The following is a 113,252-nucleotide window of genomic DNA, read 5'->3' as shown; positions in this document are numbered from 1 at the left end:
AGCCATGATGCTTGATGTCGAGCGTCTCGATGAGACGTGCATAAAAAAACTGGCCAATGAAGAAGTTCTCGCCATCCGCGTCAAAGGCTTCCTGCCCCAGCCGCTGGCGATTCAGATTGGCGACAGGATTCTCGCGCCCGGCTTCGAAGGCTATATCAATGCGCCAAGCATCGGCCGTATCGGCATGGCGTTCTATGAAGCGGAAAATCAGCCTCTGCTGATCGAGGATTATTTCGAACGCGCCACTCGCAACATTGCGGAATTGCGCAATCGCTGCGCGCCCTACTCGTCACCGGTCGACACGCTGCGCTGCATGCTCGATGAATCCTGGCCGGCGGGTGCGCACCTGGAAAACCTTTACGGTCGCAAAATGTACGTCGGGTTGTCTCGCGTAGTGAAGCCTGGTGTGTGCTTCCTGGCGCACCACGACATTTTTGCCAAGGACGCTCCAGACAGTTACCAGGCCAAGAGCCTCGACGCGCAATTCGCCTGCAATGTGTACCTGAACATGCCGTCCGTAGGGGGCGCATTGCAGATGTGGGATCACGACATTTCCCCGGACCAGTTCGATGAGATGCGCGGCGACAGTTACGGCATCGATCCGGCGTTGCTCGGCACGCCCGTCCTGGAAGTCCGTCCCGAGCCGGGGGATTTCATCATGTTCAATTCGCGCTATATGCACGCGGTCACACCGGGTGTGGCAGACCCACGTCTGAGCCTTTCATTTTTTGTCGGCTATCGCGGCAATGCTTCGCCCCTTACGTTCTGGAGTTGAGATGCAATTTACGAATGACCTCGGCGAGTTTCTGGCATTGGCGACCATTCACTTTCTGGCCGTGGTCGCGCCCGGACCGGACTTCGCGGTGACCATCCGCCAAAGCGTGCGGTTCGGTCGAGGGGTGGGAATCTGCACGGCGCTGGGTATCGGTGCGGGCATTTCCGTGCATGTGATTTACACCTTGCTCGGTGTCGGCGCGTTGATGCACACCACGCCCTGGATGCTGACGGTCGCCAAGGTCGTGGGGGGCGCCTACATTCTGTACCTCGGCGTCAGTCTGTTACGCAGTCAGCCGAAATCGTTTCTAGAGGGTGAAAAACACCCTGATGAACCGCTGATCAAGCAAACGCGGTTGAAGGCGTTCACCACCGGCTTTCTGACGAATGCCACCAACCCCAAGGCCACGCTATTTTTCCTAGCCATCTTCACCACGCTCATCAGCGCCACCACGCCGCTCGGCACTCAAGCGCTTTACGGCGTGTGGATGTGTTTCGTCAATGCGCTCTGGTTTGTCATCGTCGCGCTGTTCTTCTCCAGCAGCAGGGTTCGGGTGCTGTTTATGCGGATGGGACACTGGTTTGAACGGACAATGGGGGTCGTTCTGATCCTGTTTGCCGGACGACTGATTCTGTCCTGGTAGTACGCAAATGGCCCGCCGATCTGCAGGGGCGGGCCATTTCTTGTTCAATGACTGACTGCCAGTTTGACCCGACTGCTATGAACAAATCGCCCACCCATCAAAGCCGTTGCCAGCGTCAACGCCGCAATCAACCCTAGCCAGACCCCTTGCGGCCCCCATTCCAGTCCAAACGCAAGCCCGACTCCGAGCGGCACTCCGACGCCCCAATAGCAAAAGACCGCCAGCCACATCGGCACTTTTGTGTCTTGCAGACCACGCAGCGCACCGGCCGACAGCATTTGCAGTCCATCCGGAAACTGTAATGCCGCAGCGTAAACCAGAAGCGTCGAGGCCAGCGCGGTGACCGCGACGTCCGAGCTGTAGAGATTGGCAATCGCTACATTTCCCAGCAGCAAGATCGTCACCGAGACACTTTGCGCTGCCAGGACGATCACACATCCTGCCCAGGCAGCCTGCCGGACACCTCTGAAATCTCCGCGCCCGAGCGCATGCCCTACCCGAACGGTCGTCGCTTCAGCCACCGCGACCGGGACCATGAAACACAACTGAGCCAGGTTGACCGCAATCTGATGCGCCGCAAGAAACGTCGAGCCCAGCCGGCCGATCAGTAATGAGGTGACAATGAACAGACTGCCCTGCATCAAAATGGCAATGCCGATGGGCATACCGCTCTTGAGCAGATCGACGATGCCTTCTCGCCGGGGCGGATCGAAACGGGCGAACAGATTCAGATGCGCCATGCGCGTGCTTCGCCAGAGGTAGAGCGCAAAAAGCGCTGCTTGAAGCCACATCATGATGGCCGAGGCGATGCCCAGGCCTTGCGCGCCCAACTCGGGAAAGCCCCACTTGCCGTTGGTCAGCGCATAACCCAAGGGAGCCAATATCAGCAAGCCGCCAAAACTGAAAATCATGGTCGGACGCATCCAGTGCATGCCTTCGCACAGATAGCGCATGCCAAAAAACAGGGTCAACGCCGGACTGCCCCAGCGCACGGCAAACAGAAACGCCTGGGCCCCGGGAATCATTTCCTCGGCGATTCCGGCGGGTGCGAGTAGCGCAGGTGCAAGACTGAGGAAGCCGAACATGAAAAGGCCCATAAACAAAGCAAGCCACAAGGCCTGGCGAAAAATCGGCGCGATCTCGTCGAGCCGACCTGCACCGTGCAAACGGGCGACCGAAGCAGTAAGGGCAATCAATGTTCCAATCGGCACCAGCATGGGTAGCCATAACAACGCGGTACCCAGAGTCACGGCGGCCAGTGTGTCAGTGCCGTGATTGCCGGCGATCAGGTTATCCACAAAGGCTATCAACCCGGCGCAGACATGACCGACGACCAGAGGCAGCGCCAAAAAAGCAGTCGCCCGAATTTCGGAGAGCGCACCGAGGGGCGGGGATTTATGTGACATGTAGGAGAGATCCTGAGGGTCGAACAAGTGCGGCCACACGGCCAACTCGCTTGTCGTTATCCCAGAATTCTCATGTCGCGGATGTCAGACGGTTCCGGATTTCACTTTTTCGCCGTAGGAAATTTGTAACAGGGCAGAAAGCCAACAAAATGGACAAACAAAAACGCCGCTCAATGAGCGGCGTTTTTGTGAATTTGGAGCGGGAAACGAGACTCGAACTCGCGACCCCGACCTTGGCAAGGTCGTGCTCTACCAACTGAGCTATTCCCGCAAATGGCGTCCCCTAGGGGACTCGAACCCCTGTTACCGCCGTGAAAGGGCGGTGTCCTAGGCCACTAGACGAAGGGGACACGCTAACCGGAACACATGGTGTGTGTTTCGATGCCCAGATCCGCATCCGAAGACGTGGCTCTGGTTTCACTCAGCACTGCCCGAGAGCAATACTGTTTAAAATTGGAGCGGGAAACGAGACTCGAACTCGCGACCCCGACCTTGGCAAGGTCGTGCTCTACCAACTGAGCTATTCCCGCATTGGCGTCCCCTAGGGGACTCGAACCCCTGTTACCGCCGTGAAAGGGCGGTGTCCTAGGCCACTAGACGAAGGGGACACACGTACAACATTCACTTCCTACTGCGTTTCGCTGTGTGCTTTACGCTGTAAGTGGCGCGCATTCTATGGATGGATTGAGGGGTCGTCAACCCCCAGATATAAATTTATTTAAATCAATGACTTCGCCCTGCTTTTGGCGGCCAATCGAGCTTTTCGGCTGCCCGGAGTTCGGCGCCTATATTCTGGCACCCGCCAAGACGTTATAGTCCAGCCATGTCACCAATGATGGCAATGTGTATCTCGCACACATTTACTTATATAAGCCGGTTTGCGGTCGATACAGATATATGGATGTCCGATCCATCCCGTCGAGCGGCCCTATGCGCCCCCAGGCCAAGCCACTACACTCGCACGCGAATTCCATTGCGAACCCCATAAAGAGGTCTTACCGGTGACACCACTCATGATCACCCTGCTAGTCGTAGCCGGGATCGCACTATTGATCGCCATTGGGTACATGAACCATGTGGTGGAAAACAATAAACTGGAAAGAGCCCGCACCAAGGTTGAGCTCAACGACCGCCTGCGCCGCTGCGGCGAAATCACCGAGACTTTTCCTGGCCAGCTGATGACACCGGCCCTCAAGTTGCTGTTGACCCGCCTGGAGCTGAACGTCTGCAAGCGCCTGCTTAACCTGGAAAAATCCAGCGCCAACCTCAGGGTGCGGATTACCGAGCTGGAGACCCTGGTGGGCCAAGGCGAATCGCTCCCGATCAACAACCCGCCAGCACCGATCCAGACCGAAGCCAAAGCCAAGGACGTACGTTTCCTCCTCGAAGCGCTGCATGGTCAGATCACCCGCGCCGCGCAGGACGGCTTCCTGCCGACCACCGAAGCCAAACGCTGGATCCGCGAAGTTCGCCACATTCTGGTCCTGCTGCACATCGAATTCTTCAACAACCTCGGCCAGCAATATCTGCAACAGAACCAGCCAGGCCAGGCCCGACTTGCATTCGAACGCGGCGTGCAATACCTGCGCAAACAACAGGAACCACAGGTCTACGCCGAACAGCTCGAATACCTGGAAAAACTCCTCGTACGCGCCAACGCCCAAGTCATGGACAACATTGCCTCGGTTGAAAGTGAAGCGAACCAGTTGAACGTAGGCCTCAAAGTAGTTGAGGCGGATGCGGACTGGAAGAAGCGAGTGATTTACGACTGATCGGATCAGACAGAAAAAGAGCCACCTGAATAGGTGGTTTTTTTTGCGTTTAGTTTTTCAGCGAATGCATCCGGCAGAGATTGATCGGCCGTCAGGCCGCCATCGCCGCAAGCAGGCTCCTACAAAAGCAGATCGGCGTACACTCACCAAACCACGAGATCGAGCGAAGCGGCCGTTACGCAGCGAGGGAGATGTCTCCCTCGACGACATATCAGAGCCGAAAATGCCCAACCATCCCCTTCAGCTCAGCCCCCAACTGCGCCAGCTCGATACTTGAAGCCGCATTCCCCTGCATCGCCAACGAAGACTGATCCGCACTCGCGCGAATACTGGTGACACTGCGGTTGATCTCCTCAGCCACGGAACTCTGCTGCTCGGCAGCCGCCGCAATCTGCTGGTTCATCTGCTGAATCAACGACACTGCAGCCGCAATGCTGCCCAAGGCGCTCTCGGTCTGCAGCGCATCACTGACCGCCAGCTTCACCAACTCGCCACTGCTCTGAATCTGCTGCACCGACGACTGTGCGGCCGCACGTAAAGCGCTGACCAACCGCTCGATTTCCTCCGTCGATTGCTGGGTGCGCTTGGCCAAGGCCCGCACCTCATCGGCGACCACCGCAAAGCCCCTGCCCTGCTCGCCAGCCCGGGCAGCTTCGATGGCCGCGTTGAGCGCCAACAGGTTGGTCTGCTCGGCCACACTCTTGATCACGCTGAGCACCGTGCCGATATTCTGGATTTCCGCACTCAGACTTTCGATGCTGGAACTGGCCGATGCCGCCGAATCCGCCAGTTGCTCGATCCGCGCCATGCTCTGGCGCACGACCGCCTGACCACCTTCGACCTTGCCATCCGCGGTTTGCGCGGCCTGTGCAGCTTCTTCGGCGTTCCGCGCAACGTCGTGCACGGTGGCGGTCATCTGATTCATCGCCGTCGCCACCTGCTCGGTTTCTTCCTTCTGACTGCTGACCTCAAGATTGGTCTGTTCGGTCACCGCCGACAGCGAATGCGCTGAACTGGCCAACTGCTCGATGCCCGCCTGCAAACCACTGACAATGCTGCTGAGTCCAGCGCCCATCTGCTGCATGGCCTGCATCAACTGGCCGATCTCATCACGACGGGTCACCGCAACCGTCGCACTCAAATCACCCGCGGCGATCTGCTGAGCGACACGAATCACGCTGCGCAGGGGGCCGACGATCAATCGGGTGATCACCCAGGACGCGATCAACCCGACCAACAACGCCAAGGCCGACGAACCGATAATCAGCAACGAATTTTTCTTCAGCTCGGCCTGCATCGACTGATCTTCGGCAACGTAGGCCTGGTCCACCCGCTCCACTACCTGTGCGGCACGCTGATGCAATTGTTCATAAACGGTCTTTTCCTGGGCCAGCAGCCCGGTGTACTCCGCCAGTTTTTCACTGAAACCGCCAATGTGCCCAACGACTTCATTCAGGACCGTCAGGTAGCCCTCATCCTTGACCGTGGTCTTGAGTTGATCGGCCTGAGTCAGCGCCTGATCAGCCTGTTCGATCTTGCCTTGCCCGGCACTGTCGTCGCCCTTGCGGCTCTGGTCCAGGCGCACGCGTGCTTCGTTCATGGCTTGCAGCATCAGCCGCGAAACCTGGCTGACCTGGCTGGCTTGTTCGAGGAACTGGGAACCGTCCTTGCCTTCGGACTCCTTCAGGGTATAAGCGCCATCGTCCGCGAGCCCGGCCTGCAGCACGTCAAGGTTATTGGCCACGCTGGAGACCGACCAACTGGCCATTTCCAACGCCAGGTCCTTGGCCTGGCTCAGCGAGACGAACTCGTCGAAGGCTTTACGGTAAGCCCCCAACGACTGTTCGACGTCGTTCATCACGGACACGTTGGCCGGCGATTGCGCTTTGAGCTGATTTGCCAGGGCGACCAGACCATCGACGCCCTCGTGCAATGCAGTGACGGTTTTCGGGTTGCCGTGCAAGGCGTATTCCTGTTCAAGCAGACGCACCTTGATCAATCCGCTGTTGAGCGACGACATCTGTTTGAGCCCGTCGAACCGATGGCTGATGGTTTGCAGGGACCATACGCCGATGGCTGCCACGAGTGCTGTCAATAACAGTACCAGGACGAACCCGACACCCAGTTTTTTTGCCATACCGAGGTTGGCAAAACGTCCTTGCACGGCCGAAATCATTGCACTTAGTCCCCTGACATAGTCTGTTGACGCAGATTCGCAACGGGCCTGTGTCAGCACAAGTCTCTGGCGTCGGAATAATGGCAAAAAGCTACGCTCGCGTCGTTTTCAGAACGATTGAGGTCGATCCCGGGCGGTGGCTTGAAAAAATGCCCGCGCTCGCGGATCACAGGCACAAGCCACATTGATACGCTGCCAGTTACTCGCATCGCTGACGGGGCTGAATGCCGTCGTGCAGGACAGCAGGACACCGAAGCGTCGTGCCTGTGTCCGCACGTGAGCGTAGTCGGCCTTGGGCGAGCGTGCCCAGATGAACAAACCGCCAGCAGGCTTGCCGAAAACCTCCCATTCGGCGTCTTCCAACACTTGCAGTGCCGCCTCTCGATCGTGCCGCAATCGCTGACGCAGACGCAGCACCGATTTGCGATAAGCACCGCTGGCAAGCAGGCGGGCCAGCACCGCTTCGCAAAACCCTGAAGCGCCCAGACTGCTGATTCTCTTGGCCTCGGCCAGGCGCGCAATAATCTCGGCACCGGCCACGACAAAGCCGACCCGCAGTGAACTGCTGAGGGTTTTAGAAAAGCTGCCAACGTAGATCACGTTGTCATCGGCATCGAGGGCGGCGAGCCGCGCCCCAGGGCCACTGTGCAAATCGGCGTAGACGTCGTCTTCAACCACCAGCACACCATGTTTTTTTGCCAGTTGCAGGACCCGCTGCGCCACTGCCGCCGCCAGGTTGCTGCCCGTCGGGTTGTGATAGAAGCTGTTGATGAAAAATGCCCGGGGCTTCTTTTCAAACAGAGCCTCAAGCACCTCGACGTCAGGCCCGCGCGGCGTGCGTGGCACTTCGAGCATCGAGATACCCTGCAGCCTGAGCAACTCGAACAGCAAGGGATAACCGGGGCTTTCGACCACGACGCAATCACCCGGCCGGAGCAAGGTACGCACGATCAGATCAAGCCCCTGACTCGCCCCGGCTGTCGTCATGATCCGGTTTTCTTCAGTGGCGATATCAAGCAGGCTCAAGCGTTTGTTGATTTGTTGGCGCAGAACAGGCAACCCCAGTGGCGTGCTGTAGTTGAACAGGCCAGCCATGTCGGTGCGGCTGACTTCCCGGATCGCGTAAGACAGATCATCCGTCTCGCGCCAACTTTCCGGAAGCCCGCCCCCCCCCAGCTTCAACGCCCCTGTCGCATTGACGGGCTGCGCATCCTCGCACCAAGGCGAATCCGCTGCGACCCGCGCTGGAGGAGCCACCATGAACCCGGCACCATGACGCGAGGCTAACACCCCTTGCGCTACCAGCCGGTCGCACGCTTCAACGACGCTTGAGTGGCTGAGCAAATTAGTCCGCGCAATTTTCCGCGCAGAAGGCAAACGCGTCCCCGGCACGATGTCGTCCTGACGCAGCCAGCACGCCAGCGCGTCGACGATTTGCTGTACGACCGGCACCAAGGCCTGTCTATCGATTCTCAATTCCATGAGCAAGCAAACTCCTGTTCGTTTGACGGAAGCAGTTAATCACAGGCGCGTGCACCGGGCTGTGCGACAACGCCGTCAAAACTCAAGGTTCTAACCGTTTGAAACACATTGGCAGCCCTTCCACGAAGCAAAAAAAACCCGCGCAATGCGGGTCTTTTCTTAAATTGGCGTGGTTTAAAACGCAGTAACACCGCCATCCACCGCCAGCGAATGACCGGTAGTAAACGCAGCACCGTCGCTGCACAGATACAGCACGGCACTGGCGATTTCCTCGACCTTGCCAATGCGGCCCACCGGGTGCATGGCGTTGGCGAACTCGCCCTTCTTCGGGTCGGCCTCGTAGGCACGACGGAACATGTCGGTGTCGATGACCGCGGGGCACACTGCATTCACGCGGATTTTCTTCTTGGCGTATTCGATTGCTGCCGACTTGGTCAGGCCGATCACCGCGTGTTTCGACGCCGCGTAAATACTCATCTTCGGCGCCGCGCCGAGGCCGGCGACCGATGCGGTGTTGACGATCGCGCCGCCACCTTGGGCCAGCAACAGCGGCAACTGATATTTCATGCACAGCCAGACGCCCTTGACGTTGACGCCCATGATCGCGTCGAACTCGTCGATCGTGCCGTCAGCCAGTTTGCCTTTTTCGATCTCGATGCCGGCGTTGTTGAAGGCGTAGTCGAGACGGCCGTAGGTGTTCACCACTTCGTCCATCAGATTTTTTACATCGCTTTCCAGCGTGACATTGCAGCGCACGAAGGTTGCTTCGCCGCCTACCGTGCGAATCAACGCCACGGTGCCCTCGCCGCCGGCCGTGTCCATGTCGGCCACCACCACTTTCAATCCTTCGGCCGCAAACGCCTGGGCGGTTGCGCGACCGATACCATTGGCGGCGCCCGTTACGACGGCGACCTGGCCGGAAAACGTCATGCTCATTATTGTTGTCCTTGGAGAGAATGGAGAGATGAATGCGGGGGTTCGCGTGCACCCAGTCTAGCCACAGGCATAACCCGCACGGCAGCACTATCAGAAGGCCGGTTAAGCGCCCATCCGTGGCAGTGATAGAACCTACCGTGTAATTATCACTGCACTGGATCAGGCTGCATTCGCCATATCAGCCAGACTTGCGGCATCGACCCTGAAGGTCTATCAACAAGACTTCATTCATCTTGAGTGCCTGTCATGACTTCCCAGACCAATCGCCAGTTCCTGCTCGCCAAACGTCCGGTGGGCGCAGCGACCCGCGAGACTTTCACCTATCAGGAAGTACCGGTCGGCGAACCGGCCAAGGGTCAGATCCTGGTCAAAAACGAATACCTGTCCCTTGACCCGGCCATGCGTGGCTGGATGAACGAGGGCAAGTCCTACATCCCGCCGGTCGGCATCGGCGACGTCATGCGGGCATTGGGTGTAGGCAAAGTTGTCGCGTCGAACAATGAAGGATTTGCGGTCGGGGACTACGTCAATGGTGCCTTGGGCGTGCAGGATTATTTCCTCGGTGAGCCGCGAGGCTTCTACAAGGTCGATCCGAAACTGGCACCGCTGCCGCGTTATCTGTCAGCGCTGGGCATGACAGGGATGACCGCCTACTTCGCCCTGCTTGATGTCGGCGCACCGAAGGAAGGCGACACCGTGGTGCTGTCCGGCGCGGCGGGTGCGGTCGGCAGCATTGCCGGGCAGATTGCCAAGATCAAAGGGTGCCGCGTGATCGGCATCGCGGGCGGTGCGGACAAGTGCAAGTTCCTCATCGACGAATTGGGTTTTGACGGGGCCATCGATTACAAGAGCGAAGACGTCCACGCCGGCCTCAAGCGTGAATGCCCGAAGGGCGTCGACGTGTATTTCGACAACGTCGGCGGCGATATCCTCGACGCGGTGCTGAGCCGTCTGAACCTGAAAGCACGGGTAGTGATTTGCGGCGCCATCAGCCAGTACAACAACAAGGAAGCCGTCAAGGGTCCAGCCAATTATCTGTCGTTGCTGGTGAACCGGGCGCGGATGGAAGGCTTTGTGGTGATGGACTACGCGGCGCAATTTGCCGCTGCCGGGCAGGAAATGGCCGGGTGGATGGCCAAGGGACAGCTAAAGAGCAAGGAAGACATCGTTGATGGATTGGAGACATTCCCGGAGACGCTGATGAAGTTGTTCAGCGGCGAGAATTTCGGGAAGTTGGTGTTGAAGGTTTAACCCGGCCCGGAAATCACCGCAAAACCAATGTGGGAGCGAGCAAGCCCGCTTCCACATTTGATTTTCAGTGTCTGGTTAAGCGATTTCGGCCACGACGGCCGCCAATGCCTGGGCCGGATCTGCCGCCTGGCTGATCGGGCGACCGATGACCAGATAGTCGGAGCCGGCATCCAGCGCCTGACGCGGGGTCAGGATGCGACGCTGATCGTCCTGGGCGCTGCCCGCCGGGCGAATCCCAGGGGTCACCAGTTGCAGCGACGGGTGCGCCGACTTCAAGGCCTGGGCTTCCAGCGCCGAGCACACCAGACCGTCCATCCCGGCTTTTTCCGCCAGTGCCGCCAGGCGCAGCACCTGCTCCTGAGGCTCGATGTCCAGACCGATGCCGGCCAGGTCTTCGCGCTCCATGCTCGTCAACACGGTCACGCCGATCAACAACGGCTTCGGCCCGCTGCGCTGATCGAGCACGTCACGGCAAGCCGCCATCATGCGCAGACCGCCGGAGCAATGCACGTTGACCATCCACACGCCCATCTCTGCCGCGGCTTTTACCGCCATGGCGGTGGTGTTGGGGATGTCGTGAAACTTGAGGTCGAGGAACACTTCGAAACCCTTGTCGCGCAGGGTGCCGACGATTTCCGCCGCGCAGCTGGTGAACAGTTCCTTGCCGACTTTGACCCGGCACAGTGTCGGGTCCAACTGGTCGGCCAGCTTCAATGCGGCGTCACGGGTGGGGAAATCCAGGGCGACGATGATAGGAGTCTGGCAGACGGACATGTGCGGGCTCTCAGGCAGGACGAAATCGGCGCGCATTGTAGCGGAACCAGCGCGGCTGCGGGACCCGATGATCGGTAATTTGTCGTCGGCGCTCAGCCAAGACTAGTCCTTTCGTCCATTGTGTCGAGACCCATACATTCATGACACGCCTGCAACACCCTTCCCCGCTACCCTCGGCAGCCGCAACACGTCCTTACAGCACTTCCCGCCTTCGGGCCGGTCGCCTATGCTGAAGCCACAACCTCGCAGCCTATCTTTGTGGTTGGCAGCCTACCTGGCAGATGAACGCACGCATGCACAGCACCCAAGCACTCTCGAACGATGATCAAAAAGCGCCCGGCGATGACAAGCGCTGGAGCATTCGCGCGCTGATCGTCGACGATGACGTCCCGATCCGCGAACTAATGATCGATTACCTGGCCCGGTTCAACATCCACGCCAGCGGCGTCACCGATGGCGCCGCCATGCGCCAGGCGCTGCAATTGGAGCATTTCGACGTGGTGGTGCTCGACCTGATGCTGCCCGGCGAAGACGGTCTGTCGCTGTGCCGCTGGTTGCGCGCCGAATCGGACATCCCGATCCTGATGCTCACCGCCCGCTGCGAACCTACCGACCGGATCATCGGCCTGGAACTCGGCGCCGACGATTACATGGCCAAGCCCTTCGAGCCGCGGGAGCTCGTTGCGCGGATACAGACCATTCTGCGGCGAGTGCGCGACGACCGCACCGAACAGCGTGCGAATATTCGCTTCGACAATTGGCGTTTGAACAGCGTATTGCGCCAGCTGATTGCGGCAGATGGCCTGGTCGTGCCGTTGTCCAACGCCGAATTCCGTCTGCTCTGGGTGTTTATCGAACGCCCGCGCCGGGTACTCAGCCGCGAACAACTGCTGGACGCTGCGCGCGGTCGCTCGATCGAAGCCTTTGATCGCAGCATCGATTTACTGGTCTCGCGCCTGCGCCAGAAACTCGGCGACGACCCGAAAGCCCCGCAGTTGATCAAGACCGTGCGCGGTGAGGGTTACCTGTTCGATGCCCGAGAAATCGGCTGATGCGTGCGCGCTTCGATACGCTGTTCGGCCGCCTGTTTGGCGTGCTGCTGGTAGCGATTATCCTGGCGCACCTGCTGGCGTTTGCCTGGTTCCATCATTACGGACCGCCACCTCCCCCACCACCACCCGAGTTCTCCGAAGGCTTCGACGAACAAGGCCCGCCGGTAGACCCGCGCTTCGAAAGGCGGCCGCCGCGACCCTGGTTCGGTGGACCGTTGGTGCCGCTGACCTTCCAGCTGATTTCGCTGATCATTGCCGCCTGGTACGGCGCCAAGCTGCTAAGCCGGCCGATCCAGCGACTCAGTGACGCCGCTGAACGCCTGAGCGAGAACCTCGACAGCCCGCCGCTGGATGAATCCGGTCCACGGGAAGCTCGGCAAGCGGCCAACACCTTCAACCTGATGCAAAAACGCATCATCGAACAAATGCAGCAACGTTCGCGGATGCTCGGCGCGGTGTCCCATGACCTGCGCACACCGCTGTCACGGCTCAAGCTGCGGCTGGAACAGATCGACGATCACAAGCTGCAAGGTCAGATGCGCCAGGACCTGGACGACATGATCAGCATGCTCGACGCCACCCTCACCTACTTGCATGAGCAGCGCACCAGCGAGGCGCCGCAATGGATGGACGTGCAGGCGCTGGTCGAGTCGCTGAGTGAAAACGCTCAGGATCAGGGCGCTGATGTCCAGGCCAGCGGCCACTGCGCACCGTTGCAAGTACAGCCGATGGCCCTGCGATCCTGCATCAACAACTTGCTGGATAACGCCCTGCGCTACGCCGGACAGGCGCGAATCGTGCTCGAAGACAATCGCGAACATCTGGTGATCCGGGTGATCGACCACGGGCCAGGGATTGCGGCGGATAAACGTGAAGCCGTGTTTGAACCGTTCTTTCGCCTGGAAGGCTCGCGCAATCGCAACTCCGGTGGTGTGGGGCTTGGCATGACCATTGCCCGGGAAGCGGCCGGACGGCTGGGGGGGCAATTGAGCCTGGAAGAAACGCCCGGTGGTGGTTTGACGGCCGTGATCCATTTGCCCCGAACCTGAACCACGGGATGTATACCGAACGGTACAAACCTCACATACCCACGACAACTGGCTCCCGGAGGCTGGATAAGCCGGTACACACGCCGGTTTTCCATTCCAGGGAGTGAGCCCAATGATCGGTAGCGTCAGCAACTACTCGAGCTATAACAGCACCGCCAGCACCGCCAGCACCAGCACTGCCCGCAGCCAGCAATTCCAGAAAGAACTGCTCGCCAAGCTTGACACCAACAGCGACGGTTCGGTGGATCAGGACGAACTTAAAAGCGCTCTGTCACAGAAGTCCGATGACGGGCTGCTGGTCAGTCTGAGCAAAAATTTTGCCAATCTGGACAGTGACGACAGCGGCAGCCTGAGCAGCGAAGAAATGGCGGCGATGGCACCTCCGCCACCACCGCATGATCAGGCACCAACTACCGAATTGGCCGACTCGCTGATCAGCGCGCTGGACACCGACGGCGACGGGGCCATCAGCAGCGATGAACTGAGTAGCGCGCTGCAGGCCAGCAGCACCTCATCAACCAGCACCGACACCAGTGCCGCGCTGTTCAAGATACTTGACAGCGACAGTTCCACCGATCAGTCCACGGCTTCCGAAGCGTTGAACAAGATGATCGCCAACCTGAGCAAGCAGTATTCGCTCGACAAGGTGGCGACAGTCGGCAAGTACCTGAACGTCACAAGCTGATTTTGTAGGTGCCTGCTTGCTGGCGATGGCGCCAGCAAGCAGGCGCCTACAGGGGTCGGCGCCGGAAATTCAAGGCCGCCGATCTTCCACCCGCGCCTGGCTCTTGCTCCAGTCGGTCAACAGGCTATACGCCACGGCCAGCAGTGTCGGCCCGATAAACAAACCGATGAACCCAAACGCAATCAACCCGCCAAACACCCCCAACAGTACGATCACCAATGGCAGATTCCCGCCGCGACTGATCAAGTAAGGTTTGAGCACGTTGTCGACGCCACTGATGATGAACGTGCCCCAGATCCCGAGGAACACGGCCATGCCGTACTCGCCTTTCCAGGCCAGCCAGGCCGTGGCTGGAATCCACACCAGCGGCGGTCCCATGGGAATCAGGCTGAGCAGGAAGGTGACGATGCCAAGGACCAGCGCCCCGGGCACCCCGGCTATCAGGAACCCGATCAACGCGAGAACGGCCTGGGCGGCCGCCGTCCCGATCACGCCGTTCACCACCCGTTGCACCGTACCCGCTACCAGTTGGATGTAATAACCGGCGCGATCGCCGATCAAGCGCTGCAGCAGGCTGTGGACAAACGCCGCCAGGCGCGGACCGTCCCGGTAGAAAAAGAACACGAACACAATGCTCAGTGTCAGCTCGAGAATGCCGCCGCCAATCTGCGCACTGCGCGCCAGCAACCAGTTACCGACCTGACCCAGATAGGGTTTGATCGCCAGCATCATCGCCGCGCCCTGCTCATCAATGCTGTTCCAGATGCCGACGAGGCGCTCGCCCACCAGCGGAATGCTGCCCAGCCACGTCGGGGCTTCAGGCAGGCCATCCATTTGCACATCCTTGATGAACGCCGTGGCATCGCGCACGTGGTCCGCGAGGTTGAACCCGAGCCACACCAGCGGCACCGCCACCAGCAACATCCATCCCAGCGTCAGTAACGCCGCCGCCAGGGATTCTCGACCGTTAAGCCCGCGTGTCAGCAAACGCATCAGCGGCCAACTGGCAAACGCCAGCACCGCGCCCCAGAACAATGCCGACCAGAACGGCGCCATCACCCAGAAGCTCGCGCCAAACAGCACCAGGAGCAGGATTTGCACCAACAGCCGATCGTTATTGATCATCCGAGTCTCGAAAAAAGTCAGTCCGCAAAAGAGTCGGCGAACGCGATCAGCGCATTCGCCTGATACAGCTTATCGCAACAGTTCGATGTGCAGGCCAGAGCCTTCGACGCTGCTTGTTTCCATGCGCGCCGCTCGCACGCCCTGCGCCACCAAACCCTGGCGCCAGGCTTCGGCATTCGCGCCGGAAACGCTTACCCGCAAGGTCGTGTCGAGGTTCAACCCGCGCGACAGCAAGCGCAGCCATGTGTCGTCGGGCGCATCGGTCAATTTAGGGAAGTCGAGTTCACCGGTGCTTTTCAGCTCTCGCAACAAGGTTGCGGAAGTCGGCAGCAAATCACCCAGCGGCGCGACCGCGTCAAACTGTTCGACGTGCAGATAGGCTTTTCGGTTGCCCCGCGTGATGCTGTAAAGCGCCACCAGGGTGTTGTCCTGCGGAGCCGCCAATCGCAGCAGCAGGTACGCCTGTTGATCGTCGGCGCCATAGAGTTTGGCGTTGCCAAATACCTCATTGGCCCACAGGCTGCTTTCACCACAATCCCGGGCCTGGCACCAGAACAGCAACTGCGCACCCTGCTTCTGCAGCGCTTCGCGAGCGACGGTAAACGCTTCGGTGGAGGCATGCTCCGGTGGCAACTCATACGTCACAGAAGTGGTTTGGCCTCGGGCGCTGACCTGACCGTCGAAGCGCAACTGGCCGCTGATCTTGCGGATGGAGCCCAGCGGATAAATGCGTTCGAGCTCCGCGGCCGGGCGATAGTCGACGATCTGTGCATCGGTGATGCGCGGCACGATCGACAGGTCCTGACTGCCCGGCACGTCGGCGGCGAACGATAGAGGACTGAAACAGCACAGCGTCAGCAGACTGAGTGAACGCATGGTCAGGCTCATCGGATCATCATGGCCTGAACACCCACGATAGAGACCGGGTGGCCATTCGGGGTCGCAGCGGTATAGAGCTCGATCATGGTTGTCTCCCTTTTTCAACCCGCCCAGCCTCGACAGTTGCCCGGCGCAAGTCAAGGAACGGCGAAGAACCGATTGAAACAGTCTGCGACAAGATCGGCACCGGGTTCGTCATTCAGGTGCAAATGATGACCGCCAGGCAGCTGTTCACGGCTAAAGGGTAGACGCTCCAGCAACTCGGGGTGTTTGGCGAGCATGCCATCGGCCGCGACGACCAGTAGCGCGGGGCAACTGACACGCTGGACGAAGGCCATGGCCTGTTCGGTTGTAAGACGCAGCGGCGATGGCAGCGTCAGGCGGTTGTCGGTACGCCAGGTGTAACCGCCCGGCACCGGCATCAAGCCACGCTGGGCCAACAATTCAGCGGCCTCGCGACTGACCGCCACCAGGCCTTTCATCCGTGCTTCGATGGCACGATCGAGGGTGTTGTAGACCGGTTTGCGTTTCTCCCGCAGATTCAGCTGCGCTTGCAGGGCCATGCCCATGCGCTCGGCGGCATTCTCGCCTTTGCCGGTAGGAGGAATGATGCCGTCGATCAAGGCCAGATGAGTGACTCGCTCCGGCATTGAGCCGGCGATTATCAGCGAGGCGATCGCGCCCATGGAGTGCCCCATCAGCGCAAAACGTTTCAGGCCCAACTGCTCGGCGACTTGCAGTACGTCATGGGCGTAGTCCCACATCGCGTAGACGGCGCCCGGCGGCCGATGCCCGGAATGACCGTGGCCGGCCATGTCCAGCGCAATGATGCGCAGACCCTTGAGCTTCGGCGCCAACCGGGCAAAGCTGTTGGCGTTGTCCAGCCAGCCGTGCAAGGCAATCACCGGCAAACCGTCTTCGGGACCAAACAGGTGCGCGGCCAGCTCGATATGCGGCAGGCTCAGGCGGACTTCCTCGACGGCATGGCTCATGCACAATCCTGCTGGTGGCGAGCGTCCCAGCGGCTGAAGAGGTTTTTCAACAGCGTGGCCGTGTCCTGGGGACGTTCCAGGGGAAACATGTGCCCCCCGGGCATGCTCAGGGACTCGCCTAATGGCATACGCCCGACAGAACTGGTGTGATGCCGCATCACCACGCGACTCTTGCGTCCGCGCACCACCGCCAGTGGCACTTTCAACTGCCGCGCCCGGCCCGGACTGGTGTGGGGTACGCCACGGTAGATGCTGATTTCCGTAGCGGGATCGAAACTCAGGCGCAAGGTGTCGCCGACCTGATGCAAGCCGTGTTGCAGGTAAGCGTCAAAACATTCCGGATCAAAGCTGCGAAACAAGGTTTTACCGGCGAAATAGCGGCGGGCGCTTTCGATATCGGCGAATTCTTCCCGACGCCCCAGCGTACGGCCGGCCGGCGTCAGGCGGTCGATAAAACCGAAGCGCTTGGCGGCGCGAATCAGCCATTGATCGGCGCGGGTCAGCACCGGCGAATCGAGCATCACCACGCCGCGATACAACTCGGGGCAACGCAATGCGGCATGCAGGTGCAGCACACCTCCGAACGAATGACCAACGCCCCACACCGGTTCCGCCTGCTGCTTGAGGTGATGAATCAACTCGTCCACCAGGTTGTTCCAGTTGTCGTCCGCCGGAAAACGCGGGTCATGGGCGTGCTGCTGCAAATGGGCGACCTGATACTCAGGGGCCAACGCCGCGAACAACTTGCCGTAGGTCCCCGAGGGAAATCCATTGGCGTGGGCGAAAAATATCTGCTGCGACATACCGGCAAATCCATAAGCGAGATCAGGCGTTGATTGTCCGTAAGACCGCGTCCCGCAGCAATGACCGTAACTGCCATGAATGATGGCAGTCCGGTCAGCGTCAACGGGTGGGCGGATTTTCTCCGAGCGGCACCACCGCCATGGTCAGCCGCGACACGCAACTGGCCTTGCCTTCGTCGCTGGTCAGCCGGATATCCCAGACATGCGTGGTGCGTCCTATGTGAATCGCCTTGGCCACCGCCGTCACCCGACCACTGCGCAAGCCACGCAAATGGTTGGCGTTGATCTCAAGCCCCACGCAGTAAAATTTGCTGGCATCAATACACAAATAGCTGGCCATGGAGCCGACGCTTTCCGCCAGCACCACCGAGGCACCGCCGTGCAGCAAACCATACGGCTGGTGCGTGCGGTGGTCGATGACCATGCTCGCGGTCAACGATTCTTCATCGAAGGTTTCGAAGCGGATATCCAGCACCGCGCCAATGGTGTTTTTCTGGATGGCGTTCAATTGCTTGATGTTGGGAGTGGTGCGCCACAGACTCATTGCAGACATCCTTTATTGGTTTTGACTCAATCCTGCCACAGCACCGCTTCACTGCGCTCGCTCCATTCTTCGAACCGGGCACCGTAAGCCGCTTCGATGACGTTGCGCTTGATCTTCAGGGTCGGCGTCAGGAAACCGTTTTCCACGGCCCAGCTGTCCTTGACCACCACCAGCCGGCGCAGGCGCTCATGTTTATCAAGCGCGCCGTTGACCTCTTCGAGGAGTTTTTCCAGGCTCGAATGCAGACCGGCGCGCGCAGCTCCGCCGGCGTCCTGCTGACCGACCGCCGAGAGCACGCACAACCCCAGCGGCGCGCTCAGACCATCGCCGACCACGCACACCTGTTCGATCCGCGAATGCACCGCCAAGCGATTTTCGATCGGCGCCGGGGCCACGTATTTGCCTTTGCTGGTCTTGAAGATTTCCTTCAGCCGTCCAGTCAGGCGCAGATTGCCTTGGGCGTCTTGCTCGCCTTTGTCACCCGTGCGCAGGAAGCCGTCCTCGGTAATCGTGTCGGCGGTTTTCTCGGGCTCCTTGAAATAGCCGAGCATGGTTGCGCCACTGCGCACCATCACCTCGCCCGACTCGGCAATCCGCACTTCCACTTCCGGGCACGGCCTGCCGATCCAGCCGGGCTTGTTATCGCCGGGCCGACCGATGTGGGAATAACCGCAGCTTTCGGTCATGCCATACACCTCGAGCACGTCCAGTCCGAGCTTTTGATACCAGCGCAGCAACGTCTGCGGCACCGGTGCGGCACCGGATAGCGCGACGCGCAAGGCGTCCAGTCCAAGACCGGCGAGCACTTTGTGCCCTACCCGCTTGCCGATGAAGGGCAAGCCGAGCAGAAATTCCAGGCGTTTTGCCGGAATCTTGCTGTAGACGCCCATCTGGAACTTGGTCCAGATGCGCGGCACGCCGAACATCGCCGTCGGCCGCGCACGCTGCAAATCCGTGAGGAAGGTATCGAGGCTCTCGGCAAAAAACACGGTTTGCCCGGTGTAGATCGACGCCAGCTCAACGAACATTCGCTCGGCGACGTGGCACAGCGGCAAGTACGACAGCAGCCGGTCCGATTCATTGAGCCCGAACAACTGCGTGCCCCGTGTCGTGGCAAATCCCAGATTGGCAAAGCTGTGCATCACGCCTTTGGGCATGCCGGTGGTGCCGGAGGTGTAAATGATGGTCGCCAATTGATCGGCAGCGGGTTTCGGGTTGTCCTGAATCGGCGAGCTCGCTTGCAGGTCGGCCCAGCTGAAATTGAAGCTGCCTGACGGATGCAGCGGCAAGCTGATGGTCGGCAGATCGGGATCGAGCCCGCGGGACATGCCGTGCCAGTCATCGAGCTTGCCGATGAACGCCAGCGCCGCTTCGGAGTGTTCGAGCACTTGCGCGACGGACTCGGCGGTGAGGTTGGGGTACAAGGGTACTGAAACGTGGCCGGCCATCCATATCGCCAGGTCGGCGATGATCCAGTGTGCGCAGTTTTTCGAGATCAGGGCGATGTGGCTGCCTTGTGGTAATTCCCGGGCGCGGAGCCAATGAGCCGCGCAGCGTGCCTGATGGCCAACGTCTTCCCAGGTCAGAGTTTCGACCTGGCCGCCACCGATGGGCTGCACCAGAAAACGCTGGCGCGGGTGACGGGCTTCACGCTCGTAGAAGACGTCCAGCGGCAAACGAAAAGCGGCAGGCATGCGACTCGCTCCTTTGTTTTTGGTCTGGAGCAAGCGTAGTCAACCAAGCGATTGCTTGGTTGACTATTTCATTGCAAAAAATCAGCAAACGCCGCCACCCACTGGGTTCCGTGGCGCTACGGGTGCTTGATGCCGTTGAGTTTCATCGCCCCCGCCAGCGGCAGATCGCCTTCCAGCTCGGCAAGGCCGGCGGTTTTCACCGCTTCTGGCTCTTGCACGTGTCCGTGTTGAAGGTAGCCCAGCAGATTACCTACCAACGGGTTGTGGCTGACCAGCAACGCGTAATCCACCGACACCAATTGCTCCGCCACCGCTTGCGGGCGGTTGTCGGGCGTGAGCCACTCGACGGTGCGGATGTCAGGCTGAAAACCCAGCGCTTCACGCACCAGTTCGGCCGTCTGCTGAGCCCGCAGGTACGGACTGGCGTAGATCGCGGTAATCGGCTGGCCGATCAGCTCGGCCGCGCTGCGCAGCGCTTCTTCCCGACCATGGACGGTCAGTGCCCGTTCGGAGTCTGGACGCGAACCGTAGGGCTCGGCCTCACCGTGGCGCAATACCCAGAGTTTCATAGCTTGGGTTCCTCATCTCGGGCCGGATGCGGAGCAGGTGCGACCACGTGTGGCGCTTCACCTTCCGGCGTACGCGGCGTCGGCCAGTCGGCGAACGGCCAGGGTTTCTGGTCACTGTGAAACGTGCCGAAACGACCGATTTGAGCCAGGAACTGACTCAGGCTATCGCCGACATTCATCAGGCTGGCGCTCGGTGCGCCATAGAACAAACGATAGACCAGTTGCACCAGCACCACGGCGCCGAGAATGAACTGCGCCACTTGCCAGACCAGCAAGAACACAATCATCCACAACACCCGCAGCAGGATGGATTCGTACGTGGCTTCTGTTTTCGGATCGTTCATGTGCAATTGCCTGCCTTGATTGAAAGCGTGATCAGTTGAAACCGCTGGTGGAAATAAAATCGACGTCGGTCTTCGGTTCGCCGCGCATCAACAACTCGATGACCTGATTCAGCGTGCGCCCTTCGAACAGAATCGCGTGCAGCCCGGCGACCAGCGGCATGTAAACGCCAACTTCCTGAGCCTTGGCCTTGAGCACTTTCAGGGTGTTCACGCCCTCAGCGACTTCGCCCAGGCGTGTCACCGCGTCTTCCAGGCTCAAGCCCTGACCGAGGGCGAACCCGACCTGGTAGTTACGGCTTTTCGGCGACGAGCAGGTCACGATCAAATCACCCACGCCCGCGAGTCCGAGGAAGGTCATCGGGTTGGCGCCTTGGTTAACCGCGAAGCGGGTCATTTCCGCAAGTGCCCGGGTGATCAGCATGCTCTTGGTGTTCTCGCCCATGCCCAACGCCACCGCCATGCCGGCGATGATCGCGTAGACGTTTTTCAACGCCCCGCCCAACTCCACGCCGAAGCGGTCGGCGCTGGCGTACACGCGAAAAGTGCGACCGTGCAGCGCTTCCTGGACCCGTTGGCAGAGTTCATCGTCTTCGCTGGCGACCACGGTGGCGGTCAGTGCGTGCTCGGCGATTTCACGGGCCAGGTTCGGCCCGGACAACACGCCGATGCGCGCTTGCGGGGCGATCTCTTCGAGGATTTCGCTCATCAGTTTAAAGGTGTGAGCTTCGATGCCTTTGGTCAGGCTGACCAGCAGTTTGCCGCTCAACCGTTCGGCGTGCGGGACCAGCACCGAACGCAGCGCGCTGGACGGCAGCGCTACGAAGCACAGGTCGCAAGCCTCCAGTGTGGCTTGAAGGTCGGTAACCGCTTCCACTCCCGGAAGAATCTTGATGCCTTTGAGGTAACGCGGGTTTTCGCGATTGACCCGAATGGCTTCGGCCTGTTCAGGGTCACGCATCCACTGCCGGACCTGATGCCCGTTCTCGGCCAGCAGATTAGCGACGGCGGTACCAAAACTTCCGCCTCCCAGTACTGCAATCGGGCGCTGTTCAGTCATATGCAATCCGTTAATCCATACCAGTGGCGATGTCGGCATTATACGGAGCGGCCCAGTGGCGGCCAGTCCCCGCATCAATTACCGGCACTTGTACGAAGAAGACCAATAAATCCGAGGAAAATGCGGCCATCGTGACTGGAAAAGTCGACCGGCTCGGTTAACATGCGCGCCAGTTATTCGCTATCAAGGATGTGTTGTGTCGTTTGGCTCCGCTTCACCCCGCGCGCCGCTGGTCCTGGCGCTGATGCTCAGCCAGCCTTTACTGGCCGACGACTTGTTTCTCGACAGCGAGCCGCTGCCGCCAGTGCTGACGGCTACGCGCCTGAAACAGTCGCCGGCCGCCGTGCCGGGAAGCATGACGGTGATCGACAGCGAATTGATCGACGCCAGCGGCGCCCGCGACATCAGTGAGTTGCTGCGGCTGGTGCCGGGGATGATGGTCGGCAACATCAGCGGCAATCAGGCAGCGGTGAATTACCACGGCACCAACGCCAGCGAAGCGCGGCGCCTGCAGGTATTGATCGACGGCCGCTCGGTGTACCGCGCGGGCCTGGCCACGGTGGACTGGAGCGATATTCCGGTGGCGATGGAAGACATTGAGCGTATCGAAGTCTTTCGCGGCCCGAACACCGTCAGTTACGGCGCCAATGCGCTGATGGCGGTGGTCAACATCATTACGCGCAACCCGTCGGACAGCCACGGCACGCGGATGAAAGTCACCCGGGGCCAGCGCGGGATCGACGACTTTTACGCCAGTGAGGGCGTGGGCTGGGACGGCGGCGACTTGCGCCTTTCGCTATCCGGCCAGCAAGACGACGGCTTTGACTCGGATCGCAGGGGCGCCGACTACCGTGACAGTCGCCGCTTGAATCGCTTCAACCTCGCCGTCAGCCAGACGCTCGCTGAAAACCAGAGCATCGACTGGCAATTGAATGCCAAGGACGGGACCAACCAGCGACCGTATACCTACCGCCCGGTGTTCTCGGGGATTACTGCCGCCGGGAACAATTCCGATGTGGTGGCCAAGGACTACGCCGGTTCCCTGCGCTGGAATTTCGACCTCAATCCCGATCACAGCCTGTACGTTCAAGGCTCGGCCCAGCATTGGGATCGGCAGCAGACCTGGCGTGCCTGCGACGCCGAAGTCTCGTTCAGCCCCGAACTGACCCGACTCTGGCAGCTTGACCCGAACTACACCGAACGCCTGGCGCGCAATATCGAGCGTTACCTTGGCCCTGGCGCACCCGCCGGCACAGCAGCGGAACAAATGCTGGCCAATCAAGTGCTGGGGCAGTGGCGCACGGGCGCACGGCAAACCCTGTGCGGCGACATCGACCAGAGCACCCGGGAATCGCGCTACGACCTCGAACTGCAGGACACCCTCAGTCTGTCCGACAGTCTGCGACTGGTCAGCGGCATGAACTATCGTTACGACCGGGCCGATTCCGAGACCTATTTCAACGGGACACTCGATGACACGACGTGGCGGGCCTTCGGCCAACTCGAGTGGCGGGCGAGCGAACACTGGTTGTTACAGGGTGGTGCGATGTTCGAAGACACGCAATTGACCGGCAGTTCACTAACCCCGCGCGTGGCCGTCAACTACCTGATCACGCCGCGTCACGGTTTGCGTGCGGTGTATTCGGAGGCCATCCGCTCCCCGGACATGTTCGAGAACAACGTCAACTGGAGCTACCGGGTGACCAACCTGCAACCTGCTGCCTATGGCCAGAACAGTGCGCGCTATTTCGTCAGGACCCGCGGCCCCGGCAATCTCGAGCAGGAACACATGCGTTCCAGGGAATTGGGCTACAACGGCTACTTCGCCGAGCGGGGACTGGCGGTGGACGTCAAGCTGTTCCACGACGAAATCACCGGCATGATCAGCGAGCCGTTGCGCAACAATCAGTACATCGCCAGCAACGCCAACAGCTCGCGCTTCACCGGCGCTGAAACCCAGCTCGACTGGCGGCTGAGCCCTGCCGATCGGTTGCGCCTGACGTATGCCTACGTCGATGCCCGGGCGAGCAATCCACTGGACGCCCGCCAGACCGCACGCAACAGTGGCTCTGTCGGTTGGCTGCGCAACTGGGGGCACGGCTGGAACAGCGCCCTCTTCTATTATGGTGACGACGCGCTCAACGGCTATCGCTTCGAACGGGTCGATACGCGCGTTGCCAAACGCATCGGTCTGGGCAAGGCCAGCCTCGAACTGGCCGGCGTGCTCCAGCAGCGCCTCGACAATCAGCCCACCACGTTTGTCGACAACATTTACGATCAGCGGCACGTTATGTACTTCAGCGCCGAGTTAGCGTTCTAGATGTTGCCGTGTCGGTCGCGCAAGACGCCAACCCTTGGCCGCGTGCTGGCCGGGGTGTGCCTGGTGTTTGCCGGTTGGCTGGGAAGCCTGGCGGCCAGCGCCGAGAACATTCTGCTGGTCGGTGCCGAGGACAGCTCCGGCATGCAGGCTTTCGCGGCAGCCCTCGGCCAATCACGCCCTGACGACACGGTGCGCTTCGAGCCTTTGACCCATCTACCGGCGCCAGGCAAGTTGCCCGCCCGAACCCGACTGATCCTGCTGGACCTGCCGAGCCTCGACTGGCGCCTGCAAGAGGCCCAAGGGCCGGCGACGCTGGTGTTGCGCATCAGCCGCCTGCAAGCCCGTCAACGCCTGGGAACCAGTGTGCCTGCACAGTTGAGCCTGCTCTGGAGCGACCCGCCGCCGGATCGGCAGTTACGCCTGACTCGAATCCTGCTGCCGCAAGCCCGGCGCATCGGCGTGCTGTACGACAACCATAGTGAATTCCTGTTGAGCGAACTGCGCCACGCCGCCCAACCGCTGGGCCTGGAGATCGTCACCCAGCGCTGGGACAACACCGATGACAGTCGACCCTTGCAGGCGCTGCTGAAAAACAGCGACGTGCTGCTGGGCCTCGACGACCCCGACCTGTACAACCCCAAAACCGCGAAGAACCTGCTGCTCAGCAGCTACGCACGGCAAACCGCGCTGATTGGCCCGAACGCAGGGTTCGTCAAGGCCGGGAGCCTGAGCAGCAGCTACAGCGATCAAAGCGACTGGCTGGCGATTCTTGACGAGTTGCTCGACCAGCCACCGGCCACCTGGCCACGCACGCATTACGCCAATCGCTTCAAAGTCTTGAGCAACCCGCAAGTGGCTCGTTCATTAGGTATTGAACAGATCAATGAAGCGCTGGTCGCAACACAGTTGGCCGAAGGAGAAAGCCGCCCGTGACTTTTCATCGTCGTTGGGACATCAGTACCCGCACCCAGATCATCAGCCTCGGCCCCGCCCTGTTGCTGACGTTGCTGCTGATCAGTTTCTTCACCTTCGTGCGGATCCAGGACCTGCGTCAGGAGCTCAACCACACCGGTCAACTGATCGCCAATCAACTGGCCCCGGCCACCGAATATGGGGTGATTTCCGGCAACAACGAAGTGCTCGAAAGCTTGCTGAAGGCTACCCTGGCCACGCCCAATGTGCGTTTTCTAGAAGTCCAGGACAGCGCCAACCGAATCCTGGTTTACGTGGAGCAGCCCTCGGAAACCCACACCCGCTCGCAACAGGTCGAGGTGTTCCAGGCGCCGGTGCGCTTGCAACGGATCGCGCTGCACAATGAGTTCTTCCAGGGCAGCGATCTCGCCACCAACGCCCCCGCCGAGGATTACCTGGGCCGGGTGATCGTCGGTCTGTCGAACGACGCCTTCAGCCAGCGCCAACAGGAAATCCTGTTCAAGGCCGGCATCCTTGCGTTGTTCGCCCTGCTGTTTACCTTCCTGATCGCCCGGCGCCTGGCCAGCAGCCTGTCGCAGCCGATCCGCGACATTGGTAACGCGGTCAAGGCGATCCAGAGCGGCGACTACAAGACGCCGCTGCCCATTGTCGACGACACCGAACTCGGTGCGCTGTCGCAACACATCAACAACCTCGCCAGCGGTCTCGAACAGGCCAGCCGTGAACAGCATCAGGCCATGGCCCAGTTGATCCAGACGCGTGAAGAAGCGGAAAAGGCCAACAACGCCAAATCCGATTTCCTGGCAATGATGAGCCACGAACTGCGCACGCCGATGAATGGGGTGCTCGGCATGTTGCAACTGCTGGAAACCACCGACATGACCGAAGAACAGGTCGAGTACGCGGCGCTGGCCTCGGAGTCCACTGAGCACTTGCTCAAAGTCATCAACGACATTCTCGACTTCTCGCGCATCGAGCGCTCGGAACTGGAACTCGAACACATTCCGTTCAACCTTGCGGACCTGATCAGCAGTTGCGCCCAGTCGTTCCAGCACAGCGCGGTGCAACGCGGGCTCGAGCTGTCCCTGGTGATTCCCGAGGACATGCGCGCCTTGCAGGTTCAGGGCGACCCGACGCGCATCCGGCAAATTCTGGTGAACCTGGTGGGCAATGCGCTGAAGTTCACCGAGCAGGGGCGCGTCTGCATCGAACCGCAGTGGCAGTCGCTGGATCACGAACTGCTGTGGTTCACCTGCACCGTGCGTGACAGCGGGATTGGCATCTCGTCCGAAAGCCTGGAGTTGATGTTCAACGCATTTCAGCAGGCCGACAGTTCTATCTCACGGCGTTACGGCGGCACGGGGCTGGGCCTGCCGATTGCCCGCACACTGGCGGAGCGCATGGGCGGCACTTTGCGCGCCCAGAGCGAGGAAGGTCGTGGCTCGGTGTTCACCCTGGAAATCCCGCTGGCGCTCTCTGAACAGGCACTGCCAGTATTGCCGCCGCGCACGCACACCGGCAGTGGAAACGGCGAAGGCCGCAATGTGCTGCTGGTCGAGGACAACCCGGTCAACCAGACGGTCATCGAAGCGATGTTGCGTAGCCTGGGCTTTACTGTGAGCGTCGCCACGGACGGCGCCCAGGCGGTACGCAGTGCCGAGAGCCTGATTTTCGAAGCGATTCTGATGGACTGCCGACTGCCGATCATCGACGGCTACGAGGCCACCCGCCAGATTCGCCAACTGCCCGGCTGCACTGATCTGCCGATCATTGCATTGACCGCCAACGCCTTGCAGGGCGACCGTGAAACCTGCTTATCCGCAGGAATGAACGATTACCTGGCGAAGCCGTTCAAACGCACGGATTTGCAGCAAATTCTGCAGCGATGGGTGCAGTAGTGCAGGCCTTTCGACCATCTGCGACTGGCGTGAAAGGCGAAAGTGCGGCAGTCTTAGGCACCCGAACAGCCTCGAAAAGGGGCTTGAATAAAAATTTCAGTGCACAAGTGTACATTCATGTCCTTGGTGCTGTGACTTTCACCACAACGCAATAGTCTATGAGTAGGCTGCTGACTCGAGGCATGAACGCTTCGGACGGCCGGGAAGATTTGCCCCACCTGCCGCATGGGATTATTGAGGAGCTCGCATGACCCAACAAAACGCCTTTACTCGGGAAGACCTGCTGCGCTGCAGTCGCGGCGAGCTGTTCGGCCCAGGTAACGCACAACTGCCCGCCCCGAACATGCTGATGGTGGATCGCATCACCCATATCAGCGCCGAGGGTGGCAAGTACGGCAAGGGTGAATTGGTCGCCGAGCTGGATATCACTCCGGACCTGTGGTTTTTCGCCTGCCACTTTGAAGGTGACCCGGTGATGCCAGGCTGCCTGGGCCTCGATGCCATGTGGCAACTGGTCGGCTTCTTCCTGGGCTGGCAAGGTCTGCCGGGCCGCGGCCGTGCGCTGGGTTCGGGCGAAGTGAAATTCTTCGGCCAGGTCCTGCCGACCGCCAAAAAAGTTACGTACAACATTCAGATCAAACGCGTGTTGAAAGGCAAGCTGAACCTGGCCATCGCCGATGGTTCGGTCAGTGTCGACGGCCGCGAGATCTACACCGCCGAAGGCCTTCGGGTCGGCGTTTTCACCTCCACTGAAAACTTCTAAGGGTTATCCGCATGCGCCGCGTCGTTATCACTGGTCTGGGCATCGTTTCGTGCCTGGGCAATGACAAAGAGACCGTCTCCGCTAACCTGCGTGCAAGTCGCCCGGGCATCCGGTTCAACCCGGAATATGCCGAAATGGGTCTGCGTAGCCAGGTTTCCGGCTCCATTGACCTTCCCCTCGAAGAGCTGATCGATCGCAAGATCTATCGCTTCGTCGGCCACGCGGCGGCTTATGCCTACCTGGCCATGAAAGATGCCATCGCCGACTCCGGTCTGACCGATGATCAAGTCTCCAACCCGCGTACCGGCCTGATCGCCGGCTCCGGTGGCGCCTCCACGCTCAACCAGATGGAAGCGCTGGACATCCTGCGCGAGAAAGGCGTGAAGCGCGTTGGCCCGTACCGCGTAACGCGGACCATGGGCAGCACCGTTTCCGCCTGCCTGGCCACGCCGTTCCAGATCAAGGGTGTGAACTACTCGATCTCCTCTGCCTGCGCCACCAGTGCTCACTGCATCGGTACCGCGGTCGAGCAGATCCAGCTGGGCAAGCAGGACATCGTGTTTGCCGGCGGCGGCGAAGAAGAACACTGGAGCCAGTCGTTCCTGTTCGACGCCATGGGCGCCCTGTCCACCCAGTACAACGAAACCCCGGAAAAGGCCTCCCGCGCCTACGACGCCAAGCGTGACGGTTTCGTCATCGCCGGCGGTGGCGGCATGGTGGTGGTCGAAGAGCTGGAACACGCTCTGGCCCGCGGTGCAAAAATCTACGCGGAAATCGTTGGCTACGGCGCGACGTCCGACGGCTACGACATGGTCGCTCCAAGCGGCGAAGGCGCCATCCGCTGCATGCAGATGGCCATGTCCACCGTGGATACCCCGATCGACTACCTGAACACCCACGGCACTTCGACTCCGGTCGGCGACGCCAAGGAAATGGAAGGGGTTCGCGCGGTATTCGGTGACAAGGCTCCGGCCATCAGCTCCACCAAGAGCCTGTCCGGTCACTCCCTGGGCGCCGCCGGCGTTCACGAAGCGATCTACTGCCTGCTGATGATGGAAGGCAATTTCATTGCCGGCTCCGCTAACATCGACGAGCTGGACCCGGCTGTTGCGGACATGCCGATCCTGACCAAGACGCGCGAAAACGCTACCCTCAACACGGTGATGAGCAACAGCTTCGGCTTCGGTGGCACCAACGCTACCCTGGTCCTGAAGCGCTGGCAGGGTAAGTAAAACCCCGCCGCTTCGCTGCACACAAAAACGCCCCGACTGGTTCGGGGCGTTTTTTTTTGCCTGAAAAAAGACGCATGGCACAACACAACGAACGGGCCTGAAACATGAAGCTTTTGTCATATGACTCAACGCCCTGCGACCGAATGTCGCGTATTACGCGGGCTGCAGGACTATTGCAGAATCGGCAATGATTCATTGCCAAACCCAGGCGTTTACTTAGCAAGCTATTCAAACCTATAACAGAGTCCTGCACACGCCTGGGTGCAGGTAACTGAGATTGGAGCCAGCAGATGACTGTGAAAGTAACTGAACGCGACGATTCACATATGTCCCACGAAGGCGTAGCTGCCGGTATCCGGATTTGGGATGTGCATCAGCAAGACATGCTGGTCGGGATGTTCCATTCTGAAACCGACGCACACAACTACAAAGCCGAATTGGAAACGCTGGAGCAGAAGCGTGAGCGGCTTACCGCCTAGGCGCAGAGTTCGAAGCAACTACAGCATTGAAAACGACAAACCCCGCCAATAGCGGGGTTTGTCGTTATCGCTGTCTTTAAAGGCTTACCACATCAGATCGTCCGGGATCTGGAAAGCTGCGTACGGATCGTCTTCAGCGGCCACTTCTGCTGCCGTTTCCGCCGTCTGCACATTCAGTTGCACGATACGCTGCGGATCGCGCTCCTGAATCTTCAGGGCCGCCTCACGGGGGATCACCTCGTAACCGCCGGCATGGTGCACGATCCCCAGCGAACCGTTGCTGAGCTTGTTGCGCATCAGCGTGTTGACCGAGAGGCGCTTGACCTTCTTGTCGTCAACGAAGTTGTAGTAGTCCTCGGTGGTCAGCTTCGGCAGGCGCGAGACTTCGATCAATTGCTTGATCTGCGCGCTACGGGCCTTGGCCTCGGCCTTCTCCTGCTGCTGGCGGTTCAGCTCCTGGTCACGTTTGATCTTCTCGGCCAACGCTTCCTGCGCCAGACGCTGCTGGGTGTCGTCCTGCTCGATCTGGCCTTTATGGACCAGACGTTGCTGCTTCTGCTTCTCTTTGCCGACCTGTTTGGCCTGCTTCTGGTTGACCAGCCCTGCCTTTAGCAACTGGTCACGAAGGGAAATACTCATCGTGCTTGGTTCTCGCTTGGTTCTCGCTTGGGCCACTGCTCAACCGCAGCTGGGCAAATTCTTTTCCTGACGTTTGGCTTCGCCCCACAGGGCGTCCAACTCTTCGAGGGTGCAATCTTCTATGGGACGGTGGGTGTCGCGCAATGCCTGTTCGATAAAACGGAAGCGTCTTTCAAATTTGCTGTTAGCGCCGCGCAGTGCGGTTTCTGGATCAACCTTCAAATGCCGCGCCAGATTGACCACGGAAAACAGCAGGTCCCCGACTTCATCGGCAATCGCTGCCGAGTCGTTGTCCGCCATGGCTTCAAGCACTTCATCGAGCTCTTCACGCACCTTGTCGAGCACCGGCAAGGCATCCGGCCAGTCAAAACCAACCTGCCCTGCGCGCTTCTGCAACTTCGCCGAACGGGACAATGCCGGCAGCGCAGCGGGTACGTCGTCGAGCAACGACAATTGTTCCGGCGCCGCGGATTTCTCGGCGCGCTCTTCAGCCTTGATCTCTTCCCAGCGCTGTTTGACCTGCTCTTCACTCAAGCGCGGAACCTCCAGCGGCGCGTACAGATCGCCGGTGGGGAAGACATGCGGATGACGCCGGATCAGTTTGCGGGTGATGCTGTCGATGACGCCGGCAAACTCGAAGCGCCCTTCTTCGCGGGCCAATTGGCTGTAATAAACCACCTGGAACAGCAAATCGCCCAACTCACCCTGCAGGTGATCGAAATCGCCGCGCTCGATCGCATCGGCGACTTCGTAGGCTTCCTCGAGGGTGTGCGGGACGATGCTGGCGTAGGTTTGCTTGATGTCCCACGGGCAACCGAACTGCGGGTCGCGCAAGCGATTCATCAGGTGCAGCAAATCTTCAAGTGAATACATCGATCAGTCTCTACAAGAACCTGTGGGAGCCGGGCTTGCCCGCGATGGCATCAACTCGGTCATCTGATGAACCGAGGTGATGCCATCGCGGGCAAGCCAGCTCCCACATTGGATCGGCGCGGTCATCAAGGCGTACGGTTACGCCGGGTTTCGATGATGTTCGGCAACTGGGAAATCCGCCCCAGCAACCGACCCAATGCATCCAGCCCCGGAATCTCGATGGTCAGGGACATCAACGCCGTGTTGTCCTCCTTGTTCGAGCGGGTGTTGACCGCCAGCACGTTGATCCGCTCGTTGAGCAGCACTTGCGAGACGTCACGCAGCAAACCGGAACGGTCGTAGGCGCGGATGATGATGTCCACCGGATAGGTGAGCACCGGCACCGGGCCCCAGCTGACCTGGATGATGCGCTCGGGCTCGCGTCCGCCCAGTTGCAGCACCGAGGCGCAGTCCTGACGGTGAATGCTCACGCCACGGCCCTGGGTGATGTAACCAACGATCGCATCGCCCGGCAATGGCTGGCAGCAGCCGGCCATCTGCGTCATCAGGTTGCCGACGCCCTGGATCTGAATGTCGCCGCGCTTGCCCGGTTTGTAGCCGGTGGCCTTGCGCGGAATCAGTTCCAGCTGCTCGTTGCCACGTTCCGGCTCGACCAGTTGCTGCGCCAGGTTCACCAGTTGCGCCAGGCGCAAATCACCGGCACCCAACGCGGCGTACATGTCCTCGGCGGTTTTCATGTTGGCCTTGTCGGCCAGCTTGTCGAAGTCCACCGCTGGCAGACCGAGGCGAGTGAGTTCGCGTTCGAGCAAGGTTTTACCGGCGGCGACGTTCTGGTCGCGAGCCTGCAATTTGAACCAGTGGACGATCTTCGCCCGCGCCCGCGACGTGGTGATGTAACCCAGGTTCGAGTTCAACCAGTCGCGGCTCGGGGTGCCGTGCTTGCTGGTGATGATCTCGACCTGTTCACCGGTTTGCAGGCTGTAGTTGAGCGGAACGATGCGCCCGTTGATCTTCGCCCCACGGCAGTTGTGGCCGATTTCGGTGTGCACGCGGTAAGCGAAGTCCAGCGGCGTCGAGCCTTTCGGCAAGTCAATGGCGTGGCCGTCCGGCGTGAAGATATAGACCCGGTCCGGCTCGATATCGACCCGCAATTGTTCTGCCAGTCCGCCGATATCGCCCAGCTCTTCGTGCCACTCGAGGACCTGACGCAGCCAGGAAATTTTCTCTTCGTAGTGGTTGGAGCCGGATTTGACGTCGGTACCCTTGTAGCGCCAGTGCGCGCAAACGCCCAGTTCGGCTTCTTCGTGCATTGAATGGGTGCGAATCTGCACTTCCAGCACCTTGCCCTCAGGCCCGATCACCGCAGTGTGCAGCGAGCGGTAGCCGTTCTCTTTAGGGTTGGCGATGTAGTCGTCAAATTCTTTCGGGATGTGCCGCCACAAGGTGTGGACGATACCGAGCGCGGTGTAGCAGTCGCGCATTTCCGGCACCAGCACGCGAACGGCGCGCACGTCGTAGATCTGGCTGAACTCCAGGCCCTTGCGCTGCATTTTGCGCCAGATCGAATAGATGTGTTTGGCCCGGCCGCTGATGTCGGCATCGACGCCGGTGGCCTGCAATTCATTCTTGAGCTGGCCCATCACGTCGGCGATGAAACGCTCGCGGTCCAGGCGTCGCTCGTGGAGCAACTTGGCGATCTGTTTGTATTGATCGGGCTCGAGGTAACGGAAGGACAGGTCCTCCAGCTCCCACTTGATATGACCGATGCCGAGCCGGTGGGCGAGCGGCGCATAGATGTCGAAGACTTCCCGGGCGACCCGGTTGCGCTTCTCGTCGTCGGCAGTTTTCACCGCACGGATCGCGCAGGTGCGTTCGGCCAGTTTGATCAGCGCGACGCGTACGTCGTCGACCATGGCCACGAGCATTTTGCGCAGGTTTTCAACCTGGCCCTGAGTGCCCAGCACCAGGGATTGACGCGGGCTCAGGCTGGCGCTGATCGCCGCCATGCGCAACACGCCGTCGATGAGTTTGGCGACCACCGGACCGAACCGCTGGCTCACCGCCGGCAATTCGATCTGACCTTCGCGCACGCCGCGGTACAGCACCGCCGCGACCAGCGAATCCTGATCGAGTTTGAGGTCGGCGAGAATCTCGGCGATCTCAAGGCCCGTGCGGAAACTCGAGGTGCCTTCGGACCACAGGTTTTTCGCCGCATTGGCTTGTTGTTCGGACACACGAGCGAACTCGCACGCTTCCTTCAAGGCTTCGCGATCCAGTGCCAGATCGACACTGACCGCATGATCGAGCCAGGCCTCGAGGTTGATACTGCCGTCGGTGTTGATCGGCTGGTGTGCTCTCACCTGTACCATCTTGCTTACCTTCCCTACGACGCAGATTCAATGCGTCAAATCGCTGACCTTCATTGCCGGTAAGCATTCGCGGGGCCAGGACGAATGCTGCACGGGCAGGTCAGTCGGACCAGACGAGCCTTCCTAGCTCGCTTCAAATAACGCCATGGCCTCGACATGTGCCGTCTGAGGAAACATATCGAGAATCCCGGCACGTTTTAACCGGTAGCCCTGCTTGACCAATTCAACGGTGTCGCGCGCCAGCGTTGCCGGGTTGCACGACACATACACCAACCGTTGCGCGCCCAGTGCCTTGAGCTTGCGCACCACCTCGAAAGCACCGTCACGCGGTGGGTCCAAGAGTACCGCAGAAAAGCCTTCACGCGCCCATTCGGCATCGGTCAACGGCTGGGATAAATCGGCCTGAAAAAACTTGGTGTTATGCAAATTGTTGCTGGCAGCATTCGCGGCGGCACGCTCGACCATCGTCTGCACACCTTCGACCGCCACCACTTCACGAACGGCTTTGGCCAGCGGCAAGGCAAAGTTGCCCAAGCCACAGAATAGATCGAGAACGCGCTCATCGGAGGCTGGCTTCAACCAGTCCAGCGCCTGGGCGACCATCGCTTCATTCACCCCCGCGTTGACCTGGATGAAATCTCCCGGCCGATAGGCCAGGTTCAAGTCCCATTGTTCGAGACGGTAGCCCAGCGACTGATCGGCTTCGACCGGCTGCGGTTCACCGTCGCCATGCAGCCACAACTGCGCTTTATGGAACGCGCAAAAATCTTTAAGGATCGTCAGATCGGATTCGGACAGTGGCGCCATATGCCGCAACAAAACCGCCAGCGACGAACCACTGAACAATTCCACATGCCCCAGCGCCTGAGGCTTGCTCAAGCGCCGCAACATTTCCGGCAAGCGCGTCATGATCGGCTGCAAGGGCTGTACCAGCACCGGGCATTCGTTGATCGCGACGATGTCCTGGCTGCCTGCCGCACGGAAACCGACGTCGAGTCTTTTCGCTTTCATGTCCCAGCGCACGGCGACGCGGGCGCGGCGACGGTAAGCGAACTCCGGACCACTCAACGGCGCCGCCCACTCTTCGGGTTCGACACCGGCGACCTTCGACAGTTGCTCGGCGAGCATGCGCTGTTTCAGGGCGAGCTGTCCGGTGTGAGGCAAATGCTGAACACTGCAACCACCACAGCGACCGGCATGCGGGCACGGTGCCGGACGCCGCAGTGCGCTAGCCTGGAACACTCGCTCGGCGCGTGCTTCGACCACTTTGCCGTGGGCACCGAGGACGCGCGCCTCGACTTCTTCGCCGGCCAACGCGCCGAGGACAAACCAGGTGCGACCTTCAAAGAACGCGATACCGCGACCGTCATTCGCCAGGCGCTCGATGCTCAAGCGCTGCTTTTTACCGGTGGGAATTTGCGGGGCCTTGCTGCCGCCGGTGGGCTGGAAGCGCAGGCCTCTCTCTTGCTTGGCCATCAGTTGGGCGCGTCGAAAATGCCGGTCGACAGATAACGGTCGCCACGGTCGCAGATGATCGCGACGATCACCGCGTTTTCAACTTCCTGGGACAGGCGCAGCATCGCTGCCACGGCACCGCCGGAGGACACGCCGCAGAAGATGCCTTCTTCGCGGGCCAGACGACGGGTCACGTCCTCGGCTTCGCTTTGCGCCATATCGACGATGCGGTCCACGCGATCGGCCTGGTAAATCTTCGGCAGGTATTCCTGCGGCCAGCGACGGATGCCCGGAATCGCCGAGCCTTCCATCGGTTGCAGGCCGACGATCTGCACGTTGTCGCTCTGCTCTTTCAAGTAGCGCGACACGCCCATGATGGTGCCGGTAGTGCCCATCGAACTGACGAAATGGGTGATGGTGCCCTCGGTCTGGCGCCAGATTTCCGGGCCGGTGGTGGTGTAGTGCGCTTGCGGGTTATCGCCATTGGCGAACTGGTCCAGCACCTTGCCACGGCCTTCGGCTTCCATTCGCTGAGCGAGGTCGCGCGCGCCTTCCATACCTTCTTCCTGGGTCACCAGAATCAGCTCGGCGCCATACGCGGTCATCGCAGCTTTGCGCTCGGCACTGGAGTTGTCCGGCATGATCAGGATCATCTTGTAACCCTTGATCGCGGCAGCCATCGCCAGGGCGATCCCGGTATTGCCCGAGGTCGCTTCGATCAGCGTATCGCCGGCGTGGATCTGGCCGCGCAACTCGGCACGGGTAATCATCGACAGCGCCGGACGGTCCTTGACCGAACCCGCTGGGTTGTTCCCCTCGAGCTTGAGCAAAAGGGTATTGCTGGTGGCGCCGGGCAGGCGCTGCAAACGAACCAGCGGAGTGTTGCCGACGCAATCGGCGATGGTTGGGTACTGCAAGGTCATGGCGTATTCGCAATCCAGACTGCGGGGGCGCCTATCATACCGGCAAACGTTCACGGGCCATATCACGCAAAGTGTGGTGCTTATGGCTTCTGGGAATAAGCAACCCATTCAGTATTCGTCCGATTGGGCAGCGTTCAGTGCATAGAACTCATGCAGCTTGGCCTGCAGCAATTGTTTGTCCGGTAACTGGACCTGGTATTCAGCAATCAATGCTGGCGACAGACTGCGGTTCAGCGCGTACTCGACCACCTCGTCCTCCTTACTGGCGCAGAGCAATACGCCAATGGCCGGGTTTTCGTGAGGTTTGCGTTCATTGCGATCCAACGCTTCCAGATAGAAATTCAGCTTGCCCAGATATTCTGGTTCAAAACGACCGACTTTGAGTTCAATGGCCACCAGGCAGTTGAGCCCACGATGGAAGAACAACAGGTCAAGGGCGAAATCCCGCCCGCCGACTTGTAGAGGGTATTGCGAACCGACAAAGGTGAAGTCGCGGCCAAGTTCGATCAAAAACTCCTTGAGACGCGCCAGTAAGCCCTGATGCAAATCCGTTTCGGCATGGGCACCGGGCAGGTCGAGGAATTCGATCATGTAGGCATCACGGAAGATATCGAGTGCCGAGGGGTGATTCTGTTTCAGTACCGCGGAGACTTTTGCCGGCTGCGTCACGCTGCGCTCGAACAGGGCGGCCTTGAACTGTCGCTCTAATTCACGCGTCGACCACTTTTCCTGGACGGCCAAACGCAGATAGAACTCGCGCTCTTGCGGGAGCTTACTTTGCGTCAGAATGAGCAGGTTATGGGTCCAAGGTAATTGTGTCAGCAGTGCTGACACTTTTTCATTGCCTTGGTAAGCCTCGTAAAATTGGCGCATACGGAACAGATTACGTCGAGTAAAGCCACGTAACCCTGGCTGTGTCCGGGCCAGATGCTCGGCTAGCTGACTAACCACTGCATCGCCCCATTCAGCCAGCTCGATCTTGCGACTGATATAACTACCAACCTGCCAGTACAGCTCGATCAGCTGTGTATTCACTGCCTGTATCGCCTGTTGCCTGGCACCGTGAATCAGTGCAAGCACTTCGTTGAAGCGGTCGTCGGTTGTATTGCCGGGAACGTAAGGTGCAGTCATTCCGAACTCCTTGAATATGAGTGAAAGCCTGAGCTTAAACGGTCAAGGCAGCTGCAAATTACCGGTGATACCCTTTGGGAAATGTCGTACAGAAACTCCGGAACGCTCCGGCAAAAGTCAGAATGATGGTGGTTTAAGAGGCCTCTTCGCGAGCAGGCTCGCTCCTACAGGGGGTCCGGGGTGGTCACGAAGTGTGCGGTCGGCACACATCCACTGTGGGAGCGAGCCTGCTCGCGAAGACGTCATCACTGACGCCATCGACATCGGCCACCAACCGCAGATTCAGCCGCAATCCCGAACCCGTGTTTTCAGCCCAAAGCCGCCCGCCCTGGCGCTGCACCGCATTCCTCGCAATGCTCAACCCCAATCCGAACCCGCCGTTGCCCGGGCGCGAACCGTCGAGCCTAATGAACGGTGAGAAGATCCGCTCCAGATCTTCTTCAGCCACCCCGCCGCCCTCATCTTCCAGCCACAGATGCCAGTAACCACCATCGCGCCGACCATCGAGGCGCACAACGCCGCCCCTCGGTGAATGACGAATGGCATTGCGCAGGATGTTTTCCAGCGCTTGAGCCAATGTATTGAGATTCCCGCGTACCCAGCAGGATGAGTCGAGCAGACATTGCAACTGGTCTGACGGACAGCAACTTTCATAGCAGGCATTTTCCGTGAGCATTTCCCACAGTGCCTGTATCTGGATCGCTTCGTCGGGCAGCGGCGAGCGTTCGGTGTCGAGCCACGCCAGTTGCAGGGTGTCTTCGACCAGGCGCTGCATGCCGTCGACTTCACGACCAATGCGCTCGCGCAACTGCGCCAGGCGTTGTTCGCCCTCGCTGGCCACGCGCAACCGACTCAGCGGCGTGCGCAATTCATGGGAGAGGTCACGCAACAATTGCTGTTGCAGGGCCACCGTGCTTTGCAGACGTTCGGACATGTGGTCGAACGCTCGGCCAAGCTCACCCAATTCGTCGGTACGGTTGGTCGTGCGCCGCGACAGGCGCACGCCCAACTGGTCGGCACGCCAGGCGTTGGCCTGCTCGCGCAGTTGATTGAGGGGAACCACCAGCAATCGATACAACCCGACACACAGCAGCAAGGTAAACAGCCCGGGGATGACGCCGTTGGTGATCACGCGCCAGAACATTTGATAGCGTCCCGGCATGAAGCGCTGCGGCAACTCGATGACCAGGCTGCCAACGGACGAATCGCCGGGAAACGGTATGCGCAACCAGGGAAGACGTTTTTTGTGAATAGGCCAATCGAGGCCTCGCAGGAATGTCAGGCGCTGGATTTCCGGATCCGTCAGCGGTTGGCTGCTCAAAGATTGCAAATCTGCACCAATGACGCCGGCCCAACCCGCTTCGCGCTGGCGCATTTGCGCTAGCCAGCCATCGACACCGGCATTCTGGCGCTGCTGCCACGCCTGCTCGGCGTCGGCGGCGTATCCCGCCAAAGTGCCGCGGGCCTCATCCGACAGGAACTGATTGCGCTCCTCCATGTAGCGGCCCCACGACCAACTCAGCCAGATCATCAGCAGACAGAACGCCACCAGCAAACAAGCGAGTTTCCAGAACAGCGAATGCCTGCCCGGCATGTCAGAGCACTTCATGGCCGGCACTCAAGACATAGCCCTTGCCCCACACCGTACGCACTTCCCGCTCGGTGTAGCCGATGGCCTTGAGCTTGCGACGGATCTGACTGATGTGCATGTCGAGGCTGCGGTCGTGGGCGGCGTAACCGCGTTGCAGGACGTGCTGATAAAGGAAGGCTTTGCTCAATACTTCATCGCCGTTGCGATTCAACGTGTCCAGCAGCCGAAATTCGCTGCGGGTCAGGCCGGCGGCGTGGGCGCCGTAGAACACCTCGCATTGCTCATCGTCGAAACGCAGGTTGTCCGCCGACAACACCACTGGCTCCACTGCCGGACGACGATCCAACGCTACCCGCCGCAGGATCGCTTCGATGCGCACGCGCAACTCCGCCATGCTGAAGGGTTTGGGCAGGTAATCATCGGCACCGAGGCGAAAACCGCTGATGCGATCCGCCTCGGCCCCCAGCGCCGACATCAGCACCACCGGGGTGGAATGGCTCTGGCGCAACTGGGTCAGCACGTTCAAACCGTTCATGCCCGGCAGCAGGATGTCCATCAGCACTACATCAAATGCCTGCGCGCGCGCGATCGCCAGGCCGTCCTGTCCGTTCTGGCACCAGGTCACCTGGAAGCCGCTGCGGCCCAACTGCTCGTGCACATAGGCGCCCAGCACCAGGTCGTCTTCGATGGAAAGGATTCGGGGATGGCCAATAGAGATGGGAGTCATGAGTATCTGCAAATAATTCTCAGTTGCCGATTATTCAAGATTGCGGCGTCAGGGGCAACCCAAGGCTTGCCACCACCCCGACGAATGACGACATCAATTTACGAAGATTGCCCGCATGCAAATCGCTACACTGCCCCGGTGGCGCGTGTCGGATGTACGCGCAGGTTCCTAAATGGCTGGATGCAGGAGAGAGGCGTGCTCAAGAAACTCGGGATTAAAGGCCGCGTGCTGTTGTTGACCTTGCTTCCGACCAGCCTGATGGCGCTGGTGCTGGGCGGCTATTTTACCTGGATGCAGCAATCCGACCTGCAAACCCAACTCATGCAGCGCGGCGAAATGATCGCCGAACAGCTCGCGCCCCTCGTCGCCTCGGCCCTGGGGCACAAGGACACCGAGCTGCTGGAACGTATCGCTACCCAATCCCTGGAAACCCCCGACGTGCGCGCGGTGACGTTCCTCGCCCCGGAACGCACGCTGCTCGCCCACGCTGGCCCGACCATGCTCAATCCGGCGCCACTGGGCAACGGTTCGCAGATGCTGCGGCGCAGTGGCAACGATGCGACGCGGTATCTGCTGCCGGTGTTCGGCAAGCACCGCAATCTGGCCGGCGACCTGATTCCCGAAGAAGCCGAACGCTTGCTGGGCTGGGTCGAAGTCGAACTGTCCCACAACGGCATGTTGCTGCGCGGCTATCGCAGCCTGTTTGCCAGCCTGCTGCTGATCGGCGCCGGTCTGGCCGGCGCGGCGCTCCTCGCGTTGCGCATGGGCCGCACGATCAATCGGCCGCTGAGCCAGATCAAGCAAGCCGTGGCACAACTCAAGGACGGTCATCTGGAAACCCGCCTGCCACCGCTGGGCAGTCAAGAGCTGGATGACCTGGCGTCGGGCATCAACCGCATGGCCGGCACCCTGCAAAATGCTCAGGAAGAATTGCAGCACAGCATCGATCAGGCCACCGAAGACGTGCGCCAGAATCTGGAAACCATCGAAATCCAGAACATCGAGCTGGACCTGGCGCGCAAGGAAGCCCTGGAAGCGAGCCGGATCAAATCCGAATTCCTCGCCAACATGAGCCACGAAATCCGCACGCCGCTCAACGGCATTCTCGGTTTCACCCACCTGCTGCAAAAAAGCGAGCTGACCCCGCGCCAGCTCGACTACTTGGGCACCATCGAAAAATCCGCCGACAGCCTGCTGGGGATCATCAACGAGATCCTCGACTTCTCGAAAATCGAGGCCGGCAAACTGGTACTCGATCATATTCCGTTCAACCTGCGCGACCTGCTTCAGGACACGCTGACCATCCTCGCCCCCGCCGCTCACGCCAAACAGCTGGAACTGGTGAGCCTGGTGTACCGCGACACGCCGCTGTCGCTGGTGGGCGATCCGTTGCGACTCAAGCAGATCCTCACCAACCTGGTGAGCAACGCCATCAAGTTCACTCGCGAAGGCACGATCGTCGCCCGGGCCATGCTCGAAGAAGAACACGAAGACAGCGTGCAACTGCGCATCAGCATTCAGGACACCGGCATCGGCCTGTCGAACGAGGACGTGCGCGCACTGTTCCAGGCTTTCAGTCAGGCCGACAATTCGCTGTCGAGGCAACCCGGCGGCACCGGTTTGGGGTTGGTGATTTCCAAACGCCTGATCGAACAGATGGGCGGCGAGATCGGCGTTGACAGCACGCCGGGGGAAGGTTCGGAATTCTGGATCAGCCTGAGCCTGCCGAAGACCCGCGACGATGCCGAAGATTTGCCAAGCGCGCCGCTGCTCGGACGCCGGGTTGCGGTGCTGGAAAATCACGAACTGGCCCGTCAGGCGTTGCAGCATCAACTGGAAGACTGCGGCCTGGACGTCACGCCGTTCAATACCCTGGAAAGCCTGACCAATGGCGTGACCGGTGCGCACCAGACCGATCAGGCCATCGACCTCGCCGTGCTCGGCATCACCAGCAACGACATGCCGCCGGAACGCCTCAACCAGCACATCTGGGACCTTGAGCACCTCGGCTGCAAAGTGCTGGTGCTGTGCCCGACGACCGAACAGACGCTGTTCCACCTCTCGGTGCCCAACCCCCACAGTCAGTTGCAGGCCAAGCCGGCGTGCACCCGCAAGCTGCGCCGGGCCTTGTCCGATCTGGTCAATCCGCGCCAGCAACGCAGCGATCCCGGCGAACCGGTGTCCAGTCGTGCGCCGAAGGTGCTGTGTGTCGACGACAACCCGGCCAATCTGCTGCTGGTGCAAACCCTGCTCGAAGACCTCGGCGCGAAAGTGCTCGCCGTCGAGAGCGGTTACGCCGCGGTCAAAGCGGTGCAGACCGAAACGTTTGACCTGGTGCTGATGGACGTGCAGATGCCGGGCATGGACGGACGCCAGAGCACCGAAACCATTCGCCAGTGGGAAAGTGAACGGCATTGCACACCGCTGCCGATCGTGGCCCTCACCGCCCACGCCATGGCCAACGAAAAACGCGCGCTACTGCAAAGCGGCATGGATGACTACCTGACCAAACCGATCAGCGAACGGCAACTGGCCCAGGTTGTGTTGAAGTGGACCGGCCTGGCCTTGCGCAATCAAGGGCCGGAGCGTTCCGGCGACAGCCACGGCAGCAACCATGAGCTGCAGGTGCTGGATCACGAAGAAGGTTTGCGTCTGGCTGCAGGCAAGGCGGATCTGGCAGCGGACATGCTGGCGATGTTGCTGGCGTCGCTGGAGGCCGACCGCGAAGCGATCCGCGTGGCCCGGGAAACCAACGACCACAATGCGCTGATCGAACGAGTGCACCGCCTGCATGGCGCCACCCGTTATTGCGGTGTGCCGCAACTGCGCGCAGCCTGCCAGCGCAGCGAAACCCTGCTCAAGCAGCAAGACCCAAAGGCACCCGGCGCGCTGGAAGACCTCGACCTGGCGATCGATCGACTGGCGGCGCATGCGCGTATTAATGCTTGATGCAACGCAATGAGTTTGGCTGCCACGGGCGTAAGCTCACCCAGCTCACCCAGCTCCCACAGGCTCGCGGTGATGCAGACGTTTTCGGCATACCGCGTGAATTTTCCAGGAGGACCGCATGCGCACGATTCTTTTCAGCAGCCAGACCTACGACCGCGACAGTTTCCTCGACGCTGACCTTCCCGCCGGTATCGAGTTGCAGTTTCAATCGGCGCGACTGAGCCTGGACACGGCGGCACTGGCCGAGCACCACGAAGTGGTCTGCGCGTTCATCAATGATGACCTCAGCGCCCCGGTGCTCGAATGTCTGGCGGCGGGCGGCACGCGCCTGATCGCTCTGCGTTCCGCCGGCTATAACCACGTCGACCTCGCGGTTGCCAAGCGTCTCGGTTTGTCCATCGTGCGGGTTCCGGCCTATTCGCCCCATGCGGTGGCCGAACACGCGGTGGCGCTGATCCTCGCACTCAACCGGCGCCTGCACCGTGCCTACAACCGCACCCGTGAAGGGGATTTCAGCCTCCACGGGCTGACCGGCTTCGACCTCGTGGGCAAGACCGTCGGAATCGTTGGCACCGGGCAGATCGGCGCGACGTTCGCGAAAATCATGAGCGGTTTCGGCTGCCAGCTCCTGGCCTGCGACCCCTTCCCCAACCCGCAGGTCGAGGCCCTCGGCGCTCGTTATCTGAGTTTGCCGCAGCTGCTGGCCGAATCGCAGATCATCAGCCTGCACTGCCCGCTAAACGGGCAGAGCAAGCATCTGATCAACCGCGAATCCCTCGCGCACCTGCAACCCGGCGCCATGTTGATCAACACCGGACGTGGCGGTCTGGTGGACACGCCAGCGTTGATCGACGCGTTAAAGGACGGCCAACTGGGCTATCTGGGACTGGATGTGTATGAGGAAGAAGCACAGTTGTTCTTCGAGGACCGTTCCGACCTGCCGCTGCAGGATGATGTGCTGGCGCGGCTGCTGACCTTTCCGAACGTGATCATAACCGCCCACCAGGCCTTCCTGACCCGCGAAGCCCTGGGCGCGATTGCCGCGACAACGTTGCAGAACATTGCCGCCTGGGCGGCAGGACAGATACAGAATCAGGTCGACGCTGGCTGAACCGGATCGAAGGTCACTTCCCTGCACGGTGCGGCGCTGATGTCCGTGCTAGCATGCCGCGCATATTTGGAGGACCCATGGTCGAACACGATTTCCGCTATAGCCTGATGAACCCGCAGCACACCCTCACCGAATGCCGCGCCCTCGTGCCGGGGCGTTATCAAGTCACCGGCAACGGTGGCTCGATTCGTAACCATGACGTGCTGGTCGTGACCCTCAAGGGCGCCAAAGACCTGTCTATGCGCCTGACCGTGGAAACGGTTCGTCACTTGATCAACCCGCCGGGCCAATGGGTCGCGGTAGCGAGCGGCCCGGTGTTCGGCGAACTGGCGATTCACACCTGGAAAGTCAACTGCGACAGCTGCGCCAAAGAGCTGAGCTTCGAGTTCGCAGTGGACTCCAAGTTGGGTAACAAGGCCGAAAAACCTGCCGCCACCGCGCGGATTGCCGAGCTGGGCTGGAAGTCCGTCGCCGAGAAACACCTGTGCCCGACTTGCCAGGAGCCTGCGTGATGAAACGCCTCGCTCTGACCGCGATGGTCGGCGCCAGCCTGCTGGGCTGCGCTGCCGAGCCAGTGCAACTGCAACAAAACCGCAGCTACATTCTGGAATGGATTGGCGAGCGGCCGTTGATGGATTACAGCCACCTGACCGTTACCCTCGGTGAAGATGGCCGGGCTTACGGCAATGGTGGCTGCAACCACTGGTTCGCGCCGTACACCCTCGACGGCGACAAACTGAGTTTCGGCAAGGTTGGCAGCACACGCAAATTGTGTGCGCCGGCCGTGATGGAACAGGAAAAGCGTTTTCTCCAGGCCCTTGAAAATGTGCAGCGCTGGGATGTTTCGCCGATCGAGCAAATGCGTTTCTGGCCGGCTGAAGGCAAGCCGTTGCGTTGGTGGCTTGAAGAAGGTTAGAACGCGCGCAGCCTGTGTAGCAGGTGGCGAAGCCTGCGTTCGGCGCGGGCTTCGCCAGATGCGACGGGTTTACGGCTTCAATTCTTAGCCTGCAGCGCTTCAAGCCTGGCCATCACCCCCGCCGCTGTCTGTTCCCCCATCAACTGCTCCCGCACCTTGCCCTTGTTATCGATGATGTACGTCACCGGCAACGCCTCGCTGCGTGGCAATTCGAAAAGCTCCGCCGGGTCCGCCGCCAGCACAGTGAACTTGATCCCCAGTTTTTCGCTGGCGCTTTTCAGTTCTTCGCCCTGCACATTGTCGAAGTTGACCCCAAACACGCCGATCTTCTTGTCCTTCAACTGCTCCGCCAGCCGGTTCAATTCCGGGATCTCGGTCCGGCACGGGCCACACCATTCGGCCCAGTAATTGAGCACCAGCCATTGTTTGTCCAGACGTTTGGCGTCGACTTTATGGCCGTTCTGATCGATGCCGTAGTCGTTGCCGCAGCCCCCCAGCATCAACGTCCCGAAGATCGCCAATGCCGCTGCCAGTCGCCTTGTCATGTCATATTCCTTGCTCAAAATTGATTGCGCCTGCGACCCATCGCCTCCCGAGGTTCTGGATTACGCGCTGCACAGTTAGAATAGCCGCCACCTCACGCAAGATGCGACCCGCCCATGACCGATCTGACGCTTTATCACAACCCGCGCTGCTCGAAATCCCGCGGTGCGCTCGAACTGCTCGAAGCCCGTGGCCTCACCCCGACCGTGGTCCGCTACCTCGACACCCCGCTGAACGCCGCGCAATTGCAGAGCCTGCTGAAAAAGCTTGGCATCAGCGCCCGCGAGTTGCTGCGCACCGGTGAGGACGAATACAAAACCCTCAACCTCGCCGATGCCAGCCTGAGCGAGGCGCAATTGATCGCAGCCATCGCGGCGCAACCAAAACTGATGGAGCGACCGATTCTTGAAGTCGGCAACAAGGCCATCATTGGCCGTCCACCCGAGAATATCCTGGAGCTGCTGCCGTGAGTGCGCCGTACATTCTGGTGCTGTATTACAGCCGCAGCGGCTCGACCAATGAGATGGCGCGGCAGATTGCCCGCGGTGTCGAACAGTCCGGAATGGAAGCGCGCCTGCGCACCGTGCCGGCGATTTCCGCTGAGTGTGAAGCCGTTTCGCCGGACATTCCAGACGAAGGCGCGCTGTACGCCAGTCTTGATGACCTGAAGAATTGCGCGGGCCTGGCGCTCGGCAGCCCAACGCGATTCGGCAACATGGCGGCGCCGCTGAAGTATTTCCTCGACGGCACCAGCAACCTGTGGCTGACCGGCGCCCTGGTCGGCAAACCGGCCGGAGTCTTCACCTCCACCGCGAGCCTGCATGGCGGTCAGGAAACCACGCTGTTGTCGATGATGCTGCCGTTGCTGCACCACGGCATGCTGATCACCGGCCTGCCGTACAGCGAATCCGCGCTGCTGGAAACCCGTGGCGGCGGCACGCCATACGGCGCCAGCCATCACGCCGGAGCCGACGGTAAGCTCGGTTTGAATGAACATGAAGTGGCGCTGTGCCGGGCCTTGGGTCTGCGTCTGGCGAAAACCGCGCAACAGTTGGTGAGCTGACATGGCGAAAAAGCCGAAGGTCCTGCCTTCCATCGCATGGCTCGAGCCACGGGTACGGGCGATGCGTGCCATCAGCCTGCTGTGCTATTTCGGCCTAGTGGGATTGCTCTGCGTTTACTACCTGATGGTTGCCGATCTGCATGGTGCGCGGCCGTGGGTGATTCTGCTGATCGAACTGGTGCCGCTGCTGTTGCTGGCGCCGGGGATGATTATCGGCAGTGCGCGCGGTCACTCGTGGATGTGTTTTGTGGTGAACCTGTATTTCATCAAGGGCGCACTGGCGGCGTATGACCCGAACCGGCAGCTGTTCGGTGTGCTGGAGATGGGCGCGAGCCTGGCGGTGTTTTGCTCGGCGTTATTGTATGTGCGGTGGCGATTTCAGTTGAATCGCAAGCTGGCTGGCGAGGGCGAAATCTCCGGCGCCTGACAGGGCGCTGTCGCTGGCAAGCCAGCTCCCACAAGGATCGTCGTAAACACATTATTTGGGAACGACATGAACCCTGTGGGAGTGAGCCTGCTCGCGATGCGGTCAGCTCGGTTTCAATGGTTGGCGGTGTAGGCGAGCATCATCGAAATCTGGCTCATCGGCCGCCCGCCACTTTGTTCATGCCACTGGTTGAATACGCCCTGCACCGTGGCGAGATCCCGCAGGCTGGTCGGCACTTTGTCGACGATCTTCTGCGCATTCAACGCCGCCACCACGTCGTAGCTCGGCACAAAGGTATCCTTGCCGACCATCCGCAAAAACCGCGGCGCCGATAATCCACCCAATTGATGGCCGCGCTTTTTCAGGTACGTCCACAACCCGACACTATCAGTCACCGGCCAATCGGCAATCAACGCGCCAAAGCTGCCCCGCTCGTGGGCCTCGTCCAGGATGAATTGCGCATTGCGCGGCACGCTCTTGAGCTTGCCCAAGTGGCGAATGATCCGCTTGTCCTGCATCAGGCGCTCAAGGTGTTCGGCACTCATCAGCACGACTTTTTCCGGATCGAACTTGAAAAACACTTCTTCGAACGACGGCCACTTGGCGTCCACCAGACTGTGCTTGAGGCCAGCGCGGAACACCCGCAGCGCCATGGTCGAAAGGTAGCGGTCGTCGCTGATCTTGCGCAATTGCGCTGGAGTCTTGGGAACGGGCAGATGGGCTTCCAGTTCAGCCGCCGAACCGAAGCGGTTCAGACAGTATTCGTGCAGCCACTTGTAATCGCGCATGCCCTCTCCTAGGTAATCGAGAAACTAATGTGGGAGCGGGCTTGCTCGCGAAGGCGGTGTAACAGCCAACAACATTGCTTGCTGTTAAACCGCCTTCGCGAGCAAGCCCGCTCCCACAGTGATTGTGGTTAAAGGTTTACAACGTTGACGAAGCGCGAAGCAGCAGTTTCGTCGATTTTGAGGCTGGTGAAGTCAAACAGATTACGATCCGCTAGTTGCGACGGCTGCACGTTCTGCAAGCTGCGGAAAATGCTTTCGGTGCGGCCTGGTGTTTTGCGGTCCCATTCCAGCAGCATGTCCTTGACCACCTGACGCTGCAGGTTTTCCTGCGAGCCGCACAGGTTGCACGGAATGATCGGAAATTGCTTGAGGTCCGAGTAGGCCTGGATGTCTTTTTCGTTGCAGTAGGCCAGCGGGCGGATCACCACGTTGCGGCCGTCGTCGGCTCGCAGTTTCGGTGGCATGGCCTTGAGCGTGCCATTGAAGAACATGTTGAGGAAGAACGTTTCGACGATGTCGTCGCGGTGATGACCAAGGGCCATTTTCGTCGCACCGATTTCGTCGGCAAAGGTGTAGAGCGTGCCGCGACGCAGCCGCGAGCACAGCGAGCACGTGGTCTTGCCTTCCGGAATCAGCTCCTTGACCACCGAGTAGGTGTCTTTCTCGACGATGCGGTATTCGACGCCCAGTGCTTTCAGGTACGCCGGCAACACGTGCTCGGGAAAGCCGGGCTGCTTCTGGTCCATGTTCACGGCCACGATCTCGAACCTGATCGGGGCAACCTTCTGAAAATGCATCAGCACATCGAGCAGGGTGTAGCTGTCTTTGCCACCGGACAGGCAGACCATGACCTTGTCGCCGTCTTCAATCATGTTGAAATCGGCAACAGCCTCACCGGCCTGGCGGCGAAGGCGCTTTTGCAGCTTGTTCTGGTTGACCGTGAGAGTGCCCATGACGCGAAATCCGTGAGGAGTGACGAAAGCCCGGCATTTTACGCAAAACGCCGAAAGATCAAAAGATCGCAGCCTTCGGCGGCTCCTGCGTCAGACGTAACTGCGATTAAGCCCTGTGTTTACAGCGCGATTTGCTCTAACGCCCTACAACCTGTGCGGGGAAGTCCTTCCTATACTGCGAATTAAGGTCGCACACATATCCAGACCTTTACTTACGTGGCCACTTTGGCCGGTAGGCGCTCCACTGGGGGGCGACGGTAAAAACAAGAGGAGTGACTGGCATGATCCATCACGTAGTGGGGCTCTTCACCCACCCCGACCAGGAATGGAAAGAAATCCGTGGCGACCAAGAGGAAAGTATCAGCCACATGTACCTGACTCACACGCTGATTTTGGCGGCGATCCCCGCCGTGTCGGCGTTCATTGGCACCACGCAAGTCGGCTGGGTCATCGGCAGTCGGTCGCCGGTGATGCTGACCCAGGAAAGCGCACTCTGGATGACGATCATGTCGTACCTGGCGATGCTCGGGGGCGTTGCGGTCATGGGCGCATTTATTCACTGGATGGCGCGTACTTATGACGCCAACCCGAGCCTGGCCCGTTGCGTGGCGTTTGCCACTTATACCGCGACTCCGCTGTTCATCGGCGGCCTCATGGCGCTGTACCCGCACATGTGGCTGGGGATGATCGTCGGGACGGCGGCCATTTGCTACACGGTTTACCTGCTGTACGTGGGGCTGCCCACGTTCATGAACATTCCATCTGACGAGGGATTCCTGTTTTCCAGTTCGGTGCTTGCCGTAGGCCTGGTGGTGCTGGTGGCCATCATGGCGTTTACCGTTATTGTCTGGGGACTCGGCGTGGGGCCGGTCTATACAAACTAGCAACACGGCATTCAATAATCAGATCTGCCAATACAGGCCGCCGCAAGGCGGCTTTCTGATGCCCGAAAAACAGCAGGGAGAAACGACCACTCGGCGCCTGAGCGATTCGCAAGCCTGCCAGGTTGCGGCATACTCGGCGACTCTGGAGACCCATCAAGCATGCCCGAGCAACTCAATACCCGCGTCGAAGACTGTTACCAGCAAGCCGAATCCTTTTTCAAACGAACTTTCAAACGCCCCGTGGTGAGCCTCAAGCTGCGCGGGCAAAAAGCCGGTGTCGCGCACTTGCACGAAAACCTGCTGCGCTTCAATCCGCAGCTGTACCGGGAAAACAGCGAAGACTTCCTCAGGCAGACCGTGGCCCATGAGGTCGCGCACCTGATCGCGCATCAGCTATTTGGTGATCGCATTCAGCCCCATGGCGAAGAGTGGCAACTGATCATGCGTGGCGTGTACGAACTGCCGCCCAATCGCTGCCATACCTATGACGTCAAGCGTCGCAGCGTGACCCGCTATATCTACAAGTGCCCGTGCGTCGACAGCGATTTCCCGTTTTCGGCGCAGCGCCATGGCCTGGTGCGGCAGGGGCGGCGGTATTTGTGTCGGCGGTGTCGGAGCACCTTGGTGTTCAGTGGGGAGATGCGGGTCGAGTAAGTATGGGCGGGCCTCATCGTCGGAATGCCGCCCAGACCAAGCCCACAAGGGGACGGCATAGGCGCTAAAGAATTACCTTGGCACGCCGCAAATCGGCAATCCGCTCGGCGCTCAACCCCAACTCCGCCAACACCTGATCCGTGTGCTCACCCAACGCCGCGCCGATATGCCGTGGCTCGGGCAATCCTTCTGAGAACTTCAACGGACACGCCATCTGCGCCTGGTTCGTCCCGTCGCCCCGCGGCACGTCGGTGACCAATTCCCGTGCCCGCAACTGCGGATGCCGCACCGCCTCACCCAGCGTCAGCACCGGCTCAACGCAGGCATCGAGCTCGGCAAACAGTGCACACAACTCACTGAAGTCGTGTTTCTCGAATTCAGATTTCAGCGCGTTCTTGAGTTTCTTTTGCTGTGCCGGCTGCGGCGACAATCCCAGCGCCGCCAGTTCCTCCAGCCCCAGCGCCGTGCATAATTGCTTCATGAAACCCGGCTCCAGGCTGCCCACCGACAGCCAGCGACCATCCCGCGAACGGTAGTAATCATAGAAGCTGCCGCCGTTGAGCATCTGGTCTTCCCGGCCCGGCGCCTCGCCGCAGGCCAGGTACGCGGCGCCAGCCATGGCGTTCAGGCTGAACGCGCAGTCGGTCATGCTCACGTCCAGGTGTTGCCCGATGCCGGTGTGCTGTCGGGCGATCACCGCCGACAGCAGGCCGATCACGCCGTGCAACGAGCCACCGGCGATGTCCGCCACTTGCATGCCCAAGGGCAGCGGACCGTTGTCGGCGCGGCCGGTGTAGCTCGCCAGCCCCGCCAGCGCGAGGTAATTGATGTCATGGCCGGCGCGGTCCTTGTAGGGGCCGGTTTGCCCGTAACCGGTAATCGACACGTAGATCAGCTTCGGGTTGATCGCCTTCAGCGCTTCATAACCCAGGCCCAGACGTTCCATCACGCCGGGGCGAAATTGCTCCAGGACGATGTCGTGGTCCTGCAACAACTGCTTGATCAGCTCCAGCGCCTCAGGCTGTTTGAGGTCCAGCGCGAGGCTGCGCTTGTTGCGATTGAGGTAGGCGTGGCTGGCGGACACGCCTTGATCATGCGGCGGCAGCATGCGCAGCAAGTCCATGCGGGTCGGCGATTCGATGCGCAACACCTCCGCGCCCATGTCGGCCAATAACAGCGAGGCAAACGGCCCCGGCAGCAGTGTCGAGAAATCCAGAACCTTGAGTGAAGCCAGTGGACCGAGCATGAGTGATCTCCAGTGCGATGCCTCAAGCCTAGGCAGCCAATGGCATTGCAGCAATCACCCGATGTGTCAGCAACTGTGACCGTTACGCTCAAACGCCAGGCATGAAAAAACCCGCCGAAGCGGGTTTTTCCCTTTTTTGCGCGTGTAGTGCGCGTGTTACTTGATGGTGGTTGGGGTCGGGCCTTCGGCCACGCCCAGGTCATCTTCAGGACGAGTGTCGGAGATACCGCGACCGCCAGAAGCCAGCTCCGCGTGCATCACGTCAACGTCCAGTTCCTTGACCCACTTGGCAACCACCAGGGTGGCAACGGCGTTACCCACCAGGTTGGTCAGTGCGCGGGCTTCGGACATGAAGCGGTCGATACCGAGGATCAGCGCCAGGCCGGCAACCGGGAGGTGGCCGACAGCCGACAGGGTAGCGGCCAACACAATGAAGCCACTGCCAGTCACGCCAGCAGCGCCTTTGGAGGACAGCAGCAACACCACCAGCAGGGTGATCTGGTGCGTAATGTCCATGTGGGTGTCAGTTGCCTGGGCAATGAACACGGCCGCCATGGTCAGATAAATCGCAGTACCGTCGAGGTTGAACGAGTAACCGGTCGGGATTACCAGACCTACAACGGATTTCTTCGCGCCCAGACGCTCCATCTTGATCAGCATGCGTGGCAGTACCGATTCCGAAGAGGAAGTACCGAGCACGATCAGCAGCTCTTCACGGATGTAGCGGATCACTCGCAGCACGCTGAAACCGTGAGCGCGGGCGATACCGCCCAGCACGACCAGGATGAACAACAGGCACGTGATGTAGAAGCACGCCATCAACTGACCCAGCTGCACCAGCGAGCCGACACCGTAGGCACCGATGGTGAACGCCATCGCACCGAAGGCACCGATTGGCGCGAGCTTCATGATCATGTTGATGATGTTGAACATCACGTGAGCGAAGCGGTCGATGAAGTCGAGGATCGGCTTGCCGTAGGCACCCAGGCGATGCAGGGCGAAACCGAAGATCACCGAGAACATCAACACTTGCAGGATATCGCCAGTGGCGAACGCACCGAAGATGGTATTCGGGATCACGTTCAGCAGGAAGCCAACGACGCTTTGATCAGCACCGGCAGCCACGTACTGAGCCACTTTCGAGGCGTCCAGCGTGGTCACGTCGATGTGCATGCCGTTGCCCGGCTGGACGATGTTGACCACCAGCAGACCGACCAGCAAGGCGATCGTCGAAACGATTTCGAAGTAGAGCAGCGCGTAACCGCCGGTCTTGCCGACCGATTTCATGCTCTGCATGCCCGCGATACCGCTGACGACAGTACAGAAGATGATCGGGGCGATGATCATTTTGATCAGTTTGATGAACCCGTCACCCAGCGGCTTGAGGGCCACACCGGTCTGCGGGTAGAAGTGACCGATCAGAATGCCGACGATGATGGCAACGATCACCTGGAAATACAGGGATTTGTACAGTGGCTGACGAGTCGTCATTGCAAAGTTCCTCAAGAGTGCGCGGTGACAACATCCACCTGTTGCCCACGACACCTGAATTGCGAACCCTCCTGCACTGGAGGGATTTGTTTTTTCGAGCTGCGCGACGGCAGGCATCTGCTCGTTGTATCGCAAGCGGCGTGCCACCTTTGCCAAATCACCTGCAAGCCTTTTGACATCAGGGGTTACAGGTTTAACGTGCCACGGAACCATGAAAAACAGTGGCGGTTTTCCGCCCCCAGGTTAAACCCCGTCCTTGAATCTGGCGGATATCCGCCTTGTTCATCGGCGGGCAACCTGCCTACCATCCGCCGTTCATCAACGGATCTGCCACTTAGGCGCGAACGTATGCGCGGACATAGGCGCGAACGCACCATTGCCAGCCATTTTGCCCGCGCCGTCCTCGGTGGCGCGCGCCGCCTGGGTCATGATTGCTCAGGCCTGCTGCAACAACTCGGCATCAGCCCCGAGTTGCTGGATGAGCCGCGTGCGCGAATCGCGCCGGAACAGTTCACCCGGTTGATCCAGGGTTTGTGGCTGGCGCTCGACGACGAATACCTCGGCTTCGGGCCGGTCACGAGCAAACCCGGGAGCTTCGCGATGATGTGTCACGCCGTGATCCACTGCCGCAATCTCGATAAGGCACTGCACCGCGGCTTATTGTTTTATAGCCTATTCCCCGAGGGTCCGCGCCTGACCCTGAGCCGCGAGGGGGAACTGATCCGCCTGAGCCTCGACGATTCGCAGTTTCGTGACCCGGATCATTTCCTCACGGAGAGCCAGTTGATGGTCTGGCATCGACTGGGCAGTTGGCTGATCGGCCAACGCATCCGTCTCGATCAGGTGACGTTCAGCTACCCGAAGCCGGCGCACGGGGCCGAATATGAGTTGCTGTTTCCCTGCCCGATGGAATTCTCGGCGGCGCAGAGCAGCCTGGTGTTTCACAGTCGCTACCTGAGCATGCCGTTGTTGCAGGACGAACGGACGCTCAAGCATTTTCTCGAACGCTCGCCCGCCGACCTGTTGGCGCGCCCCGACGATGGCGACAGTCTGAGCAGTCAATTGCGCCGCTTGCTCAGCCGCGACAGCGCACGCTGGCCGGATCTGGAAGCGGTGGCGGCGCACCTGCACGTCAGCCCGCAGACACTGCGTCGGCATTTGCGTGAAGAGGGGTCGAGTTTTCAGGAGTTGAAGGATCAGTTACGCCGGGATATCGCGATTTATCACTTGGGCCGTGCGGATCTGTCGTTGCAACAGATTGCCGAGCAACTGGGGTTTTCCGAGCCTTCGGCGTTTCATCGGGCGTTCAAGAAGTGGACCGGATTGACGCCTGGCGCTTATCGGGCGCAGGAGAATTGAAACTGCAGGAGCCGGCTTGCCGGCTCCTGCAAGGGACGGTGGCGTTTCAATAATCAAACCGCCGGGAAATGAATGCGGAACGCCGCACCGCCCATCGGCGAATCACCCAGCGCCAGTTTGGCGTTGTAGCTTTCGATGATGTCCTTGACCACCGCCAGCCCGATCCCCTGCCCTGGATGCTGGCGGTCCAGTCGTTCACCGCGTTGCAGGATGCGCGCACGTTGATCCGGTGGTACGCCCGGCCCATCATCTTCCACGCACAACTCAATCCCGCTCAAGGTTTCACGCACGCTGATGCGCACTTCGCCAAGGCACAGGCGATAGGCGTTCTCCAGCAAATTGCCCATCATCTCAAGCAAGGCGCCCTGCTCGATCGGCACGTAACATTGCTCCGGCAGATCGAACGCCACTCGCACGCGTTTGTCGCGGTAGACCTTGTCCAGCGTATCGCAAAGGCTTTGCAGCACCGGTCGCAGCCGTACCTGATGGCGCACCAGGCCGCTTTTGCGCAGGCTGGCACGTTGCAACTGATAGCTGATCTGCTGGCTCATGCGTTCAATCTGGGTTTGCAGCACTCGCGCCTGAACCCGGTTTTCCGGACGCTGTGCCATGTCTTCGCTGACACCCTGCAACACGGTCAGCGGGGTTTTCAGGCTATGGGCCAGATCATCGAGAGAATCGCGATAGCGGATGCGCTGTTCGCGTTCGCTGTGCAGCAAACGATTGAGGGAACCGGTCAGGCGCAACAGTTCGCGCGGGTGCTGTTCGCTGAGGCTTTCGCGGGTGCCGCTTTCGATTTCATCGAGTTCCTGGCTGAGCCGGCGCAACGCCTGCAAACCCCAGGTCAGGCCGATCCACAGCAACGCGAGCAACACCAATAATGCGGCGCCGAAGCCCAGGTAGAGATTTTCCCGCAGGCCTTCGAGGGTGACTTCGTACTCGCGCACCGGTTGCAGCGCGACAATGCTGAACGCCGCGCTCTTGCCGCCGAGCAGTTTGACTTCGACGTCATAGACGAAAAATTCCTGACCGTTGGCTTCGCTGATCCGCGCGAACTCGTTACCGCGTCCGTCGTAGCGCGGTTTGTAATTGATGTTTTCTTCGCGGGTGCCCTTCGAGCGCCACACCAGGTGACCTTCGCGGTCGTAGATGTAGCCGAGCAGGCGGCTGTCGGTGAGGTTGAAGCGCTCATCAGGCAACTGCGCCGGCATCTGCAAGCGGTTGCCATCGACCCGGGCGGCAGAGATCAGCGTGGTGACGTCCGACGCCAGGCGTTGCTCGATGGAATCCTGCAACGCCAGGCTGAATGCGCCTTGCATCGCCGGCAACAACGCTAGCATGAACAACACCGCCAGGAGAGTGGCGGCGAGCATCAAGCGGACACGAAGCGAACGAATCAAGTGCAACGCTCATTGAACAGGTAGCCGAGGCCACGCACGGTGTCGATCGGCTTGAACCCGGCCGGGCCTTCGAGCTTGCGGCGCAGACGCCCGACCAGCACTTCGATCACGTTCGGATCGCGCTCGTCGTCATCGGGGTAGAGCTGCTCCATCAAACGGTCCTTGGCCACCACTTGCTGGTGATGGCGCATCAGGTATTCGAGGATTCGGTATTCGTACGCGGTCAGCGCCAACGGTTGCTCGTCGAGGGACGCCTGTTTGCGATTGAGGTCGAGCAGCAGCGGCCCGGCGACGATGGTCGACTGGGTGAAACCGCTGGAGCGACGCAGCAACGCGTTCAGGCGCGCATCCAGCTCTTCGAACTGGAACGGCTTGACCACGTAATCGTCGGCACCGGCGGCCAGGCCTTCGACCTTGTCCTGCCAGTTGCCGCGCGCGGTGAGGATCAGGATCGGAAAGGTCTTGCCGCGGGCGCGCAACTGGCGGATCAGGTCGAGGCCGCCCATGCCCGGCAAGCCGAGGTCGATCACCGCCAGGTCATGGTTGAACTGCTCGGTCTGGTACAGCGCCTCCTCGGCGTTGGCCACGGACTCGACCACGTGGCCGCTATCCGTCAGGCGGGTTTGCAGGTGATGGCGCAACAGCGCTTCATCTTCGACGACCAGCAGTTTCATGACGCTCTCCCGGGCAAATCAAGCTATCCAGAGGTACAACGGTCTTCCTGACGGAGTTTAATGCCATTGTTCGAGACCGACACGCTGGCGCAGGTGCTTGGGTACGGCGCTACATTACCCATCAGCCCCTGAACTCCCCCTGAACGTACTCTGAACCTGAGCTGAATCAAATCGTCTAGGCTGACAGGGTGACTTTCTTTCAGGAGATCCGACCATGCGTGTATTCCTCGCGGTGATGCTGCTGGCCTTGAGCGGGCTAACTCAGGCTGCCATCAAGACTCAGGAAATCCCCTATCAAAGCCCCGACGGCACGAAGATGATCGGCTATTACGCTTACGACGACGCGGTCCAAGGCCCGCGCCCCGGCGTCGTGGTGGTGCATGAGTTCTGGGGGCTGAACGATTATGCCAAGCGCCGCGCCCGCGATCTGGCCGGCTTAGGTTACAGCGCGCTGGCAATCGACATGTACGGCGGCGGCAAGAACACCGAGCATCCGAAGGACGCGATGGCGTTTATGCAGGAAGCACTGAAGGACAGTGCGGCGGCCAGTGCACGCTTCAAGGCCGGGCTTGATCTGCTGAAGAAACAGCCACAAACCGATCCGGATAAAGTAGCGGCCATCGGCTACTGCTTTGGCGGTGGCGTAGTGCTGAATGCGGCTCGCCAGGGCTTGCCGTTGGCGGGGGTGGTGAGTTTCCACGGTGCACTGGCGACCAATACGCCGGCGACACCGGGCAGCGTGAAGGCGAAAATCCTGGTGGAACACGGTGCACTGGACAGCATGGTAACGGCGGATAACGTTGCGGCGTTCAAGGCTGAGATGGACAAAGCCGGGGCCGACTATAAATTCGTCAGTCTGGAGGGGGCCAAGCACGGATTCAGCAATCCGGATGCGGATCGATTGGGTCATGGCGACCATGGTGGGCCGGATATTGGCTACAGCAAGGCGGCGGATGAGAGTTCTTGGGCGGATATGAAGGCGTTCTTCAAGAAGATTTTCAGTTGATCAGGTAGACCGCAGCGCGGACATCACGGGAAAGCCCGCGCCCACAGGATTTAGGTCATCCCTGTGGAAGCGGAATTGCCCGCGATGGCCGCGCCACAGTTCTGAACCTTTGCACTACCCAGCCCGAGGGCAACCCGGCAAAATGCCCGACATGAATTCCGTCCCCGCCCTACCCGCCTGCTGCACCCCGCTCGATGCCCATTGGCCACTGCCGTTTGTGCTGCCCGATACGGTGTTGCTGAGCACGCACTTCGACACCTCGCAACTGGCCAGCGATGACTTTCAGCGCAGCGCCATCGAACCACCCGCCACCATCCAGCGTTCGGTGGCCAAGCGTCAGGCCGAGTTTCTCGCCGGCCGCGTATGCGCCCGGGCGGCATTGCAGCAGCTAGAGGGGCTGAGCTTCGTCCCGGCGATTGGCGACGACCGGGCGCCGGTCTGGCCTGCGCACATCAGCGGCTCGATTACCCACAGCACCGGGCGGGCGGCGGCAATTGTCGCGCTGAAACGCCATTGGCGCGGCTTGGGCATGGACCTGGAAAACCTCCTCAACCCTGAACGCGCAGAACGCCTGGCCGGGGAAATTCTTACGCCAGCGGAGCTCAAGCGCATGGCCGCCGGACGTCGCGATCAATTGGCGCTGCTGGTGACGCTGACGTTTTCGGTGAAGGAAAGTGTGTTCAAGGCGTTATACCCGATCGTCCAGAAGCGCTTTTACTTTGAACATGCCGAAGTGTTGGAGTGGACCGAGGCTGGAGAGGTGCGGTTGCGGTTGTTGACCGATCTGTCCGGGGAATGGCGTAACGGCACTGAACTGGATGGACAGTTTGGGGTGAAGGATGGGCAGTTGTTGAGTCTGGTCAGCATCAAGGCCTGAAGATGTGCGGTGATAGGGCCAGCCTCTTCGCGAGCAGGCTCACTCCTACATTTGAAATGCGTTCCCCTGTAGGAGCGAGCCTGCTCGCGATGAGGCCCTAACAGGCAACAACGTTCTCAGCGCTTCTCCTGATTGCGCGGCCAGCTCAGGCTGAAGCAAGCCCCACCCAGACTCTTGCTCTTGCTGATCAACGCCCGCCCGTCATGCCAATGGATGATCCGCCGCACGATCGACAACCCCAACCCATGCCCGCCCGACGCGCGGGTGCGGCTGTCGTCCAGGCGCAGGAACGGGGTGAAGATTTTCTCCCAGGCCGACTCCGGCACGCCCGGCCCGTCGTCTTCGATGTCCACACGACAACGTTGCTGCCCCACCTGATAACTTACTGTCACCCGCGATTGCGCGTGGCGCATGGCGTTGCTCACCAGGTTCTGCATCGCCCGGTGCAGATAGCGCGGCTCGGCCTCGACCCACGCGTCGTCGCAATCCGCCGCCGACAGGCACAACCCGCGCTGCACCGTGACGTCGGCACGCAGTGGCGCCAACTCTTCGATCACCTGATTGACCAGCGCATCCAGATCAATGCGCTGAAAATTCAGCGCCGGCGAGCCCTGTTCCAGCCGCGCATACGTGAGCATCTCATCCACCAACCGATCGAGATCCTCGATGTCGTGGTCCATGCCTTCGCAATATTTTTCCAGAGCCTGCGGCGTGGTCGCCGAGCCGATCATCTCCAGGCCAAAACGCAGGCGCGCCACCGGCGTGCGCAACTCGTGCGACACCGCGCGGACCAATTCGCGCTGCACCGCCAGCAACTGTTGCAGGTGCTCAGCCATGCCATTGAACGCCGAGGCGAGGCGCCCCACCGAGTCTGCACCGCGCGCCGGCACGCGGGTTTCCAGGCTGCCTTTGGCGATGCGCGTGGCGGCGGCTTCGAGGCCACGCAAGCGGCGCTCCAGTTGTCGAACCAGCAGATAAACGATCAAGCCGATCAGGCACAAGCCGAGGGCCGCGATCAGCACCAGCCATTCCGGCGGGTAAGGATTCATCTGATACAGCGGACCGATTTCCAATACCCACGGCGTGCCGACCATGCCGGCAAACACTCGAATCGAATCGCCCTCCTTGCCCAACGCCATCACCGTGTCGCCTTCAGACACGCGGCGGCTCTGGTCGTCATCCATGTCGGCCTCATCGACCGTGACCAGCCGCAGGTCAAAACCGAAGCCCTTGTCTTCCTTTATCTGTGCCAGACGCTGGGGTTGATCGGCCACCGGTACCCGCACCAGTTCGTCAGTGAGCAGGTAAATCGTCGCCCGGGCCAGTTGCTCGCTGATCTGCTGCACCTCCCCCGTGAGCACCAACTGTTCCTGATCGCTGACTAACCGATAGACCTTCGCCGCATGTGGGCCAGTTTGCTCCACCAGGGCCTGGCCGCGCAGCACGCGGGTGCGCTGGGTCAGGTCAAGGTCCGTCTGGGCGAAGGTCTTCAGCGCCAGTGGAATCCCGAGCAAGCGCTCCCACACCAGCAAGGCGCGGTGCCGCTGGGTTTCGTTCATCGGTTGCAGGTTGTCGGCCATCAGCGAGAACGTGCCGTGGGCCAGGCGCTCGCGGTATTGCTCGCTGCGCACCTGATTGAGCATGTGCAACGCCAGCACACCGAGCACGGCCACGAGAATCAGCGCCGCGCACATGCCGCCATAGATGCGCAGGAAGATCGAATTCACAGCGTCGGGTCTACGCAGGCTTCAGGCACGAACAGGTAACCTTTGCTACGAATGGTCTTGATCAGGCGCGGATGGTCCGGGTCGTCGCCGATCTTCGGCCGGATGCGCGAGATGCGCACGTCGATGGAGCGGTCCTGGCCGTCATAGCCGATGCCCCGCAGCGCGGTGAAGATCTCTTCGCGGGACAGAATACGGCCGGCATTCGCCACCAGCAGCCACAGCAGGTCGAACTCGGCACTGGTCAATTCGATGCCGCTGTCATTCAGCCAGGCTTCGCGCAGCGCGTTGTCGACCACCAGCGGGCCGAATTGCAGGCGCCGCAGCTTTTCCGGGACCGGCTCGGGCGCTTCACTGCGTCGCAGCAGCGCCTGGATGCGCGCCAGCAGCAAGCGCGGGCGCACCGGTTTGCACACGTAATCGTCGGCACCGAGGTCCAGGCCGAGGATTTGATCGGTGTCATCGGTGCGGGCGGTGAGCATCAGGATCGGGCCGTCGTATTTGTCGCGGACCTTGCGGCAGATGCTCAGGCCGTCTTCGCCGGGCAGCATCAAGTCGAGGATTACCAGGTCTGGTTTCTCCTTGATAATGCGCGCCGCGGCCAGCGCGCCATTGCCTTCGATCAACACGCGCAGGCCATTGGCTTCCAGGTAATCGCGGGTCAGTTCGGCCAGACGCTGGTCGTCTTCCACAATCAATACCTGCCAGGCTTCTTGCTCCACGGTGACCTCTGCTTGCCAACAACACTTAATAAAGAAGGACCCGCCCCTCTTTTTGTAATGATCGGGGAGGATAAGAATGCGTACGCACTGGCCGATTGTATAAACGCCACTCGTCCAGAACACAAGCCGGCAAATGCGTTCGGACAGGCAGGTTTTTTGTGATAGGGTTCGCGCCCTCAAAAATCCGAATGACTGTTTTCCCTCCTTGAAAATCGTTGAAAAACGCCCCGGTCCTGTAGCGTCGCGGCCTACGCGCCCATTGACCCTTTCACACACAATTTACACACAGGTTTATCCACAGGTAGTACGTTGCAACACCTTCCAAAACGCACTATCTTGTACCCCGGCGCAAAAAAAACCCTACATGTAGGGTTTTGACCTAAAAGCCCAACCACATTTCAGACCCGAAACTCAAGCGCTTTATTGCCTGTTTCCGGTTGAACCAAGTGTCAAATTACAAGCCCAAACCGCTCATGCGGATGGCACCGTTTTTTCAGGCTTGAATGGCCAGAACGGTACGGGTGTTGCAGTCATTACTGCACCCGGAATGGAATCCGGCGAGGGGCCCAGGCTCGTCGCCAAAGACTTCGGCACGGACGCGGCATCATTAGCCTTTTCCTACTGTCCCGAGGTTGTTATGCCCGACGCCCGTCGGTTGTAGTGCTTCAGGACAGAACGGTGGGCACCATGAAGGTGCTCAAACAAACATAGAGAATGTGGAGACACACCCCCATGCAAACCGACACAACTCGCGAGAACCCGCAGGGCACCTTGCCGCAGGCCGCTGATTCGAATTCGGATCTGTCCGCCACCGCGCCTGGCCAGCTGCGCGTGATCAAGCGTAACGGTACTGTCGTTCCTTACACCGACGACAAAATCACCGTCGCGATCACCAAAGCGTTTCTCGCAGTTGAAGGCGGCACCGCTGCCGCTTCGTCGCGAATCCATGACACCGTCGCCCGCCTGACCGAACAAGTCACCACGACCTTCAAACGTCGCATGCCGTCGGGCGGCACCATCCACATCGAAGAAATCCAGGACCAGGTCGAACTGGCCCTGATGCGCGCCGGCGAGCAGAAAGTCGCTCGTGACTACGTGATCTATCGCGACGGTCGCTCGAAGCAACGCGCCGCCCACGCACCGGCCGAGGAAGCGGTCAACGCTCATCCGTCGATCCGCATCACCCGCGCCGACGGCACCTTTGCGCCGCTGGACATGGGTCGCTTGAACACCATCGTCACTGAAGCGTGCGAAGGCCTGGAAGAAGTCGACGGCGACCTGATTCAGCGCGAAACCCTGAAAAACCTGTACGACGGCGTGGCCCTGACCGACGTCAACACCGCGCTGGTGATGACCGCTCGTACCCTGGTTGAACGTGAGCCTAACTACTCGTTCGTGACCGCCCGCCTGCTGATGGACACCCTGCGCGCCGAAGGCCTGAATTTCCTGGAAGTGGCTGAAAGCGCCACTCACCACGAAATGGTCGACCTGTACGCCAAGGCCCTGCCTTCGTACATCGCCAAGGGCATCCAATTCGAATTGCTGAACCCGGTCCTGGCCACCTTTGACCTGGAAAAACTCGGCAAGGCGATCAACCACGAGCGCGATCAGCAGTTCACCTACCTGGGCCTGCAAACCCTGTACGACCGTTACTTCATCCACAAGGACGGTATCCGCTTCGAACTGCCGCAGATCTTCTTCATGCGCGTGGCCATGGGCCTGGCGATCGAAGAGAAGAACAAAGAAGACCGTGCGATCGAGTTCTACAACCTGCTGTCGTCCTTCGACTACATGTCGTCGACCCCGACCCTGTTCAACGCCGGCACGCTGCGTCCACAGCTGTCCAGCTGCTACCTGACCACCGTTCCGGATGACCTGTCGGGCATCTACCACGCGATCCACGATAACGCCATGTTGTCGAAATTCGCTGGCGGCCTGGGGAACGACTGGACGCCGGTTCGTGCCTTGGGTTCGTACATCAAGGGCACCAACGGCAAATCCCAGGGCGTCGTGCCGTTCCTGAAAGTGGTGAACGACACCGCCGTCGCCGTTAACCAGGGTGGCAAGCGCAAAGGCGCTGTGTGTGCCTACCTGGAAACCTGGCACATGGACATCGAAGAGTTCATCGAGCTGCGCAAGAACACCGGTGATGATCGTCGTCGTACCCACGACATGAACACCGCCAACTGGATCCCTGACCTGTTTATGAAGCGTGTCTTCGATGACGGCCCGTGGACCCTGTTCTCGCCTTCCGAAGTGCCGGACCTGCACGACCTGACCGGCAAGGCCTTCGAAGAGCGTTACGAGTACTACGAAGCACTGTCCCAGTACCCGGGCAAGATCAAGCTGTTCAAGACCATCCAGGCCAAAGACCTGTGGCGCAAAATGTTGTCCATGCTGTTTGAAACCGGCCACCCATGGCTGACCTTCAAAGACCCGTGCAACCTGCGCAGCCCGCAGCAGCACGTCGGCGTGGTCCACAGCTCGAACCTGTGCACCGAAATCACCTTGAACACCAACAAGGACGAGATCGCCGTTTGCAACCTGGGCTCGATCAACCTGCCGAACCACATCGTCAACGGCAAGCTCGACACTGCCAAGCTGGAACGCACGGTGAACACCGCGGTACGCATGCTCGACAACGTGATCGACATCAACTACTACTCGGTGCCGCAAGCGAAGAACTCCAACCTCAAGCACCGTCCGGTCGGCCTGGGCATCATGGGCTTCCAGGACGCGCTGTACCTGCAGCACATTCCTTACGGTTCGGACGCTGCCGTCGAGTTCGCCGACAAGTCGATGGAAGCGGTCAGCTACTTCGCGATCCAGGCTTCCTGCGACCTCGCCGATGAGCGTGGCGCCTACGAGACGTTCCAGGGTTCGCTGTGGTCCAAAGGCATCCTGCCGCTGGATTCGCAACAGATCCTGATCGAGCAACGTGGCCAGAAGTACATCGACGTTGACCTGAACGAATCGCTGGACTGGGCACCGGTTCGCGCCCGTGTGCAAAAAGGCATTCGTAACTCCAACATCATGGCCATCGCACCGACCGCGACCATCGCCAACATCACCGGCGTATCGCAGTCGATCGAACCGACCTACCAGAACCTCTACGTGAAATCGAACCTGTCGGGCGAATTCACCGTGATCAACCCGTACCTGGTTCGCGACCTCAAGGCTCGCGGTCTGTGGGACTCGGTCATGATCAACGACCTGAAGTACTACGACGGTTCGGTGCAGCAGATCGAGCGCATCCCGCAAGAACTCAAAGAGCTCTACGCGACGGCCTTCGAAGTGGACACCAAGTGGATCGTCGATGCGGCAAGCCGTCGTCAGAAGTGGATCGACCAGGCTCAGTCGCTGAACCTGTACATCGCCGGTGCATCAGGCAAGAAGCTCGACGTGACCTACCGCATGGCCTGGTACCGTGGCCTGAAAACCACTTACTACCTCCGTGCCCTGGCCGCGACCAGCACCGAGAAGTCGACCATCAACACCGGCAAGCTGAACGCTGTTTCCAGCGGCGGCAACCACGGTGAAGATTCGGTCCTGGCAGCGCCAGCCGGTCCTGCTCCAGTGCCGAAGGCTTGCGCCATCGACGAGCCGGATTGCGAAGCTTGCCAATAAGCTGAGCCGGTAACACGAAACCCCCGACAGTCCTCTGGATTGTCGGGGGTTTTATTTTGCCCATGAAAAGGTGGCGCCCGGCCCTGTAGGAGCGAGCACCCATAAAAAAACCCCTCTTGCGAGGGGCTCTTTGTGCAGCGCTTTCAGCTAACCAATATCAGGTCATCTGAATGATGGTCTGCATGATGGTGCTCTGCGTCGAGATGGTCTTGGCATTCGCCTGGTAGTTGCTCTGCGCCTTGATCAGGTCGACCAGTTCGTTGGTCAGGTTGACGTTGGACTCTTCCAGCGAGTTGGACTGGATCGATCCCAGAGAACCGGTTTGCGCTGCGTCGTAACCCGGAATGCCCGATGCGTAGGTTTCTTTCCAGCTGGTGCCACCGACCGCTTGCAGACCTTGTTCGTTGGTGAAGCTGGCCAGCGAGACCTGACCAATCGCCTTGGTCTGGTTGTTGCTGAAGTTGGCCAGAAACACGCCATTGCCATCGATGGTCAGGTTGGTGATCTCGCCAGTGGCGTAGCCGTTCTGTGCCGGAATCGAACGGGCGGTATCGGCGTTGAACTGGGTGGTGTTGGACATCGAGATCGTCACGCCAGCCGGATCGGCAGCAGCGCCGTTGGCTGCCCAGACGCCGTTGGTCACTTTGCCGGGAATCCAGCCAGTGACTTTCAGGTCGGGGCTGACGACCGCCGGCGGCGTAGTCACCGAAACCAGTTTGCCGGAAGTGTCGAACGCCATGGTCGAAGCAACCGGCGGAGAAGCCGCGAGGGCCGGATCGCTGCCGTTCGGGTTGCGACCATCGATCAGGGTGTAGGTTTTCCAGGTGTTCGCCGCAGTCTTGACCATGAATTGATCCATGGTGTGCTGGTTACCCTGAGTGTCGAAAATCGGGGTACTGAACTGCTTGGTAAAAGTAGCGGTCTTGCTCGGGTCGAACGGCAGGGCAACCTGGTCGATGATGTCAGCCGTGGAGTTCAGGTTGATCGTCGACGACACGCTGGTCGTGGTTTTCGGCGACAGGTTCGAAGTATCGATGCGCAGGTCAGTCAGAACGCCATTGACGATCTTGCCATTGGCATCCACGCCGTAGCCCTGCAGGCGCGCAGTGCCGTCGGTGTTGGTGACGTAACCTTCCTTGTCAACCTTGAACGTACCGGCACGGGTGTAGGACAGCGAGCCGCTGTCGTTCAGGACGAAGAAACCGGAACCGTTGATGCCCATGTCCAACACGTTGCCGGTGTTGTTGATGTCGCCCTGGGTGAACTGCTGGGAGACGTTGGCCAGACGCACGCCGTTACCGACGACTTTGGTGCCGGTACCCAGCTTGGTGGCCGAGTACACGTCTTCGAATTCTGCACGGGACGATTTGAAACCGGTGGTCGCGACGTTGGCGATGTTGTTGCCCGTCACGTCCAGTTGTTTATTGGCTGCATAGAGACCGCTAAGGCCGATATTGAAAGACATATTCCACTCCTTTGTGCCGTGTTAGTCGGCTCTATATACCAATGGTTTGTACTTTGGACAGGGCAATGCTGCCCAGCCCGGCCAGATTGAGCATCAACTCACCGCCGGTCTGGCTGATGGTCACGCTGCTGACAGTCGCCGGCAGGTTGGTCACCAGCGAGGTGGCCTTGCCGTCGTAAGTCGCGCTGGCGGTAAAGTTGTACGTACCCGCCGCGGCTACTGTGCCCGCATCGTCCTTGCCGTCCCAGATGAAACTGGTGTTGCCGACTTTCTGCGTGCCCAGGTCGATGGTGCGGATGAGCTTGCCGTCGGCGTCGGTAATTTTCAGCGTGACCGGGTCTGCCGACGCCGGTACGGCGATGGTGCCGTTGAAGCTCTTGGTGGTATCGACCACGGCCTTGTCACCCGGCGCAATGACCGAACGCCCGACCAGCGATGAAGCCTGCAACGCTTGCGACGAGTTGTAGTTGCCGGCGATCCCGCTCACGGTATCGTTGAGCGTGGTGATGCCTTCAAGGCTGCTGAACTGCGCCAACTGGGCAACGAACGCGCCGTTGTCCTGCGGCTCCAGTGGGTTCTGGTTTTTCAGTTGCGTTACCAGCAATTGCAGGAACGCATCTTTGCCCAAGGCTTTTTTACCGGTGGCGCTGTTCGTCGCGGACGCCAGGCCATCGGCACTGGTGTTGGTCTTGACCGAAGAGTTGGCCAGGATGTCTTTGAGGCTAAGGCTGCTGGTGGTATCGGTAACACTCATCTGAGTCGCCCCTTATCACTGACCGAGGGTCAGGACCTTCTGCATCATGGTTTTGGCGGTGTTCATCATTTCGGCGTTGGTCTGGAACGAACGGCTCGCGGAAATCATGTCGGCCATTTCTTCCACCACGTTGACGTTCGGGTAGTAGACGTAGCCCTTGGCGTCGGCCGCCGGATGGTTCGGTTCGTAGCGAGCTTCCAGATTGCTCTGGTCTTCGACCACGCCCAGCACCTGCACGCCCTGGCCCGCGGCGTCCTGGTTCTGGAACAGCGAATCGCTGCCGCCGCTCTGACCGCCCTGGAACATGGTGGCGAACACCGGGTGACGAGCGCGGTATGTCTTGTCGATGCTCGACGAAACGGTTTCGGCGTTGGCGATGTTCGAAGCCACGGTGTTCAGGCGAGTGGTCTGAGCACTCATGCCGGTACCGGCAATGTTGAAAACGCTGGACAGGGACATGACTTACTCTCCACGCAGGGCGGATATCAGCCCTTTGAATTTACTGTTGAGCAGGGTGAAGCTGGCCTGGAAGTTGACCGCGTTTTCCGCGTAGTTCGACTGCTCCAGTTGGGCGTCCACCGTGTTTTGGTCGATCGACGGTTGCATCGGCGTGCGATACATCAGCGACTCGTCGCCATTGCCCAGGCCTTCGGCTTCGATATGACGGCTGTTGGTCATGTTCAAGGCGAAGGTGCCGTTCTTGGTTTTCTCGCTTTGCTCGGCGAGCACTTTCGAGAAGTCCAGATCCCGAGCCTTGTAGTTCGGGGTGTCGGCGTTGGCGATGTTGTTGGCCAGTACTTCGGCACGCTGGGCGCGGAAGCCCAGGGCTTGTTCGTGGATACCGAGCGCTTTATCGAAGCTGATGCTCATGTCGGGAAACCTTCGGGTGACCTGATTTTTCGTATCTGTGACTTAGCAAGCGGCGTGCCAATTCGACAACGCCCGGAAACCGGGGCTTTGCGGGCGGGGGTGATGCGGCCATGCCAGAAAAGCGGCAACGGGTTTCCGCTGGCTGCCGCTTTTCTGCCGCTTTTCACGAGCTACATCGCCCCCCCCCCCCCGCAGGAGCGAGGTGATAACCGGATGTTCATCAGGCAAAAAAAAAGGAGCCCCAAAGGACTCCCATTTTTCAATGTGCTGCCAAAACATCACTTCGCCTGATAAATAATCCCAGGACTGCACTGAACCATCTGGTAATGATCCGGCAAACCGTTCAACGCTTCCGACGCACCCAGGAACAGATAACCGCCCGGCTTCAGCGTGCTGTGAATTCGCAGCAGAATGTCCTTCTTCACCTCGGCGGAAAAGTAGATCAATACGTTGCGGCAGAACACGATGTCGAACTTGCCCAGGCTCGCGTAGCTGTCCAGCAAGTTGAACGAGCGAAACTCCACCCGGCTCTTGATCGGTGCCTTGATCGCCCAGCGCCCTGCCCCTTTCGGATCGAAATAACGCTGCAGGCGCTCCGGCGACAAGCCCCGACCGAGGGCCAGGCTGTCGTACTCGCCGGTCTTGCAGTTGGTCAGCATGGTGCCGGACAAGTCAGTGGCAACAATCTGCACGCCCATCTTCAACTGGCCCAGGTTGACCCGCTCGAACTCGTCGATCGACATCGACAGCGAATACGGTTCCTGCCCCGACGAGCACGCCGCCGACCAGATCCGCAGACGCTGGCCGGGAGCGGCCTTGATCGCTTCGGGCAGCACCTTGTTTTTCAACACTTCGAACGGATAGGTGTCGCGAAACCACAGGGTTTCGTTGGTCGTCATGGCATCCACCACCATCTCGCGCAAACCACTGCGCGGCTGGGTCTGGATGCGCTGGACCAACTCGCCCAGCGACTTGATGCCTTGCTGCTCCATCAGTTTGTTGAGACGGCTCGAGACCAGGTACTGCTTGTTTTCACCGAGCAAAATGCCACAGGCTTTTTCCAGGAAGACCCGGAACTGTTCGAAATCCAAATTACCCGTAGACAAAGATACCGCCTCTTAAATCGTGTTAACCGCCAGGGGCAGAAGGCCCCTAGCTGATGTCTGCTGCTTTGATCCGGTCAACCACCCGGGATGCCAGGTCGTCAGGGCGGAATTTGGCCAGGAAGTCATCGGCACCGACTTTCTTGACCATCGCCTGATTGAACACCCCCGACAACGAAGTATGCAGGATGATATGCAGCTTTTGCATGCGCGGGTCGTTGCGGATTTCGGCCGTCAGGGTGTACCCGTCCATCTCCGGCATCTCGATGTCGGAGATCATCATCAGGAACTCTTCTTCCGGCTTCTTGCCCTCGTCGACCAGCTTGCGCAAGTAATCCAGCGCCTGCTTGCCGTCGTTCAACGCCACGACTTCGACACCCACCGTCTGCAGGCAACGCGTGACCTGCTTGCGCGCCACCGACGAGTCATCGACCGTCAGCACTTTCAGCGACAGCGCCTTGTGCTGGGTCTCGACGTCGACCACACCCACGGAAATCGCTTCCGGGGTGGGCGCCACTTCCGCCAGCACTTTCTCGACGTCGATGATTTCGACTAACTGATTGTCGACCCGAGTCACAGCAGTCAGGTAATGATCGCGCCCGGTGCCCTTGGGAGGTGGATGAATCTCCTCCCAGTTCATGTTGACGATGCGTTCCACCGAGCGCACCAGGAAACCCTGGGTCTTGGTGTTGTACTCCGTGATGATCACGAATGGATTGCTTTGATCTTTAAGCGCTCCGGAACCGGTCGCCATTGCCAGATCAAGGATCGGAATGGTCGCCCCCCGGATGCTTGCCACACCGCACACGACAGGACTGGACTTGGGCATCAGGGTCAGCTTGGGGCATTGCAGCACCTCGCGAACCTTGAACACGTTAATGCCATATAGCTGCTGGCCGTCGAGACGGAACAACAACAGCTCCAGGCGATTCTGCCCTACCAGTTGCGTGCGCTGGTTTACCGAATCCATTACACCAGCCATGCCCAGACTCCTACACCAACGCTAAGTGTGTTGCGACGCACATTCATCACTAAACGGCACGGCGCTTGCTTTTTAACTCTTATGAACACAGAACCGACATTTTTCCGACGCCTGACATCTGCCTGCCGCAAATTGCTTTGTGCAGTGTCGGCCGCGTGCCTGTTCAACGCTGGCAGCCCTGCCCTTGCTGACGCGGTTACCTTGCCTGACATGCTTATCGGCGTCACCCAGGGCTTTCTTGAGTTCACCGTAGAAGACTATCTGGCTACCAGTCAAACGGAAGGTCGCTACGAAATACAAGTCAGCCAGCTCGATCCACGCCTGCGCATGCCCATGTGCGACAAGGAATTGACAGCCAGCCTCGAGAGCCCGGCCAAGCCGTTGGGCCGGGTCACGGTCAAGGTTCGTTGTGAAGGTACTTCGCCCTGGACGGTGTTCGTACCCGCTCAAGTCCGCCTGTTTCGCGAGGTCGTGGCCACCTCCCGGCCCCTGCGCCGCGCCGACATTGTCGAGCCCGGTGACGTGCTCATGCGCGAACGCGACATCAGCCTGATCAACCAGGGATACTTGACGACCCTCGATCAGGCCATCGGCCAGCGACTTACCCGACCAATGGTCGCCGATCAGGTCATTTCCCTGGTCCATCTCGAACAGGCGGAAGTCATCCGCAAGGGCGATCAAGTGGTGATTACGGCCCGCAGCGGTACGCTCAGCGTGCGGATGCCCGGCGAAGCCCTGTCGAATGGCGGCATGAGCGAACAGATTCGTGTAAAAAATCTCAATTCCATGCGGGTCATCAAGGCGCAAGTGACTGCGCCGGGCCAGGTGGAAGTGTCCATGTAGGCACCCTGTTGTCGAAGATGTGGCGTTGCCCCAGGCTGTTCCCTAAACTGTGCCGCATGCAGGAGAAGTGCTGGCGCAGACAGACTCATTGATAAATGGGTCTAAAGTTTTCACAGGGAGAGCCGAAAACATGGCAAGCGTCCAAATACTCAGAGGTTTTTTACCATGGTCATCGATTTCAGCCGTTTGAACAGTTCTTCGTCACTGACGGGCAGTACACGTACCAGCGTTGCCAAGGAAACCGCCGAAAACGGCAAATCCGCCGCGCTGAATACCCCGGCCGAACAGGCCACTACCGTCAAAAGCGGGGAATCGGTACACCTCAGCAATGAGGCTCAACAGTTGCAACAGGTCACTGACAAGCTGCGCGATCAGCCTGCCGTCGACAAAGCCCGCGTGGCCGAGTTGAAAGCAGCGATTGCCGATGGCAGCTACAAAGTCGACAGCAACCGTGTAGCCAGCAAACTGCTCAACTTCGAAGCCCAGCGCTAGGCCACGGCCCGCGCCAGGCTTTTGGACGCTTAAAACCCAAGGCCAGCCATGCACGACACTAATTTACTGCAACTGATCACCGACGATTTTGCTCCAGCGCAACACTTGCTGGAGCTCCTGCAAACCGAGTCCCTCGCCTTGCACGGTCGCAACATGCCACTGCTCGAAGAAATTCTGGCGCAGAAACAGGCAATGATCATTCTGCTCGAACAGCATGGCCGCAAGCGCAGTGAAATCCTCGCCAGCCTTAACCTGCCGGTCAATCGCAACGGTCTGGAGCAACTGGCCAGCCAGTCGAGCCTCGGCGAAGAGTTGCTGGCGCAGAGCGATGTGCTGACCGATCTCCTGGCTCAATGCCAGGCGGCAAATGTCAACAATGGCCAGTCGATCCTGGTCCAGCAGGCCGCCACGGCCAATCAGCTGAAAATTCTCACCGGTGGCGAACCGCCAGCCCTCTATGACGCCCGTGGATCAACCGCCAAGCCGGCCAAGCCGCGCCCGCTCAGTCAGGCTTGAGCCTGTTAATGATCACGCCCTATCAAGACTCGCAACATGCTGGCAATATAGTGGCCAGCCGCAGTCAAATTTTGTCTGGAGATTGATGAACCGTGTCCAATGCCCTAAACGCGGAAGATGCCCCGCAGCCACCCAAGGTGCTCGCGACACCGATGGAAATCTCCGGCAACCTGGGCCAGCTGCAAGACAGCCATGACCCGCTGATCATCACGTTCAACGAGCGCAACCAGCGTTTCCAGACCTATCTGGTAGACGTGGACCGCGACGCTGGCACCATCGCATTCGATGAGATGATCCCCCGCGACGGCGAACGCTTCTTGCAGGCCGGCGAACCGTTCAAGGTCGAAGGCTTCCACGATGGCGTGCGCATCGCCTGGGAAACCAACGATCAATTCACCATCGACGAGTCTGGCGGCGGCCGCTGCTATCGTGGCCCGTTGCCTGCTGAAGTGGTTTATCACCAGCGCCGCAATGCCTTTCGCGCAGCCTTGAAGCTGGCGCAACTGGTCGACGTTGCGCTGGATGGCGAAAAGCTCATGGCGCCGATTCGCGGCAAGCTGCTGGACATCTCCGCCACTGGCTGCAAGCTGCGCTTTGATGGCGATATCACCAGCCGACTGCAACTGGGCCAGGTTTATGACCGTTTCTCCGCCGACCTGCCCTTTGGCAAAATGACCGCGCCAGTCGAGTTGCGCTACCTGCACTTCGAAGAAAGAATCTCCACCACCTTCGCCGGCATCCGCTTTCACAATATGAGCGGGCTTGTGCAGCGTCAGGTCGAGCGATTCGTCTATCAGCTCCAGCGTGAAGCGCGGCGTTTCGACAAAGACGACATGTGATACACGCGCCAATAAAACGGGCAGTCCCTTGCGGTGACTGCCCGTTTTTTTATGCCTGCGCGTTATGGCCTGGCCTCGGTGAAACTCTGCTCGCGCCCTGTGTCAGTTTCTTCCGGAGGTGAAGAAGCTTCTGGCTGAGCTTCCGATTCAGGACTTGGCTCAGGATTGACCGGGTTGTGCATCTGTTCCTGCACCACCTGCTCATCGACCCGTGGATCGAGGCATGCCACCAGCGGCGAACTCGACATGCTGTCCGGCATCGCAACGTGATGCAGCGGCGCGTCGTCTACCTGATGCAGGTTGGTCACCGCTTTCGGGCGAATCCGCCACACCAGCACCAACGCGAAGAAACTGAAGAAGGCGTAAAGCATGTGGCTGCCGAACATCTTCATCAGCACACCGGCCACCAGCGGCCCGATACTGGCGCCGACGCCGTAGGTCACCAGTAGCATCGCCGTCAGCGACACCCGTCGATCCGCCTCGACATGGTCATTGGAAAACGCCACGGCCAGTGGGTATAGGCAGAACTTCACCAGCGAACAGATGAAACCGGTGATGAACAGCACCTCCAGCGGCACCTGCTGCATGATCGCCAGCGGCAGTGCGGCAACCGCCAGCACCAGGGCAAAACAGCGGATCAGCAGTGCCCGGTCATAACGGTCGGACAACCACCCCAACGGCCACTGCACCAGCAGGCCGGCAAAAATGCAGCTACCCATGAACAGACCGACCTGTTCCGTGGACAACCCTTGCTGCGAGGCATAAAGGGGCGCCAGGCCGTAGAACGAACCGATGATCAGACCCGCCCCGAGCACCGTGCTCAACGACTGCGGCACACGCTTGATGAAAAATCTTGGCTCCATCGGCGCGGGATGCAGCGCCGCCGGGTGAATGCGCCGCGTCAGTGCCACTGGCACCAGGCAGAGAGCGAAACACAGGGCGACCAGCATCAACAGCTCCAGACCGAGCGCCGGGTGCATGACCAGAATCAGTTGACCCAGCACCAGCCCCAGATAGGACGCGATCATGTAACCGCTGAACACCGTGCCGCGCTGCGAGGCTTCGGCCTGCTCATTGAGCCAGCTTTCGATGACCATGTACTGGCACATCATGCCGAGGCCGACGATGACCCGCAGGAAAATCCAGGCTGGCAGCCAGTTCACCAGGCCATGGCCCAGTACCGCCGCACCGACAATCCCGGCGCACGCCGAATAGGCGCGGATATGCCCGACCCGGGCGATCAACCGGTGACCGATCTTGCCCCCCAGCACCAGGCCGAAATAGTTGGCCGCCATCAACGCACCGACCCACAGGCTGTCGACATGGTCGGCCGCCAGGCGCAAGCCCAGGTACGTACTCAGCAGGCCTGAGCCGATCAACATCATCAGCGAGGCGAAATACAGCGCTCGAAAGGGTTTCCAGATTTGGCGCATCGGCGTTCCGAGCGGCTCCTTGCGGTGAGAAACGGGCTATCCGAAAAGATAGCCCGAAGACGAAGGTTCGTCAGGCCTGGGCGGCCAGGACACGGCGCTCCCAAGGTGTAATTTCATCAGAGAAGCTGGTCAATTCCAGGGTCTTCGAAGCGACGTAGCCTTCGATGAATTCCTTGCCGAACAGTTCCTTCGCCAATTGACTACGTTTCAGACGCTCGAGAGCGGCATGCAAGGTACACGGCAACGAAAGATTATCCGGCACCTCGAATTCACCCTGGATCGCTGCGCTCGGCTCCAGCGCGTTTTCGATACCGTGCAGGCCCGCCGCCAGACTCGCGGCAATCGCCAGATACGGATTCGCATCAGCGCCCGGCAAACGATTCTCGACCCGCCGCGCCACCGGCGAACTCGCCGGAATGCGCAAACCCGCCGCACGGTTATCGTGGGACCAGCAGGCATTATTCGGTGATGCGAAAGGATGGCACAAGCGCTGATAGGAGTTTACGTTCGGCGCAAACAACGCAGTGAAATCGGCCATCCCGGCTTGTTGGCCGCCGATGAAGTGACGGAAGGTCGCGGTCGGCTGTCCGTTCTCGTCGCTGAACACGTTACGGCCGCTGCCGACTTCGACGACGCTCTGGTGAATGTGCATTGAACTGCCTGGCGTGTGCGCCAGCGGTTTGGCCATACACACCACGGTCAGACCGTGCTTGAGCGCGACTTCTTTGAGCAGGTGTTTGAACAGAAACGTCTGGTCGGCCAGCAGCAGCGGATCGCCGTGCAGCAGGTTGATCTCGAACTGGCTGACGCCCATCTCGTGCATGAAGGTATCGCGAGGCAAGCCCAGCGCCGCCATGCATTCGTAGACTTCGCTGAAGAACGGGCGCAAGCCGTTGTTGGAACTGACACTGAACGCCGAATGCCCTTCTTCGCGTCGACCGTCCAGGCCCACGGGCGGCTGAAAGGTTTGCGTCGGATCGGTGTTGGGCGCGAAGACGAAGAACTCCAGCTCGGTGGCGACCACCGGCGCCAGGCCTCGCGCAGCGTAACGCGCGATGACCGCTTTGAGTTGGCCGCGGGTCGACAGCCTGGAGCTTTCGCCGCTCAGTTCGTCGGCATCGCAAATCGCCATGGCTATCGGGTGCTTGCTCCACGGCAAGCGGTGGATCTGTGCAGGATCAGGCACCAGCGCCAGGTCGCCGTCATCGCTGCCGTAAAAACGCGCCGGCGGATATCCGCCCATGATGCATTGCAGCAGCACTCCCCGCGCCATCTGCAACCGCCGCCCTTCCAGAAACCCCTCAGCCGTCATTACCTTGCCACGGGGCACGCCGTTCAGGTCCGGCGTAACACACTCAATCTCATCAATGCCCGTCAGTCGCTGCGCGAGTGAACGCTGGCCATCGGTTGTCATGACGCAATCCTTTGTAGTGGTGCAAGCCGCGAACGGCGACCCGTACAAAATAGGCTTCGCGTGTTCGGAATATCAAGCAGCCACACACAAAAACGTCCTACGGAAGGTAGAGGCTGAAAACGCCGCCGCCCAGCGGGCCGCCGTTGCTGATTTCGGTCCTCCCGCCGACGCCATTGCGCTGATGCAAAGCGGCAATCCGCCCGGCGAAATACAGGCCAAGGCCAGTGCTGCCGGTGCTGTGGTTGATGCCCTGGACGTAATCGGCCTGACGCTCGATCATCTCGGGCGGATAACCGTCGCCATCGTCATTGACCGTCAACACCAATTGCCCGGCTTCATCGCTGACGCTGATCAACACCGCGTGACGCGCATAGCGAATGGCGTTGTTGATGCTGTTGGCCAGCACCGACGCCACCAGCTCCCGGTCGAAGAAACCCAGCGGGCTCAGCGGCTCGACGTCATACGTCACCACAATGCCACGGCTGGCGAACACGTCCTGATGGCACGCCAGTTGAGCTTCGATGAAATCATCCAGTTCGTGATAGGCCGGCTGCAACGGCATCTGATTGACACCGAGTTTGTACAGCCCCAGCAACTGCACGAGCATGCCGTTGAGGTGGGCGAACTCGTATTCGATCACGCCCTGCTCCGGCGTCTGCCCCGCCGGGTCGGGCAAGCGCGCCAGCCATTGGCTGTGTGCCAGCATCACCATCGCCAGGGAGTTCTTCATGTCATGCACGGTGGAGGCAATCACCGTGGAGAAATCCAGTGTCGGGTTATCTTGGGTCATCCGCCGAACGCCTTGATTTTCAGTTTCTGATAACGCGCGTATCGCGCATCGGTGTCGGGCATCAGGCCAACCGTTTTCAGGCAGGCCCGGCACTCTTCGATTTCTGCCGACGCCACGCTGGTGTCGGTGCCGTGCAGCAGCGACTGGGCCATGTTCAGCGCGATACTGATGTTCTTCGGTTGCAACCCATGGGCTTTGCGGAACACCGCTCGCGCCTCCACCAGGTTGCCGGTCTTGTACACCCGCACCCCCTGGCGATTGAGCTCCGCCGCATCGTTGCCATAGTTGAGGATGGCCGGGTCGTCGGTCAGCTTGCCGATGCTCTGCATCACGACCGGATCGTCGCCGTAGATTTCCACGCAGTTTCTCAGCATCGATTTACCGGCGTCTGTCTGCCCGAGCATTTGAAGTTGCTTGGCCACCAACAGCGCCGCTTCCGCGCTCATGAACTGCTCCATGCCATCGAGGCGCAACATGGCTTGCTCGGTGAGCTTTTCCGCGGTTTCGGCATCGTTGAGCAACAGGCTGGTGGCCTTCATCAGCCGCGCGCGAATTTGCAGGCCGGGGTCTGAAGGGTTTTCTTTGGCCACGGCGCTCAGTGTCGTGTTGATCTCCAGCCGCGTGCGAGTATCCAGGCCTTTCTCGCTGCCTTTACTGATCAAGGCATGGGCCAGGCCGAGGTTGCTTTCGGCGTCCTTGAAGCGCGACTGGGCACCTTGGCTGACTGCCTGCCGGTAAGCCCTGGACGCCGTGTCGAAATCTTCGTTGGTCATGGCCAGCTTGCCCAGCAGTGCCTGGCGGCGCACGGCCAGCGGCGACAGGCGAATCGCCTCCTCCAACACCTGCTGCGCGCCCTTGGTATCTCCTTCGGCCACCAGCACATCGGCCATGCCGTCATACAGCGCCGGCATCATCGGGAAAACTTTCAGGGCTTTTTCGTAAATGCCTTTGGCTACGCTGACCTGACCGCGTTTGAACAGCAGCTTGCCCAGCCCGGCAAACGCCCACGGCAGAGGGCGATCGGCAATGATGCTGTCGTAAAGACGCTCCAGCGCTTCGTTCTGATTCAGATCGCGCAGCGCATCGGCGCGATAACGCAGGCACAACGGCGAATAGCGGATGTCCTGTTTGCACAGGGCGATGCAGGCATTGAGCACTTCAACCGGCTTGCCTCGGTCGAGGGCCTGCAAGATCGGCTTGAGCAAGGTCTTGCGCTGCTCCAGACGCTCCAGGCGCTGGGCCAGGCCCGAGCGATTGAACGGTTTGGTCAGGTACGCATCGGGTTCGTGCTCCAGAGCGCTGAGCACCATGGCCTGGCTGGTCTCGGCGGTGACCATGACAAACACCGCCTCATGGCTGATCAGCTTTTCCAACATCAGGTCTTCCAGCACCTGCTGACCATTTTTCTTGCCATCGCCCAGGTGGAAATCCTGCAGGATGAAATTGTAGGACTTCTGCGAACACATGCGCAGTGCCTGCTCGCCACTGTCGGCGGTGTCCACGTCCTTGACCCCCAGTTCGCGCAGCATCGAGCGCACCGAACTGCGGAAATCCGAGAAATCATCGACGATCAGAAAGCTCTTTTGGTGATACGACAGCATCGAAGATTTCCAGGCAATTTTAAGAAGATGATCATGACTGTCCGGGTTATCGGCCAGCAGGTGCATTCCCTTGAGAGATCCGGCCGTTCGAGTCCCCGCATTCCCGGAGGCATAAAAAAACCCCGTCGAACACATACTGTTTCGATGGGGCTATTTTGGCAGCTGGAGCGCTGAAATTATTGGTGTCCCAGGGCAGGTTCGAACTGCCAGCCTTCCCCTTAGGAGGGGGATGCTCTATCCAATTGAGCTACTGAGACACAGGTCGCGCGCGGAAAATCGCGCGGCGAAGGACGGCGTGCATGTTAACGGGCAGGCCTGCGTTTGTCATGTCGTCCGTAGGGCTTTTTGAGTGTAGGCAAGCGCCCTTCAGCAGCGCGGGATTTGTTTACCGTGCAAATTGCATCAGCGCATAAAGCCATCATTGCAATTTGCAATGACCGCACTCCCAATGATTATCTTAATTTGTTGTTTTTAAAGGATTTAATAGGCGTTAGACTCTTGGCACGTCCGCTGCTTTAGCTTTTCTCAAAGAATGTTCTCGAAGCATGTGTTCGAAGAATGTTTTCGAAGCATGTGTTCGAAGAATGTTTTCGAAGAACAGCGGAGGCCGGTCTCATGAATAGCGCCCTTTTACTCTCGAATGCAATCGCTCTGGCGGTTTTGCTGGGCTCTCATTTCGCCCCCGAGAGCGGCGCCGAGCCGGTCGCCCAGCGCATGCCTCATTACCTGCAAGTACAGCGCGCGCCGCAATTGGCAGTGTTGAGCGACCAACGCGTCTTTATCGGTCAGGAAGTGAGCCAGGACAATATTTCGATGCCTGCGCAGTCTTCGCAACGCCTGGTATTTTGAACCATCCCTTCAGGAGCACATCATGTCCAAATCAGCCGCAGGATTGTTTGTCCTTGCCCTGTTGAGCGGGATTCTTCATTTGTCACTAGTTAAGGACTCGGATGCTCCTCTGCTGCTGATCGCCTGCGGTGTGTTCAGCGCGATGTTTGTGCTGGCGCTGGTGGCTGGCCGCCGGATCAAGTTCGACCCGGTCTTGCGCTAATTCGCAGCAGGCTCAACAGATTGCCAACGGTGGCAGCAAGGTCGCCGGAGTTGTCGAGTCGGTATATGTCGGTCTCACTGTTTGAATGATCAGCCGTGAACAGCTGATTTCTACGCAATCTCGCTTCAATCTCTTCAATCGTCTCCCGCCCTCGCCGCAGCAATCGCTCGCGCAGCACGTTTTCGTTGACCGTCAACAGAATCGGAAGCAGCGCCGGATAATGCTCCAGCGCCTGAGCCAGGTGACCTCGGGAGCCGTTGACCAGGACATCGCGACCGCCCTTGAGCGATCGATCGATCGAAACCGGAATACCGTAGTCCAGGCCATTGGCATTCCAGTACAGTGCAAAGTCCCCCATGGCTTTACGGCGCGCGAATTCCTCCCGCGAAACACCGATAGCGTCCTCCCCCACGGATTCGGCCGACCGGGTAATGACCCGACGCACCACTTCGCAGCGTTGAGTCTGCAAAGGCTCTCGAGCCGCCTCGATGAGACTGTCCTTGCCGGATCCAGACGGACCCATCAAGTAAATCAGTCTGCCATCCATCCTGAAAAAGCCCTCTGTATCGTAGTTGCCACTAGTAAATCGGCAATTTGCCACTATCCTGTATACCTAAGGAATCGTGATCGAATTCGCACAGCATGCACCTTCAGGCGTCCTCGGACATCACCTGTCGGGCAACCGGACGCGGACAGCAGTACGGACAACGGAACATTTTTCATACCAGTCCGCATTTCTGACAATTGGTGCTGGCATAACGCCGGTATCCAGTTCAATATTTGTCACAGAATTGACGCCAACGAACTGGCTACTTTGAGGCATGATGCGAGCCTCTATCAATTCAGGTTGAACATTTGGCCGGAGTCCTTGTCCTATCAGACATCGTGCGGCCAATCCCGAGAACCGCTCCCCTGAACTAACCGGTTAAATATATGCGCCCATTGAAACAGGCAATTTATTCCAGCCGTACGGCTGACAAGTTCGTCGTACGTCTGCCAGACGGAATGCGTGAACGCATTGCCGAGGTGGCTCGCAATCATCATCGCAGCATGAACTCCGAAATCATCGCGCGTCTTGAGCAGAGTCTTATTCAGGAAGGCGCACTGGGCGAGGAACTGAGCATGCGCCTGGACAGTCCGGAGCTGTCACTGCACGAAAGGGAATTACTGCAACGCTTCCGCCAACTGTCACATCGTCAGCAAAACGCCCTTGTTTCGTTGATTGCCCACGACGCAGAATTGGCCGCAGACGCAACTTGATTCATCCGAAAGCTCAAGCCAGCATAATCGCTGGCTTTTTTTTGCCTGAAATTCGAGCGCAAAAAAACCCGCCGATTGGCAGGTTTTGATTGTCTGGCGTCAGAGCAGGAAGATCGTCGCCAAGCCGAGGAAGATAAAAAATCCGCCGCTGTCGGTCATCGCCGTGATCATCACGCTGGCGCCCATCGCCGGGTCGCGGCCCATTTTCGCCAAGGTCATAGGAATCAACACCCCCATCAATGCTGCCAGCAGCAGGTTGAGCGTCATGGCGGCGGTCATCACCACACCCAGCGACCAGCTGCCATACAGCATATAGGCGACAACGCCGATCACGCCGCCCCACACCAGGCCGTTGATCAGACCTACAGCCAGTTCCTTGCGCATAAGGCGTGACGTATTACCGGTACTCACCTGGTCCAGGGCCATGGCCCGAACGATCATGGTGATGGTCTGGTTACCTGAGTTGCCACCGATACCCGCCACGATCGGCATCAATGCCGCCAGCGCCACCAGTTTCTCGATTGAGCCTTCGAACAACCCGATCACGCGAGAAGCAATAAACGCAGTAATCAGGTTGACCGCCAGCCATGCCCAACGGTTGCGCAGAGATTTCCAGACCGAGGCGAAAATATCCTCTTCTTCCCGCAGACCCGCCATGTTGAGAACTTCGTTTTCGCTCTCTTCACGAATCAGGTCGACCATTTCATCGATGGTCAGACGGCCGATCAGCTTGCCGTTCTTGTCCACCACGGGCGCGGAGATCAAGTCGTAACGTTCGAACGCCTGGGCCGCGTCGTAGGCGTCTTCGTCCGGGTGAAAACTCACCGGATCGCTGGCCATGACTTCCGCTACTTGTTTGTCCGGATCGTTGACCAGCAAGCGCTTGATCGGCAACACGCCTTTAAGCACGCCGTCGTAATCGACCACGAACAGTTTGTCAGTGTGGCCCGGCAGTTCCTTGAGCCGACGTAGGTAGCGCAAAACCACTTCGAGACTGACGTCTTCACGGATCGTCACCATCTCGAAGTCCATCAGGGCACCGACCTGCTCCTCGTCGTAGGACAACGCGGAGCGAACGCGCTCACGCTGTTGACCGTCGAGGGTCTCCATCAGCTCGTGGACGACGTCTCGCGGCAGTTCGGAGGCCAGGTCAGCCAGTTCGTCGGCGTCCATGTCCTTGGCCGCGGCCAGGAGCTCGTGATCGTCCATGTCGGCGATCAGGGTTTCACGAACCGAGTCGGATACTTCCAGGAGGATGTCGCCGTCGCGATCAGCTTTGACCAACTGCCAGAGCGTCAGCCGATCGTCCAGCGGCAACGCTTCAAGGATGTAGGCAACGTCAGCGGAGTGCAGGTCATCGAGCTTGCGTTGCAGCTCGACAAGGTTCTGCCGGTGAACCAGGTTCTCGACCCGATCGTGATGCGGGCCTTCCTGGCGGTGAGTCAAATCTTCGACCACCCGCTGCCGCTGCAACAGCTCAACGACTTGAGCGAGGCGGTCTTGCAGGCTTTCTTGCGTTTTCTTTACTTCAACTTCAGACATAGGCGAACTCCACTCCCAGCAGCGGGGCACGCCGGAAGGATCAATCAGTCAATTCATGATTGGAAAAACGGTTTACTGAATTACTACTGGGTAAGTCCATGGAGGTATTCCACAAGCCCCGGCGGGGCTGACGGGCGCAATGATACACCGCCCGAAGGTTTTAAACGTTAAAAAATCTCGCCTGAAACAAGCGCTTGCGAGACAAACCTGAGCGCCGTCCTGATCCTTCAAATGCGACGACTCATTCTGAAAAGAAAACACACCGGCACAGAAGAATGCACCGGCTACCCTTCAGTCAGACCGTCATGGAGGACGTTTGATGCTATTGAATGCACATTGTTTTTTACTGATCGCGCTGCTCTGCCTGCCCCTCGATGCAGTGGCCGCGACCGTCCACCGCTGCGAGGCCGCCAACGGGCACGTGACCTTCACCACGCTGAGCTGTGGGACCGGCGACAGCCTTTCGCTACAGGAGGTGCGCACCTTTACTCCCGGCAGCATCGTAGCGGTCATGCCGGAAGCGGAACGGCGCGAAACATCAGGTATGAAAAACATCAGGAGGGAAGCTACCGTCGTCGGGCAGACCGAAGACAAATGCGGAAATCTGATAAGCGCGAGGGAGCGCCGGGAAGCAATCATCAATCAACGGGTTGTTGCCGGCATGAGTCAGGCGGACGTCGAAAGCGCGCTGGGCAAACCCGACAAGATCACGGTGCGAAATTCAGCCACGAGCTTCCGATACGACTTGAAGCGAGGCCGCAGCGCACAGGTCGAGTTCGATGAGAAAGGATGCACCCGGGAAAAATCCAAATCCCGGACGGCAAAAAGCCCGCGTTAAACGCGGGCTTTTTGGTGTTTGGTGCACTCGACAGGATTCGAACCTGTGACCGCTCGGTTCGTAGCCGAGTACTCTATCCAGCTGAGCTACGAGTGCATTTGTGGTTTTATACCAGATCACAACTGGTTGAAGCCAAGCCATTCACATTACTGCAAACAACCCTTAAATGGTGCACTCGACAGGATTCGAACCTGTGACCGCTCGGTTCGTAGCCGAGTACTCTATCCAGCTGAGCTACGAGTGCATTTGTTGCCGCGCATTATAGGCCGTCGAACCTTTTTGTAAAGCGCTTTTTTCTAGTAATTTCAACAACTTACCGAAGAAGCCAGATTACAACGTACTACGCAAATAATGGCGGAGAACGGGGGATTCGAACCCCCGACACCCTTTTGAGGTGTACTCCCTTAGCAGGGGAGCGCCTTCGGCCACTCGGCCAGCTCTCCGCAACACGGGGCGTATATTAACCAGCTTCTTCCCCGTTTGCAAACATAAAAAACGATAAAAATTAATGGCTTGGTTCTTCGTCCTTCTCTTTCTTTATACGCAGGTAAATTTCCTCACGGTGGACCGCAACCTCTTTCGGGGCGTTGACACCGATACGCACTTGATTTCCTTTAACGCCGAGCACGGTCACGGTGATTTCGCCATCACCAATAATCAGGCTTTCTGCGCACCGACGAGTCAGAATCAGCATACCTTTCTCCTCACGCATTTCATTTCAGGGACAACAGTCTGCAAAAAAAAGGCATTCGGCCTACAACCTGAATGGTCGTAATCCTACATGCCTGAGTATTGACCAGCGCGGGCAAAAGAACAGCTTCGGGCCGCGCCATTCAAAAAAACAAAAGGGCGCGGTCAGACCGCGCCCTTCGGCTAACGCATCACTCTCCCGTTCGGGCCGGTGCGTCCAGTTCGAAAGCTGTGTGCAGAGCGCGCACAGCCAGCTCAAGGTACTTCTCTTCGATCACCACAGAGACTTTGATTTCCGAGGTCGAGATCATCTGGATGTTGATGCTTTCTTTCGCCAGGGATTCGAACATGCGACTGGCCACGCCTGCGTGGGAGCGCATGCCAACGCCGACGATCGAGACCTTGGCGATCTTGATGTCGCCAACCACTTCACGGGCACCGATCTCGCGAGCGGTGTTTTCCAGCACGCTTTGTGCGGCCTGGAAGTCATTACGATGTACGGTGAAGGTGAAGTCGGTGGTGTTATCGTGCGCAACGTTCTGCACGATCATGTCGACTTCGATGTTCGCGGCGCTGATCGGGCCAAGAATCTTGAACGCAACGCCCGGGGTGTCTGGCACGCCACGGATGGTCAGCTTGGCTTCATCGCGGTTGAAAGCGATGCCGGAAATGATCGGCTGTTCCATGGTTTCCTCTTCATCAATAGTAATGAGGGTGCCCGGACCCTCCTTGAAGCTGTGCAGAACGCGCAGCGGAACGTTGTACTTGCCGGCGAATTCAACCGCACGGATCTGCAACACCTTGGAACCGAGGCTGGCCATTTCCAGCATCTCTTCGAAGGTAATCTTGTCCAGGCGCTGAGCCACGGACACCACACGCGGATCGGTGGTGTAGACACCGTCGACGTCGGTGTAGATCTGGCATTCGTCAGCCTTCAAGGCTGCCGCCAGCGCCACGCCGGTGGTGTCGGAGCCGCCACGACCGAGGGTGGTGATGTTGCCGTGCTCGTCGACGCCCTGGAAACCGGCGACAACCACCACGCGACCTGCTTTCAGATCACCGCGAATCTTCTGGTCATCAATCTGCAAGATACGCGCTTTATTGTGCGCGCTGTCCGTGAGAATCCGCACCTGGTTGCCGGTGTAGGACACCGCTGGCACGCCGCGCTTGATCAGCGCCATGGCCAACAATGCAATCGTCACCTGCTCACCGGTGGAAACGATCACATCCAGTTCGCGGGGAACCGGTTGCTCGTTGCCACTGATTTGCTTGGCCAGATCGATCAGACGGTTGGTTTCGCCGCTCATTGCAGACAGCACAACCACCAGGTCATCGCCGGCATCGCGGAATTTCTTAACCTTGTCGGCGACCTGCTCGATTCTCTCGACAGTGCCGACCGAGGTGCCTCCAAATTTCTGTACGATCAAAGCCATTTCAAAGCCGCCTCTGCCCATGAAGGGCGCCCAAATTATCACTCAAACAGCGTTCCGGCCCGCCACTAGACGTCGAGCCGGGCACGCGGCCTTATAAACCCTGCTCTACAAACGGAACGGTCAGGGCCAATGCGGCATCCAGTGCGCCAGCGTCAGTGCCACCGCCCTGCGCCATGTCTGGACGACCACCGCCCTTCCCGCCCACTGCCGCAGCGGCTTGCTTCATCAAATCACCGGCTTTGAGTTGGCCAGTCAGGTCTTTGGTTACGCCTGCAACCAGAACGACCTTTTCCTCATGGACACTGCCGAGCAGGATCACTGCGCGGCCGAGTTTGTTTTTCAGTTGATCGACCAGCGCCAACAGCGCCTTGCCGTCCTGACCGTCCAGACGCACGGCCAGCACTTTCACGCCTTTGACGTCCAGTGCAGTGGCCGACAGATCGTCGCCCGCCGCACTGGCAGCCTTGGCTTGCAACTGCTCGAGTTGCTTCTCCAGCAGGCGGTTGCGCTCCAGCACAGCCGACAGCTTGTCGATCAGGTTGTCGCGGCTGCCCTTGACCAGGTTGGCCGCTTCCTTGAGTTGTTCTTCGGCAGCGTTCAAGTAGGCCAGCGCCGCAGCACCGGTGACTGCCTCGATACGGCGCACACCCGACGCCACACCGCCTTCGCTGATGATTTTCAGCAGGCCGATGTCGCCGGTGCGGTTGGCGTGAATGCCGCCACACAACTCGACGGAGAAATCACCGCCCATGCTCAGCACGCGCACGTTGTCGCCGTACTTCTCGCCGAACAGCGCCATGGCGCCTTTGCTCTTGGCGGTCTCGATGTCGGTTTCTTCGGTTTCAACCGGCGAGTTCTTGCGAATCTCGGCGTTGACGATGTCTTCCAGCGCTTTCAGCTGTTCAGGCTTGATGGCTTCGAAGTGACTGAAGTCGAAGCGCAGGCGCTGACTGTCGACCAACGAGCCTTTCTGCTGAACGTGCTCACCCAACACGTTACGCAACGCGGCGTGCAGCAAGTGCGTGGCCGAGTGGTTCAGCGCTGTCGCGTGACGCACGTCAGCTTCAACGTGAGTTTCCACTGGCGAGCCAACGGTCAGGCTGCCCAACGCCAGCACACCGTGGTGCAGGAACGCGCCGCCGGTCTTGGTGGTGTCGCGCACATCGAAACGGCCGTTACTCGATTGCAGATAACCACAGTCGCCGATCTGGCCGCCGGATTCAGCGTAGAACGGGGTCTGATCGAGAACGACTACACCCTCATCGCCTTCACTGAGCACATCGACCGATTGCCCTTCTTTATAGAGAGCGACAACCTTGGCCGAACCGCTGGTGGCCTTGTAACCGGTAAACTCGGTGGCCACATCAACCTTGACCAGCGTGTTGTAGTCCAGACCGAACGAGCTGGCCGAACGGGCACGGACGCGCTGGGCTTCCATTTCGCGTTCAAAGCCGGCTTCGTCGACGGTCAGGCTGCGCTCGCGGGCGATGTCGGCGGTAAGGTCCATCGGGAAACCGTAGGTGTCGTACAGTTTGAACACCACGTCGCCGGGCACCACGGTGCCTTTGAGTTCCAGCAGATCCTGCTCGAGAATTTTCAGGCCGTGCTCCAGGGTCTTGGAGAACTGCTCTTCTTCAGCCTTGAGTACGCGCTCGATGTTGGACTGCTGTTTCTTCAACTCCGGGAACGCTTCGCCCATCTCGGCGACCAGCGCCGCGACGATTTTGTAGAAGAAGCTACCGGTCGCGCCCAGTTTGTTGCCGTGACGACAGGCGCGACGAATGATCCGGCGCAGCACGTAACCGCGGCCTTCGTTGGACGGCAACACACCGTCGGCGATCAGGAAACCGCACGAACGAATGTGGTCGGACACCACCTTGAGCGAAGATTGGTCGTCATTGCTGCAGCCAATGGCCGAGGCGGACGCGCTCAGCAGGTTCTTGAACAGGTCGATTTCATAGTTGGAGTGAACGTGCTGCATCACCGCACTGATCCGCTCCAGGCCCATGCCAGTGTCGACCGACGGCGCTGGCAGCGGATGCAACACGCCGTCGGCGGTGCGGTTGAACTGCATGAACACGTTGTTCCAGATCTCGATGTAACGGTCGCCGTCTTCTTCCGGCGAGCCCGGCGGGCCGCCCCAGATGTGGTCGCCGTGATCGTAGAAAATCTCGGTGCAAGGGCCGCACGGGCCGGTATCGCCCATGGTCCAGAAGTTGTCGGACGCGTACGGCGCGCCTTTGTTGTCGCCAATACGGATCATGCGCTCGGCCGGCACACCGATCTGCTGGGTCCATATGTCGTAAGCCTCGTCATCCGAGGCATAGACCGTTACCCAGAGTTTTTCCTTGGGCAGTTTCAGGACACCGGTCAGGAAGGTCCAGGCGTAGGTGATCGCGTCGTGCTTGAAATAGTCACCGAAGCTGAAGTTACCCAGCATTTCGAAAAAAGTGTGGTGACGAGCGGTATAACCGACGTTTTCCAGATCGCTGTTCTTGCCACCGGCACGCACGCACTTCTGGCTGCTTGTTGCGCGGGTGTACGCACGTTTTTCCTGGCCCAGGAAGCAGTCCTTGAACTGGTTCATCCCCGCGTTAGTGAACAGCAGGGTTGGGTCGTTGCCCGGAATCAAAGAGCTGGAGGCTACACGGGTGTGGCCTTGCTCTTCGAAGAAGCGAAGGAAGGCTTCACGGATTTCTGCGCTTTTCATTAGGTTCTTCCACGGAGGCTGCGGCCAAAGGCCTGTGCGAAACGTCAACAGACGAAGCGACGGCAAAGGGCCGCATTATATCGGCCCTGCGCGCGGGGTACAGCGTGTTTATACGATAGAAGCGCTCAATTGGACGGCTAACGCGGTCAGTGCCGCGAAAACTCGACGAATGTCGCGATGACTTGCTCTACTTGCGCGCGGCTGACGTCCATGTGCGTGACCATTCTAAGGCGACCGGCGGCGCTGAGCGTGATCCCGCGCTCTGCGGCAAAGGCCTTGATCGCTTCGGCCCGGTCGCCGATCTGCACGTAGACCATGTTGGTCTGCACCGGCTCGACGTCGTAACCGGCGTGACGAAGACCTTCCGCGAGAAATTGCGCATTGGCATGGTCGTCGGCCAGGCGCTGAACGTTGTGATCCAGCGCATACAGCCCCGCCGCCGCCAGAATCCCGGCCTGGCGCATGCCACCGCCGACCATCTTGCGCAGGCGTCGCGCCTTGCCGATCAGCTCGACGGAACCGCACAAGACGGAACCGATTGGCGCGCCCAGACCTTTGGACAGGCAGACCGAAACTGAATCGAAATGCTGGGTGATCTCACGGGCATCAACCCCCAGTTTTACCGCTGCGTTGTACAGGCGCGCGCCGTCGAGGTGCAGCTGCAACCCGTGCTCGCGGCTAAAGCTGCGGGCCCGGGCCAGATACTCAAGTGGCAGCACCTTGCCCTGCATCGTGTTTTCCAGCGCCAGCAGGCGGGTACGGGCGAAATGGAAGTCGTCCGGCTTGACCGCCGCCGCTACGTGGGCCAGGTCCAACGAGCCATCGGCCTGGACTTCCAGGGGTTGCGGCTGGATCGAACCGAGCACTGCCGCGCCGCCGCCCTCGTACTTGTAGGTGTGCGCCTGTTGGCCAACGATGTATTCGTCGCCGCGCTCGCAGTGCGCCATCAAGCCCAGCAGATTGCTCATGGTGCCCGTCGGCACGAACAACGCCGCGGCAAATCCCAACCGTTGCGCCAGCTCGGCTTCCAGACGATTGACCGTCGGATCTTCGCCATACACGTCGTCACCAGTGGCCGCGCGGGCCATCGCGTCGAGCATCCCGGCGGTCGGTTGGGTGACGGTGTCGCTGCGAAGATCGATAACGCTCATGAATCCAGCCTCGTTAAGCAGGGGAAAATCCCTTTCAGGAGGGAATTACTGCGGTCATGTAGACGAATAATCAACCCTCGGGGGAGGAAAAGGCTTATCGAGGTAACGAAAAACCCGATAGCAATCATCAAAAAGCATGAATGCGCATCCCGAAAATATGTGTTAAAAACGCTGCGCCGCCAGACAATCTGCCGGCAAAACGTTCTCAGGGCGGGGTGCAACTCCCCACCGGCGGTAATTGCGCGCAATGCGCATAGCCCGCGAGCGCTTGGCGACAGACGCAGCTTTGGTTGTGTCAGGCGGCAAGGTCAGCAGACCCGGTGTGATCCCGGGGCCGACGGTCATAGTCCGGATGAAGAGAGAACGGGATTGGCGCCAAAGGGCCGTCCGCAGGCATTCGTGCGAGCGTGCGCACCCTTAAATCCCATTCGATTCATATGCCCTGTTTTAACCATAAACAGGAGTCAGAACATGCAACCCACCGCAATCGACAGCAAAAGCAAAAACCATCACGGCGAGCGCGTTGCGTTCATCCAGGCCTGCTGGCACAAGGAAATCGTCGACCAAAGCCGTAAAGGCTTCGTCACCGAAATGATTGCCCAGGGTTATCAGGAATCGGACATCGACTTCTTCGAAGTCGGCGGTGCGTTTGAAATGCCGTTGCATGCCAAGTTGCTGGCCAAGACCGGCCGTTATGCCGGTATTGTGGCGGCAGCCCTGGTTGTGGACGGCGGGATTTACCGGCACGATTTCGTCGCCCAGTCGGTGGTCAGCGGCCTGATGCAGGTTCAACTGGAAACTGAAGTGCCGGTGTTCTCGGTGTCCTTGACCCCGCACCACTTCCACGCAGGCGAAGAACATCAGAAGTTCTTCTTTGACCACTTTATGCACAAAGGTCAGGAAGCGGCGAAGACCTGTGCGGATACACTGCACAAAATCCGTGCGCTGCGCCGCAGTGAGCCGCGCGCGGTAGCGGTCTAGTCCACAACCCTGTGGGAGCGGGCTTGCCCGCTCCCACAGGGATTTCGGCTGGATTCGAGTCCGGATCAGGCCAGGTTTTGTTCGGTGGCCGGGACGATCAGGATGCCGGCGCGCAGGCCGTTCTTGACCTTCGGGTTGGGGAAGATGATGCGAGCGCCCTCCTCCTCGATGATCCAGCGCGTCTGCGCGATGTCTTCGGCCAGCAGGTAACCCACTTCCAGTTCCGAAAAATTCTCGATGTCCGCCGGCAGGTTCAGGCGGAAGCTGTCGCTGTGCTTGATAATTTCCCGCGCCACGCTGAACAACTGCAAACCGTCCAGCGATGCGTCATTCAGCGCAGGCTCGTTGCCTTCGATGATCTGTTTCAGGCGAGTTTCCAGCAGACCGACATTGACCCCGTCGTTTTGCCCGAACGGCCGCGCCTTGCCCAGTTCCAGGGTGAAAGACTCGGCACCGAGCTTGTCGTAGGTGTACGAGCTGAAAACGATCGACGGTTTGTTCTGCAGCAACACCGCTTGCATTCCCGCAGCCCGCAGGCGCGCCAGTTCCAGACGTGAATGCTGACGATCTTCCTTCCACGGGTACAGGGCAAACTGCTCGATTTTCGAGCCGCGAATCGCGGTGTGCAGGTCGTAATGCAGACGTGAACGATCTGGCAGGCTGAAGAAACTCGCAGCCAGCCGCTCCAGTTCGCAGGCGCGCAAGGCTTCTGAACCGCTGGTTTGCTCGTGACGGCCGTTGAACAGCCGATTGACGTCCTGCTCGATGAAACGCTCGCCCTTGCGAATCGCTTCCGGATTGCCGAACAGGAACAGAATGCGTGCCCGCGGCTTCACGTCGCCGCGAGCGATGTCATGCAGCAGGCGATCGAGCAACTCGATCGGCGCCGTTTCGTTGCCATGGACTCCCGCCGACAGCAGCAGGTCCAGGCCATTGTCTCGCGCTTGCGGTGGCCGGACTTCCAGCGCACCTTCGCTCAACCAGCGCATCCGCACGCCTTCGACAGTCAGTTGAGTCTTCTCCGCCGGTTCACGGCCGGCGAGGGTCAGTTCAAGCAGTTTGCCGAGCGCGAGCATAGAGCGGTTTCCTTAGTGGTCGTGATTGCAATCCGGGCCGTGCTCGTGGTCTTCGTCACCGACTTCAGCCGGTTCCATTTCCAGTTGCAGACTGACCAGATTAGTCGCCAACGGGCGCAGCAGCAGGTTGGCGTACTCCGCGTCACCTTCTTCAACGTCCACGCCGATCAGCAACTGGCCGCGGCCGTCATGCTGAATCCACAGCTCTTTGCCTTGCCAAATGACCGCGACGCGGGTGCAGGAAGTTTCCAGTTGCGTGCCGTCGGTGTCTTCAAGGATCAGCTGCAGGGTATCGCTCATATCTTTTACGCTCTCGACGTTCAATTGATCTGGAATGGATAAACCGCGCCCAGTTTAAGGATTTGCGTCAGTTCATCCAGTGCCGTCCGGCACTCAAGCAGCAATTGCGGGTCCGCGAGGTCGGTTTCGGCCATGCGGTCGCGATAGTGCTTGTCGACCCATTCGGTCAACGTGCCGTACAACGGTGCAGTCATGATAACCCCTGGGTTGACGGCCGCCAGTTCGGTTTCGTTCAGCGCCACTCGCAAGCGCAGGCACGCCGGGCCACCGCCGTTCTGCATACTTTGCTTGAGATCGAAGACTTTGACTTCGCGGATCAATCCACCGGAGCTGGTCAAACCTTGCAGGTACTGCCAGACACGTTCGTTGCCACGGCATTCTTCCGGCACGATCAACAGCATCGAGCCGTCAGGACGCGACAGCAATTGGCTGTTGAACAAGTAGGAACGCACCGCGTCTTCCACGGTGACCGCGGAACGCGGCACGCAGACCGACTGGAAATTCCCGCCGACCTTGGCGAGTTTGCCGTGCAACTCGACCAGCATCTGCTCGGTGTCGAGGAACGCGTCCTCGTGATAGAACAACACCTCGCCGTTACCCACCGCGATCACGTCGTTGTGAAACACACCCTGATCGATCACCGATGGATTCTGCTGGGCGTAGACCACGCCGTCATCGCTCAAGCCATGCAGACGCGCAACAGCTTGCGAGGCTTCGAGGGTCTGGCGCGCCGGGTATTTCTGCGGGGCCGGGTAGCGATTATCGAAGGCGCTGCGACCGAAGACGAAAAACTCGACGCCGGCTTCACCGTACTCACGGCAAAAACGCGTGTGGTTGGCCGCACCTTCGTCACCGAACTGCGCCACGGCCGGCAACGCGGCGTGATGGGCGAAGTGTTTCTGGTCGGCGAACATCGCACCCAGCACGCGGCTGGTGGTCGGGTGTTCGATGCTGCGGTGGTATTTGCAGTTGAGGTTGGCGGCGGTGAAGTGCACACGGCCGTCGGCGGTGTCGGCGCTCGGGCTGACGGTGGCGGCGTTGGCCACCCACATGCTTGACGCCGAGCAACTGGCAACCAGCAGTGGCATCGCGTCTTTGGCGGCGCGCTCAATCACTTGCGCATCAGTGCCGCCGAAGCCCAAGCGACGCAGGGCCGCGACGTCCGGGCGTTCTTGTGGGGCGAGCACGCCTTGCTGGAAGCCCATTTCCATCAGCGCTTTCATTTTCGCCAGACCTTGCAGCGCGGCTTCCTTCGGGTTCGAAGATTGCTGGCTGTTGCTCTGGGACGCGACGTTGCCGTAGGACAGGCCGCCGTAGTTATGGGTCGGCCCCACTAGACCGTCAAAATTGACTTCATAGGATTTCATCAGCGAGGCTCCACGAGAATCTGTTGTTATAGGCTTCAGTAACTATTCAGTAAGACCGTGTCGCGGCCATCGCGAGCAGGCTCACTCCTACAGGTTCGAGGGTGTTCACACATTTTATGTAAGACACAAATCCTGTGGGAGTTAGCCTGCTCGCGATTGGGCGTCACGCCATCTTCACGCCGGGCGTGAGTGCTGCTGGCAACACCAGGCTCGGTGTTTCCAGCGACGCCACCGGGTACGCGCAATAATCCGCAGCGTAGTAGGCGCTGGCGCGGTGGTTGCCCGAGGCACCGACGCCGCCGAACGGTGCGCTGCTCGCGGCGCCGGTCAGCTGTTTGTTCCAGTTGACGATCCCGGCGCGGCTTTCCAGCCAGAACTGCTGATAACGCGCTTCGGAATCCGACAGCAAACCGGCCGCCAAGCCATAGTCGGTGTCGTTGGCTTCAGCGATCGCCGCTTCAAAATCAGCGTAGCGGATCACTTGCAGCAACGGACCGAACAGCTCTTCGTCCGGACGATCCGCAACAGCAGTCACGTCCAGGATGCCCGGGGTCAGCAACGCGGCTTGCGCCTGCGGCTGAGTCATGTCCAGCAGCGCCACCGCGCCATTGGCCAGCAGATGTTCCTGGGCGTCCATCAGTGCTTTCGCCGCTCCGAGGGAAATCACCGAGCCCATGAACGGCGCCGGTTGCTGATCGAATGCGCCGACTTCAATCGTCGAGCTGACCGCCACCAGCCGCGCCAGCAACGTGTCGCCCCACACGCCCTGCGGCACCAGCAAGCGGCGTGCACAAGTGCAACGCTGACCGGCGGAAATGAACGCGGACTGAATGATGGTGTAAACGGCAGCGTCAAGGTCCGCCACTTCGTCGACGACCAGCGGGTTGTTACCGCCCATCTCCAACGCCAGAATCTTGTCCGGACGTCCGGCAAACTGCTGATGCAGATGATTGCCGGTGCGGCTCGAACCGGTGAAGAACAGGCCGTCAATGCCCGGATTCGCCGCCAGGGCGATCCCGGTTTCGCGAGCGCCTTGCAGCAGGTTCAACACGCCTGCCGGCAGGCCTGCTTCGATCCAGCACTTGACCGTCAGCTCGGCGACTTTAGGCGTCAGTTCACTTGGCTTGAACAGCACGCTGTTACCGGCCAGCAGTGCCGGCACGATGTGGCCGTTAGGCAAGTGACCCGGGAAATTGTAAGGACCGAACACCGCGACCACGCCATGCGGCTTGTGGCGCAAGACGGCGGTGGCGTCACCCAATGGGCCGCTCTTCTCGCCGGTGCGTTCGCGGTAGCTCTGCACCGAGATCGCAATCTTGTTGATCATGCTGGTGACTTCAGTCGCCGATTCCCACAGCGGCTTACCGGTTTCTTCACCGATGCAGCGTGCGAGTTCGTCAGCGTGGTTTTTCAGCGCGGCGGCAAACGCCTCCAGCACCGTGATGCGCTCATCCAGGGTCCGACGGGCCCAGTTCGGGAAAGCCTGACGCGCGGCTTGCACGGCGGACTCGACCTGAGCGGCCGTGGCACCCTCGCCGGTCCACAGCACTTGCTGAGTCACCGGGTTCAGCGACTGGAACGCTTCGCCCTGACCGGCCAGCCATTCACCTGCAATGTATAGCGAATTCATTACTTCGACTCCCGGGCAACGGACAACGGTACGGCGCGCACTTGGTCGCCGGCGTTGAGTTGAAGACGTTTGGCCGTCTGCTGATCGACCACCAGCGTGCCGGCGGCGAAGCGTGCTGGCGCGGCAGTGATCCGGCAGTCTTCGCGCTTGCGGTTGTGAATCAGGAACGGCGTGGCGTCATCGCCCGGCGTGCCCACGGCGAGGATCAGTGCCTGGCTGTCACGGACCGCGCGGATTTTGCCGGTTTCGCACTCCACCGCCGGGCCGGCGTCGAAAATGTCGACGTAACCCTGATAGCTGAAACCTTCACTTTTCAGCATCGACAGCGCCGGCTCGGTGTCAGGGTGAACCTGACCGATCACGTTGCGCGCATCCGGCGACAGGAAACAGGTGTACAGCGGGAATTTCGGCATCAGTTCGGCGATGAACGCCTTGTTGCCCACGCCGGTCAGGTAATCGGCCTGGCTGAATTCCATCTTGAAGAAGTGCCGGCCCAGGCTTTCCCAGAACGGCGAGCGCCCGGCTTCGTCGGACACACCGCGCATTTCGGCGATGATCTTGTTGCCGAACAACTGCGGGAACTCGGCGATGAACAGCATGCGCGCCTTGGCCAGCATGCGGCCATTGAGGCCGTTGCGGTAGTCGGCGTGCAGGAACAACGAGCACAGCTCGGAATTGCCGGTCAAGTCGTTGGCGAGGAACAGCGTCGGGATTTCCCGGTAGATGTTCAACTCTTGCGAGGCGCTGACCGTCAGGCCGACCCGGAAGTTGTACCAAGGCTCTCGCAGGCCGACGGCGCCGGCGATCGCGGAAATACCCACCACGCGGCCGTCGTCATCTTCGAGCACGAACAAGTAGTCCGCATCGCCGCGCCCGGCTTCGCCGCGAAAAGTCTTCTCGGCCCAGCCGACCCGATGGGCCAGACGCTCTTCGTTGGCCGGCAAAGTGGTCAGGCCGGTGCCGGTGCTGCGGGCCAGGTCGATCAGAGCGGGTAAATCGCTGCTGCGTACGGGACGAACGATCATGCTATCTCCTCAAACGGGCCGCTTGCGCCACCCGCGAAACACTTGCTGCTTAGCAGTTTGACAAGCAGGCGTTAAACCGCCACCAGGCGCACGCTCGCACCTTCACCGACGCCCAGGGCTTCGGCTGTTTCCAGATCCAGGGTCACGGGTTTGCCCGGCGCGTAATCGAGCTCGAGCAACACGGCGCGGTAATCCTGCAACTGGGCGTTGGCCACCAGGTACTGACGACCGACGCCTTTGACCGGCTCGCCGATTTTCACCGGCACCACGCGGCTCTGGGCGATCGAACGGATCCCCGAAACGCGGGCATGCAGGGTCGGGCCGCCGTCAAAAATGTCGATGTAGTGATCGGTCTCGAAGCCTTCGCGCATCAGGATGTCGAAGGTGATCTGCGCCCGCGGGTGCACCTGGCCCATCGCTTCTTGCGCGGTGTCCGGCAGCAACGGCACGTAGATCGGATAGTGCGGCATCAGCTCGGCGAGGAACGTGCGGCTCTTCAGCCCGCACAAACGCTCGGCTTCAGCGTAGTTGAGGTCGAAGAAGTTGCGACCGATGGCGTCCCAGAACGGCGAGTCGCCATTTTCATCGCTGTAACCGACGATCTCGGTCACCACGGAATCGGCAAAACGCTCGGGATGGCTCGCCACAAACAGCAAGCGACCACGGGAGTTGAGCTCGGCCCAGGGCGAACCCACCAGCTCGCGCTGCACGTAGAAACTGGTCAGCAAGCTATTGCCGGTCAGGTCGTGGCACTGGGAGAGCACGTGAATCTTGTTATGAATCTTCAGCTCGCGGGAAGCGTGGACGAAGGTTTCATTGCGGAAGCTGTAGAACGGCTCGGAATAACCGGCCGAGGCGACGATGGCCGAGCAGCCGACCAGTTTGCCGGTGGCGGAATCTTCGAGGACGAAGAAGTAGCTTTCTTCACCGTTGAAACTGACTTCGGCGGCAAACGAGGCTTCGCTCGCGGCGATCTTGTCGCTCAGGCGTTCAACGTCATCCGGCAAGGAAGTGACACCAATCGGGCTGTCCGCAGCCAGACGCTGTACCTCGCCCAGATCAGCCATTTGCGCGGGGCGCATCACCAGCATGGTGTCACTCCTTTCTCATATTCTTTGAGGAAAATAAGCCGGGCAGTCATTGCTGACACGCGGACCAATGTGGGAGCGGGCTTGCTCGCGAAAACGGTGCATCAGTCGACATTGTTGCTGTCTGATCCACCGTTTTCGCGAGCAAGCCCGCTCCCACATTTGATCCAGTCCGGCATAAAAATTTGTTCGACGCCTGAAAAGTCAGGCGTCGAAGGGTCTATCAGGCTTGCGTCAGTTTCGCTGCGGCGCGCTCGAAACGGTCCAGGCCGGCGTCGATGTCCGCGTCTTCGACCACCAGGCTCGGGGCGAAACGCACCACGTCCGGGCCGGCTTGCAGAATCATCAGGCCTTCACGCTCGGCGGCGTTGAAAATGTCCTTCGCCTTGCCTTTCCAGGCATCGCTCAGCACGCAACCGATCAACAGGCCCAGGCCGCGCACCTGAGTGAACAGGCCGTACTTCTCGCCGATCTGCTCAAGGCGGGCCTTGAACTTGTCGTGCTTGGCATTGACGCCGGCCAGCACTTCGGGGGTGTTGATCACGTCGATCACCGCTTCGGCGACCGCGCACGCCAGCGGGTTGCCGCCGTAAGTGGTGCCGTGGGTGCCGACGACCAGATGCTTGGCCAGCTCTTCAGTGGTCAACATCGCGGCGATCGGGAAACCGCCGCCCAGGCTCTTGGCGCTGGTCAGGATGTCCGGCGTCACGCCGTAATGCTGGTAGGCGAACAGCTTGCCGCTGCGGCCCATGCCGGTTTGCACTTCGTCGAACACCAGCAGCGCATTGTGCTCGTTGCACAGCTCACGGGCGCCTTGCAGGTAAGCCAGTTCGGCCGGCAACACACCGCCCTCGCCCTGGATCGGCTCCAGCACGACTGCGCAGGTCTTGTCGGAAACGGCGGCTTTCAATGCCGCCAGGTCGTTGTACGGTACGTGGGTGATACCGGTGATTTTCGGACCAAAGCCGTCGGAATACTTCGACTGGCCACCGACGTTCACCGTGAACAACGTACGTCCGTGGAAGCTGTTGAGCGCGGCGATGATTTCGTACTTCTCGCTGCCGAACCGGTCAAACGCGACACGACGGGCCAGCTTGAAAGCGGCCTCGTTGGCTTCGGCGCCGGAGTTGCAGAAGAACACACGCTCGGCAAAGGTCGCATCGATCAGCTTGTGCGCCAGGCGCAAGGCCGGCTCGTTGGTGAACACGTTGGACACGTGCCACAGCTTGTTCGCCTGTTCGGTCAAGGCACCGACCAGCGCCGGGTGCGCGTGGCCCAATACGTTGACGGCAATCCCGCCGGCGAAGTCGATCAGCTCGCGGCCAGACTGGTCCCAAACGCGGGAACCGGCACCACGCACAGGGATGAAAGCGGCAGGCGCATAGTTGGGAACCATTACCTGGTCGAAATCGGCGCGTTCTACCGCAGCGTGCTCAACGGACATCGGAGTCTCCTGAAGAGGAACACTCGCCTGAAACTGGCGAGCTTGGTGAGGATTGTAAGGACAGTTTTCAGCTCGGCCTTGCCGCCAAGCGACAACTTCTTATAGCGCAAACCCAGGTTTTTATCGGGTTTACGGCAATGCGACATATAGGGTCGCAAAGGCGCAGTTTAAACCGGCGGCGCAGTTTATAGGCGCGTCTGTCGAGCGGTGCGGTAAATATGTACCGCACGCTGTGCTCCATCGTTTGTTTTGCTTGGGTTCCGAACCCTCGCTAACGGATTAGCGCAATGAATCAGCAACAACTGGAGCCAACCGACCCGCCGGACGCGCATTTTCATCACGCGTTCAATAACGTGCCCGACTGGCTGTTGAAAGCCTCGCCCGCGACGCGCGCGGCGGTGAAAGGTGTGCGGCTACAATTTCCTGACTGGCACGCCACCGCTACCCGCCAGCAGCACCAGTCGCTGAAAAGGGTCAGCGAGGAACACTGGACCCTGCGCAATCGTCTGGAAGCGAGGCTGTCCAGATTGCAAAACGCCCGGGACTTCGCCGAATCACGCCTCACGGTGGCATTGAAATCCCGTTTTGACCTCGACCTGGACGTCAAGACCACTTTCCTGCGTCTGTATATCCCACAGCGCATCCCATGGTTTGGGATCAACTCGGGCGCCGCGCGCACCTGGACGGTGTCGTTGCTCGATGCCGCCCTTCACAACTTTCAGGATGCGGAAACCGATGCGGACGCGTACGAGTCCGCTTCGACGTTCATCACCCAGCCCTCCCCCAACGGACAGTTCGAAACGCTGCCCGCGATCAAGCGTCGCCTCTCCATTCAGGATTTCACCCAACTGTGTCGAGAACTGGATATCGGCGGCCAATACGAGGCTTACCTGAAAGATTTCCTCGGGTTCACCGATCCAGTGAGCAGCGCGGTGCTGAAATCCAGCGTCATCGACACGCAAAAAGCCGCCCTTCGAGTGGCGTTGGAACAGGCCGACATGCGGGGAGATTTGCCGACAGACTTGTTGCTGGATTTTCGCGAAGGCGTGCGGCGGGATGATCGACTGCTGTACGGGCATGAGCTGAACATCATGTCCTCGTCATTGACCGGCATTGTGATTTTTGCGCCCAACCTCAAACGCTCGCGCCAGGCTGTGCCGATCATTGCCTACATTCCCGATGATCCGGAACATCCGCTCAAACACTATCCCGACTCGCTGGCATTCATCAACGACCTGACCCGCAAGCTGCGCGCTCCCGCTTACCAGGCGTTCTTCAGCCGCTTTGTCGATCATCAGGAGCGTGGGCAATTTTTTGCCGATCTGTCCCGGCGCTTGAGCAGCGTCATCTGGCATGAGCGCCCCTACGGCGATCCACTGCCCAGTTGGCGCGACACGCCGATCTACAAGCCCAACCTGCAGTTTTCGGTGACGCCGATCGACAGCGATTTGTGGACCCACCTCTACCAAAGGCAAGTGAACAAGATCCTCAATGACGCCCGCACTTTGGCCGTTTCCACCGCCAGCGCCGACCGCGCGGCGCGCTGGGCGCGGTGGGATGCCTTCACTAAAGTCGCAACCACGATTCTTGAAGTCGCAGCGTTTGTCGCCCTGCCCTTTGTGCCATTTCTGGGCGAAGCCATGCTCGCCTACATGGCCTATCAGGTCCTCGACGAAACGTTCGAAGGCATTATCGACTGGGCCGAAGACCTCAAGACCGAAGCCTTCGGGCACGTGATGACGCTCATTGAATCGGTGGTGCAACTCGGCACCTTCGCGGTGGGCGGCGCCTTGGCGGCTGGTGCGTTCAGCCGTTTGATGTCCAGCGATGCGGTGGCACTGTTTTCTCCGCTGAAACCGGTCGAAACCGAGACGGGTAAAACCCGTTACTGGAAAGCCGATCTCGCGCCTTACGAGCAGCCGGTCGATTTGCCGACATCGGCTAAACCCGATCAGCGCGGCCTGTATCAACAGGCGGGCAAAACCTTGCTGCGTCTGGAAGACCGGTTGTATGCCGTCAAGCCCGATAGCGACACCGGCCGTTTCCAGATTGAGCATCCACAGCGCGCCGACGCCTACCGGCCGTCACTGCGACACAACCAGCATGGCGCCTGGCAAACCGCGCTGGATCAACCGCTGACGTGGGACCGGGACACGGTGATGCGTCGGCTCGGTCACAGTGTCGAATCGTTCAGCGGCGCCGAGCGCGAGCAAATCCTGCGCATCAGCGGCTTCCACGACAATGTAGTGCGCGAAATCCATGTCGAGAATCAGCGCCCGCCTTCGTTACTGACCGACACGATCAAGCGCTACACCCTCGACCGCGACATCCAGGCGCTGACTAAACAGCCCGGCCACCCCGATCACTATCAAGCGCTGAACCAGCGCCTGTCGTTGTTCGAATCGCGTTACCGCGAACTGGAAAAAACCGAGGATCGCCAAGTCCTGCTGTTGCAGGGCGAAGTCCGAGGCTTGCCCACCGACATCGCGCAAGAACTGGTGGACAACGCTTCCGGCAGCGAGCTGATGCAACTGCACAGCGGGCGCATTCCACAACGCCTGAAAGACGTGGCCGTCAAAGCCATGGAAGCGGTACGCGTCGCCCGGGCTTATGAAGGGTTCTTTCTCGACGGCATGGACACAGCGGACACTCACCGACTGGCGTTGCACAGCCTCGAATCGATGCCCGGCTGGCCGGCCCGTTTGCGAATTGAAGTCAGGGAGTTTTCCGAAACCGGGTCAGTGCGCGACAGCATTGGAGAGACTGACGCGCCGCTCCTCAAGACTCTGGTGCACGCCGATGACGGCACTTATCAGGTGTATGGAGAAACCGAGCCAGCGACCGATTTCTATCACGCTTTGTTTGAGGCATTGCCTGAGATGGAGCGCACGGCGCTGGGGTTTACTGCACGGGACAGCGGAGGGCTCGAGAAGCGCTTAGCCGAACAGGCGATCAATCAGCCAGCGTTGCGCACGCTGTTCGCCAAAAATCCCCATCGCAAACCCTTTTACGACCCGACAACCATGCGCTTACCCGGTGGCACTGAAGGCTACCGCCGAAGTCATGCGCAGACGCCGACATTAAATGACCGGGTTCGCGAGGTTTATCCCAGCCTGTCAGCGGAGGAATTGGGCGTCATCGTCGCCGATCTGCAACGTCACCCGGATGGTCCGCGAACAGAACTGTCGCGGCTGGGCCGTGAACTGGAGCGATTGCATGGAGATTTGGAGCGTTGGGTCAACAATACTCCCACAGGCCACCACGACACCGGGCATGCGCTCAACGACCTGGATTTACAGGCCACACGAAATAATCGCCGGTTGCTGGCGCAGGAAATTCAGCGCAGTTGGCGACGTCAGTCCGACCGTGACTTCGATGTGCCAGACGGCGCCGAACGTTATGTACTGCGGTTCGCGGAACCCATTTCGGGAGATCTGCCAAAACTGACGGCGGACTTCAGCCACGTCTCGCTGCTGGCACTTGAAGGACATCACGGGACGCAAGGTGTACCCGGCTTTCTGGCGCAATTCACCGGACTTCACCGATTGGAGTTACGCCGCTTCTCCCTGAATTCGCTGCCAGAAGCTATCGGGCAAATGGCCGATCTTGAGGCGTTGGTGCTCAGCGAGTGCGCAATCAGGATTGATGCTGTCGCCTGGGCAAAGCTGTCATCGATAAAGAAACTGAGGGTGCTCGATCTCTTCAAAAATCCAATCGATGGCGTGCCGCAGATTGATTCAATGCCCCAACTCACTCATCTGGACCTGAGCGAAACCGGATTGACCGGTATCCCCGACGGCGCCCTGCAGAGCACTCGTCTCAACACACTCTTGTTGATGAACAACACCATCAGCGAGTTGCCGGCCGAATTGTTCGAGAGCCCGGTGTATGAAAAGCGCGGTGTGCATCTGGCGGACAACCCTCTGGACGAACAGGCACGCAACCTGATCAAGCAGTTTTACTTCGAGACTTCTTACGATATGGATGTCATGGCGCCCGAAGCAGACATCCATCGCGTCAATGCGCTGTATCCACACCTGGGATTCGACCAGGCGAGCGACTTTGTCTACGAATTGCCCGGCACGATGGCCGAGGGGCGCGTCGAACTGGCGAAGCTGGAAACAGAACTCGCACAATTGAGCAACGACCTCGCCGCTTGGACAGCGGACGTGCCGGCGCTGCATCCGCTTTCAGGTCAACCGTTCACGGTCGAGCAACTGGCTACCGAGCACGCCAACCGTGATGAGTTCAAGCAAGCGCTGGAGCGTTGCTGGCGGCATGAGTCTGAACTGGATGATTTCAACGATTTGCTTGAGCCAACGTTTGAGCTGCTCATCACTGAAACGATCAATGGAGAGCTGCCCGCCCTCAATGCCGACTTCGGCCATGTGTCCACGCTGGAGCTGCAAAGTGTAGAAGGTGCGACGCGAATCGGACGGTTCCTGGAGTCATTCCCCAAGCTGCAAACCTTGCGTTTGCGCGACTGTCATCTGGGCAACATGCCTGACGCCGTGTTCAAAATGGGTCAACTGCGCTCACTGTCAATGCCCCAGTGCCGCATCAGCTTGTCAGCGGAATCTGCAAACGCATTGGCCAGCATGGAGCATCTCGACTACCTCGATCTGGGCAACAACCCGCTGGGTCATACGCCTGATGTGCGGCAAATGCCGAACCTGTCGACCGTTCTGCTCAACAACACCGGAATCACCGACATCCCGCCCGGGCTGCTTCATCTGGAGGAGCTGGACTGGGCAGACTTGAGCATGAACGCTATCACTGAAATACCCAGCGACCTGATGGAACTGCCCGTGGAAACGGCGGAAAACATCACCTTGCGCGGCAACTCGTTTTCAGCGGAAAGCCTGGGACGGCTGATCAACTATTTCGAAAGAACCCGCGTGGATTTCGGAGTCGAAGAAGTGATCAACCAGGGAGAAATGGATATCTCGACGTCTGAAGGGTCCGAGATCGAGGCTTGAATCAGCCTCGCTCGGACGGCACCGACGACAATTCGAAGGGGCTGCTGCTGCGCCGCTGGTTGCGATCTTCCCGCGGCGTGGCGCCAAAGAAGTTGCGGTAGGCGCTGGAAAAATGTGGCCCCGACGAGAAGCCGCACGACAGGCCGATCTGGATGATCGACTTGCTGGTTTGCATCAACATCTGCCGGGCCTTGTTCAGGCGCAGCTCCAGGTAATACTGGCTTGGTACACGGTTGAGGTATTGCTTGAAAATCCGCTCCAGTTGCCGGCGGGACACGCACACATGCTGGGCGATTTCGTCGGTGGTCAGCGGTTCTTCGATGTTGGCTTCCATCAACAGCACCGCTTGGGTCAGCTTCGGATGGCTGGAGCCCAAGCGGTTTTGCAGTGGAATGCGTTGGCGCTCGCCACCTTCGCGGATGCGCTCGACCACCAATTCCTCGGACACGGCGCCCGCGAGTTCGGCGCCGTGATCACGGGCCAGCACGGCCAACAGCAAGTCGAGAACCGACAGGCCGCCGCACGCCGTCAGACGATCGCGATCCCAGTCGAACAGATGGCTGGTGGCGATGACCTTCGGGAAGCGTTCGGTGAAATCATCCTGCCAGCGCCAGTGCACAGCGGCGCGATAACCATCGAGCAAACCGAGTTGCGCCAACGGATACACACCAGCGGACAAACCGCCGATCACACAACCGGCACGCACCATTTGCTTCAGCGAGCTGCTGAGCGCCGGCGCAAGCGAAGTCGGCGGTTCGTCGGCGAGCAGGAACAGTTTCTGGAAATTTTCGAGCTTGCCGGCCCAAGGTTCACCGGGCAATTGCCAGGCGCCTTCGGTCTGCGGTTCGGCCTGCAAGAACGACAGTTCGTAGACCACGTCCGGATGCACACGCTGGGCAACACGCAAGGCCTCCTCAGCCAGCGCAAGCGTCAGTGCTTTAGTGCTGGGCCAAATCAGGAAACCAATTCGATGGGCAGTCATGGGCGGGTGATCCGAAGCGAAGAACGGTGATGAAGGCATGGGCCAATGCTAGCCCGTAAATGAACGCACATCTCAAACCAACAACGATCTCCTGTAGGAGCCCGGCTTGCCGGCGATGGCGTCTTTGAAATCGCCATCGCCGGCAAGCCGGCTCCTACAGTGTTCGGTGGCGGCCTCTAAATGGCGAAGCATGCACTATCCCGGTGCACAACGGCAGCCTTGATTATTTAAGACTGCCCGAGAGGAATTGCTGCAGACGCTCGGACTGTGGATTGACCAGCACTTCGCGCGGGTTGCCGCTTTCCTCGACCACACCTTTGTGCAGGAACACCAACTGGTTCGACACTTCACGGGCAAAACCCATTTCGTGGGTCACCACCACCATGGTCCGGCCTTCGAGGGCCAGGGCCTGCATCACTTTCAGCACGTCGCCCACCAGCTCCGGGTCGAGGGCCGAGGTTGGTTCGTCGAACAGCATCACTTCCGGTTCCATCGCCAACGCACGGGCAATCGCCACGCGTTGCTGCTCGCCGCCGGACATGTGGCCCGGGTAAGCGTCCTTGCGATGCGCCACGCCCACCTTGTTAAGGTAGTGCTCGGCTTTCTCGCGGGCTTCAGCCTTGGAAAGGCCAAGCACGTGGACCGGCGCCTCCATGATGTTTTCCAGTGCGGTCATGTGCGACCACAGGTTGAAATGCTGGAACACCATCGACAGGCGCGAGCGCATGCGCTGCAGCTGTTTCGGGTCGGCGGCTTTCATCGCGCCGTCCTTGTTCGCCACCAGTTTCAGCTCTTCGTTGTTGAGCAGGATACGGCCGGCGTGCGGCTGTTCCAGCAGGTTGATGCAGCGCAGGAAGGTACTTTTGCCGGAGCCACTGGAGCCGATGATGCTGATCACATCACCAGCCGCCGCTTTCAGGGACACGCCCTTGAGCACTTCGTGACTGCCATAGCGTTTATGCAGGTCTTGGACTTCAAGTTTGTACATGCGGTCGGTTCTCACAAAAACAGTCAGTCAGTCGTTGAGCAAGCGCCCGTGTCGCAGCGCTTCGCGCCCCGCCACCTTGGCCAGCCAGAAACCGGGTTGGGCATAACGCAGCCGTTCAATGGCAAACAGCACCCCGGACGTACCAGCACACACCGTGCTGACCCGATCCGATAACGGATCGATCACTTCGAAAATCTCGTCCCCCGCTTCGATCCACTCACCGGGTTTACGCAGAAAACTGATCACGCCCGGATGCGGCGCAAACAGCAATTCGGTGCCTTCGAACGGCATGCCTTCACACGCTTCCTGCGCAGGTACAGGCCATTCGCCGCTGATCAAGCCTTGCCCGGCGAGGAACGCGAGAATGCCTTCGGCGTAAGCCTCGGCATCCGCACGAGCGGTGTCGGCCTGACCACCCAGTTCAATGGTGGTCGCCAGGCACGCCAGTGGAATCTGCGCCTCCGGGAACAGACGCGACAGACGCAGCCACGGCAGCGAACAGGCTTCGTCGAACGAGCTGCCGCCGGAATCTTCCGCCAGCAAACCCACCTTCACATTCAGGTGCGCCGCCAGCGAACGCCACTGCGGCCAGTGTTGCGGCAAGGCGTACATGTGCAGCGCCGCGTCGGCGTCGCAGTGCAAATCCAGCACCACATCGGCGGTGCAGGCATGGCTGAGCAGCACGCGCTGCAGTCCTTGCAACTGGCTCGCGGCCGGTGGCAATGCGGCCAGCGCATCGCTCATCGCCTGACGGATCAAGCGGATGTTCGCGCTTGGATCGTCGCCCAGTCGCCCGTCCAGTGCCGCGGCCACTGGCGCGCTCAGCTCGACGAAATCACGGTTGAAATTCTTGCCGCTGCCCGCTTCGAAACGTCCTTGGTGATTGCCTTGCAGCAACTGACCGAGGCCGATGGGATTCGCCACCGGCACCAGTTCGATCACACCGTTGAGCAACCCCTGGGCTTCGAGTTCGGTCAGGCGCTTTTTCAGCTCCCAGGCCGTGCGCATTCCCGGCAATTCATCGGCGTGCAAACTGGCCTGGATGTAGGCCTTACGCTCGCCGCTGCCGAAGCGAAACACCGAAATCTGGCGTTCGCTACCGAGATGGCTCCACGGCAATGCATGATCGATGCGTTCCATATCAGTGCTTCCGCGGGGCCAGATAGCCCAGCCAGCGGCGCTCGGCCAGTTTGAACAGCTTGACCAGAATGAAGGTCAGGCACAGGTAGAACACACCGGCGGTGATGTACGCTTCAAACGGCAAGTAGTACTGAGCGTTAACCGTGCGCGCGGCGCCGGTGATGTCGATCAGGGTCACGATGGACGCCAGACTGGTGGTCTGCAGCATCATGATCACTTCGTTGCTGTATTGCGGCAGTGCCCGGCGCAGGGCCGATGGCAGCAGGATGCGCTTGTACATCTTGTAGCGCGACATGCCCATCGCCTTGGCCGCTTCGATCTCACCGTTCGGCGTGGCGCGCAGGCTGCCGGCGATGATTTCAGCGGTGTAGGCGCTGGTGTTGATCGCAAAAGCCAGGCACGCACAGAACGTCGCGCTGGACAGCCACGGCCACAGGAAGCTTTCTCGTACCGCTTCGAATTGCGCCAGTCCGTAGTAGATCAGGAACAGCTGCACCAGCATCGGCGTGCCGCGGATCACGTAGGTGAAGAGCCAGGCCGACATGTTGACGGCGGCATTCTTCGAGACGCGCATCAGCCCCAGCGGCAAGGCCGCCAACAGACCGAAAAACAGCGACAGCGCGAGCAATTTGAGGGTGGTCAGCAAACCGCCGAAGTACAGCGGCAAGGCCTCCCAAATGACGTTGTAGTCGAAGATCATAGATCAGCCGCCCTTACGCCTACCGAGTAGCGCTTCTCAAGGTGACGCAATGCCAGCAACGAGACACTGGTGATCACCAGGTACATCGCCGCCACTGCGAGGAAGAAGGTGAAAGGCTCGCGGGTCGCATCAGCCGCCTGCTTGGCCTTGAACATCATGTCTTGCAGACCCACCACCGAAATCAGCGCGGTGGCCTTGGTCAATACCAGCCAGTTGTTGGTGAAGCCCGGAATCGCCAGGCGAATCATCTGCGGCACCAACACCCGGAAGAACACCTGAAAACTGCTCATGCCGTAGGCCATGCCGGCTTCTGCCTGACCCTTGGGGATCGCCATGAACGCGCCACGGAACGTCTCCGACAGGTACGCACCGAAGATGAAACCCAGGGTGCCGATACCGGCGGCCAGCGGGTTCAGGTCGATGTAGTCGTTGAAGCCGAGCATCGGCGCCACGCGGTTCAGCAGGTCCTGACCACCGTAGAAAATCAGCAGGATCAACACCAGGTCTGGAATCCCGCGGATCACCGTGGAATACAGATCGCCCAACCACGCCAGCCAGCGCACCGGCGACAGACGCAGCGCAACGCCGATCAGCCCCAGGACGATGGCCAGGGCCATGGACGACAAGGCGAGCTGAAGCGTCAGCCATGCGCCATCGAGGATGACAGCCCCGTAGCCTTTCAACATGATTCAGGTCCTCGAAAGTTGGGATGAAAAAATGGCGCAAACCTCAGAGATCCTGTTGCTTGCGCCATTTCGGACTTGTCGCTCGGACGTGTTACTTGCCGTAGATATCGAAGGCGAAGTACTTGTCCTGGATTTGCTTGTATTTGCCGTTCTCGCGAATGGCGGCGATCGCGGTGTTGATTTTGTCTTTCAGCGCATCACCCTTGCGAACCGCGATGCCCACGCCGTCGCCGAAGTATTTGACGTCGGTGAAGGCCGGGCCAACGAAAGCAAAACCTTTGCCGGCGTCGGTTTTCAGGAAACCGTCATCCAGCAGCGTAGCGTCTGCCACGGTGCCGTCGAGGCGACCGGCAGCGACGTCGAGGTAGATTTCGTTCTGCGAGCCGTACGGCTTGATCTCGGCACCCAGCGGGGCCAGGACTTCGCGGGCGAAACGTTCGTGGATCGAACCACGTTGCACGCCGATGTTCTTGCCCTTGAGCTCAGTCAGGCCTTCGCTGACTTGAGTGCCGGCCTTCATGACCAGGCGGGCCGGGGTGTTGTAGTACTTGTTGCTGAAGTCCACAGACTTCTTGCGGTCTTCAGTGATCGACATGGACGAGAGGATCGCGTCGATCTTGCGCACTTTGAGTGCAGGGATCAGACCGTCGAACTCTTGCTCGACCCACACGCACTTGACCTGCATCTGCTCGCACAGGGCGTTGCCGATGTCGTAGTCGAAACCAACGATGCTGCCGTCCGGTGCTTTGGATGCGAACGGAGGGTAAGCCGCTTCGATACCAATTTTCAGAGGCTTTTCATCGGCGAAGGTTGGCAGGGACAGCACGGACAGTGCCAGGGCGCCAAGCAGCACGAGTTTCTTCATCTTGGGACTCCATCGGTAATGGGCTAAAACGGCAGAGTGAGCGACAGCCCAATATGCGAATGAGTGGAACCGCAAAGCAGTGCTGCGTCTTACAGACCTGTGCGAATTTTCAACACAGGCAACGACGAGCGAGTGATCGGCATTCTAACGACAGGCCGGAAGCCGATATTTCTTCAATGCGACAACAAATTACAGATGCACCGAGAAAGCCGTTCAGGCACGTTGACAGCCTTGCAATTTCATGCAAGAGCAAAAGACAGTTAACCAATCTCTATTGCAAATTGCGGGCCTATTATTGGCAAAGCCTTCTAATCCGGCAAGCGTGGCGTGGGTTCTTATTTTTTGAGGGGGCTGGAAGGCACTGTTGAACGCGGATGGCGTTTCGCAATGCCCCGACTCCGTGCCAGCGGTTACACATTCAGTTACTTGAATGGCCCCAGGTAACAGTGGGAATTGGCCTACAAGTGAAGCCGATAATTATTGGCCGTTGTTTATTGGGGGGTTGATAGATCGCCATCGCGAGCAGGCTCGCTGCTACAGGGGAACACATTCCAAATGTGGGAGTGAGCCTGCTCGCGATGAGGCCCGAACTGCCAACACAAAACCTCAGGCAACAAAAAGCCCCACCAGACTCAATACCTGGCAGGGCTTCAATAACGCCAAACGCTACTTACGCAACATTCATCGTCTTATGCTCATCAATCAAATGCTGCACCACACCCGGATCAGCCAAGGTCGAAATATCCCCCAACCCATCATATTCAGCGGTCGCGATCTTGCGCAGGATCCGGCGCATGATCTTGCCCGAACGGGTCTTCGGCAGCCCTGGCGCCCACTGGATCACATCCGGCGAAGCAATCGGGCCGATCTCTTTACGCACCCAGTTTTTCAGTTCCAGACGCAATTGCTCGCTCGGCTCTTCGCCACCGATCAACGTGACGTAGACATAAATGCCCTGCCCCTTGATGTCGTGCGGCACACCGACCACGGCGGCTTCAGCGACTTTCGGGTGCGCAACCATTGCGCTCTCGATCTCGGCAGTGCCCATGCGGTGGCCGGACACGTTGAGCACATCATCGACGCGACCGGTGATCCAGTAGTAACCGTCTTCGTCACGACGCGCGCCGTCACCGGTGAAATACATGCCGCGGAAGGTCTTGAAGTAGGTGTCGACGAAACGGTCATGATCGCCGTACAGCGTGCGCGCCTGGCCTGGCCACGAATCGAGAATCACCAGGTTGCCCTCGGCGACGCCCTCAAGAATATTGCCCAGGTTGTCCACCAGTGCCGGCACCACGCCGAAGAACGGACGTGCCGCCGAACCCGGCTTCAAGCCATGCGCCCCCGGCAATGGGCTCATCATGTTGCCGCCGGTTTCGGTCTGCCACCAGGTGTCGACGATCGGGCAACGGGATTGGCCAACGTTCTTGTAGTACCAATCCCACGCTTCCGGGTTGATCGGCTCACCGACGGAACCCAGCAGACGCAAGCTGCTGCCATCAGCGCCTTCAACAGCGGCCTTGCCCGACGCCATCATCGCGCGGATCGCGGTTGGCGCGGTGTAGAGGATGTTGACCTTGTGCTTGTCGACGATTTTCGCCACCCGGGTGATGTCCGGATAGTTCGGCACGCCTTCGAACAGCACGGTGGTCGCGCCGTTGGCCAGCGGGCCGTAGACGATATAGGTGTGGCCGGTGACCCAGCCGACGTCGGCGGTGCACCAGTAGATTTCGCCCGGGCGGTAGTCGAACACGCGCTCGTGGGTCATGGCCGCGTACAACAAATAGCCGCCAGTGGTGTGCTGCACGCCTTTAGGCTTGCCGGTGGAACCCGAGGTGTAAAGGATGAACAACGCTTCTTCGGCGCCCATTTCTTTCGGCGCGCAGACACTGCCCGCCACTTTCATCAGGTCTTCGTACCAGATGTCGCGATGCTGGTTCCACTTGATGTTGCCACCAGTGCGCTTGCACACGATGACCTTCTGGATGCTGCTGGTTTCCGGGTTGGTCAGCGCGTCGTCGACGTTGGACTTGAGCGGGATTTTCTTGCCGGCACGGATGCCTTCGTCCGCGGTGATCACCACTTTGGATTTGCAGTCGATGATGCGACCCGCCAGGGCTTCCGGCGAGAAACCACCGAACACCACCGAGTGAATCGCGCCGATCCGGGTGCAGGCCAGCATGGCGACCACGGCTTCAGGGATCATCGGCATGTAGATTGTCACCACGTCGCCGCGGTGCACATCCTGGCCGCGCAAGGCGTTGGCGAACTTGCAGACCTGTTCGTGCAGCTCGCGGTAGGTGATGTTGCGGCTCTCGGCAGGGTCATCCCCTTCCCAGATAATCGCGATTTGATCGCCGCGCTCTTCCAGATGACGGTCGAGGCAGTTGTAGGAAACGTTCAGGGTGCCGTCGGCGAACCATTTGATGTCGACATGGTGATCGTCGAAAGACGTCTGTTTCACCGTGGTGAAAGGCTTGATCCAGTCGAGGCGTTTGGCTTGCTCGCGCCAGAAGCCGTCAGGGTTGACGACCGACTGCTGGTACATGGCTTTGTAGGTTGCCTCGTCGGTGAGCGTGTTGGCCGCTACCTCGGGACGAACGGGATACAGAGAAGCCGCACTCATCTTTCTTACCTCGGTGAAATAGTTGTTGTTGTATGGCCCCAGTTGTAGCCGGGCCGGGGCTATAGAACCATTCGACGATGGTAGTAACAAGCCCCTACAAAACGTCGTGACAAGCCTGGAATGCGTCGGCTAAACGTGCGCAGAACCCTGTGGGAGCGTGGCTTGCCCGCGAAGAACGATATCGCGGTCAACCTGAAAATCCACGGCGCCTAATAACGGTATTCCACGATTGTTACGAAATCCGCCAAAGGTGTTTATCAAAACCCCACCTATATGAATGCCACCCCCACGCCTAAAATCCGCCTCGCCAACAAGGCAAACCCTGATTAACCCAGTTGCAGCCCCCACGAAGGCAGTTTATCAAACACCCGTCACCAAGTTCCACACGCAACCCCACAAAGGTTGCGTGACCCCACTCGACCTCTAAAAGGTAAATCTGAAATGAAAGCTTTATTAGTGCTGGCCCTCTCCAGCCTGTGCGCAATCGCCATGGCAGATGAGGTCCCGACTGATGTCGCACAGCAACAACCGCCTATCGAGGAATACACTTACTCCATGCACCTCGACATCGCCAACGTTGTCTCAATGAGTGAAATCCCCAACGTGTGCAAAGTTGTTCCGGCGACAATGGAATACGACGACTCCCAAGGTCAACGCCACATTCTGCGCTACAGCGTCATGGGTAACGGCTGCACAAACGGCTAATCCCGCCTCCTCTCTTTACGGTTCGACCCACTCGCCCCGCTGTTCAAGGTTGATGAAGCGCCGAACCGTACAGATCGATTTATACGATAGCTTTAAGCGTTTATTTGCGCTTTTTAATCAAATTCATCGGCGTAGTATGAATTCCACACCAAGGCACAACGCCAATGAATCTGGAGCAAACACCATGAAAACCAAATTGATCATCGCCCTGACCCTGTCCGTCCTGGCCGCCAACACCTTCGCCGCCGACGGTTACGACCGCACGGGCTCGGCTGCTTTCACCACCGAAGTCGCTGTCGCTGCTGACGGTTACGACCACACTGGCTCGGCCTCCTTCGCCGCCGATGGCGCTGATCACATCGGCGCAGGCAAGCTCGCTTCCGACGGTTCCGATCACACCGGCGCAGCCAAACTCGCCGCTGATGGTTCCGATCACACCGGTGCCGCCAAACTGGCTGCCGATGGTGCAGATCACGTCGGTGCAGCACGTCTCAGCTGATCACCGAGCGTGACTTTACAGCCCGACTTCGGTCGGGCTTAGTTGTGTCTGGAGCCACCGAAAGCCGACTCAAAACACAACATGTAGTGAAAAACCTCATTTTCTGGCTGTTTTTTGAACAAAAAATTTGCCCACAAAAAAATCTGAAAAAAAATCTGTGTCCGCGATATCCAGCCAAAGCCCTGTAAACCCTCGCTCCGACCGAAAAACCCTTCTTCCCGACCGCTCCATGCGCGGATTCGCCCCACCACGGCCGCAAAAATTTCCCTATAATGCCGACTCAAACGGGCCTGCAATATTCCCTTACAGGGGATGACAGCCAGTCCGAAGCCCAGGCCGACGTCGTCAACGACTGCAGCGCCATCAGCGGCTCTCGGAACCCCGTACAAAATTATGTTTATTTGCCTGCGTGTACCGCTGCAAAAAACGCTATCCAACGCGGCCAGACCGGTCGTGTGAAAAAAACCAATCAGTTTTCACACGGGCATCTGGCCCTCACGCAGGAGACGACACGTCATGCTGAGCTGGGACGAATTCGATAAGGAAGACAGCGGCGAGACCGTGGTTAAAGGCGCCAACGCCGGCCACGCGACAGAAGCCAACATGGACCGCCTCGACACCGCTGGTGGTGTTGCCGCTCAAGAAGCCCGCGCCGTGACCGCGTCCGACTCTGCCGCGATCGCTCGCGCCAAAGCCGCCCTGGACAACCTCGACGTCGCCGAAGGCCTCGCCGAACTCGAAGGCGCCTCCGCCCGCGTCGCCGTCGACGAAAAGCGCATGATCAACTGCCGCGCCGACCTCAACCAACTCGTGCCGTTCAAGTACGACTGGGCCTGGCAGAAATACCTGGACGGTTGCGCAAACCACTGGATGCCGCAAGAAGTCAACATGACCGCCGACATCGCCCTCTGGAAAGACCCGGAAGGCCTGACCGACGACGAGCGCCGCATCGTCATGCGCAACCTCGGCTTCTTCTCCACCGCCGACTCTTTGGTTGCCAACAACCTGGTCCTGGCCGTGTACCGCCTGATCACGAACCCGGAATGCCGCCAGTACATCCTGCGCCAGGCGTTCGAAGAAGCGATCCACACCCACGCCTACCAGTACTGCATCGAATCGCTGGCCATGGATGAAGGCGAGATCTTCAACATGTACCACGAGATCCCATCGGTCGCGAAAAAAGCCACCTGGGGCCTCAAATACACCCGCTCGATCTCCGATCCGAAGTTCGAAACCGGCACCGTCGACACCGACAAAGAATTGCTGCGCAACTTGATCGCCTACTACTGCGTCCTGGAAGGCATCTTCTTCTACTGCGGCTTCACCCAAATCCTCTCCATGGGCCGCCGCAACAAAATGACCGGCGTCGCCGAGCAGTTCCAATACATCCTGCGCGACGAATCCATGCACCTGAACTTCGGCATCGACGTGATCAACCAGATCAAAATCGAAAACCCGCACTTGTGGGATGCTGAGATGAAAGAAGAGGCTTCGCAGATGATTCTGCAGGGGACTCAGCTGGAGATCGAATATGCGCGGGATACCATGCCGCGTGGGGTGTTGGGCATGAATGCGGCGATGATGGAGGACTACCTCAAGTTCATCGCGAATCGTCGTCTTTCTCAGATCGGTCTGAAAGAGGAATATCCAGGCACCACTAACCCGTTCCCTTGGATGAGCGAGATTATGGACTTGAAGAAAGAGAAGAATTTCTTTGAGACGAGAGTTATTGAGTATCAGACTGGTGGGGCGTTGAGCTGGGATTGATCCATCTCGATTTCACCAAGAGCTAACAAAAAAGGGCTGCCCACGATGGCAGCCCTTTTTTTATGCTGGAGAAAAAGCACATTCAACGACAACCAATAACTAGGTATCAATTCGCACGAGCAATAAGAGCACCTCTCGTACATCATTTGCACTCGTAGTCATTCAAAGACAACTGTTCCTTTGCGCAAAATAAATTTACACCATCTACACATAGACCTAGACCCATTGATGGCCATGGGCTATCTTAAGTCGAAGACTGATTAATCACACAGTCACAGCACCGTCAAAAACAAGTCAATCAAAATTCACCATCTATAACCTAATCATTTACATGGAGTTTATCTAGAATGGCACTCCGGTCAAATCTTGTAAATTTAGATGCACTTATAAAGAGGGAGGATTTTGCAGCGTCTGACGAGTCCTCTTCATTCGAGAACGTTTCCACTATTTCGCTGAGAGACTTCACAACTGGTGGCTTGATCGGTCCAAGCTTAAGGAAGCCGGACTTTCAAAGAGAGACGAATCATTGGTCTCCAGAGCAAGTTGTTTCTCTACTCGAATGCTTCGTAAACGGAGATTTAATCCCGTCGGTAATTCTTTGGCAGTCTCCGACTTATCTTTTTGTAATTGACGGTGGGCATCGACTCAGTGTTTTAAAAGCTTGGATTGATGACGATTACGGAGATGGACCCACCTCCCAGCCTTTTTTTGGTTACCATATATCCACAGAGCAGAAAAAAAATGCGACTAAAGTTCGAGCACTTGTAAACAAAAAAATTGGTAGTTGGCAGCATTTCACCGCAAAAATTCAGGATGAAAATCTAGATCCGAATGAGCGAAAAAAAATAAGTGCGCTTATTACCAGAGGCCTT

101 protein-coding genes, 8 tRNA genes, 1 pseudogene and 1 riboswitch (1 of these 111 only partly in view) are annotated in these 113,252 nt (G+C 59.5%); of the genes and pseudogenes, 40 read left to right on the top strand and 70 right to left on the bottom strand.

Features of this window, described 5'->3' with window-relative positions; genetic code table 11:
- The first annotated feature begins 4 nt into the window (after window positions 1-4).
- Both ACYZT4_RS01100 and ACYZT4_RS01095 read left to right on the top strand, forming a co-directional pair.
- A complete protein-coding gene (locus tag ACYZT4_RS01100) occupies window positions 5-775 on the top strand; it encodes a 2OG-Fe(II) oxygenase (RefSeq protein ID WP_461984576.1) in 771 nt (256 codons plus the stop codon).
- Window position 776: 1 nt separating this feature from the next.
- The gene (locus ACYZT4_RS01095) at window positions 777-1,418 is read left to right on the top strand and encodes a LysE family translocator (RefSeq protein ID WP_461984575.1); all 642 of its coding nucleotides are present in this window, start codon (window positions 777-779) and stop codon (window positions 1,416-1,418) included.
- 44 nt (window positions 1,419-1,462) lie between these two features.
- Here ACYZT4_RS01095 and ACYZT4_RS01090 read toward each other — a convergent pair whose 3' ends face one another.
- The 5 genes from ACYZT4_RS01090 to ACYZT4_RS01070 form a co-directional block, all read right to left on the bottom strand.
- A complete protein-coding gene (locus tag ACYZT4_RS01090) occupies window positions 1,463-2,824 on the bottom strand; it encodes an MATE family efflux transporter (protein ID WP_461984573.1) in 1,362 nt (453 codons plus the stop codon).
- Between the two features lie 195 nt (window positions 2,825-3,019).
- Window positions 3,020-3,095: transfer RNA gene (locus ACYZT4_RS01085), tRNA-Gly, on the bottom strand.
- Window positions 3,096-3,098: 3 nt separating this feature from the next.
- A tRNA-Glu gene (locus ACYZT4_RS01080) sits at window positions 3,099-3,174 on the bottom strand.
- A 104-nt stretch (window positions 3,175-3,278) separates the two neighbouring features.
- Window positions 3,279-3,354 (bottom strand) — tRNA-Gly (locus ACYZT4_RS01075).
- A gap of 2 nt (window positions 3,355-3,356) precedes the next feature.
- Window positions 3,357-3,432: transfer RNA gene (locus ACYZT4_RS01070), tRNA-Glu, on the bottom strand.
- A gap of 393 nt (window positions 3,433-3,825) precedes the next feature.
- Here ACYZT4_RS01070 and ACYZT4_RS01065 point away from each other — a divergent pair.
- A complete protein-coding gene (locus ACYZT4_RS01065) occupies window positions 3,826-4,596 on the top strand; it encodes a hypothetical protein (RefSeq protein ID WP_461984571.1) in 771 nt (256 codons plus the stop codon).
- A gap of 211 nt (window positions 4,597-4,807) precedes the next feature.
- On the opposite strand, the gene ACYZT4_RS01060 is transcribed toward ACYZT4_RS01065, so the two are convergent.
- From ACYZT4_RS01060 to ACYZT4_RS01045, 4 genes and pseudogenes are all read right to left on the bottom strand, one after another.
- Window positions 4,808-5,512 (bottom strand): methyl-accepting chemotaxis protein, encoded by a 705-nt coding sequence (locus ACYZT4_RS01060; protein ID WP_461988499.1) that lies wholly within the window; start codon window positions 5,510-5,512, stop codon window positions 4,808-4,810.
- 204 nt (window positions 5,513-5,716) lie between these two features.
- A pseudogene (locus tag ACYZT4_RS01055) lies at window positions 5,717-6,616 on the bottom strand (methyl-accepting chemotaxis protein); the annotation flags it as partial.
- Window positions 6,617-6,880: 264 nt separating this feature from the next.
- The gene (locus ACYZT4_RS01050; RefSeq protein ID WP_461984570.1) at window positions 6,881-8,254 is read right to left on the bottom strand and encodes an aminotransferase-like domain-containing protein; all 1,374 of its coding nucleotides are present in this window, start codon (window positions 8,252-8,254) and stop codon (window positions 6,881-6,883) included.
- 174 nt (window positions 8,255-8,428) lie between these two features.
- On the bottom strand, window positions 8,429-9,190 hold the full coding sequence (locus ACYZT4_RS01045; RefSeq protein ID WP_461984568.1) for an SDR family oxidoreductase: 762 nt from the start codon (window positions 9,188-9,190) through the stop codon (window positions 8,429-8,431).
- Window positions 9,191-9,436: 246 nt separating this feature from the next.
- On the opposite strand from ACYZT4_RS01045, the gene ACYZT4_RS01040 reads away from it, so the two are divergent.
- Window positions 9,437-10,441 (top strand): NADP-dependent oxidoreductase, encoded by a 1,005-nt coding sequence (locus tag ACYZT4_RS01040; protein ID WP_461984566.1) that lies wholly within the window; start codon window positions 9,437-9,439, stop codon window positions 10,439-10,441.
- A 75-nt stretch (window positions 10,442-10,516) separates the two neighbouring features.
- Here the strand turns inward: ACYZT4_RS01040 and pyrF are convergent, their stop codons facing one another.
- Window positions 10,517-11,215, bottom strand: coding sequence for an orotidine-5'-phosphate decarboxylase (gene pyrF, locus ACYZT4_RS01035; RefSeq protein WP_461988497.1), 699 nt, complete (start codon window positions 11,213-11,215; stop codon window positions 10,517-10,519).
- Window positions 11,216-11,508: 293 nt separating this feature from the next.
- On the opposite strand from pyrF, the gene ACYZT4_RS01030 reads away from it, so the two are divergent.
- The 3 genes from ACYZT4_RS01030 to xopAW all read left to right on the top strand — a co-directional run bounded on the left by ACYZT4_RS01030 (window position 11,509) and on the right by xopAW (window position 14,001).
- Window positions 11,509-12,267 carry a response regulator gene (locus ACYZT4_RS01030; protein WP_461984564.1) on the top strand — a complete coding sequence of 253 codons (759 nt, stop codon included), beginning with the start codon at window positions 11,509-11,511 and terminating at the stop codon, window positions 12,265-12,267.
- Window positions 12,267-13,316, top strand: a complete 1,050-nt coding sequence (locus ACYZT4_RS01025) for a sensor histidine kinase (protein WP_461984562.1) — start codon at window positions 12,267-12,269, stop codon at window positions 13,314-13,316. Before ACYZT4_RS01030 ends, ACYZT4_RS01025 begins: the two co-directional genes overlap by 1 nt.
- A 112-nt stretch (window positions 13,317-13,428) precedes the next feature.
- A complete protein-coding gene (gene xopAW, locus ACYZT4_RS01020) occupies window positions 13,429-14,001 on the top strand; it encodes a XopAW family type III secretion system calcium-binding effector (RefSeq protein ID WP_461984560.1) in 573 nt (190 codons plus the stop codon).
- A 69-nt stretch (window positions 14,002-14,070) separates the two neighbouring features.
- Here xopAW and ACYZT4_RS01015 read toward each other — a convergent pair whose 3' ends face one another.
- From ACYZT4_RS01015 to ACYZT4_RS00975, 9 genes are all read right to left on the bottom strand, one after another.
- Window positions 14,071-15,126, bottom strand: a complete 1,056-nt coding sequence (locus ACYZT4_RS01015; protein ID WP_461984558.1) for an AI-2E family transporter — start codon at window positions 15,124-15,126, stop codon at window positions 14,071-14,073.
- A 69-nt stretch (window positions 15,127-15,195) separates the two neighbouring features.
- Window positions 15,196-16,002, bottom strand: a complete 807-nt coding sequence (locus tag ACYZT4_RS01010) for a DUF4892 domain-containing protein (protein ID WP_461984556.1) — start codon at window positions 16,000-16,002, stop codon at window positions 15,196-15,198.
- 140 nt (window positions 16,003-16,142) lie between these two features.
- Complete coding sequence (locus ACYZT4_RS01005) at window positions 16,143-16,997, bottom strand: alpha/beta hydrolase (protein WP_461984554.1); 855 nt, start codon at window positions 16,995-16,997, stop codon at window positions 16,143-16,145.
- Entirely contained in the window at window positions 16,994-17,800 is an 807-nt protein-coding gene (locus tag ACYZT4_RS01000) for an alpha/beta fold hydrolase (RefSeq protein ID WP_461984552.1), read from the bottom strand. The genes ACYZT4_RS01005 and ACYZT4_RS01000 overlap by 4 nt, the downstream gene beginning before the upstream one ends.
- Window positions 17,801-17,900: 100 nt before the next feature.
- Window positions 17,901-18,344 (bottom strand): hotdog fold thioesterase, encoded by a 444-nt coding sequence (locus tag ACYZT4_RS00995; protein ID WP_461984550.1) that lies wholly within the window; start codon window positions 18,342-18,344, stop codon window positions 17,901-17,903.
- A 26-nt stretch (window positions 18,345-18,370) separates the two neighbouring features.
- Entirely contained in the window at window positions 18,371-20,038 is a 1,668-nt protein-coding gene (locus ACYZT4_RS00990; protein WP_461984548.1) for an AMP-binding protein, read from the bottom strand.
- A gap of 116 nt (window positions 20,039-20,154) precedes the next feature.
- Entirely contained in the window at window positions 20,155-20,607 is a 453-nt protein-coding gene (sixA, locus tag ACYZT4_RS00985; protein WP_461984546.1) for a phosphohistidine phosphatase SixA, read from the bottom strand.
- Window positions 20,604-20,951: a DUF4389 domain-containing protein gene (locus ACYZT4_RS00980; RefSeq protein WP_461984543.1), complete on the bottom strand. Its 348-nt coding sequence runs from the start codon at window positions 20,949-20,951 to the stop codon at window positions 20,604-20,606. The genes sixA and ACYZT4_RS00980 overlap by 4 nt, the downstream gene beginning before the upstream one ends.
- A gap of 31 nt (window positions 20,952-20,982) precedes the next feature.
- Window positions 20,983-22,008 carry an NAD(P)H-dependent glycerol-3-phosphate dehydrogenase gene (locus tag ACYZT4_RS00975; protein ID WP_461984541.1) on the bottom strand — a complete coding sequence of 342 codons (1,026 nt, stop codon included), beginning with the start codon at window positions 22,006-22,008 and terminating at the stop codon, window positions 20,983-20,985.
- Window positions 22,009-22,204: 196 nt separating this feature from the next.
- On the opposite strand from ACYZT4_RS00975, the gene ACYZT4_RS00970 reads away from it, so the two are divergent.
- The 6 genes from ACYZT4_RS00970 (at window position 22,205) to ACYZT4_RS00945 (ending at window position 29,633) form a co-directional block, all read left to right on the top strand.
- Window positions 22,205-24,328, top strand: a complete 2,124-nt coding sequence (locus ACYZT4_RS00970) for a TonB-dependent receptor plug domain-containing protein (RefSeq protein ID WP_461984539.1) — start codon at window positions 22,205-22,207, stop codon at window positions 24,326-24,328.
- The gene (locus ACYZT4_RS00965) at window positions 24,329-25,261 is read left to right on the top strand and encodes an ABC transporter substrate-binding protein (protein ID WP_461984537.1); all 933 of its coding nucleotides are present in this window, start codon (window positions 24,329-24,331) and stop codon (window positions 25,259-25,261) included.
- On the top strand, window positions 25,258-27,159 hold the full coding sequence (locus ACYZT4_RS00960; protein ID WP_461984535.1) for an ATP-binding protein: 1,902 nt from the start codon (window positions 25,258-25,260) through the stop codon (window positions 27,157-27,159). Before ACYZT4_RS00965 ends, ACYZT4_RS00960 begins: the two co-directional genes overlap by 4 nt.
- 247 nt (window positions 27,160-27,406) lie before the next feature.
- A complete protein-coding gene (gene fabA / locus ACYZT4_RS00955) occupies window positions 27,407-27,922 on the top strand; it encodes a 3-hydroxyacyl-[acyl-carrier-protein] dehydratase FabA (RefSeq protein WP_140667384.1) in 516 nt (171 codons plus the stop codon).
- A gap of 11 nt (window positions 27,923-27,933) precedes the next feature.
- Entirely contained in the window at window positions 27,934-29,154 is a 1,221-nt protein-coding gene (gene fabB, locus ACYZT4_RS00950) for a beta-ketoacyl-ACP synthase I (RefSeq protein ID WP_461984533.1), read from the top strand.
- A gap of 290 nt (window positions 29,155-29,444) precedes the next feature.
- Entirely contained in the window at window positions 29,445-29,633 is a 189-nt protein-coding gene (locus ACYZT4_RS00945; RefSeq protein WP_461984531.1) for a hypothetical protein, read from the top strand.
- Window positions 29,634-29,717: 84 nt separating this feature from the next.
- Here the strand turns inward: ACYZT4_RS00945 and ACYZT4_RS00940 are convergent, their stop codons facing one another.
- The 8 genes from ACYZT4_RS00940 to ACYZT4_RS00905 form a co-directional block, all read right to left on the bottom strand.
- Window positions 29,718-30,272: a DUF2058 domain-containing protein gene (locus tag ACYZT4_RS00940; protein WP_461984530.1), complete on the bottom strand. Its 555-nt coding sequence runs from the start codon at window positions 30,270-30,272 to the stop codon at window positions 29,718-29,720.
- Between the two features lie 39 nt (window positions 30,273-30,311).
- Window positions 30,312-31,145: a nucleoside triphosphate pyrophosphohydrolase gene (mazG, locus tag ACYZT4_RS00935; protein ID WP_461984528.1), complete on the bottom strand. Its 834-nt coding sequence runs from the start codon at window positions 31,143-31,145 to the stop codon at window positions 30,312-30,314.
- 125 nt (window positions 31,146-31,270) lie between these two features.
- Window positions 31,271-33,514 carry a GTP diphosphokinase gene (gene relA / locus ACYZT4_RS00930; RefSeq protein ID WP_461984526.1) on the bottom strand — a complete coding sequence of 748 codons (2,244 nt, stop codon included), beginning with the start codon at window positions 33,512-33,514 and terminating at the stop codon, window positions 31,271-31,273.
- Between the two features lie 123 nt (window positions 33,515-33,637).
- The gene (gene rlmD / locus ACYZT4_RS00925) at window positions 33,638-34,990 is read right to left on the bottom strand and encodes a 23S rRNA (uracil(1939)-C(5))-methyltransferase RlmD (protein WP_461984524.1); all 1,353 of its coding nucleotides are present in this window, start codon (window positions 34,988-34,990) and stop codon (window positions 33,638-33,640) included.
- Window positions 34,990-35,892, bottom strand: coding sequence for a cysteine synthase CysM (cysM, locus tag ACYZT4_RS00920; protein WP_461984522.1), 903 nt, complete (start codon window positions 35,890-35,892; stop codon window positions 34,990-34,992). The genes rlmD and cysM overlap by 1 nt, the downstream gene beginning before the upstream one ends.
- 108 nt (window positions 35,893-36,000) lie before the next feature.
- Window positions 36,001-37,023, bottom strand: a complete 1,023-nt coding sequence (locus tag ACYZT4_RS00915; protein WP_461984520.1) for a PDDEXK nuclease domain-containing protein — start codon at window positions 37,021-37,023, stop codon at window positions 36,001-36,003.
- A gap of 184 nt (window positions 37,024-37,207) precedes the next feature.
- Entirely contained in the window at window positions 37,208-38,632 is a 1,425-nt protein-coding gene (locus ACYZT4_RS00910; protein ID WP_461984518.1) for a histidine kinase sensor domain-containing protein, read from the bottom strand.
- Window positions 38,619-39,341 carry a response regulator transcription factor gene (locus tag ACYZT4_RS00905; RefSeq protein ID WP_461984517.1) on the bottom strand — a complete coding sequence of 241 codons (723 nt, stop codon included), beginning with the start codon at window positions 39,339-39,341 and terminating at the stop codon, window positions 38,619-38,621. The genes ACYZT4_RS00910 and ACYZT4_RS00905 overlap by 14 nt, the downstream gene beginning before the upstream one ends.
- A gap of 195 nt (window positions 39,342-39,536) precedes the next feature.
- Here ACYZT4_RS00905 and ACYZT4_RS00900 point away from each other — a divergent pair, with 195 nt between their 5' ends.
- The 4 genes from ACYZT4_RS00900 to ACYZT4_RS00885 all read left to right on the top strand — a co-directional run bounded on the left by ACYZT4_RS00900 (window position 39,537) and on the right by ACYZT4_RS00885 (window position 44,317).
- Complete coding sequence (locus ACYZT4_RS00900; protein ID WP_461984516.1) at window positions 39,537-42,290, top strand: response regulator; 2,754 nt, start codon at window positions 39,537-39,539, stop codon at window positions 42,288-42,290.
- 118 nt (window positions 42,291-42,408) lie between these two features.
- On the top strand, window positions 42,409-43,401 hold the full coding sequence (locus ACYZT4_RS00895) for a 2-hydroxyacid dehydrogenase (RefSeq protein WP_461984514.1): 993 nt from the start codon (window positions 42,409-42,411) through the stop codon (window positions 43,399-43,401).
- 77 nt (window positions 43,402-43,478) lie between these two features.
- Window positions 43,479-43,913, top strand: a complete 435-nt coding sequence (locus tag ACYZT4_RS00890; protein ID WP_461984513.1) for a hypothetical protein — start codon at window positions 43,479-43,481, stop codon at window positions 43,911-43,913.
- The gene (locus ACYZT4_RS00885) at window positions 43,913-44,317 is read left to right on the top strand and encodes an META domain-containing protein (RefSeq protein ID WP_461984512.1); all 405 of its coding nucleotides are present in this window, start codon (window positions 43,913-43,915) and stop codon (window positions 44,315-44,317) included. Before ACYZT4_RS00890 ends, ACYZT4_RS00885 begins: the two co-directional genes overlap by 1 nt.
- A 77-nt stretch (window positions 44,318-44,394) precedes the next feature.
- Here the strand turns inward: ACYZT4_RS00885 and ACYZT4_RS00880 are convergent, their stop codons facing one another.
- The gene (locus ACYZT4_RS00880; protein ID WP_461984511.1) at window positions 44,395-44,862 is read right to left on the bottom strand and encodes a TlpA disulfide reductase family protein; all 468 of its coding nucleotides are present in this window, start codon (window positions 44,860-44,862) and stop codon (window positions 44,395-44,397) included.
- Window positions 44,863-44,976: 114 nt separating this feature from the next.
- Between ACYZT4_RS00880 and arsC the strand changes: the two genes are divergently transcribed.
- Genes arsC through ACYZT4_RS00865 form a run of 3 tightly spaced genes read left to right on the top strand, consistent with a single transcriptional unit; the run spans window position 44,977 to window position 46,350 of the window.
- Entirely contained in the window at window positions 44,977-45,330 is a 354-nt protein-coding gene (arsC, locus tag ACYZT4_RS00875) for an arsenate reductase (glutaredoxin) (RefSeq protein WP_461984509.1), read from the top strand.
- Complete coding sequence (gene wrbA / locus ACYZT4_RS00870) at window positions 45,327-45,923, top strand: NAD(P)H:quinone oxidoreductase (RefSeq protein ID WP_461984507.1); 597 nt, start codon at window positions 45,327-45,329, stop codon at window positions 45,921-45,923. Before arsC ends, wrbA begins: the two co-directional genes overlap by 4 nt.
- Window position 45,924: 1 nt before the next feature.
- The gene (locus ACYZT4_RS00865; RefSeq protein ID WP_461984505.1) at window positions 45,925-46,350 is read left to right on the top strand and encodes a DUF2069 domain-containing protein; all 426 of its coding nucleotides are present in this window, start codon (window positions 45,925-45,927) and stop codon (window positions 46,348-46,350) included.
- Between the two features lie 113 nt (window positions 46,351-46,463).
- On the opposite strand, the gene ACYZT4_RS00860 is transcribed toward ACYZT4_RS00865, so the two are convergent.
- Window positions 46,464-47,138, bottom strand: a complete 675-nt coding sequence (locus tag ACYZT4_RS00860) for a DNA-3-methyladenine glycosylase I (protein WP_461984503.1) — start codon at window positions 47,136-47,138, stop codon at window positions 46,464-46,466.
- Between the two features lie 128 nt (window positions 47,139-47,266).
- Window positions 47,267-48,091: a tRNA 2-thiocytidine(32) synthetase TtcA gene (gene ttcA, locus ACYZT4_RS00855; RefSeq protein ID WP_461984501.1), complete on the bottom strand. Its 825-nt coding sequence runs from the start codon at window positions 48,089-48,091 to the stop codon at window positions 47,267-47,269.
- Window positions 48,092-48,372: 281 nt separating this feature from the next.
- Between ttcA and ACYZT4_RS00850 the strand changes: the two genes are divergently transcribed.
- Both ACYZT4_RS00850 and ACYZT4_RS00845 read left to right on the top strand, forming a co-directional pair.
- Window positions 48,373-48,975, top strand: coding sequence for a Yip1 family protein (locus ACYZT4_RS00850; RefSeq protein WP_461984500.1), 603 nt, complete (start codon window positions 48,373-48,375; stop codon window positions 48,973-48,975).
- A gap of 159 nt (window positions 48,976-49,134) precedes the next feature.
- Entirely contained in the window at window positions 49,135-49,629 is a 495-nt protein-coding gene (locus tag ACYZT4_RS00845) for a SprT family zinc-dependent metalloprotease (RefSeq protein ID WP_461984498.1), read from the top strand.
- A gap of 64 nt (window positions 49,630-49,693) precedes the next feature.
- Here the strand turns inward: ACYZT4_RS00845 and ACYZT4_RS00840 are convergent, their stop codons facing one another.
- A complete protein-coding gene (locus ACYZT4_RS00840; protein ID WP_461984496.1) occupies window positions 49,694-50,875 on the bottom strand; it encodes a CaiB/BaiF CoA transferase family protein in 1,182 nt (393 codons plus the stop codon).
- Window positions 50,876-51,031: 156 nt separating this feature from the next.
- Window positions 51,032-52,366 (bottom strand): dicarboxylate/amino acid:cation symporter, encoded by a 1,335-nt coding sequence (locus tag ACYZT4_RS00835; RefSeq protein ID WP_461984494.1) that lies wholly within the window; start codon window positions 52,364-52,366, stop codon window positions 51,032-51,034.
- A 348-nt stretch (window positions 52,367-52,714) separates the two neighbouring features.
- Here ACYZT4_RS00835 and ACYZT4_RS00830 point away from each other — a divergent pair, with 348 nt between their 5' ends.
- Window positions 52,715-53,725 carry an AraC family transcriptional regulator gene (locus tag ACYZT4_RS00830; protein ID WP_461984492.1) on the top strand — a complete coding sequence of 337 codons (1,011 nt, stop codon included), beginning with the start codon at window positions 52,715-52,717 and terminating at the stop codon, window positions 53,723-53,725.
- Between the two features lie 53 nt (window positions 53,726-53,778).
- Here the strand turns inward: ACYZT4_RS00830 and ACYZT4_RS00825 are convergent, their stop codons facing one another.
- Together ACYZT4_RS00825 and ACYZT4_RS00820 are read right to left on the bottom strand one after the other, a co-directional pair.
- Window positions 53,779-55,125, bottom strand: coding sequence for an ATP-binding protein (locus tag ACYZT4_RS00825; protein WP_461984490.1), 1,347 nt, complete (start codon window positions 55,123-55,125; stop codon window positions 53,779-53,781).
- Entirely contained in the window at window positions 55,122-55,799 is a 678-nt protein-coding gene (locus ACYZT4_RS00820) for a response regulator (protein WP_461984488.1), read from the bottom strand. The genes ACYZT4_RS00825 and ACYZT4_RS00820 overlap by 4 nt, the downstream gene beginning before the upstream one ends.
- A gap of 214 nt (window positions 55,800-56,013) precedes the next feature.
- On the opposite strand from ACYZT4_RS00820, the gene ACYZT4_RS00815 reads away from it, so the two are divergent.
- Both ACYZT4_RS00815 and ACYZT4_RS00810 read left to right on the top strand, forming a co-directional pair.
- Window positions 56,014-56,805, top strand: coding sequence for a dienelactone hydrolase family protein (locus tag ACYZT4_RS00815; RefSeq protein ID WP_461984486.1), 792 nt, complete (start codon window positions 56,014-56,016; stop codon window positions 56,803-56,805).
- Between the two features lie 151 nt (window positions 56,806-56,956).
- Entirely contained in the window at window positions 56,957-57,682 is a 726-nt protein-coding gene (locus ACYZT4_RS00810; RefSeq protein WP_461984485.1) for a 4'-phosphopantetheinyl transferase family protein, read from the top strand.
- Window positions 57,683-57,798: 116 nt separating this feature from the next.
- On the opposite strand, the gene ACYZT4_RS00805 is transcribed toward ACYZT4_RS00810, so the two are convergent.
- A complete protein-coding gene (locus ACYZT4_RS00805; protein ID WP_461984483.1) occupies window positions 57,799-59,409 on the bottom strand; it encodes an ATP-binding protein in 1,611 nt (536 codons plus the stop codon).
- On the bottom strand, window positions 59,406-60,128 hold the full coding sequence (locus tag ACYZT4_RS00800) for a response regulator (RefSeq protein WP_461984481.1): 723 nt from the start codon (window positions 60,126-60,128) through the stop codon (window positions 59,406-59,408). The genes ACYZT4_RS00805 and ACYZT4_RS00800 overlap by 4 nt, the downstream gene beginning before the upstream one ends.
- 732 nt (window positions 60,129-60,860) lie before the next feature.
- On the opposite strand from ACYZT4_RS00800, the gene ACYZT4_RS00795 reads away from it, so the two are divergent.
- Window positions 60,861-63,755 (top strand): ribonucleoside-diphosphate reductase subunit alpha, encoded by a 2,895-nt coding sequence (locus ACYZT4_RS00795; protein WP_461984479.1) that lies wholly within the window; start codon window positions 60,861-60,863, stop codon window positions 63,753-63,755.
- A 157-nt stretch (window positions 63,756-63,912) separates the two neighbouring features.
- Here the strand turns inward: ACYZT4_RS00795 and flgE are convergent, their stop codons facing one another.
- The 6 genes from flgE to ACYZT4_RS00765 form a co-directional block, all read right to left on the bottom strand.
- Window positions 63,913-65,220, bottom strand: a complete 1,308-nt coding sequence (flgE, locus tag ACYZT4_RS00790) for a flagellar hook protein FlgE (RefSeq protein ID WP_461984477.1) — start codon at window positions 65,218-65,220, stop codon at window positions 63,913-63,915.
- Between the two features lie 31 nt (window positions 65,221-65,251).
- Entirely contained in the window at window positions 65,252-65,974 is a 723-nt protein-coding gene (flgD, locus tag ACYZT4_RS00785; RefSeq protein ID WP_461984476.1) for a flagellar hook assembly protein FlgD, read from the bottom strand.
- A gap of 15 nt (window positions 65,975-65,989) precedes the next feature.
- Window positions 65,990-66,433 (bottom strand): flagellar basal body rod protein FlgC, encoded by a 444-nt coding sequence (gene flgC / locus ACYZT4_RS00780; protein WP_461984474.1) that lies wholly within the window; start codon window positions 66,431-66,433, stop codon window positions 65,990-65,992.
- Between the two features lie 3 nt (window positions 66,434-66,436).
- Entirely contained in the window at window positions 66,437-66,844 is a 408-nt protein-coding gene (gene flgB, locus ACYZT4_RS00775; protein WP_392890824.1) for a flagellar basal body rod protein FlgB, read from the bottom strand.
- 278 nt (window positions 66,845-67,122) lie between these two features.
- Window positions 67,123-67,950: a protein-glutamate O-methyltransferase CheR gene (cheR, locus tag ACYZT4_RS00770; RefSeq protein WP_150709595.1), complete on the bottom strand. Its 828-nt coding sequence runs from the start codon at window positions 67,948-67,950 to the stop codon at window positions 67,123-67,125.
- A 46-nt stretch (window positions 67,951-67,996) separates the two neighbouring features.
- Window positions 67,997-68,929, bottom strand: a complete 933-nt coding sequence (locus ACYZT4_RS00765; protein WP_461984472.1) for a chemotaxis protein CheV — start codon at window positions 68,927-68,929, stop codon at window positions 67,997-67,999.
- A gap of 81 nt (window positions 68,930-69,010) precedes the next feature.
- On the opposite strand from ACYZT4_RS00765, the gene flgA reads away from it, so the two are divergent.
- The 4 genes from flgA (at window position 69,011) to ACYZT4_RS00745 (ending at window position 71,619) form a co-directional block, all read left to right on the top strand.
- Complete coding sequence (gene flgA, locus ACYZT4_RS00760; RefSeq protein ID WP_461984471.1) at window positions 69,011-69,772, top strand: flagellar basal body P-ring formation chaperone FlgA; 762 nt, start codon at window positions 69,011-69,013, stop codon at window positions 69,770-69,772.
- 165 nt (window positions 69,773-69,937) lie between these two features.
- On the top strand, window positions 69,938-70,264 hold the full coding sequence (flgM, locus tag ACYZT4_RS00755; RefSeq protein ID WP_461984469.1) for a flagellar biosynthesis anti-sigma factor FlgM: 327 nt from the start codon (window positions 69,938-69,940) through the stop codon (window positions 70,262-70,264).
- A gap of 48 nt (window positions 70,265-70,312) precedes the next feature.
- Window positions 70,313-70,780 (top strand): flagella synthesis protein FlgN, encoded by a 468-nt coding sequence (locus ACYZT4_RS00750; RefSeq protein WP_461984467.1) that lies wholly within the window; start codon window positions 70,313-70,315, stop codon window positions 70,778-70,780.
- 92 nt (window positions 70,781-70,872) lie between these two features.
- Window positions 70,873-71,619 (top strand): flagellar brake protein, encoded by a 747-nt coding sequence (locus tag ACYZT4_RS00745; protein ID WP_461984465.1) that lies wholly within the window; start codon window positions 70,873-70,875, stop codon window positions 71,617-71,619.
- A gap of 62 nt (window positions 71,620-71,681) precedes the next feature.
- Here the strand turns inward: ACYZT4_RS00745 and ACYZT4_RS00740 are convergent, their stop codons facing one another.
- The 5 genes from ACYZT4_RS00740 to ACYZT4_RS00720 form a co-directional block, all read right to left on the bottom strand.
- Window positions 71,682-73,052, bottom strand: coding sequence for an MFS transporter (locus ACYZT4_RS00740; RefSeq protein WP_461984464.1), 1,371 nt, complete (start codon window positions 73,050-73,052; stop codon window positions 71,682-71,684).
- 70 nt (window positions 73,053-73,122) lie between these two features.
- Window positions 73,123-74,364, bottom strand: a complete 1,242-nt coding sequence (locus ACYZT4_RS00735; RefSeq protein WP_461988495.1) for a glutamine synthetase family protein — start codon at window positions 74,362-74,364, stop codon at window positions 73,123-73,125.
- Window positions 74,365-74,563: 199 nt separating this feature from the next.
- Complete coding sequence (locus ACYZT4_RS00730; protein WP_461984462.1) at window positions 74,564-75,256, bottom strand: sensor histidine kinase; 693 nt, start codon at window positions 75,254-75,256, stop codon at window positions 74,564-74,566.
- Window positions 75,253-76,857 (bottom strand): response regulator, encoded by a 1,605-nt coding sequence (locus ACYZT4_RS00725; RefSeq protein WP_461988493.1) that lies wholly within the window; start codon window positions 76,855-76,857, stop codon window positions 75,253-75,255. Before ACYZT4_RS00725 ends, ACYZT4_RS00730 begins: the two co-directional genes overlap by 4 nt.
- 180 nt (window positions 76,858-77,037) lie before the next feature.
- Window positions 77,038-77,114: transfer RNA gene (locus tag ACYZT4_RS00720), tRNA-Arg, on the bottom strand.
- A gap of 358 nt (window positions 77,115-77,472) precedes the next feature.
- On the opposite strand from ACYZT4_RS00720, the gene ACYZT4_RS00715 reads away from it, so the two are divergent.
- On the top strand, window positions 77,473-77,706 hold the full coding sequence (locus tag ACYZT4_RS00715; protein WP_461984461.1) for a hypothetical protein: 234 nt from the start codon (window positions 77,473-77,475) through the stop codon (window positions 77,704-77,706).
- A gap of 22 nt (window positions 77,707-77,728) precedes the next feature.
- On the top strand, window positions 77,729-77,908 hold the full coding sequence (locus ACYZT4_RS00710) for a PA3371 family protein (protein WP_461984459.1): 180 nt from the start codon (window positions 77,729-77,731) through the stop codon (window positions 77,906-77,908).
- On the opposite strand, the gene phnN is transcribed toward ACYZT4_RS00710, so the two are convergent.
- Window positions 77,883-78,455, bottom strand: a complete 573-nt coding sequence (phnN, locus tag ACYZT4_RS00705; protein ID WP_461984457.1) for a phosphonate metabolism protein/1,5-bisphosphokinase (PRPP-forming) PhnN — start codon at window positions 78,453-78,455, stop codon at window positions 77,883-77,885. The genes ACYZT4_RS00710 and phnN overlap by 26 nt on opposite strands.
- A 386-nt stretch (window positions 78,456-78,841) precedes the next feature.
- On the opposite strand from phnN, the gene ACYZT4_RS00700 reads away from it, so the two are divergent.
- A complete protein-coding gene (locus ACYZT4_RS00700) occupies window positions 78,842-79,168 on the top strand; it encodes an Arc family DNA-binding protein (RefSeq protein WP_461984456.1) in 327 nt (108 codons plus the stop codon).
- A gap of 99 nt (window positions 79,169-79,267) precedes the next feature.
- Here the strand turns inward: ACYZT4_RS00700 and mgtE are convergent, their stop codons facing one another.
- Window positions 79,268-80,710, bottom strand: coding sequence for a magnesium transporter (gene mgtE / locus ACYZT4_RS00695; RefSeq protein ID WP_461984454.1), 1,443 nt, complete (start codon window positions 80,708-80,710; stop codon window positions 79,268-79,270).
- Between the two features lie 319 nt (window positions 80,711-81,029).
- Here mgtE and ACYZT4_RS00690 point away from each other — a divergent pair, with 319 nt between their 5' ends.
- A complete protein-coding gene (locus tag ACYZT4_RS00690) occupies window positions 81,030-81,548 on the top strand; it encodes a cell envelope protein SmpA (RefSeq protein WP_461984452.1) in 519 nt (172 codons plus the stop codon).
- Window positions 81,549-81,567: 19 nt separating this feature from the next.
- Here ACYZT4_RS00690 and ACYZT4_RS00685 read toward each other — a convergent pair.
- From ACYZT4_RS00685 to ltaE, 7 genes are all read right to left on the bottom strand, one after another.
- Window positions 81,568-81,644, bottom strand: a tRNA-Arg gene (locus tag ACYZT4_RS00685).
- Window positions 81,645-81,715: 71 nt separating this feature from the next.
- Window positions 81,716-81,792, bottom strand: a tRNA-Arg gene (locus tag ACYZT4_RS00680).
- Between the two features lie 108 nt (window positions 81,793-81,900).
- Window positions 81,901-81,991, bottom strand: a tRNA-Ser gene (locus ACYZT4_RS00675).
- Window positions 81,992-82,053: 62 nt separating this feature from the next.
- A complete protein-coding gene (gene csrA / locus ACYZT4_RS00670) occupies window positions 82,054-82,242 on the bottom strand; it encodes a carbon storage regulator CsrA (protein WP_002554426.1) in 189 nt (62 codons plus the stop codon).
- Window positions 82,243-82,429: 187 nt separating this feature from the next.
- Complete coding sequence (locus ACYZT4_RS00665; protein ID WP_461984451.1) at window positions 82,430-83,671, bottom strand: aspartate kinase; 1,242 nt, start codon at window positions 83,669-83,671, stop codon at window positions 82,430-82,432.
- Between the two features lie 91 nt (window positions 83,672-83,762).
- Window positions 83,763-86,381, bottom strand: a complete 2,619-nt coding sequence (gene alaS / locus ACYZT4_RS00660) for an alanine--tRNA ligase (protein ID WP_461984450.1) — start codon at window positions 86,379-86,381, stop codon at window positions 83,763-83,765.
- Between the two features lie 146 nt (window positions 86,382-86,527).
- Window positions 86,528-87,532 (bottom strand): low-specificity L-threonine aldolase, encoded by a 1,005-nt coding sequence (gene ltaE, locus ACYZT4_RS00655; protein WP_461984448.1) that lies wholly within the window; start codon window positions 87,530-87,532, stop codon window positions 86,528-86,530.
- Window positions 87,533-87,729: 197 nt separating this feature from the next.
- Window positions 87,730-87,901, top strand: a riboswitch (FMN riboswitch).
- Window positions 87,902-88,003: 102 nt separating this feature from the next.
- Between ltaE and ACYZT4_RS00650 the strand changes: the two genes are divergently transcribed.
- A complete protein-coding gene (locus ACYZT4_RS00650; protein ID WP_461984446.1) occupies window positions 88,004-88,513 on the top strand; it encodes a 6,7-dimethyl-8-ribityllumazine synthase in 510 nt (169 codons plus the stop codon).
- Between the two features lie 65 nt (window positions 88,514-88,578).
- Here the strand turns inward: ACYZT4_RS00650 and astE are convergent, their stop codons facing one another.
- The 7 genes from astE to ACYZT4_RS00615 all read right to left on the bottom strand — a co-directional run bounded on the left by astE (window position 88,579) and on the right by ACYZT4_RS00615 (window position 96,443).
- Window positions 88,579-89,589 (bottom strand): succinylglutamate desuccinylase, encoded by a 1,011-nt coding sequence (gene astE / locus ACYZT4_RS00645; RefSeq protein WP_461984444.1) that lies wholly within the window; start codon window positions 89,587-89,589, stop codon window positions 88,579-88,581.
- A gap of 12 nt (window positions 89,590-89,601) precedes the next feature.
- Window positions 89,602-89,889 carry a topoisomerase II gene (locus ACYZT4_RS00640; protein WP_461984443.1) on the bottom strand — a complete coding sequence of 96 codons (288 nt, stop codon included), beginning with the start codon at window positions 89,887-89,889 and terminating at the stop codon, window positions 89,602-89,604.
- Window positions 89,890-89,909: 20 nt separating this feature from the next.
- On the bottom strand, window positions 89,910-91,256 hold the full coding sequence (gene astB / locus ACYZT4_RS00635) for an N-succinylarginine dihydrolase (RefSeq protein ID WP_461984442.1): 1,347 nt from the start codon (window positions 91,254-91,256) through the stop codon (window positions 89,910-89,912).
- Window positions 91,257-91,419: 163 nt separating this feature from the next.
- Window positions 91,420-92,886, bottom strand: a complete 1,467-nt coding sequence (gene astD / locus ACYZT4_RS00630; protein ID WP_461984441.1) for a succinylglutamate-semialdehyde dehydrogenase — start codon at window positions 92,884-92,886, stop codon at window positions 91,420-91,422.
- Window positions 92,886-93,911: an arginine N-succinyltransferase gene (astA, locus tag ACYZT4_RS00625; RefSeq protein ID WP_461984439.1), complete on the bottom strand. Its 1,026-nt coding sequence runs from the start codon at window positions 93,909-93,911 to the stop codon at window positions 92,886-92,888. The genes astD and astA overlap by 1 nt, the downstream gene beginning before the upstream one ends.
- Before the next feature lie 71 nt (window positions 93,912-93,982).
- On the bottom strand, window positions 93,983-95,002 hold the full coding sequence (gene aruF, locus ACYZT4_RS00620; RefSeq protein WP_461984438.1) for an arginine/ornithine succinyltransferase subunit alpha: 1,020 nt from the start codon (window positions 95,000-95,002) through the stop codon (window positions 93,983-93,985).
- Between the two features lie 220 nt (window positions 95,003-95,222).
- On the bottom strand, window positions 95,223-96,443 hold the full coding sequence (locus ACYZT4_RS00615) for an aspartate aminotransferase family protein (protein WP_461984436.1): 1,221 nt from the start codon (window positions 96,441-96,443) through the stop codon (window positions 95,223-95,225).
- A 287-nt stretch (window positions 96,444-96,730) separates the two neighbouring features.
- Here ACYZT4_RS00615 and ACYZT4_RS00610 point away from each other — a divergent pair, with 287 nt between their 5' ends.
- Window positions 96,731-101,422, top strand: a complete 4,692-nt coding sequence (locus tag ACYZT4_RS00610; RefSeq protein ID WP_461984435.1) for a dermonecrotic toxin domain-containing protein — start codon at window positions 96,731-96,733, stop codon at window positions 101,420-101,422.
- 1 nt (window position 101,423) lies between these two features.
- On the opposite strand, the gene ACYZT4_RS00605 is transcribed toward ACYZT4_RS00610, so the two are convergent.
- From ACYZT4_RS00605 to acs, 7 genes are all read right to left on the bottom strand, one after another.
- Window positions 101,424-102,404: a GlxA family transcriptional regulator gene (locus tag ACYZT4_RS00605; RefSeq protein WP_461984433.1), complete on the bottom strand. Its 981-nt coding sequence runs from the start codon at window positions 102,402-102,404 to the stop codon at window positions 101,424-101,426.
- A 223-nt stretch (window positions 102,405-102,627) separates the two neighbouring features.
- Window positions 102,628-103,392: an ABC transporter ATP-binding protein gene (locus ACYZT4_RS00600; protein WP_461984431.1), complete on the bottom strand. Its 765-nt coding sequence runs from the start codon at window positions 103,390-103,392 to the stop codon at window positions 102,628-102,630.
- A gap of 27 nt (window positions 103,393-103,419) precedes the next feature.
- The gene (locus ACYZT4_RS00595; protein WP_461984430.1) at window positions 103,420-104,532 is read right to left on the bottom strand and encodes a M14 family metallopeptidase; all 1,113 of its coding nucleotides are present in this window, start codon (window positions 104,530-104,532) and stop codon (window positions 103,420-103,422) included.
- Window position 104,533: 1 nt separating this feature from the next.
- A complete protein-coding gene (locus ACYZT4_RS00590) occupies window positions 104,534-105,232 on the bottom strand; it encodes an ABC transporter permease (RefSeq protein ID WP_461984429.1) in 699 nt (232 codons plus the stop codon).
- Window positions 105,229-105,918, bottom strand: a complete 690-nt coding sequence (locus tag ACYZT4_RS00585; RefSeq protein WP_090187128.1) for an ABC transporter permease — start codon at window positions 105,916-105,918, stop codon at window positions 105,229-105,231. The genes ACYZT4_RS00590 and ACYZT4_RS00585 overlap by 4 nt, the downstream gene beginning before the upstream one ends.
- Window positions 105,919-106,009: 91 nt before the next feature.
- The gene (locus ACYZT4_RS00580; protein WP_461984426.1) at window positions 106,010-106,783 is read right to left on the bottom strand and encodes an ABC transporter substrate-binding protein; all 774 of its coding nucleotides are present in this window, start codon (window positions 106,781-106,783) and stop codon (window positions 106,010-106,012) included.
- A gap of 670 nt (window positions 106,784-107,453) precedes the next feature.
- On the bottom strand, window positions 107,454-109,409 hold the full coding sequence (gene acs, locus ACYZT4_RS00575; RefSeq protein WP_461984424.1) for an acetate--CoA ligase: 1,956 nt from the start codon (window positions 109,407-109,409) through the stop codon (window positions 107,454-107,456).
- A 441-nt stretch (window positions 109,410-109,850) separates the two neighbouring features.
- Between acs and ACYZT4_RS00570 the strand changes: the two genes are divergently transcribed.
- From ACYZT4_RS00570 to ACYZT4_RS00555, 4 genes are all read left to right on the top strand, one after another.
- The gene (locus ACYZT4_RS00570) at window positions 109,851-110,114 is read left to right on the top strand and encodes a DUF2790 domain-containing protein (RefSeq protein WP_461984422.1); all 264 of its coding nucleotides are present in this window, start codon (window positions 109,851-109,853) and stop codon (window positions 110,112-110,114) included.
- Window positions 110,115-110,298: 184 nt separating this feature from the next.
- Window positions 110,299-110,613: a hypothetical protein gene (locus tag ACYZT4_RS00565; protein ID WP_461984421.1), complete on the top strand. Its 315-nt coding sequence runs from the start codon at window positions 110,299-110,301 to the stop codon at window positions 110,611-110,613.
- A 516-nt stretch (window positions 110,614-111,129) separates the two neighbouring features.
- Entirely contained in the window at window positions 111,130-112,380 is a 1,251-nt protein-coding gene (locus ACYZT4_RS00560; protein ID WP_458511076.1) for a ribonucleotide-diphosphate reductase subunit beta, read from the top strand.
- 347 nt (window positions 112,381-112,727) lie between these two features.
- A protein-coding gene (locus ACYZT4_RS00555) for a GmrSD restriction endonuclease domain-containing protein (protein ID WP_461984420.1) crosses the window boundary here: on the top strand, window positions 112,728-113,252 show its 5' portion. Its footprint extends 1,041 nt past the window's final position; only the first 525 of its 1,566 coding nucleotides appear in the window; its start codon is at window positions 112,728-112,730; its stop codon lies off the right edge, out of view.

Source organism: Pseudomonas sp. GB2N2 (genome assembly GCF_054897705.1).
The sequence above is the reverse complement of the archived record's forward strand: the minus strand, read 5'-3'. Positions and strand labels throughout refer to the sequence as shown.

What these genes read in the sequence shown, in the direction of transcription:
- ACYZT4_RS00795 (WP_461984479.1), top strand. Translation starts at nt 60,861, where the DNA reads ATGCAAACCGACACAACTCGCGAGAACCCGCAGGGCACCTTGCCGCAG.
- astD (WP_461984441.1), bottom strand. Translation starts at nt 92,886, where the DNA reads ATGAATTCGCTATACATTGCAGGTGAATGGCTGGCCGGTCAGGGCGAA.
- ACYZT4_RS00905 (WP_461984517.1), bottom strand. Translation starts at nt 39,341, where the DNA reads ATGACTCCCATCTCTATTGGCCATCCCCGAATCCTTTCCATCGAAGAC.
- flgM (WP_461984469.1), top strand. Translation starts at nt 69,938, where the DNA reads ATGGTCATCGATTTCAGCCGTTTGAACAGTTCTTCGTCACTGACGGGC.
- ACYZT4_RS00965 (WP_461984537.1), top strand. Translation starts at nt 24,329, where the DNA reads ATGTTGCCGTGTCGGTCGCGCAAGACGCCAACCCTTGGCCGCGTGCTG.
- alaS (WP_461984450.1), bottom strand. Translation starts at nt 86,381, where the DNA reads ATGAAAAGCGCAGAAATCCGTGAAGCCTTCCTTCGCTTCTTCGAAGAG.
- rlmD (WP_461984524.1), bottom strand. Translation starts at nt 34,990, where the DNA reads ATGGCCAAGCAAGAGAGAGGCCTGCGCTTCCAGCCCACCGGCGGCAGC.
- ACYZT4_RS00765 (WP_461984472.1), bottom strand. Translation starts at nt 68,929, where the DNA reads ATGGCTGGTGTAATGGATTCGGTAAACCAGCGCACGCAACTGGTAGGG.
- ACYZT4_RS01090 (WP_461984573.1), bottom strand. Translation starts at nt 2,824, where the DNA reads ATGTCACATAAATCCCCGCCCCTCGGTGCGCTCTCCGAAATTCGGGCG.
- cysM (WP_461984522.1), bottom strand. Translation starts at nt 35,892, where the DNA reads ATGACCTTGCAGTACCCAACCATCGCCGATTGCGTCGGCAACACTCCG.
- ACYZT4_RS00590 (WP_461984429.1), bottom strand. Translation starts at nt 105,232, where the DNA reads ATGATCTTCGACTACAACGTCATTTGGGAGGCCTTGCCGCTGTACTTC.
- astB (WP_461984442.1), bottom strand. Translation starts at nt 91,256, where the DNA reads ATGAAATCCTATGAAGTCAATTTTGACGGTCTAGTGGGGCCGACCCAT.
- ACYZT4_RS00975 (WP_461984541.1), bottom strand. Translation starts at nt 22,008, where the DNA reads ATGACTGAACAGCGCCCGATTGCAGTACTGGGAGGCGGAAGTTTTGGT.
- ACYZT4_RS01045 (WP_461984568.1), bottom strand. Translation starts at nt 9,190, where the DNA reads ATGAGCATGACGTTTTCCGGCCAGGTCGCCGTCGTAACGGGCGCCGCC.
- ACYZT4_RS00810 (WP_461984485.1), top strand. Translation starts at nt 56,957, where the DNA reads ATGAATTCCGTCCCCGCCCTACCCGCCTGCTGCACCCCGCTCGATGCC.
- ACYZT4_RS00940 (WP_461984530.1), bottom strand. Translation starts at nt 30,272, where the DNA reads ATGAGTATTTCCCTTCGTGACCAGTTGCTAAAGGCAGGGCTGGTCAAC.
- ACYZT4_RS00890 (WP_461984513.1), top strand. Translation starts at nt 43,479, where the DNA reads ATGGTCGAACACGATTTCCGCTATAGCCTGATGAACCCGCAGCACACC.
- ACYZT4_RS00880 (WP_461984511.1), bottom strand. Translation starts at nt 44,862, where the DNA reads ATGACAAGGCGACTGGCAGCGGCATTGGCGATCTTCGGGACGTTGATG.
- ACYZT4_RS01030 (WP_461984564.1), top strand. Translation starts at nt 11,509, where the DNA reads ATGCACAGCACCCAAGCACTCTCGAACGATGATCAAAAAGCGCCCGGC.
- ACYZT4_RS00885 (WP_461984512.1), top strand. Translation starts at nt 43,913, where the DNA reads ATGAAACGCCTCGCTCTGACCGCGATGGTCGGCGCCAGCCTGCTGGGC.
- flgA (WP_461984471.1), top strand. Translation starts at nt 69,011, where the DNA reads ATGAACACAGAACCGACATTTTTCCGACGCCTGACATCTGCCTGCCGC.
- ACYZT4_RS00700 (WP_461984456.1), top strand. Translation starts at nt 78,842, where the DNA reads ATGCGCCCATTGAAACAGGCAATTTATTCCAGCCGTACGGCTGACAAG.
- ACYZT4_RS00570 (WP_461984422.1), top strand. Translation starts at nt 109,851, where the DNA reads ATGAAAGCTTTATTAGTGCTGGCCCTCTCCAGCCTGTGCGCAATCGCC.
- astA (WP_461984439.1), bottom strand. Translation starts at nt 93,911, where the DNA reads ATGATCGTTCGTCCCGTACGCAGCAGCGATTTACCCGCTCTGATCGAC.
- ACYZT4_RS01060 (WP_461988499.1), bottom strand. Translation starts at nt 5,512, where the DNA reads ATGACCGCCACCGTGCACGACGTTGCGCGGAACGCCGAAGAAGCTGCA.
- arsC (WP_461984509.1), top strand. Translation starts at nt 44,977, where the DNA reads ATGACCGATCTGACGCTTTATCACAACCCGCGCTGCTCGAAATCCCGC.
- xopAW (WP_461984560.1), top strand. Translation starts at nt 13,429, where the DNA reads ATGATCGGTAGCGTCAGCAACTACTCGAGCTATAACAGCACCGCCAGC.
- relA (WP_461984526.1), bottom strand. Translation starts at nt 33,514, where the DNA reads ATGGTACAGGTGAGAGCACACCAGCCGATCAACACCGACGGCAGTATC.
- flgE (WP_461984477.1), bottom strand. Translation starts at nt 65,220, where the DNA reads ATGTCTTTCAATATCGGCCTTAGCGGTCTCTATGCAGCCAATAAACAA.
- acs (WP_461984424.1), bottom strand. Translation starts at nt 109,409, where the DNA reads ATGAGTGCGGCTTCTCTGTATCCCGTTCGTCCCGAGGTAGCGGCCAAC.
- ACYZT4_RS00895 (WP_461984514.1), top strand. Translation starts at nt 42,409, where the DNA reads ATGCGCACGATTCTTTTCAGCAGCCAGACCTACGACCGCGACAGTTTC.
- ACYZT4_RS01015 (WP_461984558.1), bottom strand. Translation starts at nt 15,126, where the DNA reads ATGATCAATAACGATCGGCTGTTGGTGCAAATCCTGCTCCTGGTGCTG.
- ACYZT4_RS00815 (WP_461984486.1), top strand. Translation starts at nt 56,014, where the DNA reads ATGCGTGTATTCCTCGCGGTGATGCTGCTGGCCTTGAGCGGGCTAACT.
- mgtE (WP_461984454.1), bottom strand. Translation starts at nt 80,710, where the DNA reads ATGTCTGAAGTTGAAGTAAAGAAAACGCAAGAAAGCCTGCAAGACCGC.
- ACYZT4_RS00565 (WP_461984421.1), top strand. Translation starts at nt 110,299, where the DNA reads ATGAAAACCAAATTGATCATCGCCCTGACCCTGTCCGTCCTGGCCGCC.
- ACYZT4_RS00640 (WP_461984443.1), bottom strand. Translation starts at nt 89,889, where the DNA reads ATGAGCGATACCCTGCAGCTGATCCTTGAAGACACCGACGGCACGCAA.
- ACYZT4_RS00735 (WP_461988495.1), bottom strand. Translation starts at nt 74,364, where the DNA reads ATGACGGCTGAGGGGTTTCTGGAAGGGCGGCGGTTGCAGATGGCGCGG.
- ACYZT4_RS00595 (WP_461984430.1), bottom strand. Translation starts at nt 104,532, where the DNA reads ATGGAACGCATCGATCATGCATTGCCGTGGAGCCATCTCGGTAGCGAA.
- ACYZT4_RS01050 (WP_461984570.1), bottom strand. Translation starts at nt 8,254, where the DNA reads ATGGAATTGAGAATCGATAGACAGGCCTTGGTGCCGGTCGTACAGCAA.
- ACYZT4_RS00830 (WP_461984492.1), top strand. Translation starts at nt 52,715, where the DNA reads ATGCGCGGACATAGGCGCGAACGCACCATTGCCAGCCATTTTGCCCGC.
- ACYZT4_RS00580 (WP_461984426.1), bottom strand. Translation starts at nt 106,783, where the DNA reads ATGAAGAAACTCGTGCTGCTTGGCGCCCTGGCACTGTCCGTGCTGTCC.
- mazG (WP_461984528.1), bottom strand. Translation starts at nt 31,145, where the DNA reads ATGTATTCACTTGAAGATTTGCTGCACCTGATGAATCGCTTGCGCGAC.
- astE (WP_461984444.1), bottom strand. Translation starts at nt 89,589, where the DNA reads ATGCTCGCGCTCGGCAAACTGCTTGAACTGACCCTCGCCGGCCGTGAA.
- ACYZT4_RS00860 (WP_461984503.1), bottom strand. Translation starts at nt 47,138, where the DNA reads ATGCGCGATTACAAGTGGCTGCACGAATACTGTCTGAACCGCTTCGGT.
- ACYZT4_RS00730 (WP_461984462.1), bottom strand. Translation starts at nt 75,256, where the DNA reads ATGACCCAAGATAACCCGACACTGGATTTCTCCACGGTGATTGCCTCC.
- ltaE (WP_461984448.1), bottom strand. Translation starts at nt 87,532, where the DNA reads ATGAGCGTTATCGATCTTCGCAGCGACACCGTCACCCAACCGACCGCC.
- ACYZT4_RS00600 (WP_461984431.1), bottom strand. Translation starts at nt 103,392, where the DNA reads ATGTACAAACTTGAAGTCCAAGACCTGCATAAACGCTATGGCAGTCAC.
- ACYZT4_RS00820 (WP_461984488.1), bottom strand. Translation starts at nt 55,799, where the DNA reads ATGAAACTGCTGGTCGTCGAAGATGAAGCGCTGTTGCGCCATCACCTG.
- fabB (WP_461984533.1), top strand. Translation starts at nt 27,934, where the DNA reads ATGCGCCGCGTCGTTATCACTGGTCTGGGCATCGTTTCGTGCCTGGGC.
- ACYZT4_RS00560 (WP_458511076.1), top strand. Translation starts at nt 111,130, where the DNA reads ATGCTGAGCTGGGACGAATTCGATAAGGAAGACAGCGGCGAGACCGTG.
- ACYZT4_RS01040 (WP_461984566.1), top strand. Translation starts at nt 9,437, where the DNA reads ATGACTTCCCAGACCAATCGCCAGTTCCTGCTCGCCAAACGTCCGGTG.
- ACYZT4_RS00990 (WP_461984548.1), bottom strand. Translation starts at nt 20,038, where the DNA reads ATGCCTGCCGCTTTTCGTTTGCCGCTGGACGTCTTCTACGAGCGTGAA.
- ACYZT4_RS00915 (WP_461984520.1), bottom strand. Translation starts at nt 37,023, where the DNA reads ATGACTGCACCTTACGTTCCCGGCAATACAACCGACGACCGCTTCAAC.
- ACYZT4_RS00610 (WP_461984435.1), top strand. Translation starts at nt 96,731, where the DNA reads ATGAATCAGCAACAACTGGAGCCAACCGACCCGCCGGACGCGCATTTT.
- ACYZT4_RS00840 (WP_461984496.1), bottom strand. Translation starts at nt 50,875, where the DNA reads ATGCTCGGTCCACTGGCTTCACTCAAGGTTCTGGATTTCTCGACACTG.
- ACYZT4_RS00980 (WP_461984543.1), bottom strand. Translation starts at nt 20,951, where the DNA reads ATGAACGATCCGAAAACAGAAGCCACGTACGAATCCATCCTGCTGCGG.
- ACYZT4_RS00995 (WP_461984550.1), bottom strand. Translation starts at nt 18,344, where the DNA reads ATGAGTCTGTGGCGCACCACTCCCAACATCAAGCAATTGAACGCCATC.
- ACYZT4_RS01095 (WP_461984575.1), top strand. Translation starts at nt 777, where the DNA reads ATGCAATTTACGAATGACCTCGGCGAGTTTCTGGCATTGGCGACCATT.
- ACYZT4_RS00715 (WP_461984461.1), top strand. Translation starts at nt 77,473, where the DNA reads ATGAATAGCGCCCTTTTACTCTCGAATGCAATCGCTCTGGCGGTTTTG.
- sixA (WP_461984546.1), bottom strand. Translation starts at nt 20,607, where the DNA reads ATGAAACTCTGGGTATTGCGCCACGGTGAGGCCGAGCCCTACGGTTCG.
- ACYZT4_RS00865 (WP_461984505.1), top strand. Translation starts at nt 45,925, where the DNA reads ATGGCGAAAAAGCCGAAGGTCCTGCCTTCCATCGCATGGCTCGAGCCA.
- pyrF (WP_461988497.1), bottom strand. Translation starts at nt 11,215, where the DNA reads ATGTCCGTCTGCCAGACTCCTATCATCGTCGCCCTGGATTTCCCCACC.
- ACYZT4_RS00710 (WP_461984459.1), top strand. Translation starts at nt 77,729, where the DNA reads ATGTCCAAATCAGCCGCAGGATTGTTTGTCCTTGCCCTGTTGAGCGGG.
- ACYZT4_RS01100 (WP_461984576.1), top strand. Translation starts at nt 5, where the DNA reads ATGATGCTTGATGTCGAGCGTCTCGATGAGACGTGCATAAAAAAACTG.
- ACYZT4_RS00835 (WP_461984494.1), bottom strand. Translation starts at nt 52,366, where the DNA reads ATGACGACTCGTCAGCCACTGTACAAATCCCTGTATTTCCAGGTGATC.
- ACYZT4_RS00945 (WP_461984531.1), top strand. Translation starts at nt 29,445, where the DNA reads ATGACTGTGAAAGTAACTGAACGCGACGATTCACATATGTCCCACGAA.
- ACYZT4_RS00650 (WP_461984446.1), top strand. Translation starts at nt 88,004, where the DNA reads ATGCAACCCACCGCAATCGACAGCAAAAGCAAAAACCATCACGGCGAG.
- fabA (WP_140667384.1), top strand. Translation starts at nt 27,407, where the DNA reads ATGACCCAACAAAACGCCTTTACTCGGGAAGACCTGCTGCGCTGCAGT.
- ACYZT4_RS00725 (WP_461988493.1), bottom strand. Translation starts at nt 76,857, where the DNA reads ATGCTGTCGTATCACCAAAAGAGCTTTCTGATCGTCGATGATTTCTCG.
- ACYZT4_RS00850 (WP_461984500.1), top strand. Translation starts at nt 48,373, where the DNA reads ATGATCCATCACGTAGTGGGGCTCTTCACCCACCCCGACCAGGAATGG.
- ACYZT4_RS01000 (WP_461984552.1), bottom strand. Translation starts at nt 17,800, where the DNA reads ATGTCGCAGCAGATATTTTTCGCCCACGCCAATGGATTTCCCTCGGGG.
- ACYZT4_RS00665 (WP_461984451.1), bottom strand. Translation starts at nt 83,671, where the DNA reads ATGGCTTTGATCGTACAGAAATTTGGAGGCACCTCGGTCGGCACTGTC.
- aruF (WP_461984438.1), bottom strand. Translation starts at nt 95,002, where the DNA reads ATGCTGGTGATGCGCCCCGCGCAAATGGCTGATCTGGGCGAGGTACAG.
- flgB (WP_392890824.1), bottom strand. Translation starts at nt 66,844, where the DNA reads ATGAGCATCAGCTTCGATAAAGCGCTCGGTATCCACGAACAAGCCCTG.
- ACYZT4_RS00740 (WP_461984464.1), bottom strand. Translation starts at nt 73,052, where the DNA reads ATGCGCCAAATCTGGAAACCCTTTCGAGCGCTGTATTTCGCCTCGCTG.
- ACYZT4_RS01010 (WP_461984556.1), bottom strand. Translation starts at nt 16,002, where the DNA reads ATGCGTTCACTCAGTCTGCTGACGCTGTGCTGTTTCAGTCCTCTATCG.
- ACYZT4_RS01025 (WP_461984562.1), top strand. Translation starts at nt 12,267, where the DNA reads ATGCGTGCGCGCTTCGATACGCTGTTCGGCCGCCTGTTTGGCGTGCTG.
- ACYZT4_RS00845 (WP_461984498.1), top strand. Translation starts at nt 49,135, where the DNA reads ATGCCCGAGCAACTCAATACCCGCGTCGAAGACTGTTACCAGCAAGCC.
- flgD (WP_461984476.1), bottom strand. Translation starts at nt 65,974, where the DNA reads ATGAGTGTTACCGATACCACCAGCAGCCTTAGCCTCAAAGACATCCTG.
- ACYZT4_RS00615 (WP_461984436.1), bottom strand. Translation starts at nt 96,443, where the DNA reads ATGTCCGTTGAGCACGCTGCGGTAGAACGCGCCGATTTCGACCAGGTA.
- phnN (WP_461984457.1), bottom strand. Translation starts at nt 78,455, where the DNA reads ATGGATGGCAGACTGATTTACTTGATGGGTCCGTCTGGATCCGGCAAG.
- flgC (WP_461984474.1), bottom strand. Translation starts at nt 66,433, where the DNA reads ATGTCCCTGTCCAGCGTTTTCAACATTGCCGGTACCGGCATGAGTGCT.
- ACYZT4_RS00910 (WP_461984518.1), bottom strand. Translation starts at nt 38,632, where the DNA reads ATGAAGTGCTCTGACATGCCGGGCAGGCATTCGCTGTTCTGGAAACTC.
- ACYZT4_RS00750 (WP_461984467.1), top strand. Translation starts at nt 70,313, where the DNA reads ATGCACGACACTAATTTACTGCAACTGATCACCGACGATTTTGCTCCA.
- ttcA (WP_461984501.1), bottom strand. Translation starts at nt 48,091, where the DNA reads ATGGGCACTCTCACGGTCAACCAGAACAAGCTGCAAAAGCGCCTTCGC.
- ACYZT4_RS00690 (WP_461984452.1), top strand. Translation starts at nt 81,030, where the DNA reads ATGCTATTGAATGCACATTGTTTTTTACTGATCGCGCTGCTCTGCCTG.
- ACYZT4_RS01005 (WP_461984554.1), bottom strand. Translation starts at nt 16,997, where the DNA reads ATGAGCCATGCCGTCGAGGAAGTCCGCCTGAGCCTGCCGCATATCGAG.
- csrA (WP_002554426.1), bottom strand. Translation starts at nt 82,242, where the DNA reads ATGCTGATTCTGACTCGTCGGTGCGCAGAAAGCCTGATTATTGGTGAT.
- ACYZT4_RS00585 (WP_090187128.1), bottom strand. Translation starts at nt 105,918, where the DNA reads ATGTTGAAAGGCTACGGGGCTGTCATCCTCGATGGCGCATGGCTGACG.
- ACYZT4_RS00605 (WP_461984433.1), bottom strand. Translation starts at nt 102,404, where the DNA reads ATGACTGCCCATCGAATTGGTTTCCTGATTTGGCCCAGCACTAAAGCA.